This window comes from Halomonas sp. HP20-15 (genome assembly GCF_033446685.1).
Classification (GTDB): Bacteria; Pseudomonadota; Gammaproteobacteria; order Pseudomonadales; family Halomonadaceae; genus Modicisalibacter.
In genome coordinates, this window is the sequence record NZ_JAWQLY010000011.1 from 1 (window position 1) to 113,345 (window position 113,345).

110 protein-coding genes and 1 tRNA gene (1 of these 111 running past the window's edge) are annotated in these 113,345 nt (G+C 63.5%); 45 read left to right on the forward strand and 66 right to left on the reverse strand.

Annotation, left to right across the window (positions count from 1 at the left end):
- Window positions 1-351: 351 nt before the first annotated feature.
- From R6258_RS14315 to R6258_RS14330, 4 genes are all read left to right on the forward strand, one after another.
- Window positions 352-1,779, forward strand: a complete 1,428-nt coding sequence (locus R6258_RS14315; RefSeq protein WP_318451585.1) for an FAD-binding oxidoreductase — start codon at window positions 352-354, stop codon at window positions 1,777-1,779.
- A gap of 225 nt (window positions 1,780-2,004) precedes the next feature.
- Window positions 2,005-2,754: an SDR family oxidoreductase gene (locus R6258_RS14320; RefSeq protein ID WP_318451587.1), complete on the forward strand. Its 750-nt coding sequence runs from the start codon at window positions 2,005-2,007 to the stop codon at window positions 2,752-2,754.
- Window positions 2,755-2,791: 37 nt separating this feature from the next.
- On the forward strand, window positions 2,792-3,637 hold the full coding sequence (locus tag R6258_RS14325) for a fumarylacetoacetate hydrolase family protein (RefSeq protein WP_318451593.1): 846 nt from the start codon (window positions 2,792-2,794) through the stop codon (window positions 3,635-3,637).
- A gap of 48 nt (window positions 3,638-3,685) precedes the next feature.
- Entirely contained in the window at window positions 3,686-5,329 is a 1,644-nt protein-coding gene (locus R6258_RS14330; protein WP_318451600.1) for an altronate dehydratase family protein, read from the forward strand.
- An 81-nt stretch (window positions 5,330-5,410) separates the two neighbouring features.
- On the opposite strand, the gene nanR is transcribed toward R6258_RS14330, so the two are convergent.
- The 11 genes from nanR to R6258_RS14385 form a co-directional block, all read right to left on the reverse strand.
- Entirely contained in the window at window positions 5,411-6,133 is a 723-nt protein-coding gene (gene nanR, locus R6258_RS14335) for a transcriptional regulator NanR (protein WP_318451602.1), read from the reverse strand.
- Window positions 6,134-6,344: 211 nt separating this feature from the next.
- Entirely contained in the window at window positions 6,345-7,724 is a 1,380-nt protein-coding gene (locus R6258_RS14340) for a TRAP transporter large permease (RefSeq protein ID WP_318451604.1), read from the reverse strand.
- Between the two features lie 22 nt (window positions 7,725-7,746).
- On the reverse strand, window positions 7,747-8,289 hold the full coding sequence (locus tag R6258_RS14345; RefSeq protein WP_318451606.1) for a TRAP transporter small permease: 543 nt from the start codon (window positions 8,287-8,289) through the stop codon (window positions 7,747-7,749).
- A 72-nt stretch (window positions 8,290-8,361) separates the two neighbouring features.
- Window positions 8,362-9,360, reverse strand: coding sequence for a sialic acid TRAP transporter substrate-binding protein SiaP (locus tag R6258_RS14350; protein ID WP_318451612.1), 999 nt, complete (start codon window positions 9,358-9,360; stop codon window positions 8,362-8,364).
- A gap of 131 nt (window positions 9,361-9,491) precedes the next feature.
- The gene (locus R6258_RS14355; RefSeq protein ID WP_318451618.1) at window positions 9,492-10,658 is read right to left on the reverse strand and encodes a four-carbon acid sugar kinase family protein; all 1,167 of its coding nucleotides are present in this window, start codon (window positions 10,656-10,658) and stop codon (window positions 9,492-9,494) included.
- A complete protein-coding gene (gene pdxA / locus R6258_RS14360) occupies window positions 10,651-11,658 on the reverse strand; it encodes a 4-hydroxythreonine-4-phosphate dehydrogenase PdxA (RefSeq protein WP_318451620.1) in 1,008 nt (335 codons plus the stop codon). The genes R6258_RS14355 and pdxA overlap by 8 nt, the downstream gene beginning before the upstream one ends.
- Complete coding sequence (locus R6258_RS14365) at window positions 11,655-12,419, reverse strand: SDR family NAD(P)-dependent oxidoreductase (protein ID WP_318451625.1); 765 nt, start codon at window positions 12,417-12,419, stop codon at window positions 11,655-11,657. Before R6258_RS14365 ends, pdxA begins: the two co-directional genes overlap by 4 nt.
- Window positions 12,420-12,587: 168 nt before the next feature.
- On the reverse strand, window positions 12,588-13,553 hold the full coding sequence (locus tag R6258_RS14370) for a YihY/virulence factor BrkB family protein (RefSeq protein ID WP_318451632.1): 966 nt from the start codon (window positions 13,551-13,553) through the stop codon (window positions 12,588-12,590).
- Between the two features lie 168 nt (window positions 13,554-13,721).
- Entirely contained in the window at window positions 13,722-14,363 is a 642-nt protein-coding gene (locus R6258_RS14375; protein ID WP_318451638.1) for a LysE family translocator, read from the reverse strand.
- 42 nt (window positions 14,364-14,405) lie between these two features.
- On the reverse strand, window positions 14,406-14,987 hold the full coding sequence (locus tag R6258_RS14380; protein WP_318451644.1) for an exopolysaccharide biosynthesis protein: 582 nt from the start codon (window positions 14,985-14,987) through the stop codon (window positions 14,406-14,408).
- Window positions 14,988-15,056: 69 nt separating this feature from the next.
- Complete coding sequence (locus R6258_RS14385) at window positions 15,057-15,476, reverse strand: TM2 domain-containing protein (protein ID WP_318451649.1); 420 nt, start codon at window positions 15,474-15,476, stop codon at window positions 15,057-15,059.
- A 479-nt stretch (window positions 15,477-15,955) separates the two neighbouring features.
- Here R6258_RS14385 and R6258_RS14390 point away from each other — a divergent pair, with 479 nt between their 5' ends.
- Entirely contained in the window at window positions 15,956-16,159 is a 204-nt protein-coding gene (locus tag R6258_RS14390; RefSeq protein ID WP_031382855.1) for a cold-shock protein, read from the forward strand.
- A 321-nt stretch (window positions 16,160-16,480) separates the two neighbouring features.
- The gene (locus R6258_RS14395; RefSeq protein ID WP_031382854.1) at window positions 16,481-16,684 is read left to right on the forward strand and encodes a cold-shock protein; all 204 of its coding nucleotides are present in this window, start codon (window positions 16,481-16,483) and stop codon (window positions 16,682-16,684) included.
- A gap of 104 nt (window positions 16,685-16,788) precedes the next feature.
- Here the strand turns inward: R6258_RS14395 and R6258_RS14400 are convergent, their stop codons facing one another.
- The 6 genes from R6258_RS14400 to R6258_RS14425 all read right to left on the reverse strand — a co-directional run bounded on the left by R6258_RS14400 (window position 16,789) and on the right by R6258_RS14425 (window position 21,255).
- Window positions 16,789-17,325, reverse strand: a complete 537-nt coding sequence (locus R6258_RS14400; RefSeq protein ID WP_318451678.1) for a hypothetical protein — start codon at window positions 17,323-17,325, stop codon at window positions 16,789-16,791.
- An 82-nt stretch (window positions 17,326-17,407) separates the two neighbouring features.
- On the reverse strand, window positions 17,408-17,845 hold the full coding sequence (locus tag R6258_RS14405) for a nucleoside deaminase (protein WP_318451684.1): 438 nt from the start codon (window positions 17,843-17,845) through the stop codon (window positions 17,408-17,410).
- Window positions 17,846-17,859: 14 nt separating this feature from the next.
- Window positions 17,860-18,288, reverse strand: coding sequence for a VOC family protein (locus tag R6258_RS14410; RefSeq protein ID WP_318451690.1), 429 nt, complete (start codon window positions 18,286-18,288; stop codon window positions 17,860-17,862).
- 29 nt (window positions 18,289-18,317) lie between these two features.
- On the reverse strand, window positions 18,318-19,238 hold the full coding sequence (gene yegS / locus R6258_RS14415; RefSeq protein WP_318451695.1) for a lipid kinase YegS: 921 nt from the start codon (window positions 19,236-19,238) through the stop codon (window positions 18,318-18,320).
- A 76-nt stretch (window positions 19,239-19,314) separates the two neighbouring features.
- Entirely contained in the window at window positions 19,315-20,499 is a 1,185-nt protein-coding gene (locus R6258_RS14420) for a multidrug effflux MFS transporter (RefSeq protein ID WP_318451708.1), read from the reverse strand.
- Window positions 20,500-20,559: 60 nt separating this feature from the next.
- Entirely contained in the window at window positions 20,560-21,255 is a 696-nt protein-coding gene (locus tag R6258_RS14425) for an MgtC/SapB family protein (protein WP_318451710.1), read from the reverse strand.
- A gap of 129 nt (window positions 21,256-21,384) precedes the next feature.
- On the opposite strand from R6258_RS14425, the gene R6258_RS14430 reads away from it, so the two are divergent.
- The gene (locus R6258_RS14430) at window positions 21,385-22,200 is read left to right on the forward strand and encodes a formate/nitrite transporter family protein (RefSeq protein WP_318451716.1); all 816 of its coding nucleotides are present in this window, start codon (window positions 21,385-21,387) and stop codon (window positions 22,198-22,200) included.
- A 61-nt stretch (window positions 22,201-22,261) separates the two neighbouring features.
- Here R6258_RS14430 and R6258_RS14435 read toward each other — a convergent pair whose 3' ends face one another.
- Window positions 22,262-23,956: a 2-isopropylmalate synthase gene (locus tag R6258_RS14435; RefSeq protein ID WP_318451723.1), complete on the reverse strand. Its 1,695-nt coding sequence runs from the start codon at window positions 23,954-23,956 to the stop codon at window positions 22,262-22,264.
- A gap of 273 nt (window positions 23,957-24,229) precedes the next feature.
- Between R6258_RS14435 and R6258_RS14440 the strand changes: the two genes are divergently transcribed.
- The 5 genes from R6258_RS14440 to R6258_RS14460 all read left to right on the forward strand — a co-directional run bounded on the left by R6258_RS14440 (window position 24,230) and on the right by R6258_RS14460 (window position 28,081).
- Window positions 24,230-24,715, forward strand: coding sequence for an Lrp/AsnC family transcriptional regulator (locus R6258_RS14440; protein WP_318451730.1), 486 nt, complete (start codon window positions 24,230-24,232; stop codon window positions 24,713-24,715).
- 119 nt (window positions 24,716-24,834) lie between these two features.
- On the forward strand, window positions 24,835-25,182 hold the full coding sequence (locus tag R6258_RS14445) for a putative quinol monooxygenase (RefSeq protein WP_318451732.1): 348 nt from the start codon (window positions 24,835-24,837) through the stop codon (window positions 25,180-25,182).
- Window positions 25,183-25,404: 222 nt separating this feature from the next.
- The gene (locus R6258_RS14450) at window positions 25,405-26,535 is read left to right on the forward strand and encodes an ion channel (protein ID WP_318451741.1); all 1,131 of its coding nucleotides are present in this window, start codon (window positions 25,405-25,407) and stop codon (window positions 26,533-26,535) included.
- A 99-nt stretch (window positions 26,536-26,634) separates the two neighbouring features.
- Window positions 26,635-27,072, forward strand: coding sequence for a GNAT family N-acetyltransferase (locus tag R6258_RS14455; RefSeq protein WP_318451744.1), 438 nt, complete (start codon window positions 26,635-26,637; stop codon window positions 27,070-27,072).
- 244 nt (window positions 27,073-27,316) lie between these two features.
- Window positions 27,317-28,081: a hypothetical protein gene (locus tag R6258_RS14460; RefSeq protein ID WP_318451749.1), complete on the forward strand. Its 765-nt coding sequence runs from the start codon at window positions 27,317-27,319 to the stop codon at window positions 28,079-28,081.
- A 112-nt stretch (window positions 28,082-28,193) separates the two neighbouring features.
- Here the strand turns inward: R6258_RS14460 and R6258_RS14465 are convergent, their stop codons facing one another.
- A complete protein-coding gene (locus R6258_RS14465) occupies window positions 28,194-28,892 on the reverse strand; it encodes an aspartate/glutamate racemase family protein (RefSeq protein ID WP_318451752.1) in 699 nt (232 codons plus the stop codon).
- Between the two features lie 105 nt (window positions 28,893-28,997).
- Entirely contained in the window at window positions 28,998-29,273 is a 276-nt protein-coding gene (locus tag R6258_RS14470) for a DUF1127 domain-containing protein (protein ID WP_318451758.1), read from the reverse strand.
- Window positions 29,274-29,635: 362 nt separating this feature from the next.
- Here R6258_RS14470 and R6258_RS14475 point away from each other — a divergent pair, with 362 nt between their 5' ends.
- From R6258_RS14475 to R6258_RS14495, 5 genes are all read left to right on the forward strand, one after another.
- Window positions 29,636-30,718, forward strand: coding sequence for an iron ABC transporter permease (locus R6258_RS14475; RefSeq protein WP_318451761.1), 1,083 nt, complete (start codon window positions 29,636-29,638; stop codon window positions 30,716-30,718).
- Window positions 30,715-31,497 (forward strand): ABC transporter ATP-binding protein, encoded by a 783-nt coding sequence (locus R6258_RS14480; RefSeq protein ID WP_318451777.1) that lies wholly within the window; start codon window positions 30,715-30,717, stop codon window positions 31,495-31,497. The genes R6258_RS14475 and R6258_RS14480 overlap by 4 nt, the downstream gene beginning before the upstream one ends.
- Before the next feature lie 176 nt (window positions 31,498-31,673).
- Entirely contained in the window at window positions 31,674-32,546 is an 873-nt protein-coding gene (gene nfo, locus R6258_RS14485; protein WP_318451784.1) for a deoxyribonuclease IV, read from the forward strand.
- Window positions 32,547-32,570: 24 nt separating this feature from the next.
- Window positions 32,571-32,864: a hypothetical protein gene (locus R6258_RS14490; protein WP_318451790.1), complete on the forward strand. Its 294-nt coding sequence runs from the start codon at window positions 32,571-32,573 to the stop codon at window positions 32,862-32,864.
- A gap of 126 nt (window positions 32,865-32,990) precedes the next feature.
- A complete protein-coding gene (locus R6258_RS14495) occupies window positions 32,991-33,518 on the forward strand; it encodes an invasion associated locus B family protein (RefSeq protein WP_318451798.1) in 528 nt (175 codons plus the stop codon).
- A 107-nt stretch (window positions 33,519-33,625) separates the two neighbouring features.
- Here R6258_RS14495 and pepN read toward each other — a convergent pair whose 3' ends face one another.
- Both pepN and R6258_RS14505 read right to left on the reverse strand, forming a co-directional pair.
- Window positions 33,626-36,307, reverse strand: coding sequence for an aminopeptidase N (pepN, locus tag R6258_RS14500; protein ID WP_318451806.1), 2,682 nt, complete (start codon window positions 36,305-36,307; stop codon window positions 33,626-33,628).
- Between the two features lie 110 nt (window positions 36,308-36,417).
- Window positions 36,418-36,870, reverse strand: coding sequence for a YbaN family protein (locus R6258_RS14505; protein WP_318451813.1), 453 nt, complete (start codon window positions 36,868-36,870; stop codon window positions 36,418-36,420).
- A gap of 310 nt (window positions 36,871-37,180) precedes the next feature.
- On the opposite strand from R6258_RS14505, the gene R6258_RS14510 reads away from it, so the two are divergent.
- The gene (locus tag R6258_RS14510; RefSeq protein ID WP_318451820.1) at window positions 37,181-37,993 is read left to right on the forward strand and encodes a class III extradiol ring-cleavage dioxygenase; all 813 of its coding nucleotides are present in this window, start codon (window positions 37,181-37,183) and stop codon (window positions 37,991-37,993) included.
- 24 nt (window positions 37,994-38,017) lie between these two features.
- On the opposite strand, the gene R6258_RS14515 is transcribed toward R6258_RS14510, so the two are convergent.
- Together R6258_RS14515 and R6258_RS14520 are read right to left on the reverse strand one after the other, a co-directional pair.
- Window positions 38,018-38,503: a YajQ family cyclic di-GMP-binding protein gene (locus R6258_RS14515; protein WP_318451825.1), complete on the reverse strand. Its 486-nt coding sequence runs from the start codon at window positions 38,501-38,503 to the stop codon at window positions 38,018-38,020.
- Between the two features lie 33 nt (window positions 38,504-38,536).
- Window positions 38,537-39,058, reverse strand: coding sequence for a GNAT family N-acetyltransferase (locus R6258_RS14520; RefSeq protein ID WP_318451830.1), 522 nt, complete (start codon window positions 39,056-39,058; stop codon window positions 38,537-38,539).
- A gap of 213 nt (window positions 39,059-39,271) precedes the next feature.
- On the opposite strand from R6258_RS14520, the gene R6258_RS14525 reads away from it, so the two are divergent.
- Window positions 39,272-40,756, forward strand: a complete 1,485-nt coding sequence (locus R6258_RS14525; protein WP_318451835.1) for a RimK family protein — start codon at window positions 39,272-39,274, stop codon at window positions 40,754-40,756.
- A gap of 35 nt (window positions 40,757-40,791) precedes the next feature.
- Here R6258_RS14525 and R6258_RS14530 read toward each other — a convergent pair whose 3' ends face one another.
- The 4 genes from R6258_RS14530 to R6258_RS14545 form a co-directional block, all read right to left on the reverse strand.
- Window positions 40,792-41,865, reverse strand: a complete 1,074-nt coding sequence (locus tag R6258_RS14530) for an AbrB family transcriptional regulator (protein ID WP_318451840.1) — start codon at window positions 41,863-41,865, stop codon at window positions 40,792-40,794.
- A gap of 100 nt (window positions 41,866-41,965) precedes the next feature.
- Window positions 41,966-43,471 (reverse strand): tripartite tricarboxylate transporter permease, encoded by a 1,506-nt coding sequence (locus tag R6258_RS14535; protein WP_318451843.1) that lies wholly within the window; start codon window positions 43,469-43,471, stop codon window positions 41,966-41,968.
- Window positions 43,472-43,481: 10 nt separating this feature from the next.
- A complete protein-coding gene (locus R6258_RS14540; protein ID WP_318451848.1) occupies window positions 43,482-43,931 on the reverse strand; it encodes a tripartite tricarboxylate transporter TctB family protein in 450 nt (149 codons plus the stop codon).
- Window positions 43,928-44,914 carry a tripartite tricarboxylate transporter substrate binding protein gene (locus R6258_RS14545; protein WP_318451851.1) on the reverse strand — a complete coding sequence of 329 codons (987 nt, stop codon included), beginning with the start codon at window positions 44,912-44,914 and terminating at the stop codon, window positions 43,928-43,930. Before R6258_RS14545 ends, R6258_RS14540 begins: the two co-directional genes overlap by 4 nt.
- A 148-nt stretch (window positions 44,915-45,062) precedes the next feature.
- Here R6258_RS14545 and R6258_RS14550 point away from each other — a divergent pair, with 148 nt between their 5' ends.
- From R6258_RS14550 to R6258_RS14560, 3 genes are read left to right on the forward strand one after another with little or no spacing between them, the layout of a single operon-like run.
- Window positions 45,063-45,731 carry a response regulator gene (locus R6258_RS14550; protein ID WP_318451857.1) on the forward strand — a complete coding sequence of 223 codons (669 nt, stop codon included), beginning with the start codon at window positions 45,063-45,065 and terminating at the stop codon, window positions 45,729-45,731.
- Window positions 45,728-47,122, forward strand: coding sequence for a sensor histidine kinase (locus tag R6258_RS14555; RefSeq protein ID WP_318451870.1), 1,395 nt, complete (start codon window positions 45,728-45,730; stop codon window positions 47,120-47,122). The genes R6258_RS14550 and R6258_RS14555 overlap by 4 nt, the downstream gene beginning before the upstream one ends.
- Complete coding sequence (locus R6258_RS14560; protein WP_318451875.1) at window positions 47,122-48,156, forward strand: ABC transporter substrate-binding protein; 1,035 nt, start codon at window positions 47,122-47,124, stop codon at window positions 48,154-48,156. The genes R6258_RS14555 and R6258_RS14560 overlap by 1 nt, the downstream gene beginning before the upstream one ends.
- A gap of 84 nt (window positions 48,157-48,240) precedes the next feature.
- On the opposite strand, the gene R6258_RS14565 is transcribed toward R6258_RS14560, so the two are convergent.
- From R6258_RS14565 to R6258_RS14585, 5 genes are all read right to left on the reverse strand, one after another.
- Window positions 48,241-49,035, reverse strand: a complete 795-nt coding sequence (locus tag R6258_RS14565) for a DUF2797 domain-containing protein (protein ID WP_318452260.1) — start codon at window positions 49,033-49,035, stop codon at window positions 48,241-48,243.
- Window positions 49,036-49,061: 26 nt separating this feature from the next.
- A complete protein-coding gene (locus R6258_RS14570; protein ID WP_318451881.1) occupies window positions 49,062-49,325 on the reverse strand; it encodes a YeaC family protein in 264 nt (87 codons plus the stop codon).
- An 84-nt stretch (window positions 49,326-49,409) separates the two neighbouring features.
- Entirely contained in the window at window positions 49,410-50,255 is an 846-nt protein-coding gene (locus tag R6258_RS14575; RefSeq protein WP_318451887.1) for a rhomboid family intramembrane serine protease, read from the reverse strand.
- Window positions 50,256-50,528: 273 nt separating this feature from the next.
- On the reverse strand, window positions 50,529-51,536 hold the full coding sequence (locus R6258_RS14580) for a metallophosphoesterase (RefSeq protein ID WP_318451894.1): 1,008 nt from the start codon (window positions 51,534-51,536) through the stop codon (window positions 50,529-50,531).
- A 1-nt stretch (window position 51,537) separates the two neighbouring features.
- Window positions 51,538-52,419, reverse strand: coding sequence for an NAD(+) kinase (locus R6258_RS14585; RefSeq protein ID WP_318451900.1), 882 nt, complete (start codon window positions 52,417-52,419; stop codon window positions 51,538-51,540).
- A gap of 107 nt (window positions 52,420-52,526) precedes the next feature.
- Between R6258_RS14585 and R6258_RS14590 the strand changes: the two genes are divergently transcribed.
- Window positions 52,527-53,519 carry a DUF1853 family protein gene (locus R6258_RS14590; RefSeq protein ID WP_318451906.1) on the forward strand — a complete coding sequence of 331 codons (993 nt, stop codon included), beginning with the start codon at window positions 52,527-52,529 and terminating at the stop codon, window positions 53,517-53,519.
- A gap of 89 nt (window positions 53,520-53,608) precedes the next feature.
- Window positions 53,609-54,760 carry an SO_0444 family Cu/Zn efflux transporter gene (locus R6258_RS14595; RefSeq protein WP_318451913.1) on the forward strand — a complete coding sequence of 384 codons (1,152 nt, stop codon included), beginning with the start codon at window positions 53,609-53,611 and terminating at the stop codon, window positions 54,758-54,760.
- A gap of 46 nt (window positions 54,761-54,806) precedes the next feature.
- Here R6258_RS14595 and R6258_RS14600 read toward each other — a convergent pair whose 3' ends face one another.
- On the reverse strand, window positions 54,807-55,694 hold the full coding sequence (locus R6258_RS14600) for a carboxylate/amino acid/amine transporter (RefSeq protein WP_318451919.1): 888 nt from the start codon (window positions 55,692-55,694) through the stop codon (window positions 54,807-54,809).
- 93 nt (window positions 55,695-55,787) lie between these two features.
- Here R6258_RS14600 and R6258_RS14605 point away from each other — a divergent pair, with 93 nt between their 5' ends.
- A complete protein-coding gene (locus R6258_RS14605) occupies window positions 55,788-56,183 on the forward strand; it encodes a DUF6314 family protein (RefSeq protein WP_318451926.1) in 396 nt (131 codons plus the stop codon).
- A 130-nt stretch (window positions 56,184-56,313) separates the two neighbouring features.
- Here the strand turns inward: R6258_RS14605 and R6258_RS14610 are convergent, their stop codons facing one another.
- From R6258_RS14610 to R6258_RS14635, 6 genes are all read right to left on the reverse strand, one after another.
- Window positions 56,314-58,008: an ABC transporter substrate-binding protein gene (locus R6258_RS14610; RefSeq protein ID WP_318452262.1), complete on the reverse strand. Its 1,695-nt coding sequence runs from the start codon at window positions 58,006-58,008 to the stop codon at window positions 56,314-56,316.
- Between the two features lie 110 nt (window positions 58,009-58,118).
- On the reverse strand, window positions 58,119-58,391 hold the full coding sequence (locus R6258_RS14615) for a DUF2160 domain-containing protein (RefSeq protein ID WP_318451933.1): 273 nt from the start codon (window positions 58,389-58,391) through the stop codon (window positions 58,119-58,121).
- Between the two features lie 44 nt (window positions 58,392-58,435).
- Entirely contained in the window at window positions 58,436-59,236 is an 801-nt protein-coding gene (locus R6258_RS14620) for a carbohydrate ABC transporter permease (protein WP_318451938.1), read from the reverse strand.
- Between the two features lie 10 nt (window positions 59,237-59,246).
- Window positions 59,247-60,110 carry a sugar ABC transporter permease gene (locus R6258_RS14625; protein ID WP_318451952.1) on the reverse strand — a complete coding sequence of 288 codons (864 nt, stop codon included), beginning with the start codon at window positions 60,108-60,110 and terminating at the stop codon, window positions 59,247-59,249.
- A complete protein-coding gene (locus R6258_RS14630; RefSeq protein WP_318451962.1) occupies window positions 60,097-61,212 on the reverse strand; it encodes an ABC transporter ATP-binding protein in 1,116 nt (371 codons plus the stop codon). The genes R6258_RS14625 and R6258_RS14630 overlap by 14 nt, the downstream gene beginning before the upstream one ends.
- Before the next feature lie 7 nt (window positions 61,213-61,219).
- On the reverse strand, window positions 61,220-62,302 hold the full coding sequence (locus R6258_RS14635) for an ABC transporter ATP-binding protein (RefSeq protein WP_318451967.1): 1,083 nt from the start codon (window positions 62,300-62,302) through the stop codon (window positions 61,220-61,222).
- A 262-nt stretch (window positions 62,303-62,564) separates the two neighbouring features.
- Between R6258_RS14635 and R6258_RS14640 the strand changes: the two genes are divergently transcribed.
- Window positions 62,565-64,457 (forward strand): sigma-54-dependent Fis family transcriptional regulator, encoded by a 1,893-nt coding sequence (locus tag R6258_RS14640; RefSeq protein ID WP_318451973.1) that lies wholly within the window; start codon window positions 62,565-62,567, stop codon window positions 64,455-64,457.
- Window positions 64,458-64,565: 108 nt separating this feature from the next.
- Here the strand turns inward: R6258_RS14640 and R6258_RS14645 are convergent, their stop codons facing one another.
- Together R6258_RS14645 and R6258_RS14650 are read right to left on the reverse strand one after the other, a co-directional pair.
- Complete coding sequence (locus R6258_RS14645) at window positions 64,566-64,724, reverse strand: YqaE/Pmp3 family membrane protein (RefSeq protein WP_318451977.1); 159 nt, start codon at window positions 64,722-64,724, stop codon at window positions 64,566-64,568.
- A 102-nt stretch (window positions 64,725-64,826) separates the two neighbouring features.
- Window positions 64,827-65,084: a hypothetical protein gene (locus R6258_RS14650; RefSeq protein WP_318451983.1), complete on the reverse strand. Its 258-nt coding sequence runs from the start codon at window positions 65,082-65,084 to the stop codon at window positions 64,827-64,829.
- Window positions 65,085-65,461: 377 nt separating this feature from the next.
- On the opposite strand from R6258_RS14650, the gene R6258_RS14655 reads away from it, so the two are divergent.
- Window positions 65,462-65,872, forward strand: coding sequence for a CBS domain-containing protein (locus tag R6258_RS14655; protein ID WP_318451991.1), 411 nt, complete (start codon window positions 65,462-65,464; stop codon window positions 65,870-65,872).
- A gap of 208 nt (window positions 65,873-66,080) precedes the next feature.
- Here R6258_RS14655 and R6258_RS14660 read toward each other — a convergent pair whose 3' ends face one another.
- Window positions 66,081-66,971 (reverse strand): prenyltransferase, encoded by an 891-nt coding sequence (locus R6258_RS14660; protein WP_318451993.1) that lies wholly within the window; start codon window positions 66,969-66,971, stop codon window positions 66,081-66,083.
- 91 nt (window positions 66,972-67,062) lie between these two features.
- Here R6258_RS14660 and R6258_RS14665 point away from each other — a divergent pair.
- A tRNA-Gly gene (locus R6258_RS14665) sits at window positions 67,063-67,138 on the forward strand.
- Between the two features lie 5 nt (window positions 67,139-67,143).
- On the opposite strand, the gene R6258_RS14670 is transcribed toward R6258_RS14665, so the two are convergent.
- Genes R6258_RS14670 through R6258_RS14690 form a run of 5 tightly spaced genes read right to left on the reverse strand, consistent with a single transcriptional unit; the run spans window position 67,144 to window position 72,751 of the window.
- Entirely contained in the window at window positions 67,144-68,166 is a 1,023-nt protein-coding gene (locus R6258_RS14670) for an ABC transporter ATP-binding protein (protein ID WP_318452006.1), read from the reverse strand.
- Entirely contained in the window at window positions 68,163-69,290 is a 1,128-nt protein-coding gene (locus R6258_RS14675) for an ABC transporter ATP-binding protein (RefSeq protein ID WP_318452008.1), read from the reverse strand. Before R6258_RS14675 ends, R6258_RS14670 begins: the two co-directional genes overlap by 4 nt.
- Window positions 69,287-70,174 carry an ABC transporter permease gene (locus tag R6258_RS14680; RefSeq protein WP_318452010.1) on the reverse strand — a complete coding sequence of 296 codons (888 nt, stop codon included), beginning with the start codon at window positions 70,172-70,174 and terminating at the stop codon, window positions 69,287-69,289. Before R6258_RS14680 ends, R6258_RS14675 begins: the two co-directional genes overlap by 4 nt.
- The gene (locus R6258_RS14685) at window positions 70,174-71,115 is read right to left on the reverse strand and encodes an ABC transporter permease (protein ID WP_318452012.1); all 942 of its coding nucleotides are present in this window, start codon (window positions 71,113-71,115) and stop codon (window positions 70,174-70,176) included. The genes R6258_RS14680 and R6258_RS14685 overlap by 1 nt, the downstream gene beginning before the upstream one ends.
- Window positions 71,116-71,164: 49 nt before the next feature.
- Entirely contained in the window at window positions 71,165-72,751 is a 1,587-nt protein-coding gene (locus R6258_RS14690; RefSeq protein ID WP_318452014.1) for an ABC transporter substrate-binding protein, read from the reverse strand.
- Between the two features lie 237 nt (window positions 72,752-72,988).
- Between R6258_RS14690 and R6258_RS14695 the strand changes: the two genes are divergently transcribed.
- From R6258_RS14695 to putP, 5 genes are all read left to right on the forward strand, one after another.
- The gene (locus R6258_RS14695; RefSeq protein WP_318452016.1) at window positions 72,989-73,978 is read left to right on the forward strand and encodes a Bug family tripartite tricarboxylate transporter substrate binding protein; all 990 of its coding nucleotides are present in this window, start codon (window positions 72,989-72,991) and stop codon (window positions 73,976-73,978) included.
- A gap of 8 nt (window positions 73,979-73,986) precedes the next feature.
- Window positions 73,987-74,358, forward strand: coding sequence for a hypothetical protein (locus tag R6258_RS14700; protein WP_318452018.1), 372 nt, complete (start codon window positions 73,987-73,989; stop codon window positions 74,356-74,358).
- A gap of 121 nt (window positions 74,359-74,479) precedes the next feature.
- A complete protein-coding gene (locus R6258_RS14705; RefSeq protein WP_318452020.1) occupies window positions 74,480-75,289 on the forward strand; it encodes an AraC family transcriptional regulator in 810 nt (269 codons plus the stop codon).
- 233 nt (window positions 75,290-75,522) lie between these two features.
- Window positions 75,523-78,714, forward strand: coding sequence for a bifunctional proline dehydrogenase/L-glutamate gamma-semialdehyde dehydrogenase PutA (gene putA, locus R6258_RS14710; RefSeq protein WP_318452021.1), 3,192 nt, complete (start codon window positions 75,523-75,525; stop codon window positions 78,712-78,714).
- Window positions 78,715-79,020: 306 nt separating this feature from the next.
- Entirely contained in the window at window positions 79,021-80,511 is a 1,491-nt protein-coding gene (gene putP, locus R6258_RS14715) for a sodium/proline symporter PutP (RefSeq protein ID WP_318452023.1), read from the forward strand.
- 155 nt (window positions 80,512-80,666) lie between these two features.
- On the opposite strand, the gene R6258_RS14720 is transcribed toward putP, so the two are convergent.
- Window positions 80,667-80,945, reverse strand: a complete 279-nt coding sequence (locus tag R6258_RS14720; protein ID WP_318452025.1) for a hypothetical protein — start codon at window positions 80,943-80,945, stop codon at window positions 80,667-80,669.
- 257 nt (window positions 80,946-81,202) lie between these two features.
- On the opposite strand from R6258_RS14720, the gene R6258_RS14725 reads away from it, so the two are divergent.
- Window positions 81,203-81,784: an OmpW/AlkL family protein gene (locus tag R6258_RS14725; RefSeq protein ID WP_318452026.1), complete on the forward strand. Its 582-nt coding sequence runs from the start codon at window positions 81,203-81,205 to the stop codon at window positions 81,782-81,784.
- 110 nt (window positions 81,785-81,894) lie between these two features.
- On the opposite strand, the gene R6258_RS14730 is transcribed toward R6258_RS14725, so the two are convergent.
- Genes R6258_RS14730 through R6258_RS14750 form a run of 5 tightly spaced genes read right to left on the reverse strand, consistent with a single transcriptional unit; the run spans window position 81,895 to window position 84,983 of the window.
- Complete coding sequence (locus tag R6258_RS14730) at window positions 81,895-82,395, reverse strand: gamma-glutamylcyclotransferase family protein (protein WP_318452028.1); 501 nt, start codon at window positions 82,393-82,395, stop codon at window positions 81,895-81,897.
- A gap of 2 nt (window positions 82,396-82,397) precedes the next feature.
- Window positions 82,398-82,724 (reverse strand): YqcC family protein, encoded by a 327-nt coding sequence (locus tag R6258_RS14735; protein ID WP_318452032.1) that lies wholly within the window; start codon window positions 82,722-82,724, stop codon window positions 82,398-82,400.
- A gap of 51 nt (window positions 82,725-82,775) precedes the next feature.
- Window positions 82,776-83,531 carry an amino acid ABC transporter ATP-binding protein gene (locus R6258_RS14740; RefSeq protein WP_318452036.1) on the reverse strand — a complete coding sequence of 252 codons (756 nt, stop codon included), beginning with the start codon at window positions 83,529-83,531 and terminating at the stop codon, window positions 82,776-82,778.
- The gene (locus R6258_RS14745) at window positions 83,528-84,202 is read right to left on the reverse strand and encodes an amino acid ABC transporter permease (protein ID WP_318452041.1); all 675 of its coding nucleotides are present in this window, start codon (window positions 84,200-84,202) and stop codon (window positions 83,528-83,530) included. The genes R6258_RS14740 and R6258_RS14745 overlap by 4 nt, the downstream gene beginning before the upstream one ends.
- Window positions 84,203-84,218: 16 nt before the next feature.
- Complete coding sequence (locus R6258_RS14750; protein WP_318452044.1) at window positions 84,219-84,983, reverse strand: amino acid ABC transporter substrate-binding protein; 765 nt, start codon at window positions 84,981-84,983, stop codon at window positions 84,219-84,221.
- 324 nt (window positions 84,984-85,307) lie between these two features.
- Here R6258_RS14750 and R6258_RS14755 point away from each other — a divergent pair, with 324 nt between their 5' ends.
- The 4 genes from R6258_RS14755 (at window position 85,308) to R6258_RS14770 (ending at window position 88,348) form a co-directional block, all read left to right on the forward strand.
- A complete protein-coding gene (locus tag R6258_RS14755; protein ID WP_318452047.1) occupies window positions 85,308-86,333 on the forward strand; it encodes a DUF3549 family protein in 1,026 nt (341 codons plus the stop codon).
- Window positions 86,334-86,374: 41 nt separating this feature from the next.
- Window positions 86,375-86,812 (forward strand): ATP-dependent zinc protease, encoded by a 438-nt coding sequence (locus tag R6258_RS14760; RefSeq protein ID WP_318452050.1) that lies wholly within the window; start codon window positions 86,375-86,377, stop codon window positions 86,810-86,812.
- Between the two features lie 50 nt (window positions 86,813-86,862).
- Window positions 86,863-87,771 carry a 30S ribosomal protein S6--L-glutamate ligase gene (gene rimK, locus R6258_RS14765; RefSeq protein ID WP_318452057.1) on the forward strand — a complete coding sequence of 303 codons (909 nt, stop codon included), beginning with the start codon at window positions 86,863-86,865 and terminating at the stop codon, window positions 87,769-87,771.
- A gap of 130 nt (window positions 87,772-87,901) precedes the next feature.
- Entirely contained in the window at window positions 87,902-88,348 is a 447-nt protein-coding gene (locus tag R6258_RS14770; RefSeq protein ID WP_318452059.1) for a hypothetical protein, read from the forward strand.
- A gap of 97 nt (window positions 88,349-88,445) precedes the next feature.
- On the opposite strand, the gene R6258_RS14775 is transcribed toward R6258_RS14770, so the two are convergent.
- The 7 genes from R6258_RS14775 to R6258_RS14805 form a co-directional block, all read right to left on the reverse strand.
- Window positions 88,446-89,063, reverse strand: a complete 618-nt coding sequence (locus tag R6258_RS14775; RefSeq protein WP_318452061.1) for a vancomycin high temperature exclusion protein — start codon at window positions 89,061-89,063, stop codon at window positions 88,446-88,448.
- Window positions 89,064-89,200: 137 nt separating this feature from the next.
- Window positions 89,201-89,767, reverse strand: a complete 567-nt coding sequence (sufT, locus tag R6258_RS14780; RefSeq protein WP_318452063.1) for a putative Fe-S cluster assembly protein SufT — start codon at window positions 89,765-89,767, stop codon at window positions 89,201-89,203.
- A 19-nt stretch (window positions 89,768-89,786) separates the two neighbouring features.
- The gene (locus R6258_RS14785) at window positions 89,787-91,028 is read right to left on the reverse strand and encodes a cysteine desulfurase (protein WP_318452066.1); all 1,242 of its coding nucleotides are present in this window, start codon (window positions 91,026-91,028) and stop codon (window positions 89,787-89,789) included.
- Entirely contained in the window at window positions 91,012-92,394 is a 1,383-nt protein-coding gene (sufD, locus tag R6258_RS14790; RefSeq protein WP_318452072.1) for a Fe-S cluster assembly protein SufD, read from the reverse strand. Before sufD ends, R6258_RS14785 begins: the two co-directional genes overlap by 17 nt.
- A complete protein-coding gene (gene sufC / locus R6258_RS14795; RefSeq protein ID WP_318452075.1) occupies window positions 92,391-93,143 on the reverse strand; it encodes a Fe-S cluster assembly ATPase SufC in 753 nt (250 codons plus the stop codon). The genes sufD and sufC overlap by 4 nt, the downstream gene beginning before the upstream one ends.
- 102 nt (window positions 93,144-93,245) lie before the next feature.
- The gene (gene sufB / locus R6258_RS14800; protein ID WP_318452078.1) at window positions 93,246-94,688 is read right to left on the reverse strand and encodes a Fe-S cluster assembly protein SufB; all 1,443 of its coding nucleotides are present in this window, start codon (window positions 94,686-94,688) and stop codon (window positions 93,246-93,248) included.
- 56 nt (window positions 94,689-94,744) lie between these two features.
- The gene (locus R6258_RS14805; RefSeq protein WP_318452080.1) at window positions 94,745-95,212 is read right to left on the reverse strand and encodes an SUF system Fe-S cluster assembly regulator; all 468 of its coding nucleotides are present in this window, start codon (window positions 95,210-95,212) and stop codon (window positions 94,745-94,747) included.
- Between the two features lie 419 nt (window positions 95,213-95,631).
- On the opposite strand from R6258_RS14805, the gene R6258_RS14810 reads away from it, so the two are divergent.
- The 7 genes from R6258_RS14810 to R6258_RS14840 all read left to right on the forward strand — a co-directional run bounded on the left by R6258_RS14810 (window position 95,632) and on the right by R6258_RS14840 (window position 107,174).
- On the forward strand, window positions 95,632-96,981 hold the full coding sequence (locus tag R6258_RS14810; protein ID WP_318452085.1) for a UDP-glucose/GDP-mannose dehydrogenase family protein: 1,350 nt from the start codon (window positions 95,632-95,634) through the stop codon (window positions 96,979-96,981).
- A gap of 234 nt (window positions 96,982-97,215) precedes the next feature.
- Entirely contained in the window at window positions 97,216-99,153 is a 1,938-nt protein-coding gene (locus tag R6258_RS14815) for a glycosyltransferase (protein ID WP_318452087.1), read from the forward strand.
- 36 nt (window positions 99,154-99,189) lie between these two features.
- The gene (locus tag R6258_RS14820) at window positions 99,190-100,794 is read left to right on the forward strand and encodes a PilZ domain-containing protein (protein WP_318452090.1); all 1,605 of its coding nucleotides are present in this window, start codon (window positions 99,190-99,192) and stop codon (window positions 100,792-100,794) included.
- Between the two features lie 286 nt (window positions 100,795-101,080).
- The gene (locus R6258_RS14825; RefSeq protein WP_318452094.1) at window positions 101,081-101,788 is read left to right on the forward strand and encodes a polysaccharide lyase; all 708 of its coding nucleotides are present in this window, start codon (window positions 101,081-101,083) and stop codon (window positions 101,786-101,788) included.
- A gap of 42 nt (window positions 101,789-101,830) precedes the next feature.
- Window positions 101,831-103,081: an alginate lyase family protein gene (locus R6258_RS14830; protein WP_318452096.1), complete on the forward strand. Its 1,251-nt coding sequence runs from the start codon at window positions 101,831-101,833 to the stop codon at window positions 103,079-103,081.
- A 239-nt stretch (window positions 103,082-103,320) separates the two neighbouring features.
- Complete coding sequence (locus R6258_RS14835) at window positions 103,321-105,897, forward strand: tetratricopeptide repeat protein (RefSeq protein ID WP_318452099.1); 2,577 nt, start codon at window positions 103,321-103,323, stop codon at window positions 105,895-105,897.
- Between the two features lie 281 nt (window positions 105,898-106,178).
- Entirely contained in the window at window positions 106,179-107,174 is a 996-nt protein-coding gene (locus tag R6258_RS14840; RefSeq protein WP_318452104.1) for a TerC family protein, read from the forward strand.
- Window positions 107,175-107,267: 93 nt separating this feature from the next.
- Here the strand turns inward: R6258_RS14840 and R6258_RS14845 are convergent, their stop codons facing one another.
- The 5 genes from R6258_RS14845 to hflX all read right to left on the reverse strand — a co-directional run.
- Entirely contained in the window at window positions 107,268-108,563 is a 1,296-nt protein-coding gene (locus tag R6258_RS14845) for an adenylosuccinate synthase (protein WP_318452106.1), read from the reverse strand.
- Between the two features lie 60 nt (window positions 108,564-108,623).
- On the reverse strand, window positions 108,624-109,814 hold the full coding sequence (locus R6258_RS14850; protein WP_318452108.1) for an ATP phosphoribosyltransferase regulatory subunit: 1,191 nt from the start codon (window positions 109,812-109,814) through the stop codon (window positions 108,624-108,626).
- A gap of 115 nt (window positions 109,815-109,929) precedes the next feature.
- A complete protein-coding gene (hflC, locus tag R6258_RS14855) occupies window positions 109,930-110,835 on the reverse strand; it encodes a protease modulator HflC (RefSeq protein WP_318452110.1) in 906 nt (301 codons plus the stop codon).
- On the reverse strand, window positions 110,835-112,052 hold the full coding sequence (gene hflK / locus R6258_RS14860; RefSeq protein WP_318452117.1) for an FtsH protease activity modulator HflK: 1,218 nt from the start codon (window positions 112,050-112,052) through the stop codon (window positions 110,835-110,837). Before hflK ends, hflC begins: the two co-directional genes overlap by 1 nt.
- A 73-nt stretch (window positions 112,053-112,125) precedes the next feature.
- On the reverse strand, window positions 112,126-113,345 hold the 3' portion of the coding sequence (gene hflX / locus R6258_RS14865) for a ribosome rescue GTPase HflX (RefSeq protein WP_318452122.1). 109 nt of this gene lie beyond the right edge of the window; only the last 1,220 of its 1,329 coding nucleotides appear in the window; the start codon falls outside the window, past its right edge — the gene reads right to left on this strand; it ends in the stop codon at window positions 112,126-112,128.

Genomic DNA, 113,345 nt, shown 5'->3' on the forward strand with positions numbered 1-113,345 from the left:
CGCTGCGTCCGGAGCCGCTCAAGGAGGCCAACCCGCTCAACCTCAAGCGCCTGGTCGACGGCCAGCGCGAGGGCTGAGCCCCGCACGAACGCCTACCCAACGGGACGGCCACGGCCGTCCCTTCGCTTTGCCAGTTCTCCCCTACCCCGCAGCCGATTGGATCGCAATCCCGGATGACCGGACCTATCTTGTCAGCAAGCCTGGTCTCCGGCTCACTGGAGGGTTGTCTGCTCGAGTACCTCGATCACCTCAACGAACACTTCGTCGATCCGGTAGGCATCGACCGGGGCCGCTATCGAGTTCCCGAGGTCACGCGTGCTCGGGGACCGATGAGAAAAACGAGACACTACGATGCCCGTCGACACTGCCAAGCTACATCACTTTCTGAGCGACTTATTGGGAACCAGCGGAGTCATCGACGACCCAGCGGGATACTCCCGCTATACCACTGACTGGGCCGGAGACCGCCGCGGTGATCCCCTGCTCGTCGCAAGGCCGCGAACCACCGATGAGGTGGCCACGATCGTCACCTACTGCCATGACCAAGGTGTCCCGATGGTCGTCCAGGGTGGCCACACCGGTCTGGTTGGCGGCGCCCAGCCCGACGCCGAGCGCCCCGAATTGGTAATCAGCCTGGAGCGTCTTAGCCGGATCCGGGCGATCGATCCACTCAACTTCACGATCAGCGTCGATGCCGGCTGCGTGCTGCAAGCGGTCAAAGACGCCGCCGCCGAGTATGACTGCGATTTCCCGCTCAGCCTCGGCGCCCAGGGCAGTTGCCAGATCGGCGGCAACATCGCCACCAACGCCGGCGGGATCAACGTACTGCGCCATGGGATGATGCGTCATCTGGTGCTGGGCCTGGAGGTGGTGCTGCCCGACGGGCGGGTATGGAACGCCATGCATGCGCTGCACAAGGACAACCGCGGCTACGACCTCAAGCAGCTGTTCATCGGCGCCGAGGGCACTCTGGGCATCGTCACCGGGGCGGTGCTCAAACTGACGCCCCGACCGCAGGCGACGCGTACGGCGCTGATTGCGGTGCCCGACGTCCCCGCCGCGCTGGCGCTCTACGGCCAGGCAAGACGCAGTTGCTGTGACCTGCTCAGCGCCTTCGAGCTGATCCCGCGCGCCTGCCTAGAGCTCGCCTTCGAGGCCGACCCCGACCTGCCTGACCCGCTGGACACGGCATACCCCGTCTACGTGCTGTTGGAGGTCGCCGCCAGCGGTCCAGTCGATCTCGACGCCATGATCGGGCAACTCTTCGAGGATGGCATGCAGGCCGGGCAAATCCTCGACGGCGTTCTGGCGGGCAGCGGCGTCCAGGCCGAGCGCCTGTGGCAGATCCGCGAGCGCATGGTCGAGGGCCAGCAACAACGTGGCGAACACCTACGTACTGACATCGCACTGCCGATCTCCGCGCTTAGCGACTTCTTTGACGTGGCCAGCCAAGCGGTGGCGCAGCACTCGCCGAAGACCACGGTGATAGCCTACGGGCATATCGGCGATGGCAATCTGCACTTCAACCTGCTGCCGCCGGCCGAGCTTGAACTCGCTGCCAAGAAGGCATTGCTTCACGAACTGGAGTCGACACTGTTTGCGCTGGTCGACGAATATCACGGCAGCATCAGCGCTGAGCATGGCATCGGCCGCATCAAGCAGACACCCTACCTAGCAGGTTTGGCGCCCGTGGAGCGTGAGCTTCTCGAGGGCATCAAGCGGCTTGTCGATCCCGACGAGCTCATGAATGCAGGACGCATCCTGCCTCGACGAGCCTGAGATGAGCGGACAAGTCGTCGTTCCCTCTCTGCTTCTGGGCGTGATGCAGGCGCCGTACGCACCCACTCGCGATAAAGCCGTCTCTTCGCCCCTTGCCACGGCCTGGACGAAGCCAATTCCCCCACGTCATCAGCGAGTGGCAAGTCGTTAGCGAGTGGATCATACTGGAAATGACAGCCATGCTATCATCCTGTCATACAATAATGATGCCACCACGAGGCCACCATGCGACTTCGAGACAAGACTGCATTGGTCACGGCAGCCGGCCAAGGCATCGGCCATGCCACGGCCCTGCGCTTTGCCACCGAAGGCGCCCGAGTCATCGCCACGGACATCGACGCCGCCAAGCTGCAGGCTCTCGCTCGCTTGCCCGGCATCGAGACGCGCCGCCTAGACGTGCTCGACGCGGCGGCCATCCAGGCCCTGGCCGAGGAACTGCCTGCCGTGGACGTGCTCTTCAACTGTGCCGGTCATGTCGCCAACGGCTCGTTGCTGGAATGCGACGAGGCGGACTGGGAGTTCTCCCTGGCGCTCAACGTGACGGCCATGTATCGCATGGTCCGCGCGTTCCTGCCCGGCATGCTCGACCAGGGCGGCGGCAGTATCGTCAACATGGCGTCGGTGGCCTCGAGCCTGAAGGGCGTGCCCAACCGCTTCGCCTATGGCACGACCAAGGCCGCCGTTCTCGGGCTGACCAAGTCGGTGGCGGCGGACTATCTGGACCGAGGAATACGCTGCAACGCGATCTGCCCGGGCACGGTCGCCTCACCATCACTGATGGAGCGCATCGCCGACCAGGCCGGCCGCCAAGGGCGCGCCGAGGACGACGTCTACCGCGAGTTCGTCGCACGCCAGCCGATGGGTCGACTAGGCAAATCGGAGGAGATCGCCGCGTTGGCCACCTACCTGGCCTGCGATGAATCGGCCTATACCACCGGTACATTCAATATCATCGATGGCGGCTGGCTGAACTGACGCGGCCCCACCACCCAACCAGAAGAGGATCTTGCTCATGAAGTTGCTGCGCGTCGGCCCGCCGGGCCAGGAGAAGCCCGCCCTGCTCGACAGGGACGGGATCATCCGTGACCTCTCGGGCCACGTCGAGGACATTGCCGGCTCCCATCTCGATGCCGACCGGCTGCGGGCCGTGGCCCGGATCGACCCCGCCACGTTGCATGCCATCGACGCGGACATCCGGATCGGGCCCTGCGTGGGACGGGTCGGCAAGTTCATCTGCATCGGTCTCAACTACTCCGATCACGCCGCGGAGACCGGCGCCGAGGTGCCCAGCGAGCCGGTAGTCTTCAACAAGTGGACCAGTGCGATCTGCGGCCCCGAGGATGACGTGAGAATCCCCCGCGGCTCGCAGAAGACCGATTGGGAAGTCGAGCTCGGCGTGGTCATCGGCAGGGCCGGACGCTACATCGACGAGGCCGATGCCATGGACCACGTGGCCGGTTTCTGCGTGGTCAACGACGTCTCGGAGCGTGAATACCAGCTCGAGCGCTGCGGCAGCTGGGACAAGGGCAAGGGCTGCGACACCTTCGGTCCGCTGGGCCCCTGGCTGGTGACGCCCGACGAGATCGCCGATCCGCACGATCTCGCCATGTGGCTCGAGGTCGACGGCACGCGCTACCAGGATGGCACCACGCGCACCATGGTCTATCAGGTCCCTTTCCTGATCAGCTACCTGAGCCGCTTCATGAGCCTGCAGCCCGGCGACGTGATCTCCACCGGCACGCCCCCCGGGGTGGGCATGGGCCAGCAACCGCCCGTCTACCTCAAGCCGGGCCAGCAGATGCGCCTGGGCATCGACGGCCTCGGCGAGCAATGTCAGCGCGTCGTCGCCGACGACTGAACCAGAGCCGGCCTGTCCTTCGCCTCGGCGGGCCAGCAGGGAGCCAACATGAGCCAGACCATCGCCAGCGACACTTTCCAGCGCCCCAGCCTGCGCGTGCATGCCGCCGACAACGTCCATGTCGCCCTCAAGGATCTGCCCGTCGGAACCGAGATCGAGGACAGCGGACGCACCCTGCGGCTGGCCGAAGCCATCCGCCACAAGCATAAGTTCGCCCTGCATCCACTGGCCGCGGGCGATCTGGTGATCATGTACGGCGTCACCGTCGGCCGGGTCACCCACCCCATCGCCGAAGGCGGGGCGATCACCACCGGCAACGTCGAGCATTCCACCGACAGCGACCACGCCCAGGCACGCCGCAAACACTGGGATGCGCCGGACGTCAGCCGCTTTCAGGGCGTCACCTTCCAGGGCTACCACCGCCCCGACGGCCGGGTCGGCACCGCCAACGTATGGGTCGTGGTGCCGCTGGTCTTCTGCGAGAACCGCAACATCGAGGTACTGCGCCAGTGCGTCGCCGACGCGCTCGGTGAGGACCCCTACCGCGACTACAAACGCATGGCGCGCGAAATGCTGCATGGCCAAGTCGCTGGCGCCCCTGCCGAGACCGACCATGGCGAGCGCCCGTTTCCCAACGTCGACGGCGTGCGTTTTCTGACCCACACGCTGGGCTGCGGCGGTACCGACGACGACGCCCTGGCGCTGTGCCGGCTACTGGCCGGCTACATCTGCCATCCCAACGTGGCCGGCGCCACGGTGCTCAGCCTGGGTTGCCAGAAGGCGCAGATCGACATGCTCAAGCAGGCCATGACCGAGCGCGATCCCGAAGGCCTGCGGCCGGTGCATTATTTCGAGCAGCAGGCCTCGCGCAGCGAGGACACCCTGATCCGCGAGGCGCTGACCACCATTTTCGATGGCCTGAAGGAAGCCAACCGGGTCACGCGCCAGCCGGCGCCGCTGGCGGAACTGACCATCGGCGTGGAGTGCGGGGGTTCCGATGGCTTCTCGGGCCTGTCCGCCAATCCGACGGTGGGCGCCGTCATCGACCGCCTGGTGGCACTGGGTGGCAGCGGCATCCTCAGCGAGTTTCCCGAGTTGTGCGGCGTGGAACATGAGCTGATCGCGCGCTGCGTCGACGATCGGGCCGCCGCGCGCTTTCGCACGCTGATGGATGCCTACCAGGCACACGCCGCCGCCGTCGGGGCCCATTTTTCCATGAACCCCTCTCCCGGCAACATCCGCGATGGCCTGATCACCGACGCCATGAAGTCCGCCGGGGCGGCCAAGAAAGGCGGCGACAGTCCGGTGGTCGACGTGCTCGACTACACCGAGCCCGCCACCCGCAAGGGCTTGAGCCTGTTGTGCACGCCGGGCAACGATGTGGAGTCCACCACCGCGCTGGTCGGTTCCGGCGCCAATCTGGTGATCTTCACCACCGGCCTCGGCACCCCCACCGGCAACCCCATCGCGCCGGTGCTGAAAGTCTCCAGCAACAGCGAGATGGCCCAGCGCCTTTCTGACATCATCGACTTCGACGCCGGACCGGTCATCCGTGGCGAGGCGCAGATCGCCGAGCTGGCCGAGGAACTGCTGCAGCTGTGCATCGATACCGCCTCGGGGCGCTATCTATCCAAGGCCGTACAGCTGGCACAATACGACTTCATCCCCTGGAAACGTGGGGTCTCGCTGTAACATTTTCACTGCGGCGCAATAAAATCGCGGCGAAACAAAAGAGAGGGCGTCCAGGCACCCTCTCTCGGTATCTACCCCTGCCTACTCCGAGTCCGACAGCCGCTCCTTGAGCTGGCGGTAGGTTCCGTAGTGGCGATCGAGATGCCGGCGCATCGCCGCCTCGGCGGCATCCGGATCGCCCGAGGCGATGGCCTCGACGATCTCGGTATGCGCCTGAAGCGCGGCATGGTCCTCGCCGTCACGCTGCAGGACCTGGGCGCGCCGATCGTCGAGCCACTCCGAGAGCGCCTCGTGCACGGCATTGAAGATCGGGTTGCGGGCGATGGACGCCAGCACGCCGTGAAAGTCGTTGTCGCTGCGCTTGAAACGCGCCTCGTCACCCAGTGCCGCACGATTCTCGTCGATCGCCTGACGCAGGCTGTCGACGTCCTCTGCCGAGGCATGTATCGCGGCGTAGCGAACCAGCGAGATTTCGAACATGGCCCGGGCTTCCTGGAAATACTGCTGCCCTTCCGACTTGGCCAGAAGCTGGCGTGTCACCCCTGACAACCGAGCCATGACGGCTTCGGCGGTAGGTCGGATGACGCGCGCCCGGGTGCCGCTATTGATGGCGATCAGACCCAGCCTCTGCAGGTAGAACAGCGCCTCACGAACCGCCGGTCGCCCCACGCCGAACTGTTCCATCAGCTCGCGCTCGGCGGGCAGCTGGTCGTCCTCCTTGAGACGCCCTTCGAGAATATCCCTCTCGAGCTGCTCGGCTACCTGTTCGGAGAGCGTCTTGCGCTCCACCTTGTATCTCGTCATTCGCTGCGACTCCTCGCCTAACCGTGTCTGCCGCCCCTATGGTACTGCATGCCGGAGGGCCCCGCCCTACAACAGCGTCGCGGTGACAGCCTCAACTCCTCCGCCAGTTGCTGATAGGCCGCCAGATTGACCGATTCGCGGCGTGCCTGATGGCCCGGTACCGCTTGACCCGGTGCAGGCCGGCCCGCGCGTCGGCAAGCAGATGAGTCTCCTAGCGATAGATCAGCGCCGGCAACCACATGGACAGCGCCGGAATGAAGGTGATCAGCAACAGCGCAATGAACAATGGAACCAGAAACGGCAGCGTTCCACGCATGCAGCGCTCGAAGGGAATGTGCGAAACCCGCGACAGCACGTAGATCACCATGCCCACGGGTGGTGTCAGCAGGCCGATCATCAGGTTGAGCACCATGATCACCCCGAAGTGAACCGGATCGACCCCGGCATTCACCGCTACCGGCAACAATACCGGGACCAGGATGGTGATCGCCGCGATGGTCTCCATGAAGCAGCCCACCACGATCAGCACCAGGTTGATGAGCAGCAGCACCATGAAGGGGTTGTCGGCGAACGGCCCGAACAGCCCCATGACCTGTTCGGTGACCTGGTTGCTGGTCAGGATCCAGGCGAAGATCGATGCCCCGGCGACGATCAGCAGGATGATCGCGGTGGTCTCGATGGTTTCCATGCTGACCTGCACCAGCCGACGCCAGGTCAAAATGCGATAGACCACCATACCCAGGAACAGGGCGTAGATCACGGCGGCAATCGCCGCTTCGGTCGGGGTGAACATGCCACTGATGATGCCGCCGACGATGATCACCGGAGTCAGCAGCGACAGAAACGCCCGGGCAAAGGTCACGCGCAGCGTCTTGAGGGCGAACGCAGCGTCACGCTTGTAACCGCGCCGGCGCGCCAGGATGGCGATCATGATCATCAGCACGACGCCCATCAGCAGCCCCGGGACCAGCCCCGCCACGAACAGCTGTCCCACCGAGGCGCCGGCCATCACACCGTAGATGACCATGGGCAGGCTGGGCGGGATGATCGGCCCGATGGTCGACGAGGCGGCGGTGATTCCGACCGCGAATTCCTCATCGTAGCCGGCGTCGCGCATGGCCTTGATCTCGATGGTCCCCAGCCCACCGGCATCGGCCACCGCCGCACCGGACATGCCGGCAAAGACGATGCTCGCCCCGACATTGACATGACCCAGGCCACCGCGCATCCAGCCCATCAGGGCCAGGGCGAAGTCGAAGATGCGCTGGGTGATACCGCCATTATTCATCAGGTTGCCGGCCAGGATGAAAAACGGAATCGCCAGCAGCGGGAAGCTGTCCACGCCGTTGATCATGCGGTGGGCGACGACGATATCCGGCACCTGCCCGCTGAGATAGACGTAAATCAGACACGACCCGGCCAGACAGATGGCGATGGGAAGCCCCATGACCAGCATGGTGAACAGCGAAGCGAACAGGAACGATACATAGTGGCCCTGCACGGCCAGGACGATACAGAAGAGCACGGCCAAGGCGGCGAGAATCGGCGCCACGAGCGACCGCCCGTGGCGCTGGGTCAGGGTTTTGGGCATGGCGGACACTCCAGTCTTGTTATCAATCGTCGTCCGAGGCCAACAGCTCACTGGTACCTTCGCGCCAATGGCGGATCGCCACCAGAACGGCGCGGAACAGCATCAGCAGAAATCCGATCATCACCACGTAATAGAGATAGCGCTTAGGGATATCCACCGAGACCATCATCGAGTGGGTGCGGCTGGCGAGCCCATAGGTGATCCAGGCGGCGGCGGCAAAGAAGGCGGCGCGGGCGATATCGACCAGCGTCGACAGCAGGCGTCCCATGGCCAGCGGCATGTAGCGGTAGAAGAACTCGACCATGATGTGCGAATTTCTGCGCACGGCCATCGAACCGCCGAGGAAGCAGACCAGGATCAACAGGTAACGAGCCATCTCCTCGGTCCAGGCAATCGAATCGCCCAGTACGTAACGGCTGAAGAACTGCAGGAAGACATCCAGCGCCAGCAGCCAGAAGACGCCCAGCGTGACGTAGTCCTCGAAGCGGTAATTGCGCGGGTCGAACTCCTCCTCTTCTATGGCGCTGAGCAGTTTTTCCTCGCGGGGCAGGCGTTCTTCCGTCATTGTCGGCTCCAGGCCCCACCCGCAACGGCCGGGTGGGGGCAACGGGTTGTGGTTCAATTGCCGTAAAGCCGTTTACTGGCCGAGCGCCTGCAGGCGGTCGTAGGTTTCCTTGTCCCAAGTCGCGGCTTCGCCATTGTGATAGGGAATGACCGCTTCGCGGAATGGCTGGGTATCGACCTCGTTGACGGTCACGCCCTGATCCTCGAACCAGGCCACCAGGTCCTTCTCGGATTGGACAACATCATCGGTGATCTTCTGTCCGGCCTCCGTGTAGACGTCACGGAAAATCTGTTTGTCCTCGTCGGAAAGCCGGTTCCATAACGGACCGCCGGCAATGGTGATCAGCGAGTCGGTAATGTGTCCGGTGAGGTTGATGTAATCCTGCACCTCATAGAACTTCTTGGCTTGGATGGTTGGCAACGGGTTCTCCTGAGCATCCACCACCCCCTGCTGCAGCGCCAAGTAGACTTCGGAGAAGGCAATGGGCGTCGGATTGGCACCGACCGCCTCAGGGAACATCATGTACATGGGCGCATTGGGCACACGGATCTTGAGGCCTTTCATGTCCGCGGGCTTATTGATCGGCTTGTTGGAAGTGGTATGGCGCTTGCCGTAGTAGTTCAGCGCCAGCGGTACGTTGCCGGTGGCGTCCTGATAGCCCTGGGCGATCTCCTTGAACAGGTCGCTGTTGGCGTAGGCCTTCCAGTGCTCGAAGTCGCGGAACATATAGGGCGCCCCGGCGATGCCGATAGGCCCATAAGAGCGTCCAGCAAACTGGTTACCGGTATAGATCAAGTCGATGGTGCCCAGCGACAGACCTTCGTTGATATCCGCTTCCTTGCCCAGTGACGAGGCGGGATGTACCTCAACGGTATAACGACCGTCGGTGCGCTTCTCGATTTCGTCGGCGGCCCATAGGGCCCACTTGTGGTAGGGCTCGGAGGTCTCGTAGACGTGCGCGAAACTAAGCGTCTCGGCACTGGCCATTCCGGCGACACTGACCCCGGCCAACAGCACGGCGGTCGAGATCCAGCGATTGAATTTAGTAGTGCTGGCGCGCTTGTAACCCATTTGTTGTTCTCCTTCCCGATTCAGGACAAGTATCGTCCTGCCTTGGCGGGTGATTGGTGCCAAATGTATACGTGTCATACCATCATAAGGAAAACTAGCCACCACGCGACCGGCGTGCAATGCCGATTCTATTATCCTCTGGTCGTAGATGCCTGGCCGAGGCGCATGAGCAGCGCATCGTCGCCGAAGCCGCCCGCCTTGGTCATGATCGGCCGCTGACGATCGCCGTCCAGCCAGCCCCACGCCACGCCGGAGGCCCATTCGCCGGCCAGTTCGACCTGCCGGACACCCAGCCGTGCCAGCACGGCCATAGCCGTATCGCCACCGGTGAGAAACAGCAAGGGCGCTTGCCCTGGCTGGGTATCCAGAAGGCCTTCCACGCAGCGGGCCATGCCTTGGGCGACCTGCTCCGAGGTGTAGCCTGGGGAAGACTGACTCCCCGGGAGGACCAGCTTCTGCCGTGCCGCCGCGGGTTGGGCCGCACCGCTTTTCTCCATCGCATGGATGATCGGCAAGGATGGGACGGCCTCACACAGGCAGGCTACCTGCCGGCGTGCCTGGTCGCAGCGCGATCCGACAGCGATCAGCACGTTGTCCAACGGCGGCGCAGGGGGCACTGGCCCTGATGGCGACGGGCAACTCTCAACGGCCAATGCTTCGCTCAGCCCCGCCGCACCGACAACCAGCCAACGCCCCGGGGTCGCGAGCATCCGCCGGGCCAGGACGCGCAGGTCGGCCTCGTTCAATGCATCGACGATGACATCGGTCTCGTTCGGCATCTCCCCTGCCGGGATGACCGGAATGACCAGCCCCTGCCGGGCGAACAGGGTTGGTAGCGGCTCGACGGGCGGCACCGAGCGCGCATCGCGTCCATAATCCGTTGCCGCCAGCGGCGCGCCATGCACGAAGACCTGGCCATCATGCAGCGTGCGACCCTGGGCCGGCACCGCCGGTGAAATCAACAGGCCTCGCTGGCTGCTGCGGCGCGCAGCCAGGCATTCCGCAACGACATTGCCGCGCAGCGTCGAGTCGATCTTCTTGAAGAGTACCCGGGGTGCCAACGGGAGTAGCGCCCCGCAGGCTTCCGCCACGCGCGCGGCTGCCTCGCTGGCCGATAAGTGACGTGACTCGGTATTGATCGCCAGGACCTCGGGAAGATCATCCCGACCGATGACCTCGGCAAGATGCTCCGGCGCGATGACAACCCCGGTCCGGGCTCCACGTCGAGCGAACGGCGCCGCCGCATCCATCGCCCCGGTCAGGTCGTCGGCGACGATCGCCACGGCCAGCTCAGCCAAGGGGCACGCTTCTTGCCAATTGCCACGCATAGGCGATGGCCGCGTTCATGTTGACGGCATCCGCCTTGCCCTGCCAGGCGATGTCGAAGGCCGTGCCGTGATCCACCGAGGTACGCCTGATGGGCAGGCCCAGGCTGACGTTGACGGTGGTATCGAAGGCGATCAGCTTGACTGGAATATGGCCCTGGTCATGGTACTGGGCCACCACCAGGTCGAACTCGCCGCGGCTGGCGCGGTAGAACACCGTGTCGGCGGAAATCGGCCCCTGCACCTCGTAGCCCGCCCGCTGCAACGCCTCGACGGCCGGACGAATGATGCGCTCATCCTCGTCGCCGAAGATCCCGCCTTCACCGCAGTGAGGATTGAGACCGGCCACGGCGATGCGCGGCGTGGCCAGCCCCAGTTGGCGAAGATGCTCGTGCCCCGCCTTGGCGGTGCCCTCGATGCGCTCGACCGTGACCCGCTGAATTGCCTCCTTCAGCGACACGTGGGTCGAGACGTGGATCGTCGACAGCGTTTCCGAGGCCAGCAGCATGAACGACGCCGGCGCCCCGGTCAGCGACGCCAGCATGCCGGTATGGCCGTCGTAGTAGCGCTCGGCGGCATGCAGGGCCGCCTTGTTGAGCGGTGCGGTGACGATCACACCGGCGCGCCCGGCCTGGACCAGCTTTACGGCCCGCTCGACGCAGCGATACGCCATCTCCCCCGCCGCCGCACTGATCTCGCCATCGGGGATCGGCGTAGCCAAGACATTGTCGACCTGGGCCACGGCAATTTCGTGGCCGGACGGTGTGGCTTGCGTGTCGTCGAGCGACTGGAATGCCAGGTCGGCGTCGATCAGCTGTGCCGCACGCGAGAAGGTAGCGATATCGCCCACCAGTAACGTGGACGCCCGGTCTGCGGCTGCCATGCCGGCCAGGGCTCGACAGATGATTTCCGGCCCGATGCCGGCCGGGTCGCCCATGGTAATGGCGATGGCAAAAGGGGCCTGGGTCGTCATGGCATCAACTGCCCGCCGTTGACCTCGATGACCTGACCGGTCACATAGGCGCTGAGCGCATCGCTGATCAGGAACAGGTAGGCACCCACGCAATCCTCGGCGGTGCCCAGGCGCCCCTGAGGAATCGTGCCTCGGGCGGCCTCGAGCTGAGCATCGTTGGAGTGGCGCTGATGGAAGTCGGTGGCGATCGTGCCCGGGGCCACGGCATTGACGCGGATATTGTCCGCGGCCAGTTCCTTGGCCATGGAGCGGGTCAGGTTACTGACGAAGCCTTTGGCCGAGGCGTACAACCCGGCACCGGGGCCCCCGCCATTGCGGGCGGCAATGGAACTCGTATGAACGATATTGCCCGCGCCCTGTTCACGAAAGTGCGGTAGTGCGGCGCGGCTGGCCATGATCACCGAGCGCACGTTGAGATTCATGACCTTGTCGTACTGCCCGTCATCCATGGCCTCGAGGTTCACGCGGCCGAGCATGTCGCCGGCATTGTTGATGAGCACGTCCAGCCCGCCCATGGCGGCGGCGGCTTCGTCGACCACCTCGGCCGCCCTGGCCGACTGGCTGACGTCGCCCTGGACCAGGAATGCCTGACCACCGGCATCGCGGATCGCCCCGGCTACCTCGCGCGCCGGCGCCTCGCTGGAGTAGTAGTGGACGGCGACATGCGCCCCACATTCGCCCAGCTTGCGGGCTACCGCCGCGCCGATACCCCGGCTCGCCCCGGTGATCAGGACCCGTTTGCCCCGGAATTCATCGAACATAATGTTTCCCTTTGTCGTGACGATCGATAGCTATTGGCATACCTATCATACAACATGACAATAGTAGGCCTCTGTTGCTGCATCATTGAGACGATCGTTAGTTGGCTGTATAAGTGGGCATAGCCCTAGCAATCGCCCTTGATTGCCCTTCCGCTCAGCTAGCCCCGATCAACGGTCATCCCGGGCAACGCTATCGGCGGCATCCGCCCCACGCTCGCCGACCGGCTGGTCATCGCCGGCCGTGGTATCGTGCCGGGTCTGCCGTTCGAGCTCGCTGTTCAGGGCCGCCCCCATCAGCACGATGAACGCGGATAGCCAGAACCACATGAGCAGAACCACGACGGCCCCCAGCGAACCGTAGGTCTCGTTGTAGCTGGCGAAGTTGCGCACGTAGATGGAAAAGCCGATGGAGCCGATCAGCCACAACGGGACCGCCACCACCGAGCCGGCACTCGCCCATTGCCAGCGTGGCTTCCGGCGATCCGGCGCATAGCGAAACAGTATTGCCAGCGCCACCATCACCATGACCAGCAACAGCGGCCAGCGCAGCAGATTGATGAGCGTACCGATAATTCCGCCGAGGCCCAGCAGCTTGACGAGCGTAGGAATGGCCGTGATGGCGCCGAGCGTAACGACCGCCATGACGACCGCGCCCAGGGTTAGCCCCAGGATGATGGCGGTCTTCTTGATGAAGCCGCGCTTTTCTTGCTCTTCATAGACGATGTTCAAGCCGTCCATGAGCCCCTTGATACCGCGCGAGGCGCTGTAGACCGCCAGCAAGATCCCGCCGATCGCCGCCAGTCCCATGCCGGTACTGTTGCTCGCACTGGCCTGCTGGGCCTGCTGGCGGATGATACCGGCCGCCTGCTGCGGCAAGAGATGGCTGACCGACGAGATCTGCTGCGAAATCTGCTGCGGATCGAACAGCAGGCCCCAGATGGATATCACCGCGACAATGGCCGGGAACAGCGCCAGCAGGCTGTAGAACGCAACCCCGGCGGCTACCAGGGATACATGATCGCGACCGATATCCTCCTTGACGCGCTTGAGTACCTCGAACCAGCCGTGGCGCGGAATATGCGTGGGCTTATGGGCATGACGCCCGTGTGACGTCGTCGACTCTCGATTTGTCATAGCGGTCTGCTTCCATGCTGAAAAACGTCCATGTCCTACTAGAGTAGGCGGCGGCCCATCCCACCACATGCTCTAAAAACTAAAAATCCGCTATCACGCAACAGGCGGTCTCGTTGAACGGTGGACCTGCGAGCCGGACCCGGGAGACCGAGCCAGAGCCCACCGTATTCAGGGGCGCTGCTGCAAGGCCAGCTTGATGCCGAGCGCCACCAGAACCGTGCCGGTAACGCCATCGAGGGCGCGCGACACCCAGCGCTTGGCCAACCAGGTTCCGGCCCGGCCGACCATCAGGACAATGGCGATCTGCCAGAGATTGGCGATCACGAAATGCACCCCAGCCAGCCACAGCGACTTGAGCAACGCAGGATCGCTCGGCGCGATGAATTGCGGCAGGAAAGCCATGTAGAAGACCACGGTCTTGGGGTTGAGGACGTTGGAAAGAAAGCCCTCGCGCACTGGCAGCAGGATCGGCACATCTCGACGCGCCGTATCCATCCCGGCCACCGGAAGCGGATTGCCACGGCGCATGCTGAGCAGGCTCTGCACGCCCAGCCAGATCAGATAGGCGGCGCCCGCCAGCTTGAGCAGGCCGAACGCCCAGGCCGACTGCAGCAGGATCAGCGAGATACCCAGCGCCGATACCGTGGCGTGCACGAACAATCCGCAACAGATGGCCACGCTGGTGATGACGCCGTCACGCATTCCACCGCGGGCGGTATTGCGGATCACCAGCAGGGTGTCCACCCCCGGGGTCATGCTCAATAGGGTGATCGCCACCACGAAGGACAGGAACTGGGCATCAATCAGCATCGTCGCTCGTCTCGCATACGTTTACGGAAGGTCGCTCGAGGTCTACGGCAGTAACCAGCGCCAGATGGCGAAGGCACCAAACGCTACCACGGCAAGGCCGATCACGATCAGCAGCCCATCATCCGCCGCCAGACCCAGCCCCAGCAAAGCAATCGCCAGCGCCGGTATCGCCGCGGCGAAAGGCAACAACTCCAGCGGAATCATGGATAACGCCAACAAGGCCGCGAGCGCTGCAACCAGCCGCCGCACCAACGGGCTCGTCAGAGCCTGCAGGCGCGGCTTGAGCAGCCTGTCGAAACGCTGCGTCCAGGGGCGCACACGAGCGACTGCCTGGTGGAAGCGCTGATGGCTGAAGCCACGTTCCCGCAGGCGCCGTGGCAGCCAGGGGGTCCGCTTGCCAAGGACCAACTGACTGGCCACGGTGGCGATGAATAGTCCACACAGTGTGGGTACCCCGGGGATCGCACCGGTAGGCAGCAAGGCAATCAGCGCCGGCAATACCAGCAACGGGCCGAAACCACGCGATGCAAAGTTATCGATGATATCCTGCAGATGAATCTTGTCTCCGCTGTCCGCTCCGTCGAGCTGATCGAGCAGCCCCGTCAATGCCATCCGTTCGGCCATGTGCGTCTCCTTCGCTGTATTTCTTGCCGCTTGACCGAGGGCATCCAGCCGTCCCGGCCGGTATCGTGGTTATTGGCTGAACAGGCCGCGCCGGGCATGCTTGAGCGATATCTGATCGTTCAGGGTCCAGAAATCGTAGAGCACGCCGATCAGGAACAACCCGCCCGTGAACAGGTAGAGCAGGCCCGTGAGCCATTTACCCATGTACATGCGATGCAGGCCGAACACGCCCAGGAAAGTCAGCAAGACCCAGGCCAGCGTGTAGTCGATCGGCCCGGTATGAAAGCGCATGTCCGCCTGACGGTCCATCGCCGGAATCAGGAACACGTCGATAAGCCAGCCGATTCCCAGCAGCCCGAAGGTAAAAAACCAGATCGTGCCGGTAACCGGCTTGCCAAAGTAGAAGCGGTGAGCCCCGGTGAATCCGAAGATCCACAGTAGATAGCCCACGAGCTTGCTGTGTGTATTGCTGGACGCCAGTTGTGTCACGCCTCTCTCCTTGTAAAAAGCTTAAGAATAGCAGGGCCAGCGCAGCCAACGGAGAGCGTCTCGGGCGAGCCTGCAGGCTTGTTATCGTCCGCTCGCGGGAGCGCGCAACCTTGTCATGAGCGATCGGCCGGACAGCCAGGATTGCTCTCCATGGGCCTGATCAGGTCACGTGAAAAAACCATTGACGCTTGCCCCGTGCCATGCATCCCGAGAGTCTGGACGCACTCGAAATTAGCATCTATGGTGCTGAATGCGGGCATCGTAACGTGCAAGACCCTCTTTAGCGTAGCTTGGCGTGGTCGATGGCAACGATGCACACGCCGCTGCGTGGATCAGCAGGCAGAATGACGTCAACAGGTTATCGGCTTCCGAAGACTTTCAGTGCGCATTCCCTTGCCACTCCACGTATTACGGGCAAATCGCGAGCCAAGGTTCTCGCAGCCCAGCACCATCAACGGTTAGTTAAGGAAAAATCGACAATGGCAACTGGCACTGTCAAGTGGTTCAACGATACCAAAGGCTACGGTTTCATCTCCCCCGACGACGGCGGTGATGATCTGTTCGCCCACTTCTCCGAGATTCAGGCTGAAGGCTTCAAGACCCTGCAGGACGGCCAAAAGGTCTCCTTCGAGGTCACTCAGGGCAAGAAAGGCCTTCAGGCCGCCAACATCAAGGCGCTCTAAGCGCTTGATAGCCGCAAGCGGTACGTCTCGCACGAGGCGCTGCCGACAAGACCCGCCTCAGCGGGTCTTGTTTACGCGGCTGGGGCTGGTCAGGCTCATACTCAGGCACCTTGCCAAATTCAGCTTGACCCGCAACATTTAAGAGCGCATCCTTCATGCGACTGGTTTGTAGACAGAATGACGTCAGTTGTTAATCGATTCCCTCGATAAACCCCGTGCGCGTTTCTCTGGCTTATAAGCCTCGCATCGGCGGTTCGTAGCAGTCCGCAAGGCTTCACGTAATCGCATCATCAGTAAGTTAGATAGTTAAGGAATTCGACAATGGCAACTGGCACTGTCAAGTGGTTCAACGATACCAAGGGCTTTGGCTTCATCTCTCCGGACGACGGCGGTGATGACCTCTTCGCTCACTTCTCCGAAATTCAGGCAGAAGGCTTCAAGTCTCTGCAGGACGGTCAGAAGGTTTCCTTCGACGTCACTCAGGGCAAGAAAGGCCTTCAGGCCGCTAACATCAAGCCGGCCTGATACGTCTAACCACGTACAGGTTGCACCGATCGCCACGTCCATGGACGTGGCCTCGTAAAAAGGCCCGCCTAGGCGGGCCTTTTTAGTGGGCGATCATCACACATTCAGTTGGATGTGCTTGTGCCGCCATCGGGCGACTCGTCGAGCTCGATCGTCTGCTGCTCCTTGACGTCCTGCTTCTGCGCTTGCTCGAACTGATCGTTGATCTCTTGCTCGGCTTCCTTGAAGCGCCGCTCGGTTTCCTTCAAGGCTTGGCTAACGTCGTCCTCGGAATTGTCCCAGGAATCGTTCGCGGCTGATTCGCCCGCCGATTCACCTACCGGGGTATCATCCGCAAGCGTGTCGTCGCTCCCTACCGTCCCGCCGCCCCCGGCAGCATCGGCCTGGGCCTGTTCTTCGCCATTAGATCCGCTATCTGCCGCCGTACCCGCTGCATCACCGTCGCTCGTCGCTGACGTCTCGTTACGCGGTGTACGCTCAGCCCCAGCATCCTCGCCCGACGCCTGCGATGACTGGGACGATTGGCTGCTCTCCTCGGTCACCGGGGCGCTCTTCTCTTCATCGTCGCCACCGTTACAGCCCGTGAGGCCGAGCATCAGCGCCAAGGGTAGCGCCGTCATCATCCAAGGCGTCTTGGCCATTGCTTATTCTCCTGATCATGAACAAAAGGGTGAGTGATGATGCCGCGCCATTGCAGCAAACGCCTCGCCTGGGTGCAAGGCGCTAGACGCCGATGTCTTCGTTCCAGACATCGGGATGCCGGGCAATGAACGTCGCCATCAATTCCCGACACTCCTCGCTATCGAGTACCTCGAGGGCGACGCCCTGTTCGCGCAGGTGCGCCTCGGCCCCCATGAAGGTGCGGTTTTCGCCGATCACCAGCCGCGGAATGCCATACAGCAGGATAGCCCCGCTGCACATTGGACACGGTGACAGCGTGGTATAGAGCGTCGCCTCACGGTACACCGAAGCCGGTTGACGCCCGGCATTCTCCAGTGCATCCATCTCGCCATGCAGCACTACGCTGCCCCGCTGCTGGCGCTGATTGTGGCCACGACCGATGATTCGCCCAGCGTGGACCAGCACCGAGCCGATCGGCACGCCGCCTTCGGCCAGCCCCTGGCGCGCCTCGTCGAGCGCCGCCTGCATAAAGGTATCCATGCTAGCTCCTCGCTTCAGGTCGCGAACAACTGCCCTTCGATATCGCGAAACGCCTTGAACTCCAGCGCATTGCCCGAAGGGTCGAAGAAGAACATGGTGGCCTGCTCGCCGGGCTCGCCCTGAAAGCGAATGTAGGGTTCGATCTCGAAGCGCACCCCGGCCTGAGTCAGACGGTCGACCAGCCCTTCCCAGTCGCTCATGCTCAGCACCACGCCAAAGTGCGGTACCGGCACGCCGTGTCCGTCGACCGGATTGCGGTGAACGCCGGCCCCCTTTTCATCGAGCTCCGGGTTGAGATGGCAGACGAACTGATGCCCGTAGAGGTTGAAGTCGACCCAGCGATCGCTGGAACGCCCCTCCGGGCAGCCCAGCAATTCGCCGTAGAAGCGCCGAGCCTCGGCTATGTCACGGACCTGGACGGCCAGATGGAAAGGATTGGGCATGGTGCGTACTCCTCGAACAGAAATCACGATCAGGGGGATGAATTCAACAACTCGCTCGTGTCGGGCATCGATAGCTTGATGGCGCGGGGCTCGAGCGACACTTCGAACTGTTTGAGATGGCGCGGCTCGCCATCGAGATTGAGCGGAAAGCTGGTATCGCTGCGAAAGCTCAACCGGGGCGTACGGATCGTCCGTACGAACTCGCCATCCTCCGGCAACCGTTCGATTTCGCTGAGTAACTGGCGCATGTCATGCAACGACGAGAAATGACGCACGGCCACGACCTCGAGCAGGCCATCGTCCAGCTTGGCGGCCGGCGCCAGGCACTGACCGCCGCCGGCCTGGCGACCGTTGCCGATCGCCAATAGAAACAGCGGCGTGGTCAGCTCGCCATCCGGCCAACTGAGTACGCCCTGATAAGGCTGATAGCGCCAGGCCTTGAGCATGCCCATCAGTGAGTAGGCGCCGCCGCCCAGCAGGCGCTTCAGCGCGACAGGTGTCGAGGTGGTGATCTCGGCACCGAAGCCACCGGTCGCCATGTTGATGAAGCAGTCTTCACCGAGACGCGCCACATCCACGTCGTGCTCATGACCGGACAGCGCAAGCTCGAGAGCCGGCTGCGGCTCTAGCGGCAGGCCCACCCCATGGGCGAAATCATTGGCGCTGCCCAGCGGCAGAATGCCCAGTGTTGGGCGCCGCTCTGGCGCTACCGCCATCAGCCCCGCGACGATCTCGTTGACCGTGCCATCACCGCCCCCGGCAATGACGCGCGATACGCCCTCGACGGCCGCTTCGTGCACCATGCGCAGACCATCGCCGCCCTCCCAGGTGACGCGCACATCCAGTGCATGGCCGTCTTTGCGCAACGCAGTGACTGCTTCGCGCACCTCGTCGATCTGTGCCGATTTGCCATTGATGATCAAGCGCGCCAAGTTGCCCGACTGAGCCATTCACTGCCTTCCTTGTACTGTCACTCCGTTGATCGCTATACCATCGCCTGTCGGCGCATGCATCGCAAGCAACACGTCAGGCCGCCGCTTTCTCGCCTCGCCTGTCGCTGATCAGCAACACCGCAACCGGCAGTACGGCGACCAATGCCAGCGAGCCCTGCAACGGGATTCCCGTCGTCAGCATCGCGGTGGCCAGTAGCGCGCCGCCGCCCAACTGGACCGCGCCGAGCAACGCCGCGGCGGTACCGGCCAGCTCGCGAAAGGATTCCAGCGCGAGACTCGATGCCGCCCCGAGCGTCAACGAGAAGCCCACCGACAATACCGCCACTGGACCCATGAAACTGGCAATCGACAGCGGCAGTACGAACACAGCCATTCCATGCAATAAACCGGCCATCAACACCAACATCAAGCCGACTCGCACGGTGGGCCGACGCCCCAGGCGGTGGATGATTCGTGGGGCGACGAAAAAGGTCGCGATATTGATCAGCGCGTTGCCACCGAAGCACGCGGCAAAAGCCAGCTCGCTGAGCTGCAGCCGCTCGACCAGCAGCACCGGCGCCGCCGAGACGTAGAGCAGGATTGTCGCCATACAGATACCCGCGGTGCCGGCGTAGCGCGCGAACGCCCGATCGCCCAGTACCTGGCGGTAGCGCGACCAGCTGTATAGCGGACGCGACGGTTGTACGTCGCGGGGCCGCGTCTCGGTGAAACGCAGGGCCCCGGCGATCAGCAGGCCGAGCGCGAACAGCGCCATGAACGCAAAGTTGCTGCGCCAGCCCAGCGTCACCGCGAGCACCCCGCCGATTACCGGCGCCAAGGCCGGAATCAGGCACAGCGCGCCATTGAGGTAGCTATAGAGCCGCGCTCCCTGAGCCGGCGTAAAGGCATCGCGTACCGCGGCGAATGCCACCGTGGTCGTGGCGCAGGCCCCCAATCCCTGAAGAATGCGCGATGCATAGAGCGGGCCGAGGTTGGTCGCCGCCATGCCCAACAGGGCGCCGAGCGCATACAACGCCGAACCGGCCAGCAATGCCGGGCGGCGACCGAAGCGATCGGTCAGCGGACCAACCACGATCTGGCCGAGACCGACGCTGAACAGCAACAGCGTGATGGTGATCTGCAGCGCCGTGGCGGGCTGCCCCAGATCGGCGGCCATGACCGGCAACGACGGCAGGTAGATATCGATCGCCAGCGGCGTCAACATCACGCTGGCGACCAGCAGCAACATCAGACTGGCGCGGGTGGGCGGTGTGGCCATGGGCTCTCCGACTATCGGGGGAGAGCCACTGTAACGTCCCACCTGCGAATGGCAAGCGGCTCATTCACCGGCCGGCGAGAGGCGAAACTCGAGCAGGTCGCGCGCCGAATGCCGCAGATGGCCGGCCAGGCGCGTCAGGTTTCGGCGGTCCTTGGTCTGCAACACCATGTGGTAACGATAGACCGCGCCATGCTCACCCAGGCTATAGCTCATCGACTTGACCACGCAGCCATGCCGAGCGATGAGTTCGCGAACCTGCTCCTCGCTCGGCGTTTTCTCGATGGCGTAACTGAGCACATGGTCGGCGTAGTACTCGCTGGGCAGACGCAGCTCGACCCAGCGAAACAGCGACAGCGTCAATAGAGTAGCCACGGTGGCGGTCACCGCCGGCAACCAGAAGCCCACGCCGAACAGGATACCCAGCACTGAGGTGATCCAGATCGAGGCCGCCGTGGTCAGTCCATGGACGTTCAAGCCCTCCTTGAAGATCACTCCGGCGCCGAGAAAGCCGATCCCGGTCATGATGCCCTGCGCCATGCGCGTGGGATCGGTACGAATCGTCGATTCGGGAATGCTGGTGAGCCATTGCCACTGGTTGGTACTGACGATCATCAGCAGTGCCGAGGCGCCACAGACCAGGGCATGGGTACGAAATCCCGCCGGGCGGCCATGGAAGCTCCGCTCCAGTCCGACCAGGCTGCCCGCCAGCCACGCGGCCCCCAAGTGATAGAGAATCGTCAGACTTTCTCCAACCATATGTCCCGCTCCCTGTGTAGTCAGTCCGTTACCGGAGTAGCCAGTCGGTACTCCAGAGGCTTGCCAGCCCGCATGCGTTCGCTCACAGTCAGTTGGCAATACCCACCTCTTGCGGAAGGAACCGCAACCATGAAAGAGCACTCCACCACCCCGCCGAGCAGCGATCTGCAGCTCGACGACGATCACCTGCCGTCCGAGGCGGCCGCCGTGCACGAGACTATTCGCGCCGACGGTGAGAAGGAACTCACCCGTACCGTCTCGGCGCTGTTCTGGTCGGCGCTGGCCGCCGGATTATCGATGAGTTTCTCGATGCTTGCCAAGGGTCTGCTTGATTCTCACCTTCCCGACAGCAGCGTCGCTTACCTGATCTCCTCGCTGGGCTACCCCGTGGGCTTTCTGGTGGTGATTCTCGCCCGCCAGCAGCTGTTCACCGAGAACACCGTCACCGCCGTTCTGCCTCTGATGAGCGAACCCCACCTCTTCAAGCTGCTGCGGTTGCTGCGGCTATGGAGCGTGGTCCTGGTCGGCAATCTGGTGGGCACCGCCATTTCGGCTTACGCGATCGTTGCCATGCCGTTGTTCGATAGCGAAACCCACAAGATATTCCTGGGTCTCGGCCAGCACGTGCTGGCCAATGACTTCGGCGAGACGTTCGCCAAGGGCGTCGTCGCCGGTTGGATGATCGCCACCATGGTATGGCTGATTCCCGCCGCCGGGCAGGCCAAGATCTGGGTGATCCTGATCGTCACCTACCTGGTCGCCATCGGCGGTTTCACGCATATCGTCGCCGGCTCGACCGAAGTGCTCTACTTGGTATTCTCCGGCAGGGCCAGCCTGGGCGAGTACCTGACGAGCTTCGTCCTGCCCGCCCTCATCGGCAACGTGGTCGGTGGCACTTTCATCTTCGCGCTGATCAGCCATGCCCAGATCCGCAGCGACACTTGAGCCTCGTCGCCACAAGGAAACGGCCGCCCGAAGGCGGCCGTTTCGCGTCGCAGTGAGCTGATCAGGCGGTGATCGCCGCAGCGTTGGCCTCGCGCTCGCTGGCCGCCGAACGTCCGGCGCGATTGAGCGCCGACAGCACCGCCTTGAGCGAAGCGCTGACGGTATCGCCGTCTTCGGCCATGCCACTGACCCGCCGCCCATCGACGTTGAGCTGGACGAAGGCGATAGCCACGGCATCGCTGCCTTCGCCGAGCGCATGCTCGCCGTAGTCGACCACATTCACCGAGCTACCGCTGTGGCGTTGCCAGGCATCCATGAACGCCGAAATCACGCCGTTGCCATTGCCTTCGAGGGTCAACGCCCGGCTGGCGTCGTGCAGCGTGACGGTCAGCTGTTCGGCCTCGTCACGATCCAGGCGGTAGCCCTTGAGCGTGAGCGGCACCTCGTTGGCGAAAGTGGTCATCAGGATATCGCGAATCTGCTGACTCGAGAGCTCGCCGGGAACCTTCTCGCTGGCCTGCTGCACGTGCGGAGCCAGTTCCAGGGTCATCCAGCGCGGCAGGCTGATGCCGAAATCGCGCTCGAGCAGGAAAGCCATGCCCCCCTTGCCCGACTGACTGTTGACGCGAATCACCGCCTGGTAGTCGCGCCCAAGATCGTGCGGATCGATGGGCAGATAGGCGACCTGCCACGGTTCGTCGGCGCCCTGCTTCTGCAGACACTTGCGGATCGCGTCCTGGTGGCTGCCCGAGAAGGCGGTGTAGACCAGCTCGCCGATCCAAGGATGGCGCGGATGCACCGGCAGATTGGTGCATTCGGTGCAGACCTGGATGATCTCGTCGGGGTTCGACAGGTCGAGTTCGGGGTCGATGCCCTGGCTGTAAAGATTCATGCCCAGGGTGACGATATCCATGTTGCCGGTACGCTCGCCATTGCCCAGCAGCGTGCCCTCGACACGATCGGCACCGGCCAGCAGGCCGAGTTCCGCCGCCGCCGCCGCACCGCCGCGGTCGTTATGAGTGTGCAGCGAGATGATCGCGGCATCGCGATTGGCGAGATTGGTGATGAAGTACTCGATCAGATCGGCGAAATGATTCACCGGGCCGACTTCGACGGTCGCCGGCAGATTGAGGATGCAGGGGTTGTCCGGGGTCGGCTGCCATATCGCCATCACCGCCTCGCAGATCTCCACCGCATAATCGGGCTCGGTGCTGGTGAAGCTTTCCGGCGAATACTGGAAACGCCACTCGGTGTCCGGGTAGCGTTCGGCATACTCCTGCACCCAGCTAGCCCCCTGGCGGGCGATCTCGATCACCCCGGCGCGGTCCATCTCGAAGACCCGCTCGCGCTGGGCGGTCGAGGTGGAGTTGTAGACGTGGACGATGGCGCGCTTGACCCCCTCGAGCGCTTCATAGGTACGCGCGATCAAATGCTCGCGCGCCTGGACCAGCACCTGGACGGTCACGTCGTCGGGGATCTGATCCTCCTCGATCAGCCAGCGCACGAAATCGAAATCGGGCTGACTGGCCGCCGGAAAGCCGACCTCGATCTCCTTGAGCCCGACCTTCACCAGCAAGGCCCATAGCCGTTTCTTCTGTTCGACGTTCATCGGCTCTAGCAACGCCTGGTTGCCGTCGCGTAGGTCCACGCTCGCCCAGATCGGCGCGCGGCTCAGCGTGCGCGACGGCCACTGGCGTGGCTGAGTCAGCGGTACCGGCGTTGCCGGCGTGTACTTGCGATGGTCGAACGAAGCCATGGGTCTGATCCTTACCGGTAGTGGACGAAAGCGGCGGTGGCCGCAGGCGGAATGGACGCCGCGGGCCGGATAGGCGTTAGCGGCGAAAGCGAAGCCAGCTCTCGTGAAGCCGACGTCCTGAGCGAAACATAGCATTCCGAATGGCGCTTGTGGCGACGGCTACCAGTCTAGCCGCGATTGCACGGCGATGGATTGCTAATTCCGGATGAATACCCAAGCCAAGTGGCATAAAATTGCCAGCATCCCTCCATTGCCTATCACTAGTTGCCAACCATGCCCAATATCCCGCCAACGCCTGCTCTCGATCGTTACGATCGATCCATTCTCGACGTGCTGCAACGCGATGGCCGCATCAGCAACCAGGCGCTCGCCGAGCGCATCGGTCTGTCGCCCTCCCCCTGCCTGCGGCGGGTGCGTGCGCTGGAAGACAGCGGATTGATAGCCGGCTATCGCGCCATGGTCGACAGTAAACGGCTCGGTTATAGCCTGATGGCGCTATTGCACATTGCGATGGATCGCCACACGCCGGAGCGCTTCGCCAACTTCGAGGCCAAGGTCGCCGCACTGTCTCAAGTGCAGGAGTGCCTGTTGATAACCGGTCAGGAGGCCGACTATCAGCTCAAGGTCGTGGTGCGCGACATGGACGATTATCAGGACCTGTTGCTCAATCGCATCACCCGCATCGAGGGCGTCAGCGGCGCCCACTCGAGCTTCGTGCTACGCCGGGTCATCGACAATCCCGTGGTACCGATGGACTGAGCCCGCCTCGAAGCCAAGCCGACGATCAACAAGCATGGCCGTATGCCCTAACGCCTGCCGCTGCGCGGTTCACCGGCGGATGCTATGGTTAGCCGGTCATCAATCCGACTGGAGTCAGCATGTCTCGAAAGGTCTACTGTATTGCCAGCTTCAAGCCCAAGCCGGGCAAGGAAGATACTGTTTTCAAGGCCCTGCAGGCGCTGGAGCCCAACGCTCATCGTGAGGATGCCTGCCTGAAATACACCGTGACCCGCCACATCGACAACCCGTTCGCCCAAGGCTCGAGCTACCCCATCGTCTTCCACGAAGTCTGGGACAATCGCGAGGCCTTCGAGGCGCACTGTCAGCGCCGCGAAATCCGCGAGTTCTTCGCCACCCACCTGGAAGCCGACGATGGCGATATCGAAGATGCCAACGTCTGCATCTATACCGATGAGCCCGATGGTTACGACGCTCCGCAAGTCTGAGCGCGACGCGGCCACCCAATCCAATGGAGAGTGGCCGCATTCCTGCCGTACCGCCTCAAGGTGCGCCGTCCCGGTATTCGCGTGACGCCAGCCATCGCTTCCCATGTCCCAAGCTGCCCGGCATTGGCGCCCGGCAACCGACTCACGTAGCATCAGCGGATGTCTAGGCCGATCCGGCCTGCTCATTTTGCGGGAGACGTAGCCCTTCGGGGCGTGTTCGAGATGTATCTGCTTCGCCTACTGCGCCGCCGGCAAACCTCCGGAAGGATCACCCAACGGCTGAACATCGATATGCGCTCGCGGCTCTTGCGGGCCTTCTACTGGCTGCTCGCCATCACCGTCCTGCACACCCTGGCGATGATGACCTTCGAGGGTCTGGGCGGAGGCGATGCCCTGTGGCTGACGCTGACCACGATGACCACGGTGGGTTATGGAGACGTCTCGGCCGCTACGCCGCTCGGTCGCACCGCCACCGTGCTGCTGCTCTATGTCGCCGGCATCACCCTGCTCGCCCAATTGGCCAGCGATTACATCGATTACCGCCTCAAACGCAAGGAATCCATGATCAAGGGCCGCTGGAGGTGGCAGATGCAAGACCACGTACTGATCATCAACAGCCCGAACAACAATGCCGCGGTCTATTTCGAGTGCTTGGTGAACCAACTACGCTCGACCGTGGACCTGCACGACACTCCGGTGCAGATTCTCACCGACGCCTTTCCCGAGGGGCTGCCCGAGAGCCTGCGCGCGCAAGGCGTGGTCCATCATCATGGCGAGCCCTCCGATCCGCAGGCACTGACGGCGGTCACCCCGGCTCGGGCCAGGGCGATCATCGTGCTGGCCCGCGACGAGTACAGTCGGGTCTCCGACAGCATCACCCTGGACGTCCTGGGCCAACTGCAGGAACTCTGCCAGACGGGGTTGCCCTACATCGTCGCCGAGTGCGTGCATGAGGATAGCCGTAAGCGCACCGAACTGGCGGGCGCCAGCACTACGCTACGTCCGATTCGCGCCTACCCCGAGATGCTGGTCCGTTCGCTGGTAGCGCCCGGTGCGGAGAAGATTCTCGAGAACCTGTTCACCCACCACGACGACCATGCCATGCGCTATCCGGTACAGCTGGACGACGCCGTGTGGTCCGATGTGACCTGCCGGCTGATGGCGGCGGGCATGGGTACGCTGATGGCCTATGTGGCAGAGGACGGCCACATCACCTGCCATCCGGCCCACGACCACCGCTTCAGCGCCAAGGCACTGATATTGATGGTACGCGAAGAGTTCGTACCCACCGCTCAGGATATCGAGCGTTGCGTTCACCAACCCATGCCCGCCGCTTCGCGGACTGACCGCTAGCGTCGGGAGAGAGTTCCATGCGCGAAAACGCCTGGAACGTTCGCCCTACGGCCTATGCAATGTCTCGATACCCTACCCCTGAACCTCGGCGAGCGAACCGTGAAGCTGGTGCCGGCCGGTGCCGACGATATCGACGCCGCCGAGCGGCTGGTCTTCGCCAACATGCAGCCCTACCTGCGCGACGCCGATCTTGCCTGGGAATCAGAACGCTTCCGCCAGGGCTTCGTCGCGGCGGACAACTACCTTCTGAGCGTGGATGCGGAAACCATCGGTTTCCTGTCGCTGACCTACGCCGCGAATCATACCTACGTGCGCGAACTGCAACTGATTGCGGCCTACCGGCGCCGCGGCATCGGTAGCTGGCTGATAGGCGAGGTAGAGCGCTCTACACGACAACGTGGGCTGAGTCACATCCGCCTACGGGTTCTAAAAACCAGTCCTGCGCTGGCTCTCTATCGACGCCATGGGTTTCGTATGATTATCGAGGAGGCAGCCACGCTAGGCCTAGAAAAATCGCTCGCTGGTTCATCAGGGTGATGCCCTCATTTTGCCTTCAGAATGTAACCGTGCTTAGCGCTTTTCGCACTAAGAAAGCAATCGTTACCGACGATATCTTTCCTTGCATGCGGTTAACATTACTGAGTCTTTTGATGGATTCTTACGGTTTTATTGCATTCCCGTGTACAAGTCATGACAAAACATTTTTAATATCGTCATCAAGAAACAAAAATTAGTATTTACTAATAACAAAAAAGTCAAGATAGAGTGTGGGGCTCCGATAGTGATGGATTTTTTCCAGATCCTGTCCGTTATCACCAGGAAAGGCAAAAGGCTATTTTTTATTATTATAGCCAGGGACTTAATTAACATCCTCAGATTTGGCCTCGATGCGCCAAGATATTCACAGACGCTGTTTCTAAACCCCCAAGAGATTAGCCTGGCTGTGTTACCCGATCTCCTGTCCCGAGAGGATACCGGAAAAGTCATGGGGGGCGACTGGGATCTTCATGTTCGTCAATTACATGACATTAAGAAGATAGCCATGGTCAAAGCACGAATAAGAGAGGGGAAGAGTTGGGAGGCTGCTGGCGCTTACCAAATTATGAACGAGCTCATTCAAAAACATCACGTTTACGATGATTGCAAGACCAAGGAGGACGTCCTGCAGCGTTATGAACGACTCGACAGGGTCATTGAGAGCATCAAATCAGGCGGCTTCCTTAGCATGTCGAGAGTCCGTAAAGGAACATTTAGGGAAAGCGGCGGCGTCTACATACATATCGGCAGAAACGGTGAATACATCTTCGGCATAGGCGGTTGCCATCGATTGGCGATCGCCCAGGCGCTCAGGCTCGAGTGTATTCCCGTGCAAGTCGGCGTCGTTCATGAGAAGGCGATCGTCAACGGGCACTGGAAGAAGCTCAATTCAGATCGACCCCGATACAAGCGGAGGCAACTACGCATTGCTCGAGTAGGCTCTCGCTCATACGCGAGCCCATCTTCCCGGCGAAAGCCAAGCAACGTGGATCAGTCAAATGAGGCTTGAGCCGACCATGGATGGCGCTTCCTCCTTCATTCTCGATGCCCATCCTAAAGATTTACGTCCTTCTTCTTCCTAACGCACACGCCCTGCCGAAAAATAGCGCCCGACGCGACATTCAGCCGTCGTACAGTGCGAACGCCAAGGCGGCGTCGACGTGCAGCGCCGTGGTGTCGTAGAGCGGTGTCGCGGTGTGCTGCTGCTGCACCAGCATGGCGATCTCGGTGCAGCCGAGTATCACGGCCTCGGCGCCCTGCGCCGCCAGTGCATCGATGATCGTCAGGAAATGCGCCCTCGAGGCCGGGTTGATCTCGCCCTGAACCAGCTCGTTGAAAATGATCTCGTGAACGCTCGCGCGCCTGGCCTCGTCGGGGACGACGACCTCAATTCCGAAACGCTCCTCCAGGCGCTGGCGATAGAAGGCCTGCTCCATGGTGAAGCGAGTGCCCAGCAAGCCGACCCGGCGGACGCCGTCGTTGCGCAGGGCTTCGCCGGTGGCATCAGCGATGTGCAGGAGCGGAATATCGATGGCCGCGGCGATGTCGTCGGCGACACGATGCATGGTGTTGGTGGCGATCACCAACGCATGCGCTCCGCCCGCCTCGACCTGGCGCGCCGCCGCGGCCAGTGCCTGGCCCGCGCGCTCCCAATCGTCGTTGCACTGGAAGGCCTCGATCTCGGCGAAATCGACACTCACCAGACAGATCCTGGCGGAATGGAAGCCACCCAGCTTGGCCTTCACGCCTTCGTTGAGCAGTCGGTAGTAGCTCAGGGTAGATTCCCAGCTCATGCCACCGAGCAGGCCGATCGTTTTCATGCGCTATCTCCTCGTGATGAAGTTCCGCATTGCACGCAACGGGGCCTTTCCAAAACCCCGTAGCGGACGGTTGAGCCGCGGCCGCATCCGGCGACCGCGGCTTGGCTAGGTCAGCACGCTCCCACAATGGGGACAGTACCCATCTTCGCCATGCTTGGCAGCTACCGGCGGCATGCCGGTCAACGGCGCCTGCCGGAAAGCATCGTCGCCCGCCCCGAAACTCTCGGGGTTGAGCGGGCGGACCGCACCGCCGTCGACGTGCAGGCCGATGTCGCGCAACAGCCGCGCATCGAGGTGCATGAGCGAGTCGAACGCAACGCGCCGACGGCGGCGTACGCTGAGGGCCCGATTGAGTGCTTGAAAGAGCGTTACCAAGGTCATGTCCGGTCTCCTGATCGGAGGCCGGGATCCTATCGGGCGATAAGCTATTCGGAGGGAATCACTCGGGGCCGCGGCAGGATCCGCGGCCAGGAAAGTCAGAGTCTATCGACGGCACACGGATAGGCACGCACTCGCAGGTCACGATGATTCATGACCGCGGTGTCGAAACCTAGCATGGTGGCCTGATACGACATGTCGACTCGTCCGACGATGGTGTGTGTGTATTGCATCGGCTTTATCAGCCGGCGCTCATTCATTAAAGCCGCGTCTTTCGCAAGCGTCAACCTGCTCGGCGGCGGCGAAGTTGCGGGGCTCCCGAGTCCTACAGTATGTTGGGCCACCGATTTCCAGGCCCATGCTCCATGAACCGACTCCCCTTCGCTTCGGCCGTGAGGTCGGGGCCCGACGACAGCGTATCGCGCTACCTGGCGCGCCGTCGTCGACACAGGGCGCTGATCGCGATCACCGCAATAGCGATGCTGGCGGCATTCGTTGCCGACGTGGCCACCGGGCCCGGCCAGTATCCGCTGGGCGAGTTGCTGGCGGCGCTGATCGCCCCGGATTCCGCGTCACGCATACTCGCCGTGGTGGTCTGGGAGATTCGCCTGCCGACGGCGCTGATGGCGCTGCTGGTAGGCATCAGCCTCGCCCTGGCGGGTGCCGAGATGCAGACCATCCTCGACAACCCCCTGGCCGATCCCTTCACCCTGGGCATCTCCTCGGCGGCCAGTTTCGGCGCCGCCCTGGCGATAATCCTGGGTCTGGGCGTCGTGCCGCTCGCCGGGACGTTGCTGGTCACCGCCAACGCCTTCGCGCTGGCGATGCTCGCCTCGCTGCTGATCTGGGGCACCAGCCGGCTGCGGGGCGTGACGATCCAGACCATGGTGCTGATGGGCATCGCCATCATGTTCTTCTTCAACGCCCTGCTCGGTCTGATGCAATACCTCGCCTCGACCGAGGCGTTACAGCAGTTGGTGTTCTGGTCGTTGGGGAGCCTGGCCAGGTCGAGCTGGGAAACGGTCGGCCTGTCACTGCTGGCACTGCTGGTCACGCTGCCGGCCTTCCTGGTCGCCGGGTGGCGACTCACGGCGCTGCGCCTGGGCGATCTGCACGCCAAGGCGATGGGTATCAACGTGGGGCGTCTGCGGCTGCGCACCATGCTGTGCTGCTCGCTGCTGGCCGCCACCGCCGTCGCCTTCGTCGGCACCATCGGCTTCGTCGGCCTGGTCGGCCCGCACATCGCCCGGCTGCTGGTGGGCGAGGACCAGCGTGTATTCCTGCCCATGTCGGCGCTGAGCGGCGGGCTGATCATGTCGCTGGCCTCGATCCTCTCCAAGACGCTGATTCCCGGCATCCTCTTCCCCATCGGCATTCTCACCGCCCTGATCGGCCTGCCCTTCTTCGTCTCGCTGATCCTGCGCAGTCGCCGGGGAGGCTGGGGGTGAGCCTGCACATCGAGCGGCTGACGTGTCGAATCGGGCGGACGGAAATCCTGCCCGGCGTGTCCGGCCTGCATGCCCGCCCCGGCGAACTGACCGCACTGATCGGCCCCAACGGCGCCGGCAAGTCGACGCTGCTCAAGGCTATCGCCGGGATCGAGCGGGCCGCGGGCGAGGCGACCCTCGACGCCCGCCCGATTACCGCGCTGTCGTTGGAGGCGCGCGCCGAACGGCTCTACTACCTGCCCCAGGAGCTGGGATCCCAGGCGGTGCTGAGCGTCTTCGAGGCGGTGCTCCTGGCGCGCCGCACGCGGGTTCACGAACCCTTGAGCGCCGCGCTCGCGCAGGTGCGCGACATACTCCAGGCCCTGGAGCTCGAGACACTGGCCGAACGCGAGCTGGCCAAGCTGTCCGGTGGGCAGCGCCAGCGGGTGGCCATCGCCCAGGCGGTGATCCGCGAACCGCGCCTGCTGCTGCTCGACGAACCGACCAGCGCCCTCGATCTGCATCACCAGCTGCAGGTACTCGACTGGCTCGAGCGGCTGGCGGCCGAGCGCGACATGATCGTGGTCATCGCCATTCACGACCTGAGCCTGGCGGCACGCTTCGCCCGTTACTTCTGGGTGCTCAAGGAGGGCCGCACCGTCGCCTGCGGCGGGCCCACCGAAGTGCTCACACAAGCCTGTCTGCGCGACGTCTATGCCATCGAGGCGCGCGTCGAGTGGCCGCCGAACGAGCCACCGCGCATCACGCCGTTGGCGGCTACACGACGCTTGGGCGGCTAGACGCCGGACCGTACTTGTCGACCAATCGCCGGCACTACGCGGCGATGACGATACCGGTGAGACAGGCCGTGCAGCGTCTCGCCATGGCCCTTCACCGCTCGCCCGGGGGCGCTCGGCTCGCTAGCCATCGACTCAGGCCTTACCATAGGGACAAACCAGCTGACCCAGAAGCATTCATGAAATATGTCGGAGCCCACGTCAGTGCCGCTGGCGGACCGGACCAGGCGATAAAACGCGCCCACGAGATCGGCGCCGATGCCCTGGCGCTGTTTACCAAGAACCAACGACGCTGGCATGCCAAGCCCTTGAGCGATGAGGCGATCGCTGCTTTTCGTGGCGCTTGCCGGGAATACGGCTTTGGCGCCGCGCAGATCCTTCCCCATGACAGCTATCTGATCAACCTGGGTCACCCCGAGCATGAGGCGCTGGAGAAGTCCCGCGCGGCCTTTCTCGACGAATGCCGACGCTGCGAACAGCTCGGGCTGACGCTGCTCAACTTCCACCCCGGTAGCCACCTCGAGCGAATCAGCGAGCGGGACTGCCTGGCGCGTATCGCCGAATCCATCAACGAGACCCATGCGCGCACCGAGTCGGTGGTCGCGGTGATCGAGAACACCGCCGGCCAGGGCACCAACCTGGGCCATCGCTTCGAACACCTGGCCGAGATCATCGAGCAGGTCGACGATCGGTCGCGGGTCGGCGTCTGCGTGGATACCTGCCATGCCTTCGCCGCCGGGTACGACCTGCGCACGCCCGAAGCCGCCCGCGCCACTCTCGACGAGTTCGAGCGGGTCGTCGGTTTTGATTACCTGCGCGGCATGCATCTCAACGACGCCAAGAGCGATTTCGCCAGCCGCGTCGATCGTCACCACAGCCTGGGCCAGGGCAATATCGGCCTGGATGCGTTCACCACGATCATGCGCGACCCGCGTATCGATGGGATTCCATTAATCCTCGAAACCATCGAACCGGCATTGTGGTCGGAGGAGATCGCCTGGCTGCGTGGGCAACAATCAGGAGCGTCGACCGAGACGCACGCCTCGCGATGACACCACCTCTATCAAGGACGAATCATGCAAGATGACGGATTCTTCAACTGGCTGGGGGAAGCGATCGGCGACACCATTCGCACCCTGGTCGAGTTCCTGGCCAGCATCTTCGGCGGGCTCTACTGGGCCGTCGAAGATTTCGCCGATGGCCTGTCCGACTCGCTGGGCATCAGCGGCTCGCTGTTCAGCCTGATCGTGCTGATCATTGGCCTGGCCATGCTCTACAAGGGGCTGCGCGCCTTCCTGCGCGGCTCGGTAATCGGCGGTGTGTGCTGGGGGCTGGTCGGACTGCTGGTGCTCAGTTGGCTGATCGCCTGACACGCACGCCGCGCATCGAGCATTGTCACCGCCACGATTGATTGCTTCCATGTGATTGCTTCCATGACTGATTCGGGTCGATCGCGACCCGGCCTTATAAGACCATGACGACAGGAGAAGGACATCATGTTGAACCGCTTCGCGCTACGCCACTGGGCCCTATCGCTGCTGGCTGCGTTGGCCCTGGCTCCCGCGGCATTCGCTCAGCAACAGCCGCCGACCGACGCCAATGTCGATATCCAGAAAGTTCAGGATTGGGAGGTGCGCTGCCCGCAGGGCAACACAACCCAGGGCGCCTGCACGATGACCCAGTTGATCGACAACCCCAATAGCGGCCAACCGTTGATGCGCGTGGTACTGGCCTACCCGCCGGAAGTCGACACCCCCGTACTGGTCTTCCTGCTACCGCTGGGCGTGCGCCTGGCGCCGGGCATGCAATTGACCGTCGGCAACGGCGAGCCGATCCCCTTCCCGTATCAGGTCTGCCAGCAGCAGGGCTGCCGCGGCGATCTTCCGGTCAAACCCGAGCTGATGCGCCAGTTGCGCGGTGGCAGCACCGCCACGCTGAGCATGATCGGGCCGCGCGGCGAGCGCATGGATCTGGATATCTCGCTGATGGGTTTCACCGATGCCACCCAGCGCATCGCGCCGTAGCCGCGCCGGCCGCATGGCCGCAGACGTAAAAAAGGGCCGCTCATGGAGCGGCCCTTTTTATGCGACATCGATCTGATTACGTACCACAGGATTCGACGCCTGGCGCGTCAGACGGCCAGCGCCTTCTCGACCACCTCATAGACGTTGGGCGAGAGCTCCTCGGCCTGGATGCGTTCCAGCTCGGCTTTCATCAGCGCCTGGCGCTGCTCGTCGTAACGCTGCCAGCGGGTCAACGGAGTAATGATCCGCGCGGCGATCTCGGGGTTGAGCCTGTTGAGTTCGATGACCACATCGGCGAGCAGCTTGTAGCCCTGACCGTCGAGGCGGTGGAAATTGACCGGGTTCTGGCCGGCGAAGGCGCCGATCAGCGCGCGCACCCTGTTGGGGTTCTTGAGCGAGAACGCCGGATGGCTCATCAGGTACTTGACCCGCTCGATGGCATCCGACTGCGGACGCGTGACCTGAACGCTGAACCATTGATCCATGACCAGCGGGTCGTGGGCCCACTTCTCGCCGAAGGCGCGCAGCGCCGGATCGGCAATATCGCCGCGCGAGCTGTGCACCAGCAGCGTCAGGGCGGCACGCACGTCGGTCATGTTGCGGGCCGCCTCGAACTGCTCGCGGGCCAGCTCGACCGCCTCGTCGTCCTCGATGCTCATCAGGTAAGAAAGCGCCACGTTCTTGAGGCTGCGACCGGCAATCTGCTCGGCGCTGGGCGCGTACTCGGCATCCGATTGGTTGTCGCGATACAGCGCCAGGAATTCGTCGCGCAGCGCGGTGGCCAGCGACCGCTTGACGAAATCGCGCGCAGCATGGATGGCGTCGACATCGACGGTCGGCTGCTGCTCGGCGATATACGCCTCGGAGGGCAGCGTGAGCATCTCGGCGAGTACCGCCTTGTCGTCGGCAGAACCCGCCAGCAAGCCGCGGAACGCCTCGGTCACGCGGGCGTCCATGACCTTTTCGACGCCGTTGCGGTGCGCGGCGATCAGGTCATCGAGCGCCAGCATGGTCAGCCGCTGGCCGGCATCCCAGCGATTGAAGCCGTCGGCGTCGTGTTGCAGCAGGAAGGCCAGGTCTTCGCGACCGTAGGGGAAGCGCAGCTTGACCGGTGCCGAGAAACCCCGCAGCAGCGAGGGAACCGGCGCTTCGGCCAGGTCGGTGAAGACGAAGGTCTGCTCATCCTCGCGCAGGTGCAGTACGCACTCCTTGCCGAGCCGCTCGCCCTCCAGGGTCAGTTCCAGATCGTCGCCGGACTTGGTGCCGACCAGGCCGACGCGCACCGGGATGTGCAGCGGCAGCTTGTCGGGCTGGCCCGGCGTTGCCGGCGTGCGCTGGCGCAGCGTCAGGCGATACTCGCTGTTGGCGTAGTCGTACTCGCCATGGGCGTCGATCTCGGGCGTGCCCGACTGCGAATACCAGCGCATGAACTGGCCGAGGTCGATAGCCGAGACTTCCGCCATGCAGGCGACGAAATCCTCGATGGTCACGGCCTGGCCATCGAAGCGCGAGAAGTAGAGATCCGAGCCCGCGCGGAAGGTTTCCCAACCCAGCAGGTTGCGCAGCATGCGCACGATCTCGGCACCCTTCTCGTAGATCGTCAGGGTGTAGAAGTTGCCGATCTCGATGTAATGGTCCGGACGCACCGGATGCGCGGTGGGCCCGGCGTCCTCGGCGAACTGCGCGGTGCGGAAGAACGACACGTCCTCGATGCGCTTGACCGGCGCCGAATTGACGTCGGCCGAGAAGCTCTGATCGCGGAAGACTGTGAAACCCTCCTTGAGCGAGAGCTGGAACCAGTCGCGACAGGTCACCCTGTTGCCCGACCAGTTGTGGAAGTATTCGTGGGCGACGATCCCCTCGACACGCTGGAAGGCGGCGTCGGTGGCGGTCTGCGGATGGGTCAGCACCGCCGCCGAGTTGAAGATGTTGAGGCCCTTGTTCTCCATCGCGCCCATGTTGAAGTCGTTGACGGCGACGATCATGAAGCGATCGAGATCGTACTCGCGGCCATAGGTCTGCTCGTCCCAGGTCATCGCCGACTTCAGCGAGCGCATCGCGTGTTCGGTCTTGTCGAGATTCTCGGGCTCGACCCAGATCTGCAGCGTGACTTCGCGCCCGCTCAGGGTGGTGAAGCGATCCTCGACGTGCTTAAGATCCCCCGCCACCAGCGCAAATAGATAGCTGGGTTTGGGATGCGGATCCTCCCAGGTGACGAAGTGGCGGCCATCGGGCAGTTCGCCGCGCTCGACCGGGTTGCCGTTGGACAGCAGCACCGGCAGGGTCGCGGCATCGCCGATCACGGTGGTCGAGAAGGTCGCCATCACATCGGGGCGATCCGGGTAATAGGTGATGCGCCGGAAGCCCTCGGCCTCGCACTGGGTACAGAACATGCCGTTGGACAGGTACAGCCCCTCCAGCGCGGTATTGCTGGCCGGGTCGATGTCGACCTCGGTCTCCAGGCGGAAGCGCGCGGGCGGCTCGGCGATGGTCAGCGTCTCGGTGTCGACCCGGTACTCGCCGGCCTGGAGTTCCTGGCCGTCGATGGCGATGCGCCTGAGGGAAAGCCGCTCGCCGTCGAGTTCCAGCGGCCGGTCGGGTGCGCTGTCGGGATGGCGTTCCATGTGCAGGACCGCACTGACGCGGGTCGCCGAGGGCGCAAGATCGAACTTGAGTTCGGTGTGGGTGACTCTAAAGGCCGGCGGCTGGTAATCCTTGAGATAGACCGGTTGCGGCTGCGCATCGACCGGTTTGATTTCGGCCTCTTCGGAAATCGGCGAATCGGGCATGAACGGGTACTCCTTGTACAAGACTGCCGCCATTGTACGGTGAGCGAGGCAGGAGTCTCAAAGGCGCCATCCGCGGATGCAATCGCTTGCCGTCTGCGCTGCGCTCGGTTTCAGCGGTTGGAGCGCTGCGAGGAGCAGGAAGCGCCGGAAAGGCGTTCGGTAGACGCGGGCAGCATCGGGCAGCGGCCACCGCCCAGACGCGGCGTCGGACGGGTGGCGATCCACAGCGACAGCCCGCTCAGGCCGACGATCAGGGCGACACGTACGGGCAACGATTCGACGCTCAGGGCGATGACCGTCATCGACACGGCCAGCATCGCCAGCGCCCAGCGCTTGGCGTGGCGGGGGATCGCCCGCTCGCGTTCCCAGGCGCTGATCGAGGGGCCAAAACGTGGGTGCTCGCGGATCCACAGCGCAAAGCGCGGTGAGCCCCGCGAGGCCAGCCACACCGCCAGCAGCATGAAGCAGGTCGTCGGCATCACCGGCAGGAACAGGCCGATCACGCCCAGGGCGAAGCTGATGCCCGCCAGGGCCGTGTAGATGGCATGTCTGATGTTGGGCATCGCGCCCTCCTGTAACGGCGACCCTAGCGAATAGGGGGTAACCACCGAGCCCCGCGGGGGCACACTCGTCGGTTGGCGGCTCGGCGGCTACCAGTGCTCATTACAGCGTGACCGGCCAGCCGAGGGAAATAATCACCGCCTATGGCCATCCTAGGCAACTTCAATCGGCGCGTCACCCCGCTATGCAGGAACCTTGATCCAGCTCAGGCGGCGGGCATTCTAGCATCGTTGGTTAACGGTCTGTTGCCGGATCGCTGGCTGGCAGCCGTCAAGCGCTGCGCTAGGCTGGGCGCCTACCAAGGAGAATGCGATGCGCCCTGTCCTGTATCTGTCCCACGGTTCACCGAGCCTGACCCTGATCGACCATCCGGCGCGTGATTTCCTCGCCGCGCTCGGCGAGCGACTGCCGCGCCCGCGGGGCGCGCTGGTGATCTCGGCCCACTACGAAACGCCCGACGTGGCGCTGGGCGCGGCGCAGGCGCCGGCTACCTGGCATGATTTCCACGGCTTCCCCAAGGCCTTGTACGAGGCGCGCTACCCGGCCCGCGGCCTGCCCGGGCAGGCCGCGGGCCTGGCTCGCTCACTGCAGGCGGCGGGCATCGCGGTTCGCCTGGAGCCCGAGCGTGCGCTCGATCACGGCATCTGGTCGCCGCTGTCGCTGGTCTGGCCGCGCGCCGACGTACCGCTGATGCCGGTCAGTGTGCCGATGGCGCTCAGCGAGACGCAACGCCAGCAGGTGGCGATCGAACTCGGGCGCTTCGCCGAACGCGAGGGGCTATGGCTGATCGGCTCCGGCGCGGCCACCCACAACCTCGGCGATCGCCGCGCCGAAGGCAGCGCCCCGGACCCATGGGCCCGAATGTTCCACGACTGGGCGCGCACGGCGGCCGAACGGGGCGACGCCACCGCGCTCAGTTCCTGGCGCGAATCCGCGCCCTACGCCGCCTACGCGCATCCCACCGCCGAGCATTTCCTGCCGCTGGCGATGTGCGTGGCCGCGCTCGAAGGGCGGCCGATGGTGACCCTCCACGAGAGCTTCATGCAGGGCAATATCAGCATGCTGTGCCTACTGGACGCCGAGACTGCCGGCCTGATGCAACCGGCGAGCGCCGTGCTCGGCTAGTCGCGGACGGCTAGTCACGGACGGCTAGTCGCGGAAGTTGTCGAACTGCAGCGGCAACTCGATGGACTTGTCGGCCTTGAGCAGCGCGATGGCCTGCTGCAGATCGTCGCGCTTCTTGCCGGTGACCCGCACCTTCTCGCCCTGAATCTGAGTCTGGACCTTGAGCTTGGCGTCCTTGATCGTCTTGACGATCTTCTTGGCCACCGGCTGGTCGATGCCCTGGCGCAACTCCACGCGCTGACGGGCACGCACGCCGCCGGTCTCGGCGGGCTGTTCGTCGAGGCAGCCGACGTCGATGCCGCGGGCAATCAGACGGCCCTTGAGGATGTCGAGCATCTGGCGCAACTGGAAGTCGGCATCGGCTTCCATCATCACCGCCTCGCCCTCCTCGCTGAAGCTGGCGGTGACGCCGCGGAAATCGAAGCGCGTGCCCAGCTCGCGGTTGGCCTGGTCGACGGCGTTGGTGACTTCGTGCTTGTCGAGCTCGGAGACGATGTCGAAGGATGGCATTGCAGTGCTCCAGTGAAGTAGACGGCAGGCATGCTAGCCGAAGCGCGCCGCGGGTGCAGCCTCTATGGCCTCGCACAACGCTTCACCGGCCTCGGACAGGGCCTTGTCCATCTGCCAGGCGGCGCAGCCATCGACGTAGTAGTCCTCGAGCCAGCGCCGCGGCAGAAAGCCCATGCGCCGGTAGAGCCCCATCGCCACGCGATTGTCGGCGCGTACTTCGAGGGTCAGGCGCTGCATGCCACGGGTCAGCGCCTCGCCCTCAAGCGCCTCGAGCAAGCGCCGTCCCAGGCCGGTACCGCGAGCATCGGGATGCACGCAGAACGAGTACAGCCGCGCGCTGCGGCTGTTGCGCCGGAACAGCAACGTGCCGTAGCCCAGCAGCGAACCCTCCTCGGTGTCGGCCACCCAGGTGCGCGCATGGGCGCGATTGAGCAGGTGCGCCAGTTGGCGGCGCGTGAAGCGATCACCCTCGAAGCTGACCGATTCGAGCTGGCATAGGGCATGGAGATCAGCGCCGCACGCGGGGCGCAGCGTGGAAGACTGCAACGGATTCATGACGAACTTTTCGAGCCATTGAGCGGAAGGCCGGGAGCGGCGCCGACGCGGCCGTGAGGCCAGGCGAGCACCATCATTTTGTGTGATTGAAGCTATTGTAGCCGGTCCCGGTCAAGTGCATTCTAGCGCCAACCGGATCCGCCGAACTCTTCACTGCAGGCGATCATCTCAGACAGTCACTTCAGACAGTCATTTCAGGCAGGGAGCCCGCCCATGTCACCGTTGCGCATCGTTGTCGATCGACTCTCCGACTGGCGCCCCTACTACCCCAGCGACGACCTGATCAGCGCCGCCGACTATCTGGCCCAGGAAGCCACCGGTACCCAGGACAGTGCGACCCAGGTCATCAACCTGTGCGGCGGGCTGGATTACCTGGACACCGGCTACTACGTCTCGCTGCTGGCCCAGGCTCGCGGCCAGCGGGTACTACCCAGCGTCGAGACGCTCAATCAGCTGTCGCGCAAGGCCCTGGTCGATCTGCAGCTCGAATCGCTGGCACCGCTGATGGATGAGCTGTCGCGGCGCGGTGCGTTGCCCGGCGAGGCGTTCACGCTACGTGTGATGTTCGGCGAGTGCCTCGAGGAGGGCCTCGGCCGGCTGGCGCGGCGGCTGTTCGAACGCCTGCCCTGCCCGCTGCTGGAGGCGCGCTTTCAGCGCCGCCAGGGGCTGTGGCGGCTGACCCGGCTCAAGCCGTTGGCGCTCAGCGCCCTGCGCGGGGCCGAGCAGGATCGCTTCGCCCAGGCACTCAATCGCCATTCGCGCAAGATCTGGCGCACCCCCAAGGCGCGCCGGCGCTACCGTTACGACCTGGCGATCCTGGTCGACCCCAAGGAAGCCCTGCCGCCGAGCAACAAGAGCGCGCTCAAGCAGTTCATCCGCGCCGGGCGCCGGCTGGGCATCGATGTGTCGTTGATCACCAAGCGCGACGAGGGACGGCTGGCCGAGTTCGACGCGCTGTTCATCCGCGAAACCACCAGCCTCGATCACCACACCTACCGCATGGCGCGACGTGCCGAGCATGAAGGCCTGGTGGTGATCGACGATCCGCGCTCGATCCTGCGCTGCACCAACAAGGTCTACCTGCACGCCCTGCTCGGCGCCCGCGGCGTGCCGGCGCCGGATGGCCTGCTGCTGTACCGCGACGACCTCAAGCAACTGCCCGAGAAGGCCGCCGGGCTGCAGTTCCCGATGGTGCTCAAGATTCCCGATGGCGCCTTCTCGCGGGGCGTGGTCAAGATCGCCTCGGCCGAGGCGCTGCAGCAGGAGGCCGCGCGACTGTTCGAATCCTCGGCGCTATTGCTGCTGCAGGAGTGGCTACCCACCGATTACGACTGGCGCATCGGCGTGCTCGATGGTGAAGTGCTCTACGCCAGCCGCTACTACATGGCCCGCGGCCACTGGCAGATCTACGATCATTCGCGCGGCAAGACGCGCAGCGGCGGGTTCACCACCCACGCTCCCGGGGACGTCCCGAAGCCGGTGATCAAGGCCGCGCTGAAGGCCACGCGACTGATCGGCAATGGCCTCTACGGGGTGGACATCAAGCAGGTCGACAACCGGGTGGTGGTGATCGAGATCAACGACAACCCCAACCTGGATGCCGGCGTCGAGGACTTGGTGCTCGGCCCGCGGCTCTACGACAAGGTGATGGAAGTCTTCCTCGAGCGCATGGAGGCCAACCGCCGGCATCCGCACTGACCCGCCCATGCGTCTTGGTCTGAAGCGGTCGGGAATCAGGCTTTGTGCGTACGCCGCATGGCAATCCGCAACAGGACGGGCAATACCAGCACCAGCACGCTGATGCGCAGCAAGTGGTGCGAGGTCACGAAAGCCGGATCGATGCCCAGCGACAGCGCCACCAGGCTCAATTCGGGCGCGCCACCCGGCATGTAGGCCAGCAGCAGCGCCGCTGCCGAATAGCCGGTGACGACGTGTACGAGCCAGGCGGCGGCGATGGTGATCAGCAGCAGCGCCACCGCCTGGAATACCGCCATCGCCAGGTTGACGCCCACCGAGGCCAGCGACGTCCCGCCGAAACGCACGCCCACCGAGACGCCGATGATGATCTGCGCCAGCGCGACGATGGTCGGCGGGATCGCCGCCTCGGTCATGCCGGTCACGTGCAGTGCACCGGACAGCAGCACCGGGCCGAACAGCAGCGGGTTGGGCAGGTGCAGCCGTCGCCCCAGCCACATGCCGATGACACCGGCCCCGCTCAGCAGCAGAACATCGCCCAGCGCCGGTACCGCCAGCCACTCGCCCAGCGTCAGGCTGCGCGGCTGCACGCTGACGTGACCGATCAGATTCAGCGCCGGCGGAATCGCCAGTAGCAGCACCAGGATGCGCACCGCATGGGTCAGCCCCACCATGCGCAGGTCGGCGTCCGAGTCCGCGGCCATCAGCGTGACCGCCGATACGCCGCCGGGCACCCCCGAGTACATTGCGGTATCCAGGGAATAGCCGGCGACGCGCCGGCCGAACCATACCGAGAACGCCATCATCACCGCCGTGGCCAGCAGCATCAGTGCCAGGCTGGTGCCCCACAGGGTCACGTCGCCGGCCATGTCGGGGGTGAAGGCCGCCCCGAGCATCACCCCGATCACCACCAGCACCGCCTTGCGCGAGGTGGTGGGCGCGCGCAGACGCACGCCGCCCAGGCTGAGCGCGGTGGTCGCGATCAGCGCCCCCAGCAGCCAGGGCAGCGGGATGGCGAGTACATAGGCAATGCCGCCACCGGCGGCGCCGATGGCGAGTGTCGGAAACAGCTTGCCGGTCGCGACGCACCGGCCTTTGATCGTGCCAATCAAGGCGAACCCTCAGTGATGAACCCAAACCAGCCCTGGGCCCGGAACCGGCACTCTACGAGTCCGGTCCCGGGCCCAGGGCCGCCAGAGGATGCGGAAATTCTCAGGCGCCGTCCAGCGACTTGCGGGGCAGCAGTTTCGGCACCAGCCACGGCAACACCAGCAGCGCCGCCGCGGCGATCCACAACCCCAGCGAGATACCGGACTGCCACAGGATTCCCAGCTCGCCTCCGCTGATCGACAGGGCGCGGCGCAGATTGTCTTCCATCAGCCCGCCCAGCACATAGCCGAGGATCACCGGCGCCAGCGAGAAACCCAGCTTGCGCAGCAGATAGCCGAACACGCCGATGATCAGCATCAGGTAGATGGCGGTGAGGTCGGAGTGCAGTTGGAAGACGCCAGCGAAGGCCAGGATGGCGATCCCCGGCACCAGCACCCAGCGCGGGATGGTCAACACCTTGGCGAAGACCCCCGCCAGCGGCAGGTTGAGCGCCAGCAGCACCACGTTGCCAATATACAGCGAGGCGATCAGCCCGCCGGCCACCTCGGGGCGTTCGGAGAACATCATCGGCCCCGGGGTGATGTTGTAGAGCATCAGCGCCCCGAGCAATACCGCCGTGGTTCCCGAACCGGGAATCCCCAGGGTCAGCATCGGCACGAAGGAGCCCGCCGCCGAGGCGTTGTTGGCCGCCTCGGGTGCGGCCAGGCCACGCATGTCGCCGGTGCCGAAGGTGCCCTCCTTGTCGGAGATGCGTTTCTCGGTGGTGTAGGCGACCGCGCCCGCCACCGACGCCCCGGTGCCCGGCAGCACACCGACGATGAAGCCGATCAGTCCGCAGCGCAGCATGGTCCACTTGCAATGCAGCACTTCCTTGAGGCTGACCATTACCCGGCCCAGTGGCGGCATCTCGTCGTCGGTATCCGCGCGATTGGCGTGCTCGAGCATCAGCAGGATCTCGCTGATCGCGAACAGCCCGATGATCATCACCACGAAGTCGATGCCGTCGTAGAGTTCGGCCATGCCGAAGGTGTAGCGCAGCACGCCGGTACCTGAATCCACCCCCACCATGGCGACCATCACCCCTAGCACGGCGCCGATGGCGGTCTTGATCGGGTCCTTGCCCATCATCACCGCCATGGAGGAAAAGGCGAACACCATCAGCGCGAAGAACTCGGCGGGGCCGAACATCACCGCGACCTCGGCGAGCAGCGGCGCGAACAGGGTCAGGCCGATGATGGCGATAGTCGCACCGACGAACGAACTCACCGCGGACAGGCCCAGCGCCGGACCGGCCAGGCCCTTCTTGGCCAGCGGATGGCCATCGAGGGTGGTCATCACCGCGCCGGCGTCGCCGGGCACGTTGAGCAGGATGCTCGACATGCGTCCGCCATACTCCGAGCCGGTGTAGACGCCGGCCAGCAGGATCAGCGCCGACTCCGCCGGCAGCCCGAGGGTGTAGGCCAGCGGCATGAGGATGGCGATGCCGTTGATCGGACCGATGCCCGGCAGCGCGCCGAACAGCGTGCCGAGCACGGCGCCCAGAAAGGCCAGCCCCAGATTGAGCGGGGTAAGTGCGACCCCGAAACCGTCTATCAGAAAATCGAACATGCCGGGCTCCTCAGACGAAATCGGCCAGCCAGTAGCCGCCTGGCAAGGAAATTCCCAGCCCTTGGGTGAACAGTAGATAACTGCCCAGGGCCATCAGCACGCCGGCGAGCAACGCCTTGCGCCAGGTCGCCTCGAACAGCCGGGCGAGCGCCAGCACCGCGAAGAATGTAGTCACGATGAAGCCCAGTTGAGTGAACAGCAGCGCGTAGACCACCAGCACGCCCAGCACCGCCAGCAGCTTCAACATCAAGGCCTTGTCCGGCCAGTGGCCGTTCTCGCCCGGCCGGAAGACCAGCACCAGTGCCAGCAGCGCCAGGACGACCGACAGCCCGATGGGGAACGCCTTGGGCCCCACGGGCTCGTAACTGAAGGGGACCTGGATCTGCCAGGCGTGAATGGCGGCAAACGCCGCCAGACCGATCAGGGCGAGACCCAGGACGCGGTCGGCGGCGAGTTTCATTTCGTCAGACCCACTTCTTCGGCGAGTTGCTTGAACTGGGCGACCTGGCCCTTGACGTAGCTGTCGAAGTCATCGCCGAAGCGTGACATCGGGAACAGCCCGCGCGCCTCGCGCAGTTCGGCGAACTTCTCCTTCTCGGACAGTGTCTTGAGCTTGTCCACCCACGCCTGATAGGCCTCGTCGCTGACGTCCGGGCCCATGTAGTAGCCGCGCCAGATCGGCCATTGCACGTCATAACCCTGCTCGGCGGCAGTGGGAATCTCGGCGTAGGGCCCGCCCAGGCGCTCCTCGGACAGCGAGGCCAGCACGCGGATCTTGCCGCTTTCCAGATGCGGACGCAGTTCCGACATGTCACCGGTGAAGACCTGGATATGATCGCCAAGCAGGGCCGCCAGCGACTCGCCGCCGCCCTCGAAGGCCACGTAGCGCAGGTCGCGCGGCGAGATGTCCGCCGCCTTGGCGGTCAGTGCCGCCTTCATCCAATCCTGGCTACCCACGGTGCCGCCGGCGCCGAAGACGATCTTGCCCGGCTGGGTCTTGAGATCCTTCATGAGCGCCTCGAGGTTCTGCCACGGCGCGTCGGCTCTGACCACGATGGCGCCATAGTCGGCGCCCAGCGCGCCCAGCCAACGTACCTCGTCGGCGTCGTACTGGCCGAACTTGCCCAGCGCCAGGTTGACGGCCGCGCCGGTGCTCGCCGCCACGATCAGGTTGGGATCGTCGTTGCGCACGCCGTTGACGTGGTTGTAGGCCACCGCACCGATGCCGCCCGGCATGTAGCTGACCATCATCGGCTTGTCGATCAGGCCGGTTTCCTGCAGGGCGTTGGCCGCGAGACGGCAGGTCAGGTCGTAACCACCGCCCGGCTTGGCCGGCGCGATACACTCGGGGGCGCCGGATTGGGCCTGGGCCGTGCCGGCCATCAGCGCGCCGCTGAGTGCTATCAGCGAGGACCAGTGGCGAAATGCCGAGTTGAATTTCATGGCGGACTCCTGTTTCTTTATTGTGAGATTGTCAGCGTGAGGGGCGTCCCCTCCCTGCCGTCATCGCCTCGATGACTCGAGTGATGCTAGGCATCCAACCTTTCATCAACCTGTCATCCGCGCCCCACCCCAGTGAGACTTTGGTCCAATGCGCCTGCTCATCGTCGAAGACGACCCGCTGATCGCCCGCTCGCTCGTCAAGGCCCTCGGCCCGCTGGGCAATACCGTCGAGACGTTCTCCCGCCTGGCCGAGGCCTGCGCGGCGCTGGCGCACAGCCGTTTCGACCTGATCGTGCTCGACCTGGGGTTGCCCGACGGCAACGGCCTGGCGTTGCTTGGCGAGTTGCGCGAGCGCGGCGACGCCACGCCGGTGCTGATCCTCACCGCCCGCGACGGGATCGAGGAGCGCGTGCGCGGCCTCGACCTGGGTGCCGACGACTACCTGGCCAAGCCGTTCTCGGTGGCCGAGCTCGAGGCCCGGGTGCGCGCCCTGCTGCGCCGCAGCCAGCAGCGTACCGACAATCGCCTGCAGTTCGGGCCGCTGTGCTTCGACCCCGCTTCGGGCACCGCCACCCTGCATGGCGAGACGCTGGCGTTGCCACGCCGCGAGCTGGGATTGCTGGAAGGGCTGCTGCTGCACGGCGGCCGCATCGCCCCTCGGGAGATGCTCGAGACCCGCCTGTTCGGTTTCGGCGAGGTCGGTCCCAATGCGCTGGAGGTGTATATCAGCCGTTTGCGCAAGCGCCTGCAAGGCAGCGGTCTGCGTATCCGCACCCTGCGCGGGCTGGGCTATCGCCTGGAGGACGATCCGGCGTGATCGTCGTCGACGGCACGCTGAAGCGGCGCCTGGCCGCCTGGCTGCTGGCCACCGTCGGCGTGCTCGGCGCGTTCCTGCTGCTCGAGGCCTACACCAGCGCCCAGCGCGCCGCCGATCGCGCCTACGACAGCCAGCTCGAGGCCGCCGGCCTGACCATCGCCGAGGCGATCCAGTGGCAGGACGGGCGGCCGATCGTCGAGATGCCGGCGGCGGCCTTCCAGATACTCGCCACCGACCAGCAGGAGCGGGTGTTCTACGCAATCCTCGACGCGGCCGGCCGCGAGGTGACCGGCAACCTCGACGGCGCCGTGAAACCCGCCTGGCAGCGTGCCGCCCAGACCGAGCCGGTATGGATGACCGTGCGTCACCGCGGCACACCCATCCGCCTGCATGGCCGCGAGCTGACCTCCGCCGGCTGGGAGTCGCTGGATCCGGTGCAGATCTGGGTCGGGCACACCCTGTCGGGTCGCGAGGCCCTGGCCAGCGATTTGTTCGTGCGCGCCCTGACCCGCTTTTTGGCCATGGTGCTGCTGGCGGGGCTGCTGATGCTGCTGGCCATCCGCACCGCGCTCGGCCCGGTGCGGCGCCTGCGCCAGCTGCTGCGCCAGCGCGATGCCGACGACGTGCGCCCGCTGCATGCACGGGTGCCCGGCGAGCTCTACGACATGGCGGACACCCTCAACGCGCTGCTCGCCCGCCAGCGCGAGGGCCGCGACGCCTTGCTGCGCTTCACCGCCGACGCCAGCCACCAGCTCAAGACCCCGCTCGCCGGCCTGCAGAGCACCAGCGAACTGGCTCTGCAGAGCGAGTGCCCCGCCGACTGGCGCCATGCCCTGGAAACCGTGCATGACAGCGCGGCACGCACCAGCCGCCTGGCCGGTCAGTTGCTGAGCCTGGCCCGCCTGCGTCATGCCGATGAGGACAGCCTGGCAACGGTCGATCTGGCCGCCTTGCTGCGCGACACCGTGATGGAGTGGGCCGAGCGAGATGTCGCCCAGCATCACGACCTGGGCCTGGCGCCGCTACCCGAGGCGCCGCTGCGCATCCAGGGTGAGCCCTGGTCCCTGCGCGAGATGATCGGCAACCTGATCGACAACGCCCTGCGCTATACGCCGCCGGGCAGCGAGATCACGCTCGGCCTGGAGCGCCAGGCCGACACGGTGACGCTCGGCATCGAGGATGACGGCCCGGGCGTGGGCGATTCCCTGCTCGACCGCCTGCATCGCCCCTTCGAACGCGCCGGACGACAGGACACCCAGGGCTCCGGCCTCGGCCTAGCCATCGTCGAGTCCATCGCCCGCCGCCATGACGCCGTGTTGAGCGTGCGCAACGTACCGGGGCATGGCCTGTGGGTCGGCATCCGCTTTCCATTGCTGCCGGAGGAAGCCTGATGCTGCGACGCTGGCTGGCATGCCTGCTATTGGCCGGCCTGGCGCCGCCCGTTGCCGTGGCGCAATCCCCGATGCCGCTGGTGGTCGAGGCCGCACTCGACCGTCAGGTGGTCGCCCCGCTTCTCGCGGCCTTCGAGCGTACCCACCCCGACATCGCGCTGGTGTATCACGACCGCTCCACGCTCGAGGTCGACCGACGCGCCCGCGAGGTCCGCCCCGCGCCCGACGTGGTGATCAGCTCCGCCATGCCCTGGCAACTGGCACGGGTCAACGAGGGGCTCGCCCAGCCGCTGCACAGCGACGAGGCGCACGACTGGCCCGCGTGGGCAAAGTGGCGCAACGAGGTGTTCGGGTTCACCTTCGAGCCCATCGTCACCGTCTACCGGCTCGACCTGGCACGGTACATGATTCCGCCCACCACCCACGCCGACCTGCAAACCATCCTGACCAGCCATCAAGACCGCTTGCGGGGGCGCGTGACGACCTACTCGCCGGGCCGCAGCGGCGTCGGCTACACCCTGTTCCAGCAGGATGCGCGCTACTCGCCGCGTTTCTGGGATCTGGTCGCCGCCATGGGCGCCGCCGAGGTCAGCCTGGAGGACAACACCCAGGCCATGCTCGACGGCCTGAGCGAAGGGCGATACTGGGTGGGCTACAACCTGCTGGGCTCTTACGCCATGCACTGGGCCCAGAACCATCCGGAGCTGATCGTGCAGGTGCCCCAGGACTATGCACTGGTGATGATGCGCATGGCCTTCGTGCACCGCGACGCACCGCATCCGGCAGCCGCAAAGGCGTTCGTCAGCTTTCTGCTCGGCGTCGAGGGACAGCGCATTCTCGCCGGCAGCACGCCGCTGTTCAGCGTGCTGCCCGAGGTCATCGGACCCTACACCGCCCAGCGCCTTCGCGACCAGGTCGGTGAACGGCTCTATCCGATCCCGATCAACGCCTCGCTGCTGGCCTTCGTCGACCCGCTGCGCCGCGACGCCTTCATGGCCCGCTGGAACCGGGAAATCAGCATACTCGATCCTTAGGGCTGGGCGGCACTACCCAGGCCAGGCCGAGCAGCGGCAGATTCGTGACGCGCGTTGGCCGGTATACCACGGCGGAACCGACGGCTATTCCACGCTAATTTCGTAGCCGGTGAACTTGCGCAGGTTGATCACCCCGGTATCGAACATCAGGTACTGCCCTTTCAGGCCCATTAGGGTCCCGCCGACGCGGGGGGTCTTGTCGAAGTTGTGCGAGACGACCTTGGTCGGCGATTCGAGGACCGGATAGTCGATGGCCAGCGGCTCGGCATCGAGCGTGCGGATGGCATCCGCGCCGAAGCGCTCGCGCAGCGCGGCTAGCCCGTCGGCCAGCGTCGCCAGCAACCGGTCGCGCTCGGCGCGCAGGTCGAGCGCGGCGACATCGCCCTTGAGCATCGCCCGCCAGTTGGTGCGATCGGCGACCTGGCCCTTGAACAGCATCTCGACGAAGCCCGACTGCTGACGGGTGTCCACCTCGAGGATCGGCAGCGCCTGGATGGCGCCCTGGTCGAGCCAGCGGGTCGGCAATTGAGTGCGCCGGGTAATGCCCACCTTGAGCCCCGAGGAGTTGGCCAGGTAGACCACGTGCGGCTGGAAGCAGTGGCGCTCGCCCCACTCGGGCTCGCGGCAGGTGCCGGCGAAGTAGTGGCAGGTCTCCGGCTTGACGATGCAGGTGTCGCACTGCGCCAGGCGCTTGAAGCACGGGTAGCAATGGCCCTGCCCGAAGCTCTTGCGCGTGGGCCGGCCGCAATGGGTACAGGCGATCGCCCCGGTATGGCTCAGCCGCAGCGTCTGGCCCAGCCGCGCATTGAGATCCAGGCGCGACTCGCCGGCGCGGAGCGTATAGCGCGCCAGCCCGTCACCGCCCACGGCGATCGCCATCTTGGTCAGGCACCCCTGCCGGGCGATCAGTTGATCCACTTGATGCTGTCCTCGCCATCGCCGCCCGGCGTCTGGCTCTTGCAGCTGCCCTGCATATAGCCCACCCGCTCGCTCTCGGGGACGTTGTGTTCGATCTCGTAGCGCATCACCGCCTCCAGACACAGTTCGGTCTGCTCGTCACTGAGGCGCTTGCCGTCGGGCCACTTGCGCAGGGCGACGGCCTGCTTGAGGCTGTCATAGATCGTCGGCGTCATCTGCGCAATCATGCGCTCGAAGGTCATTTCACTCATCGTCATCTCCGCAATAGCCGGTACCGGCATCGTACTCGCGAGCGACCACCCGATCCGCTGGCCGGACGCTCGTTGACTAACTTTTCAATGGAGTTTGGCACGTCGGCTGGCCAGCCAGCCGCTCGCCAGGCCCAGCAGCAGGCCACCCAGATGGGCCTCGTTGGCGACGTTGCCGAAGCCGACCGGCGCGGCGAAATCGGTCATGGTGAAGACCATCCAGCCGAGCATGAAGACCACCAGCATGGTCGGCACGAAAAAGCCACTCTCCGGGACCCGTCGCGACATCAGCCAGACATAGCCGAGCAGCGCGTAGTCAACCCCGGACATGCCGCCGAACAGCACCGTACCGGTGGCATACTGCGCGAGGTTGGAGCCCACCGCGCTGATCGCGACGACCCAGGCCAGCCGAGCGCTGCCGTGCAGGCTCTCGACCTGGCGACCGAAATACCACAGCCACAGCATGTTGAAGATCAGGTGCATCCAGCCGAAGTGCAGGAAGGCCGGCGACAGTAGGCGCCAGAGCTGTCCGCTGCCCAGGCCGTCGGCCAGCGTGCCGACGCTCAGGCTGTTACCGACCACGCTCACCGGGACGATGGTCAGCCAGGCGATCACCCGATCGCCGAACAGCGCCATCAGCGCGAAAACCGCCAGGCAGAGCGCCACTATCCCGGCGGCCAGCGGCGCCTCGGCCAGCGCGCCGTGACGCCAACCGGAGCCGGCGCGTGGCGGATCCTCGTCGCGCAGTAGCGGCTCGCCACGCTGCCAGCGCTCGATGAGCTGCATCATCTGCGCATGCTGGCGCGGGTCGGCCAGCCACAGCACTTGGGCATCGCCTTCCTCGCTGAAGCGATGGCCGATGCGTCGCGCCCAGAGCGCCTGGCGCAGGGCGCGAGTGTCGGTTTCGCGGGGGATCATCAGCACCTTGTGCATGACCGCTCCTCATCTGTGGCCAGCTCCCCGCGGTCGGGGCCTGTCGCCAGCGACTCGCAGGTTCCATCCGACACATGCCTGGGCAACACATGCCATGACAGCGCACGCTTGGAGGCATGGCCTAGACGCGCGAAAAACGCGCAAAAAGAAAAGTCCGGCGGAGAGGGCCGCCGGACAATAAGCAAGGGATCATTCAAGGGAACACTCACTCTGACGGCCGCCTCGGGAACAAGTTTCATGGCGTGGCCAAAAAATGTGTAATGAATTGTAGCTTCATGAATCCAGATCGATTTCCCAGGGTCGGGGGCGGGCACGCTCTTCCCGCGGCACCCGCAACCAGACGAACTTGTCGGCGTTCAGGGCCGTCTCGCCGTCCCAGCGATAGGCGACCAGGCGACCGAACTTGACCGCGCTGTAATCGAGACAGGCGATGTTCGGCGCCGGCAGCGCCGGCACCCCCTCGCACCAGTAGTGACCCAGGAACAGCGGGCACTGCTCCGGCCCGTAATAGGGCAGCTGCGCGCGCTCGGCGGCCGACAGCCGGCGCAACTCCAGGTCATCGGGCAGGTTGTCGGGCTGGAATATCACCTCACCGTAGGTCTGCGGGTCGCGGGCCCAGAAATGCGCACGGAAGGTTCGCCGGGTAAAGCCGTCGCCGGAATGGATCTCGATGCCTTCGGGCAGATGCAGGTGCACGCCCCGGGTCAGCCGCTCGAGGACCCGGAAAGCGAAACTCTCCGAATGCACGGACTCCTGCAGGAAGGCGGCATCGATACGGCCTTGCGGGTATGCCTCGAGGAAGCGCTCGATCAGCGGCGCATCCCAGCAGGCGTGCACCACCCTCAAGCCGTCGCGCTCGAGCAATAGCGGAATCTCCATAAACCAGGCCAGCGTGTCGTCCCATTCGGCGGGATGATCGCGATACTGCTCGAGCGTCTCGTGGATGACCCGATTATGCCGCGGCGTATGCTCGCGCAGCCACTCACAGCCGGTGCCCGGAGGACAGCGCTGGTTGTATGCCAGTGCATTGATCTCATGGTTGCCCATCACGATGAACGCCTCGCCGGACTCGACCATGCGCCGGGCGATCGATACCGCCAGGCGAATCCGCGGCCCGCGGTCGATCAGGTCGCCGAGGAAGATCGCCTTGCGGCGCGGATGCCGATAGACGCCGCCCTTGAGGTGGTAGCCGAGCTTTTCCAGCAGCGCGCCCAGCGTCGCGCCGCAGCCATGCACGTCGCCGATCAGGTCGTAGCCGTCGATGCCGCCGGTCATGTTCATGTCACTCCCCCAGCCGGCTGCTCCAGCCGAGTTTGCTGCGGCAGATCTCGTAATAGTTGTGACCGCGCGGGTGAATCAGCGTCAGGCGTTGCGCCTTGCGTCGCACATAAAGAATGTCGCCGGGCTTGGAGACTACCTGGGTCTGGCCATCGCAACTGACGTGCGGATAGGCTTCGTTGGTCTCGCCGATATGAATCTTGATCTCGCAGGCACCATCGACCACGATCGGCCGGCTCGACAGCGTATGCGGGAACATCGGCACCAGGGTGATCGCCTCGAGGCCGGGATGCACGATCGGCCCGCCGCCGGACAGCGCGTAGGCCGTGGAACCGGTGGGCGTGGCCATGATCAGTCCATCGGCGCGCTGGCTATAGACGAACAGGCCGTCGATGAACAGCTCGAACTCGATCATCTCCACGGCCTTGCCGGGGTGCACGACGACGTCGTTCAGCGCATCGGCGGTTCCGACCAGCGAGCCCTCGCGATACACCTCGGCGTCGAGCAGAAAGCGCTGTTCGGTCTCGTAGTCGCCGGCCAGCACCTCACCGACCTTTTCCTCGACCTCGTCGGGCAGGATATCGGTCAGAAAGCCCAGCCGGCCGCGGTTGATCCCCAGCACCGGCGTGCCGCTACGGCACAGCGCCCGACCGGCGCCGAGCATGCTGCCGTCGCCGCCGACCACGATCACCAGATCGCAGAGCTCGCCGAGCTGGCTGCGGCTGGCTTCATGCTGGCCATGCTCGGCCAGCGCGCTGGCGGTGCGATCCTCGATGATGACATGATGGCCACGCGCGCCCAGGAAGCGGATCAGCCGGCGCAGCGTCTCGACCACGCTGCCGCTGCCGTGACGGCCGATCAGGCCGATATTCTTGAAAGGTTCCATGGGCGCTCCCAGCCACGTCGAGCCCGCTATTATGGGGGCTCTGCGTGGCCCCGGCAAACCGCGCCGCGCTTATTCGCAACCCGTTCGCAGCCGTCACGAGGTGCCTCATGTCCCGCTCCTATCGGCCCGAGACCGCACCCGGCGATTACCGCCACCCGCTGGTACGCGACCTGGCCTGGTTGCTCGACGCTCCCGACATGCTGGTTACCGCCTATCCCGGACGCCCCACGTTGACGGAACTGGGCCTGGCCGACCCCGACCGCAAGACAGCCTGGCTCGACGCACTCGAGGACAAGCCGGGGGGGCTCGAAAAAGCGCTCGATACACGCCGCGCCGGTCGCCTGGGGCTTTATCACGAGGCGCTGTGGCATTTCCTGCTGACCCATGCGCCGGGTACCCGCCTGTTGGGCGCCAACCTGGCGGTTCACGATTCGCGCGGCATGACACTGGGCGAGTTCGACCTGCTCTATGCCAGCACCGACGACGCTGCGCCCATCCACCTCGAGCTGGCCATCAAGTACTACCTGGGCCTGACGGACGGCCCCGGCCCACGCCACGACGCGGCACGCTGGATCGGCCCCGGCTGCGCCGACTCGCTGGCCATCAAGTGGCAACGCGCACTGGCCCATCAGCTCCCGCTGGCTCACCGGCCCGAGGCCGCCGCCACGCTCGAACGCTTCAGCATGGCCTCACCCGGCCGCCCTCTCGAACAGCGCCTGGCGATTCTCGGCGTGCTGTTCCAGCCGTGGCGCGGGGATGCCTCGCCGCTGCCGCCGGGGATCCATGCCGATGCCCTGCTCGGCGAATGGCTCTATCACCGCGACTGGCCGGATTTCTGCGCCACGCTCGGCAACCCGGAGTCGCTCCGCGGGGCTTTCCTCGACAAGCCGCACTGGCTGGCGCCGCCCCCCGACAGCGCCCTGCTGCCGCTGACCGCGCTATCGCGACAGCTCGATGCCCACTTCGCCGCGCGCCAGGTGCCTCGCCAACTCCTGCTGCACGAAGCGGGAGGGACCTACCGACGGCTGTTCGTGGTGGCCGACGACTGGCCGCGGGCGATTCCCCTGCCGCCAAGAGTGCCCTGCAACGCGAGCGCTTGAGGGGCCCTGAGCGCAGTCGACGCTTGACCCTGTAGTGCACTCAAGGGTTTAGACTTGCCGGAAATGTGCGTTGCTAGGGCGAATTCGCTGTGACCTATCTCGATTACTTCTCCCAATGGCTGAGCGCCTTCTGGCATTTATGGCTGGATGCCGCCCCCTGGCTACTGCTGGGACTGGTGGTGGCCGGATTGATGCAGGCGTTGCTCGATGCCAATCGGCTGGCCCGCCACCTGGGCGGCGAAGGCGCCTGGCCCAGCGTCAAGGCGGCGCTGCTCGGCGCGCCGTTGCCCTTGTGTTCCTGCGGGGTCATCCCGGCCGCGCTGGGCCTGCGGCGCAGCGGTGCCTCGCGCGGCTCGACGGCGTCGTTTCTGATCGCCACGCCGGAGACCGGGGTCGACTCGATTGCCCTGTCCTATGCCCTGCTGGGCCCATTACTGGCGATCGTTCGTCCCGTCGCTGCGATCGTCAGCGCGATTACCGCCGGTGTGTTGACCAGCGTCAGCGAACCGCGCTCGGCCAGTTCGTTGAGCGCCTCCGCGGTCGCGACCGACGCCGCTCCGGGGACTAGCGGCTCCGCTTGCTGTTCGAGCAGCGGTTGCAGCACGGCGAGCGAGACAGGCACGGGCCCGCGCAAGCCGACCCGAGCGCCACTGGCGCAGCGCTTGCTGGCGGGACAGCGCACCGCCTTCGGCGACCTGTTCGGAGATCTGGCCGGCTGGCTGCTGGTCGGCCTGGCCCTGGCCGCCGCCGTCACGGCATTCGTGCCCGAGAGTTTCCTGACCCGCTTCGGCGATGGCCTGGCGGCGATGCTGGTAATGGCGGCCATCGGCGTGCCGATGTATATCTGCGCCTCGGCCTCGACGCCGCTCGCCGCCGGCCTGCTGCTCGCCGGCGTATCGCCGGGGGCGGTACTGGTGTTCCTGCTGGCCGGGCCGGCCACCAACATCGCCACGCTGGGGATCGTGCGCCGCGAACTGGGTACACGAACGCTGGGAATCTACCTGGCCAGCGTGGTCGGCGTGGCGATCGCCTTCGGCTATTTGACCAACGCGCTGGCCGGCGTCTGGGGAATCGACGTGCAGACCGAGCTGGCCGCCAGCGGCGAATTGCTGCCGAGCTGGCTGACGCTGGGGGCCGCCGGCATCCTCGCCGCGTTGACCCTGGCCTGGCTCGGGCGCAACTGGCTGCCGGCGCGCCGCCGCACGGCCGGCAGCGGCTGCGACGATGGCTGCTGCCGCTGATCGTTGATCGGTTAATGGCCGGCGCGGCGCAATCTCAGTCGTGCGTTTAGCCGGCCTTCGTCGACACGGGGCGACGCTTCGCCGGGCGACGCTTCGCCCACCATTCGTTGACCAGCAGCGCGGCGACGATGATCGCGCCGCCGGCGGCCAGCCTGGGCAGGTCGGCATCGCGATTCCAGATCAGCAGGTTGACCAGCAGCCCGGCGGGAATCAGCAGGTTGTTCATGATCGCCAGTGCGCCGGCATCGACTTGGGTCGCGCCCTTGTTCCACAGGAAGTAGCCGAGCCCCGAGGCGACCAGCCCCAGCCAGGCCAGCACGCCCCACTGTATGCCGCTGCTCGGCAGTCGGGCCGCGCCGAACAGCGCATAGGCGATGATCACCAACCCCAACGCGCCCAGGTAGAACCAGCCGAACACGCCGTGCTGGGGCACTTCGGCCGGCAACCGGCGCGCCAGGTGGCGGTAGGCGACCTGGCCGACGGCGAAGCACAGATTGGCGCCCTGGACGATGGCGAAACCCAGCCAGAAATCGGCGCCCACCCCCTGATAACGGATCACTGCAGCGCCGGCCACGGCAACCGCCGCGGTGACCAGGTAGAATGGCGTGAAGCGCTTGTCCATGGCGTCGTCGAGCAGCGTCACATAGAGCGGCGTGAAGATGGTGAACAGCAGCACTTCCGGCACCGAAAGCAGCAGGAAGGATTGATAGAAGAAGATGTACATCAACCCCAACTGGACGGCGCCGATGGCCATCAACGCCAGCTTGTGGGCATGGCTCAAGGCCCGTGGACGCAGAAACGGCAGGAACAGCAGGCTGGCCAAGGCGATGCGCACCAGCACCGCGAAATAGCTATCGACCTGACCCGAGAGATACGCGCCGATTAGCGAGAACGAGAAGGCCCAGAGGGCCGTGACAGCGAACAGATAGGACATGAGCGATCCGTGAGTCAATCAATCGAGGCGGCTATCTTAGCGCTGCGCCAACGGCTTCTGTCAACTTCAACAGTATCTTTTAGTTCACAACCCTTGCCGGGTTCGCAGAGTGGCTGGGCCGGCCGGGGCAACGGCACGGTCGAGGTCGAGACGCATGCCGACGCCAGCCTGACATTTACCGAAAGCGGTCGCTTCCGGCTGGACGGTGCGAACGCATCGATCGCCTTTCGCAACGTCTTTCGCTGGACGCCGCAGGCGGACGCCATCACCCTGAGCCACGAGCGGCGCGGCGCCGAAGCGGCCGTCCGACTGTTCGAGCTGATTCCGGCAGAACCCGACGCCGCCGCCGACTGGGTCGCCCGCGAGGCGCATCAGTGCGTCGCCGATCGCTATCGCGCGCGGCTCACGCTGGTCGAAACGGGGTTCGACCTGGCCTGGACCATCGAAGGCCCACGCAAGAACGAGCGCCTCCTCTACCGCTACCGCTGACGTTCGCGCCCGCGCGGGACCGAACCTGGCGTATGCTCGGCGCACGCGGAGACAGGCTCCAACGATACAGCCGCCCAACGAAAACGGCGCCCGCAGGCGCCGTGGAGTACAAGGAAAATAACGGCCGGTATCAGCTTTCCTCCCAGGACTTGACCATCTCGTCGTAGGGCACGGTCTTGCCCTGCGGCTTTTCGTTGTCGAGCTTGGGCTTGGGCGCGCCCGGCTGATCGAGCCAGTACTGGGCGTCACGCGGCTCGTTGAGCTTGGGGCCGCAGGTATCCTGAACGTTGGCGCGCTCCAGACGCTCCATGATGCGATCCTGGGCCTCGGCTAGACCATCCAGTGCTTCCTGGGCGGTGGATTCGCCGCTGGCCGCACGCGACACATACTGCCACCAGAGTTGCGCGAGCTTCGGATAATCCGGCACGTTGGTTCCGGTCGGCGACCACTGCAGGCGCGCCGGGCTACGATAGAACTCGACCAGCCCACCCAGCTTGGGCGCGGCATCGGTCATCGCCTGGGACTGAATGTCGGACTCGCGAATCGGCGTCAGGCCGACCAGGGTCTTCTTCAGCGACACGGTCTTGGCGGTGACGAACTGGGCATACAGCCAGGCCGCCATACGGTTCTTCTCGGGGGTGGAATCGAAGAAGGTCCAGGCACCCACGTCCTGGTAGCCCTTCTTCATGCCCTCCTCCCAGTACGGCCCCACCGGCGAGGGTGCCATCCGCCACTTGGGCGTGCCATCCTCGTTGACCACCGGCAGGCCCTCCTTGGTCATGTCCGCGGTGAAGGCGGTGTACCAGAAGATCTGCTGGGCGATGTTGCCCTGCGCCGGGACCGGACCGGATTCCGAGAAGGTCATGCCCTGCGCCTCGGGTGGCGCGTAGGCCTTCAGCCAGTCGACGTACTTCTGTGTGGCGTATACGGCTGCCGGCCCATTGGCCGCCCCGCCTCTCGAAACGCTCGAGCCCACCGGATGACACTCCTCGACGCGAATACCCCACTCATCGACCGGTAGACCGTTGGGAATGCCCTTGTCGCCGGCCCCCGCCATGGAGAACCAGGCATCGGTGAAGCGCCAGCCCAGCGACGGGTCCTTCTTGCCGTAATCCATGTGGCCGTAGATGCGCTTGCCATCGATGGTCTTGACGTCGTTGGAGAAGAAGTCGGCGATATCCTCGTAGGCCGACCAGTTCACCGGCACGCCCAGCTCGTAGCCGTACTTGTCCTTGAAACGCTGCTGGTACTCGGGGTTGTCGAACCAGTCGGCGCGGAACCAGTAGAGGTTGGCGAACTGCTGATCGGGCAACTGGTAGATCTTGCCGTCGGGCCCGGTGGTGAACGACAGGCCGATGAAGTCGTCGAGATCAAGCGTCGGCGAGGTGAAGTCGGCACCATCACCCTTGATCATCTCGGAAATCGGCACGACCTTGCCATAGCGAAAATGGGTGCCGATCAGGTCGGAGTCGTTGACGTAGCCGTCGTAGATGTTGCGCCCCGATTGCATCTGGGTCTGCAACTTCTCGATCACGTCACCTTCCTGAATCAGATCGTGATTGAGCTTGATGCCGGTGATCTCGTGGAACGCCTTGGCCAGCACCTCGGCCTCGTACTGGTGCGTGGTCAGGGTCTCCGAGGCCACGTTGATTTCCATGCCGCGCAGCGGCTTGGCGGCGTCGATGAACCACTGCATCTCCTTCATCTGCTCCTCGGGCGTCAGCGTCGACGGCGAGAATTCACTGTCTATCCAGCGTTTGGCGGCGTCCTGGTACTGATCGGCCAGGGCCAGTGTCGGGACCGAGAGGCACGTCGCCAGACTCATTGCCAGGGCGAGGCGCGTCGGCCGTAGGGCGTACTTGTTGTGGGACATGATGACCTCGTTGTTGTGACCGTACGGTTGTATATCGGCTTGCAGCGTTGTCGTTGTCGCGATTACCCCCATTTCATGATGATGGCGAGCCCCGCCACGCTGATCAGCGTGGCGATCCACAGCGGCCAACCGGTCACCGCCAGCAACAGCAGGTGCGCATAGCCGGCGACCAGCAGACTGATGAACAGGCGATCGCCGCGGGTCGTGGCGATCGGCAGGAATCCCTTGCGTTGGTGCCCCGGCGAGACGACCTGCCACACCGTCATCGCGCATAGCATCAGCGCGATGACGATGAAGAACGTCGCCGTGGGCAGTGTCCAGGCCATCCATTCCATGACGTGACTCCTCTATCTCTCGGGCGAACCGCGCCTGGCACCGCTTAGACGCGGCCCAGCGCGAAGCCCTTGGCGACGTGGTTGCGAACGAAGTAGATCACCGCGATACCGGGCAGCAGTGCGACCACCCCGGCGGCGGCGAGCACACCCCAGTCGATGCCCGAGGCGGAAACGGTGCGCGTCATCTGGGCGACGATCGGCTTGGCGTCCACCGAGGTCAGCGTGCGCGCCAACAGCAGCTCGACCCACGAGAACATGAAGCAGAAAAACGCCGTCACGCCGATGCCGGGGCGAATCATCGGGATGAAGATTCGAAAGAAGAAGCGCGGAAAGCTGTAACCGTCGATATACGCCGTCTCGTCGATCTCCTTGGGCACCCCGGACATGAAGCCCTCGAGGATCCACACTGCCAGCGGCACGTTGAACAGACAGTGCGCCAGCGCCACGGCGATCGGCGTGTCGAACAGCCCCACCGAGGAATACAGTTGGAAGAACGGCAGCAGGAACACCGCCGGCGGCGCCATGCGGTTGGTCAGCAGCCAGAAGAACATGTGCTTGTCGCCGAGAAAGCGATAGCGCGAGAACGCATAGGCCGCCGGCAACGCCACCGCCAGCGAAATAGCCATATTCATCGACACGAACGACAGCGAATTCAGATAACTGGTGTACCAGGTCGGGTCGGTGAAGATCACCCGGTAGTTGTCGAGCGTCAGGTCGTTCGGCCACAGCGACAGGCCGCCGAGAATCTCGCGATTGGATTTCAGCGACATGTTGATCAGCCAGTAGATCGGCACCAGCACGAAGGCCAGGTACGCAACCATCACCAGCAGCTTGCGATATTTCATGGTCGTCCCCTCAGTCCTTGGCGTCGGCATGGGTCATCGCGGTGTAGAACACCCAGGTGACCAGCAGAATGATCAGGAAGTAGATCAGCGAGAACGCCGCCGCCCGGCCCAGGTCGAACTGCCCCACCGCCATCTGGGTCAGCGTCTGGCTGAGAAAGGTCGTGGTGCTGCCCGGCCCACCGCCGGTCAGCACGAACGGCTCGGTGTAGATCATGAAGCTGTCCATGAAGCGCAGCATCACCGCGATCAGCAGCACGTTCTTGAGCTTGGGCAGTTGGATGTAGCGGAATACCGCCCAGGGCGAGGCGCGGTCGATGCGTGCCGCCTGGTAGTAGACGTCGGGGATCGAGCGCAGCCCCGAATAGCACAGCAGCGCCACCAGCGAGGTCCAGTGCCAGACATCCATGATCAGCACCGTGATCCAGGCATCGCGCGGATTGGAGGCGTAGTTGTAATCGACCCCCGAGGCATTGAGCAGCCAGCCGTAGAGACCGATGTCCTCGCGGCCGATGATCTGCCAGATGGTGCCGACCACGTTCCAGGGGATCAGCAAGGGTAGTGCAAGCAGAATCAGGCAGACCGACACGCCGATGCCCCGGCGCGGCATCGATAACGCCACGGCGATGCCCAACGGCACCTCGATCACCAGTACGCTGAACGAATAGGCGAACTGACGCAGCAGCGAATCGTGCAGACGCGGATCACGCAGGATCTCGCGATACCACTCGGTTCCCACGAAAAAGCGGGTACTCGGGTCGAAGATGTCCTGCACCGAGTAATTGACCACCGTCATCATCGGAATGATCGCGCTGAAGGCGACCAGCACGAATACCGGCAGCACCAGCCACCAGGCCTTGTTGTTATGCACTCGCATGGTCGACCTCCACCAGCAGATCGTCGGCATAGAAACGGGTCCAGCGTTCGGGCAGCAATAGCCCCACCCGCCCCTCGGGCACCGCATGGTCCTCCTCGACGCGCACCTTGATCGGCAACTCGGCGTCGGGACCTTCGAGCAGCAGATCGACGATCTTGTAGGTACCCAGGTCCTGCACCAGGTCGACCCGCGCGTTCAGCGGCGACTCCCCGCACGCGACCAGCTGGATGAATTCGGGGCGAATGCCCAGCATTAGCCGCTGTCCCGAATGACGCTCCAGGGCTGCGCGCACATCCTCGGCCAACGGCACGTCACAGCCGGCCAGGCGCACGCCACCGGCACTCAGCGTGACCGGACACAGATTCATGCCCGGACTGCCGATGAAATAGCCCACGAAGGTGTGGGCGGGGTATTCGAAGAGTTCGCGCGGGGTCCCGAACTGGACGATCTCGCCTTCGTACATCACCGCGATCTTGTCGGCGAAGGTCGATGCCTCCAACTGGTCATGGGTGACGTAGACCATGGTGATGTCGAAGCGCTCATGGATCTGCTTGAGCTTGCGGCGCAGCCGCCACTTGAGCTGTGGATCGATCACCGTCAGCGGCTCGTCGAAGAGAATCGCCGCGACGTCGTCGCGCACCAGCCCGCGACCCATCGAGACCTTCTGCTTCTCGTCGGCGGTAAGATGGCTCGCCTTGCGCGTCAGCAGGTGTTCGATCTCCAGCGCCTCGGCCACCTCACGCACCCGCTCGTCGATCTTGGCCGCCGACTGTCGCTGGTTGCGCAGCGGAAAGGCCAGGTTGTCGTGCACCGTCATGGTGTCGTAGACCACCGGGAACTGAAAAACCTGGGCGATGTTGCGCTGCTGGGGCGATAGCGCGTTGACGGACTCGCCGTCGAACATCACCCGGCCCTGAGAGGGCTCGAGCAGCCCCGATATGATATTGAGCAGCGTGCTCTTGCCGCAGCCCGACGGGCCGAGCAGCGCATAGGCCCCGCCCTGCTCCCATACGTGGTCTATGCGCCGCAACGCGTAGTCGCTCGCCTGCCCAGGGTTCGCCGCATAGCTGTGAGCCAATTGGTCGAGTCGGATTTCCGCCATGATTGCCTCATTCCGTTGCAAGGGATGGTGCCCGGACCAGTTCGCCCGACGCGTCGAAGACGAACAGCTTGGTGCTAGGGGCATAGACACGGATCGCACTGTCGACCGGGAAGTCGTGGATACCGCCGAGGTGCAGCACCAGTTCGAGATCGTTGCTGGCGACGTGCAGGAAGGTCTCCGAGCCGCTGATCTCGGCGACGCCGACCTCGACGCAGAACTCCAGATCATCGTCATGCAGTGGCGTCAGGCTGAGGTGGCTGGGCCGGATACCCAGGCGATAGTCGCCGTCGTCGAGGCTGCCAAGCGGCCCCGGCAGGGGAAAGGCGGTTTGCCCGATACGCAATTCGCTGCCGGCGACCGTGACCTCGAGCAGATTGATCGGCGGCTCGCCGAACAGCGAGGCGGCCTCGGCCGACGCGGGACGATGGTAGACCGCATCGCTGGGGCCGCTCTGCAGGATCCGGCCTTGATGCAGCAAGGTTGTAGTGTCGCCCAGCGCCAGTGCCTCGGAAGGCTCGGTGGTGGCATAGACGGCGATGGTATTGCGCGAGCGGAACAATTTGCGCATTTCCAGGCGCAACTCCTCGCGCAGCTTGTAGTCGAGATTGACCAGCGGCTCGTCGAATAGCACCAGATCGGCGTCCTTGACCAGTGCCCGGGCCATTGCCGTGCGTTGCTGCTGGCCGCCGGACAGCTCGAGCGGATAGCGTCCCAGCAGATGGTCGATGCGCAGCATGGCGGCGATCTCCTCGACACGTCGCTCGATCTCGTCCTTGGGAACCCGAGCCAGCTTTAGCGGCGAGGCGATATTGTCGAACACCCGCAGTGAGGGATAGTTGATGAATTGCTGATAGACCATCGAGACATTGCGCTTGCGCACCGGAACGTGGGTCAGGTCCCGCTCGCCGAACAGCACCCGTCCGCGATCCGGCGTGTCGAGCCCCGCCATCAATCGCATCAATGTCGTCTTGCCCGACAGCGTATGGCCCAGCAGCACATTGAAGGAACCCGGCTCCAGGCTCAGGCAGGCATCACTGATGTGTTTCTCACCGCTGACCGTGCGGTCGATATGTTCGAGGATTAGAGACATGACGCAGGGCTATCCTTTTCATGTTCGCAAATTCTTCATGTTCACAAGCGAACGCCATGCCAGTTTCTTCTCGCTACTCCCAGTTTTCCTAAAAATTTCCTCAAGCGACTGATTAAAAGCCTATAAACACCCACCCTACCTTGGTATAAGCGTATTTGCGGACAACTCTACTAGGCTTGATTGAACACTCTCTGTACAGTTTATGGACACCCAGCTGTGCACGGAAATGTTCGAAAACGAAAACAAGACAGGGAAACCCGCCATGCAAGAGGATGCCAAGCATCGTCAGCGCGCCCATATTGCGCGCGCCCGAGACCGCCTGGGCAACAGCGAGGCTCGGGTTAGCGCCCGGCAGCCTGCCCGTCACTCGGCAGCCGATATCGCGCGGCGGCGCACCCTGGCCCGCCCGCTGCTGGAATTGCTGGAAAAGGATCTCGTACCCGAGGTCGCCGTCATGCTGCGGCATTGGCAGTGCGTGCTGGTGCTGGCCGACCGGGATGCCGTGATCCTGGCCCATTGGGGCGATTCACGGGCAATGCTTCCAAGCCATGAAGACTGGTTGCTGCCCGGTACGCAGTGGCAGGAAGCGCAGCTCGGCTGCAATGCCATCGGCAGTTGCCTCGCCGAGGACGAAGCCCTGGACGTGATCGGTCGCGAACATACCTGCGATGCCCTGCATCATCTCGCCGGCCACGCGGTGCCGGTGCGCGATTGGCGAGGGGAGAACGACGCCTGCCTGGCGCTGCTCAGCGACCCGTACCGCAATCGCTCTTCCCGCTATAGCGGCCTGCTACAGGTTCTGGCGATGCAGATCGAAAATGGCCGATTGATCGCCCACTACCGCCATCGCCATTTTCGCCTGGCCTTCAATGCCAACCGCGACGACATCGACGGTCCGCGTTCGGGCCTGCTGATTCTCGATGCCCACGGCCGACCGGTTAATGGCAACTCACGAGCCTGCTGGCTGCTGAAGCTCGAGCGCGAAGCGCTGACGGGAACCACGATCGACACGCTCTTCGACACGAGTTGGTCGGAACTGGTGGCGCGCGGCAACGAGCTGGTGCCTCTGCGCGTCGCCGGTCGCTATCACTGCTACGGCCGGCTCGCGGCCCCCGACCGCTTGCCTGATGCCAAGGTTCCTGCCAAGCCTTCGCCGCTATCGGCGCTCGACCTGGGCGACCCCCGTCTGCGTCAGGCGATCACGCTTGCCGAGCGCCTTGGGGATCGCGGCATCGCCATGCTGCTATACGGCGAAACCGGCACCGGCAAAGAGGTCTTCGTCAAGGCATTGCATGCCACGAGCCGGCGCGCCGACAAACCGCTGGTCGCCATCAACTGTGCCGCCATTCCCGATGCTCTGGTCGAAGCCGAACTGTTCGGTTATGTGCGCGGCGCCTTCACCGGCGCCGACCCGCGCGGCAATCCCGGGCGCTTGCGTGAAGCCCATGGCGGTCGGCTGTTCCTCGACGAGATCGGCGATATGCCTCTGCCGGTTCAGGCTCGCCTGTTACGGGCCCTGCAGGAACGCAAAGTCACGCCGCTGGGCGGCAGTACCGCCTATCCGGTGGATATCGAGGTCATCGCTGCCACCCATCGCCCGCTGGCCGACGAGGTGGCCAGCGGGCGCTTTCGCGCCGATCTGTATTACCGGCTGTGCGGGGTCGAGTTGAGCCTGCCGCCCTTGCGCGAGCGTCATGATATCCCCGCCCTGGTGCAGGTCCTGCTCGCTCAACTGACGCGCGAACTCGACCCCGAGGGCAAGGGGGGCACACCGCCTCGGCCCTCGCCAGCGCTGCTGGATTGGTTATGCCGACAACGCTGGCCGGGCAACATTCGCGAGATGGAAAACGTCCTGCGTGTCGCACTGGCGATCAGCGACGGGCCTTTGCTCGACCTGCAGCACCTGCCCGCCAATGCATTCGCCCCGGATGCACGCCTTGCGGCTCCGGCACCACAGGACCCCCACGAGCCGCCGATCAGTCGGCCGATATCCGCGCGCCCCACTCCCGCCGCTGCGCCGGCCGGTCTACGGGAGCGCCTGGCCGCCCATCGCGGCAATCTTTCGGCGTTGGCTCGGGAACTGGGCATAAGCCGCACCACGCTCTATAAGCGCTTGCGTGAACAGGCCGAGGTCGGCGTGAATGCCCTTGGTTAGTACCGGGCCCGCTGGATCGATGTCACGCGTTGCCCCGAGGTTTAAGTGTTACCCACGAAAAAGCCCCCTGACAGGCAGGAGGCTCGATGAGTGTTGTGGCTAGTACGCTCAGCGCCGGGCAATGATCCATATTGCATGAATGATCCCGGGAATGTAGCCGAGAATCGTCAGCAGAATGTTGAGCCAGAAATGCAGTCCCAGACCGACCTGCAGGAAGACCCCAAGCGGGGGCAGCAGGATTGCCAGAATGATGCGGATCACGTCCATGATGTGTCTCCTATAGATACGCTGGATGTCGTTCCTTGAACGAACGCGCTGAACGTCGCGAACGCTATTGCTCACATGGGCCCGACGACCGGGCTCTTCAAGTCACGACTTGTCTGAAGTTTCATCATCGTCTCGCCGGTGCGCCGCGTGATCGTACTTCTGCGCGATCCGTTCGGCATCGTCGGCAAGCTGCGCGTGGTGGCGCTCCCAGTCTTCCCAGTCATGCGGCGTACCGCTGCGTGGACGCTGGCTTCCGGCATGACGTGCGCGCTGCCAAGCCAGCTCTTCCAGCGTGTTGGGGCGCTCTTCGTCACGCTCGAGCGCGATGCCCTGCTTGGCGAGATAATCTCTTGCGTTCATGGTATCTCCTTGCAGCGTCGCGTCAGTCGAACCGGACGACCGACGTATCGTATATGGTGTTTATGACAGTGCTGCTCCTGCTCGCGTTCACCGGCACACTTTCAGTTGCCAGCGGTTGCCAGAGCGGCGCCAACGGCTTGGCGAACCACAAACCAGCCGGAAATATCGGTGGTGTGTCTCTAGGGTAGCAGTTGCGTATGGACCGAACGCCCTCATGGAGCAGTCATCATCTCCGTGGGGCTGGGCTATGCTGAAATTGCAAGCGCCGCGGCCGCGTTTCGTGGCGCTTCGATCGCACCGCAGGAAACGCGGCCGGGCAACCCCGGTTGGACAGGATCACGTCCAGCAGGGTCTCAGTCCTTCGAGGAGGTACGCACATGACCAACAAGGCGCCCATGACGGTACGTGACATCATGTCTCGCGACTGTTACCGAGTCACCGGTGACACATCGGTGGCGACGCTCGTGGCCGGCCTGGCCCTGCACCGATTGCCTGGCGCACCGGTCGTCGACGGGCGCGATCACTTGATCGGCTTCATTTCCGAACATGATGTGATGGCCAAGCTGTTCGAGAGTGTCTACCTCAGCGACGAGCCGGCACCGGTACGCGACCTGATGCGCCATGAGGTGCTCACGGTCACCCCCAACAAGAGCGTGACCGATCTCGCCCAGGAGATGCAGGGGCAAAAGCCCAAGGTCTACCCGGTGGTCGAACAGGAGCGCCTGGTAGGCATCGTCACCCGACGCGACGTGGTCGGCGCCATTCTGCAGATGCGTAACGTTCATTAGCCGGCGCGGTTGCGCAAGGCAGTCGCTTGGCGAGGGCGGCATAAAAAACCGCCGCATCGAAGATGCGGCGGCCAATGGATCGAATGCAGTAAGCAAAGACGCAATTCTCAGCGACTGCCAAAAAATTGCGCTTATCCTTGTGACCACAGGTTGCCGACATTTATCCCTGGAAATCGAAATTTCTTTGAACCGGGCCATATCGCCCGCGTCACGCCCATCCCAGTCCTCCCGCCAGTAGCGCAAGCGTCGCGAGCAATGTCGCGACATTGACGCCCATCATCCGCATCAGTGCCTGGTGATCGTCCAGTACCCGGGGCAGGCGCAAGGCCACCCATAGCGCCGCGGGGAACGTCAGCCAGGTCGGCCCGGTTTCCATCGGAAAGAGTTGGCTCACCTGGCCTAGGGCGATCAGCCCGTAGGCGCCCAGCAGCAGCGTCGCCACCCACCGCGAAGCGCGCGGCAATCCCAGCACGATGGGCAGATGGCGGCGTCCGACACGCCGATCGGCCTCCCGATCGGGAAACTGGTTGATCAATAGCAATTCGCTGACCAGCAGCAATGCCACCGCCGAGCCCAGCAACGCCGTAGCATCGACACGTCCACCCAGCGCAATCACGCTACCCAGCACCATGATCGGGCCGAATCCCAATCCCGGCGCCAGCAGGCAAAGCCAGGGCGAACGGGTGATCCAACGCGTATAGGCCACCATCAGAACCATGCCGCTCAGCCCCAGCAGCAGCATCGGCCAGCCACGCAGCCATATAAAGTAAAAGCCGATCGCCACCACGCCGGCCGCCATGACCAGAGCCGTTAGCAGCACCTGGGAAGCGGCCTTGGGCGCTGCGGGCAACGCTCCGCTTCCTCCCGAGAACGGCGTGCGCCGTGTGATCAGGTCGAGGCCGGAGCGAAAATCGTCATACTCGTTGAGCAGATTGACCACCGCATGCGCCAGCAGCCCACCGACCAGCACCAGTACGATATCCAGTGATTCGAGCGCGCGCGATTGGCGAGCCGCGACGCTGACCCCGAGCAAGACGCAAAGCGGTGCCAATATCAGGAAGTTGGGGCGAGTGGCGCGTGCCACCGTGAGGGTCGTCATGCAGTTCCTTGTCCGTTCAGCCTATGTCCAGGAGGCTGTGCACGCTTTCCTTGCCAGCATGCCCGACGATTCATTATCATCGAGGCGCCGAGCGGGTATAGCTCAGTTGGTAGAGCATCAGCTTCCCAAGCTGAGGGTCGAGGGTTCGAATCCCTTTGCCCGCTCCAGTATTTCACCTTTCCTGTCGAACGCCCCCCTCCTTGCTTGCGTCATGCTCGCTGTTCAGCGGGAAGTGGCAGCGATAGACATGCCCTTCGCCGGCACTGGAAACGCCAGGATCGATCTGACTGCAGACCTGCCGTGCCCTCGGGCAGCGGGTGTGAAACTCGCAGGCCGGCGGGCGGTTCACCAGACTGGGCACATCGCCCCTGGCCTCGACCCGCTGGATCCTGGCATCGGGGTCGGGCTCCGGGTTCGCCGAGAGCAGCACCTCGGTGTAGGGATGACGCGGCCGGTAAAACACCTCCTCGGTCGGGCCTTGCTCAACGAAACGCCCCAGGTACATGACCGCCATGTGATCGGAGATATGGCGAACCACGTTGAGGTTGTGGGTGATGATCAGCATGGCGATGCCCAGCTCTTCCTGCAGGCGTGCCAGCAGGTTCATCACTTCGCCCTGCACCGAGACATCGAGCCCGGCCGTCGGTTCATCGGCGATGATCAGCTTGGGATCGAGCGCGAGCGCACGGGCCACGCCGATTCGTCGCGCCTGACCACCCGAGAGCTGATGCGGGAAGCGCTGGGCGAAATCGGTGCCAAGCCCGACCATCTCGAGAAGTCGCTTGGCCTCGGCATCCCTATCCCGGTCGCGCATTCCATGCATCTTGAACGGTTCGGTAATCAGCGAGCGGACGGTCAACCGGGGTGACAGCGAACCGACCGGATCCTGAAACATCATCGCCATGTCACGGCGATACGGCTTGTAAGCCCGCTGCGACAGACCGGTCAGCTCGTTGCCAGCGAAGCGAATGGAGCCGGAGTGGACCGGATTGAGCCCCATCAGGGCCCGTGCGATGGTCGACTTGCCCGAGCCGCTCTCGCCCACCAGGCCGAGCGTCTCGCCGGGCCGCACCTGAAAGGAAACGTTACACACCGCATCGAGGAAGGGATCGGACGTACGTGTCGCCAGGGCGCGGACCATTCCCATGCTGCGAAAGCGGACCTTGAGATCCTCCACTTCTAGCAAGACACTCATGGATGTCCTCCCGCTGCCTTGTCTCGAGCCTGTCGAATATCACGGCTCTCTCGATCGCGACTGGCTTCGCCCGGGTCGCGTAGATGACAGCGTGCCGTATGCGCGGCAAGCGTGTCGTCTCCATCGGCCCTGCCCTCGTCGACGCCCGCGACGACGGTATAGTGCGGCGGCCGCTCAAGCTGGCAGCGGTCGAAAACGTAGGGACAGCGATCCTTGAAGATGCAACCGCCGGGCACCTCGCCGGCGAGCAGGCTGGGCACGTTGCCGGGAATCGTCGGCAGGCGGCGGGTCCGCTCCCGAATCCTGCCCGGGTCGCATTCCAGCAGTGCCTGGGTATAGGGGTGGCCCGGCTGATGAAAGATGTCGCGCACGCTGCCTCGTTCGACCACTTCGCCGGCGTACATCACCACGACGTCGTCGCAGAGCTCCGCCACCGTGCCCAGATGATGCGAAACGAACAGGATCGAGCAACCCAACTCCGACTGCAGACGCTTGAGCAGATTGATGATCTGCACTTCCATGGTTGCGTCCAGCGCCGTCGTCGGCTCATCGGCCAGGATCAGGTCCGGCTCGACCAGCATCGCCATGGCGATGCAGATACGCTGGCGCATGCCGCCGGAGAACTGGTGAGGATAGTTGCGAATGCGGCTCTCGGGATCGGGAATGCCGACATGGCCCAGCGCCTTGATCGCCCGGCGCCGCTTTTCCGCCTTCGAGACGCTGTCGCGATACTGGATATCGATCATGTGGTCGTCCACGGACAGCACGCGATTCAGCGAGGTCATGGGGTCCTGGAAGATCATCGACATGCGCCGCCCGCGAACGTCGCGCATCTGGCGCGGAGAGAGTCGCAGCAGGTCGTCTCCCTCCAGCAGCACCTCGCCCCGGGTGATGATCGCGTTCTCGGCCAGCAGCCGGATGATGGCGTACGCCAGGGTGGATTTGCCGCTACCGCTCTCCCCCACCACACCGACGATCCGTCCCTTGGGAACCGCTACCGAAATATCGCGCAGCGCATGGATGCGCCCTTTGGGGCTCGTGAAGTCCAGGGACAGCGAACGCACCTCGAGCAAGGTCCCCAACGCCGCTCCCGGCACGCCCCGAGTCGTGGCAGCCTGGCTCATACGTCCCTCCTCAGCTTGGGATCGAAGATGTCCCGTAGCGCCTCACCCAGGAAGGTGAAGCCCAGCGTGGTCAGGATGATCGGTATGCCTCCTGCAATGACCGGCCAGGGCGAGTTCTGGATGTAGCTGTAGCCATCGTTGAGTATCGTGCCCCAGGATGGCGTCGGCGGGCGCACCCCCATGCCCAGAAAGCTGAGCCCCGCTTCGAGGGTGATCACCAGAGGGACGTCCATGCTGACCAGGATCAGCAACGGCCCGATCACGTTGGGCAGGATATGCACCCCCAGGATGCGCCCGGTACCTGCGCCCATCGCCCGCTCGGCCAGTATGTACTCGTGGTCGCGCAGCGACTGCGTCTGGGTGCGCACGACGCGTGCGTATACGGGAATCGAGGTCACGGCCACGACGAAGACCACCGTGAGCAGGCTGGGGCCCAGCAACGTCACCACGGCCAGGGCGAAGATGATGACCGGAAAGGCTCGCACCGAATCGAGGGCCAGCAGCAGGCCATTGTCCAGCCAGCGCGGCCCGAAGCCCGCTACCAGCCCCAGCACGAGCCCCAGCGAAAGTGCGGCGGCGAGGGAGGTCAGGGCCACGATCAACGCGACCCGCCCGCCCATGATCACGCGCGAAAGTATGTCCCGTCCGAGCTGGTCGGTACCCAGCGGATGCGCCCACGAGGGCGGCCCAAGGCGCGGGCCGACCATGATCTGGGTGGGGTCGAAGGGGACGATGAAGTTCGCCAGCAGTGCGCTGCTCACCATCACGATCACCAGAAAGAGCCCGAACAGGCCCAGCCGGTTCTTGCGGAGCTGGCCCCAATGTTCGGCCCAGGCGCTATTGCCCCGAATCAGCCTGGCGTCACTAGCGCTAATGGCTGTCATCAGAGGCCCTCCCTTACCCGGGGATCGAGCACGGCATTGACCAGATCGGCCAGGGTCGTGGAGATCACGAACAGGGCCGTGGTCACCAGCACCGTACCCATGACGACGGGGTAGTTACGCGTATCGACGGCATGCACTATCAGCGCCCCCAGCCCGGGCCGGGCAAAGACCACTTCGGCGAACACCGCCGCCGACAGCAAATGGGCCATTCCGACCCCCAGCACCGTCACGGTGGGCAGGATCGCCAGCCGCAGGGCATAGCGGACGATGATGCGTCGCTCCGGCAGGCCAAAGGAGCGCGCCATGCGTACATGGCTCTCGCCGAGCACTTCCAGCATCGATGCCCTGACGATTCGGGAGATATAGCCGACCCAGCCCACCCCCACGGCGAATGCCGGAAGGATCAGGTGCTGGACGCCATCCCAGAAGCCCCCGTTCCCCGAGCCGATGGCCGGCAGCCAGCCGAGCAACACGGCAAAGATCAGCAGCGCATATACCGCCATGACGAAGGAAGGGATGGCGATCATGCTGACCGAGAGCACCCCGATGATCTTGTCGACGAACGAGTTTCGTCGAACCGCCGAATAGCAGCCGAGTGGAATCCCGACCAACGATGCCCAGGTGATCGAAGTCAAAATGAGCACGATCGTATACGGCAACTCACCGAAGACGATGTCGCGGACCGGGCGCTGGGTAAAGACATCGGTGCCCATGTTCCCTTGTGCCGCATCGCCAAAGAAGAGCGCGATCTGCATGGGCAAGGGCTCATCGAGCCCCATCTTTTCATGAATCAGCGCCTTCTGCTCAGGGGTGGCACGCGGCCCTAGCACCACGGATGCGGGATCCCCCGGCACCGAGTGAATCATGACGAACAGTAGCGTGACGGCGAGGACCACGATGGCAACAGCCAACAGTAGCCGCTTGGTGAGATAGAGCAGCATGGATGAAACCTCGAATGCCGTAACGGGGCGTCAACGGGCGCCCCCGGAATCATGCGGGTTCGAAGTACCGGTATAGCGGTCTTCCGTCGGGGCGGGTCCCCGGCGTCATCACCGATTCCCGGTAGATGAAGGGCGAGGCTTCGTGGGTCAGGAAACGATAGCCTCCCGAGTCCTCCATGATGTCCTGCATCTCCTGGTACATTTCCGTGCGCTTCTGCTCGTCCTGTACCGTCATGGCTTGGGCATTGAGCTTGTCGAAGCGCTCATTGCAGAAACGCTCCCAGTTCCAGTTGCCTACCTGCTCGCAGGTAAAGAAGGTGGTGGCATAGAACGGATCGGGCACCATCGAGAAACGCTGCAGGATCAGCTGCATATCCTTCCAGCGCTCACCTTCGGATTCCATGCCGATGGTCCAGAACGAGCCGGGATCGTGCACGTCGACCTCGAGGGTAATGCCGATCTGACCCAACTGGGCCTGGATCATCTGGGCCATGGTGGTGAACTTGGACTCGTTGAGGACATCGATTCGCAGCGTCAGTCCTTCGGCGCCCGCCTGCTGAAGGAATTGCCGGGCCTTGTCGAGGTCCCCTTCGGGCGGCACCAACGCCTTTTCGCGATGGCCGACCAACCCAGGCGCCACCATCCCCGTGGCAACTTCCGCCTGGCCGAAGTAGCCCACCTCGAGCAGTTGCGGCACGTTTATCGCCCACTGCACCGCACGTCGCACGTTGATGTCCTGAAGCTTGGGATGCTCCATGTTCATGCCGACATAGATGTAATACAGCGAAGGGCGATCCTCGACGACGGTGTCCGGCGGGGTATCGCTCTTCAGCTCCTTCAGCGAGGAGAGGCTGACGTGGGTGAAATCGATATCGCCGGCCCGATAGGCGGTTTCCGCCGTCTTGGGGTCATCGATCGGCAGGATATGGATCTCGTCGAAGCCTGGCTTCGGCCCGCTCCACTGCGGATTACGCTTGAGGATGACCGCCTGGTTGGGCCGCCATTCGGCCAATACATAGGGTCCCGAAAAGCACGGCGGCTTCATGCCGAAATCACCACCATCCTTCGTCGCCTCCAGGACCGCTTGCTTCGAAACGATGTGGCCAACCCCATAGGGCAAGCTCACGTTCCAGATCGGCACGAACGGCTTGCTCAGTACGATGACGCCGGTGTACTTGTCTTCGACTTCGACATGATCCAGCGGCCCCCAGTCGTCTTGCATGGGGGAGTTCTGCTCGATCACCCGTTCAAACGAGAACTTGACGTCTTCGGCGGTCATCTCGCCATAACCGCCGGTAAACATGATGCCCGGCCGCAGCTTGAAGCGAATATGGGTCGGATCCAGCTGCTCCACCGATTCCGCCGCCTGCAATTCGGTCGCCCAGTCAGTGCCGGGCTTGTAGTTCAATAGCTTCGAATAGATGCAGTTCATTACATCGACGTTATAAGCATTCTGGTAGAAGCCGGGATCGAGTTTGTTGATGTCGGCATAGGAGCGGACCCTGAGGACTTTACCTTCGGCCGCCCATATCAATTGGGAAAGCGACGAACCATAGGCCATGACACCCGCCGCAGTTGCGATGCTTGACTGCAGAAACCGGCGGCGATCGAGCGATAATCCCTTTTTGGACTTCATGGTCACTATCCTTGTAATTATAACTTGTATACATAACGCCTCGACTGCATGAATTCGTTTTTGTATAACCATGCAGCGAAGCATAACTAACCTGTAGCACTACAGTGTCAACTTGCAACCGCCGATGCCGTGCTCCGGTTTCGTACACCATCGCCGTGCGTGATTAACGCGCGGGAAGTAATCCGTTAGGCTACTTGCCGCTGGACATACCTTCACGATGCTGAAAAGGCACAAGACATGAAAAACACCTTTCGCACGCTGGCGCTGACGACCGCCCTGCCCTTGCTGTCGATCCTCAGCGCTTCGGTATACGCCGTGCCCGCAGGCAAGACCGACTGCATCGCGCCGGCGCAGCCCGGCGGCGGCTGGGACTTCACCTGCCGCAGCGTGGCACGCACGCTACAGGAGCTGGATCTGATCCCCGCCGGCATGCAGACGACCAACGTGCCGGGGGCGAGCGGCGGCGTGGCTTTCAGCCATGTACGCGCCAAGCGCCCGGGTGATGAATCGCTGATCGTTGCCGCCTCGACCGCCACCACGACCCGACTGGCCCAGCGCCGTTATGCCGAGGGCAACGTCGATGACGTGCGCTGGGCGGCCGCACTGGGTGCCGACTATGGGATCATCGCGGTACCTCAGGACTCGCCCTATCAGGACCTAGGTGATCTGCTCGATGCGCTGCGCGAAGATCCCGGCCAGGTCAGTTTCTCAGGCGGCGACGTGGCCGGCGGCTTCGACCATCTCAAGGTGCTGATGGCGGCACGCCAGGCCGGCGTCGAGCAGCTGCGCGACATCAAGTATCTGGCCTACGATTCCGGCTCGGTGGCGATCACCCAATTGCTGGGCGGTCATCTCGACGCCTTCACCGGCGACCTCACAGAAGCGTTGAGTTTCGTCGAGAGCGGCGATCTTCGCCTGCTCGCGGTGTTCGCCGAGGAGCGCCTGCCCGGCAAGCTCGCCGACATTCCCACCGCACGCGAACAGGGCATCGATGTCGTCGCTCCCAACTGGCGCGGCTTCTACCTGCCCGGCGGCGTCTCCGACGAGGCCTATCAATGGTGGGTCGAGCGTCTCGATAGACTGTACGCCTCCGACGAATGGAAGGAGGTCATGCAACGCAATGGGCTATTGCCCTTTCACAAGAGCGGCGAGGCCATGGAGCGCTTCGCCCATCAGCAGGTGCAGGATATTCGTGCCATGTCCGACTCGCTCGGCCTGGTCAAGTAACGCCGACCATGACGCTCTTTCTATTGATATTCGTCGTTTCGATGGTCGTCATCGGCGGCACGATCACGATGATGATGCTGTCCCGTACACCCCGCTATCGCACCGAGCCGCAGCATCTGCTGCGGCTGTTCGACCGCGTGCTCAGTGGCGAAGCCTCGGCGAACGAATGGCATACGGTCGTCGGCTACCCGGTTCGTCACGACGAATATCTCGAAAGCGTACGGCGCAGCGCTATGCTGATCATGGACGAACATGGCCGACTCTCGCAGGCAGCGGCCGGCGGTTCGCTGCTGTCGCGTGCCGGGCGCGAGGAACTGACCATGCTGCGCGACCATCTCGCCGCCCACATGGCGCTCAAGGCGGGCCAGCGCGAATTCTAGCTGCCAGTCGAAGGTGGCCGGCATCGAGTCGGTAGGTAGACAGGCATAAAACGCCGGCCACTATCGTCATGTCGCCGGTGACGACATACAATGGCTTGCATTGGCGTCACGAGGTAACGACATGTCCAGCGCCATCCGTCTCACGCCGCTCGACAATACCATCAAGCATCATGCTCACGATTTCCATCAGATCGTGATCGGTCTCGACGGCCATGCCGACTTCGAGATCGAGGGGCTCGGCGGACGCATCGCCGCACTGTCAGGCTGCATCGTCCCCGCCAACTACCTGCACTATTACGAGGGTATTGGCACCAACCGCCAGCTGATCTTCGACCTGCCCGACGATGCGCCGGCATTGACCGGTAGCCATCGCGCGCACGCCCGGCTGTTCGATGCGCCACGCTTCTTCGCGCTCGATGCGCCGCTACGCGTCTACCTGCGCTTTCTGGTCCGCGAGCTCACCCAGCCACAGCCGGCACCCGGCGACCTGCTCGCCGCGACGTTCCTCGGCTGCCTCAATGCGCGCATGCCGGACGGCGCCTCTCAGCGCACCCGACGCATCGACCTGCCGGCCATCGACGCCTACATCGGGCAGAATATCCAGCGCCGCCTGACCGTCACCGATCTTGCCCGTCATGCCTGTCTGAGCGCCGCGCATTTCAGCGAGCTGTTTCGCGAGCAGACCGGGGTAACGCCCTATCAATACTTGTTGCGCCAGCGTCTGGCGGCCGCCCGGCAGTTGCTCGCCGATTCGCCGCTGCCGCTCAGCGAGATTGCCGCACGGACCGGCTTCGCCAGTCAGAGTGCGCTCTCCCACGCCTTTCGTCGCGTTTACGGCCATCCCCCCGGACAACTGCGTCGCCGCCCATCGCTGGCGCACGAGGCACTGGGCGGCCTGCCTCGCCGCCTGGCACTTTCACCGAATAGCTGATCTGCTCCGATCCGGCGGGACCCGGTTCGACCTCAACCGCTCAATTTCCGGGCTTTTAACAAAAGTCACCGCGAAATTGGCAAGACGCGGCGTCTTCTCCCACCCTAAATTCAGGACATACTGGGTTTCCTCTCGGGCCCCGCTGTTCACGCCGGGGCTTCGGCGTTCGTGTGCCTTCACGGAAGAGGGCCACATCAGCGTCCGAGTCACATCGCCATTAATGGGGTCTTCACATGCTCAATGCCAAGACCATGCTGGACAGCCAGACCTGGCAACAGGATCTGGATACCTTGCTCACGCGCCTGAGCGAGCACTATACCGTCGACGAGAACGTCTACATGGCCGAGCTGGTCGCCGTTCTGCAGGCCGACGAGAATGACTTTGTCAGGATCAGCGACAAGACCGCCGAGCTGGTGCGCGAAGTTCGCGAGATGGATACCGCCGTGGACTCCATCGATGAACTGCTGCAGCAGTACAGCCTCGATACCCACGAAGGGCTGATGCTGATGTGCCTCGCCGAGGCCATGCTGCGCATTCCCGACAAGGCCACCGCCGATGCGCTGATCGAGGACAAGCTGGGTCCCGCCGACTGGAAGTCCTATGTCGGCCAGAGCGAATCGTGGTTCGTCAACGCCTCGACCTGGGGCCTGCTGATGACCGGCCGTGTCATCCAGCTCGACAAGCCGCGCGACGGCAAGCCGGCCAACTTCATCAACAAGCTGGTCAATCGCATGGGCGAGCCGGTGATCCGCAGCGCCATGTACCAGGCGATGAAGATCATGGGCCGTCAGTTCGTGCTCGGGCGCACCGTCGACGAGGCTCTGAAGCGCTCGCAGCCGCTGTTCGACAAGGGTTATACCTACTCCTACGACATGCTTGGCGAGGCCGCGCGCACCCGCAAGGATGCCGGGCGCTACTTCGACGATTATGCCAATGCCATCAAGCGCGTCGGCGAGGTGAGCCGCAAGCTCAGCGACAAGACCCCTGCCCCGTCGATCTCGATCAAGCTTTCCGCGCTGCATCCGCGCTACGAGTTCGGCCACCGCCAGCAGATCCTGGTCGAGCTGGTCGACAGCGTTAAGCAGCTCGTCGCCATGGCCCGCGAGCGCCATGTGGCGATCACCATCGACGCCGAGGAAGTCGACCGCCTGGAGCTTTCGCTGGAAGTCTTCCGCGCCGTCTACGAGAGCGAGGAGTGCCGCGGCTGGGGTCACTTCGGGCTGGTCGTCCAGGCCTACGCCAAGCGTGCCCTGCCGGTGCTGCATTACATCAACCGCCTCGCCGACCAGCAGGGCGACGAGATCCCGCTGCGTCTGGTCAAGGGCGCCTACTGGGACACCGAGGTCAAGGAGTCCCAGCAGCTCGGTGTCGACGGCTACCCGGTGTTCACCCGCAAGGCGAATACCGACGTCGCCTACCTGGTCTGCGTGCACTTCCTGCTTTCGGATAACACGCGCGGGCGGATCTTCCCGCAGTTCGCCACGCACAACGCACATACCATCAGCACCATCCTCGAACTGGCCAACGCCACCGACCGGCCGTTCGAATTCCAGCGCCTGCATGGCATGGGCGAGGCGCTTTACGACGCCGCCCTCAAGCGCGCGCCCGAGGGCACCTACTGTCGCATCTACGCGCCGGTCGGGGCCCACAAGGACCTGCTGCCCTACCTGGTACGCCGGTTGCTCGAGAACGGCGCCAACTCGTCGTTTGTTCATCAGCTGGTCGACCCGCGAGTGCCGGTCGAGTCGCTGTGCGTACACCCGGTCGAGACGCTCGGCCAGTACGAATACTACGCCAATCCCCAGATTCCGCTGCCGCGCGACATCTACGGTGCTCATCGCAAGAACTCAAAGGGCGTCAACTTGAACATTCGCAGCCAGTATCAGCCGCTCGTCGACGCCATGGCGCAATTCATGGATCAGGAGCACCACGTCAAGCCGTTGCTGGGTTTCGAGATCGACGACGCCCCCGAGCAGCGCCAGGAAGTCAGGAATCCCTACGATACGCGTCAACTCGTGGGCAGCGTTCAGTGGACGACCCGCGAACAGGCCGAACGGGCCGTGGAAGTCGCCTGGCAGGCCTTCCCGCGGTGGGACGCCACCCCGGTCGAGGAGCGTGCGCAGATCCTCGAACGCTTCGCCGACCTGATGGAAGAGCATCTCGCCGAACTGATGACGCTGTGCTCGCGCGAGGGCGGCAAACTGCTGACCGATGGCGTCGACGAGATCCGCGAAGCGGTGGATTTCTGCCGCTACTACGCCAACCGCGCCCGCGAAATGTTCGCCGAGCCGACCCAACTGCCCGGACCGACCGGTGAGTCCAACGAGTTGATGATGAGCGGCAAGGGCGTGTTCGCGACGATCAGCCCATGGAACTTCCCGGTAGCGATCTTCTGCGGTCAGATGGTCGCCGCCGCGGTGGCTGGCAACAGCGTGCTCGCCAAGCCGGCCGAGCAGACCTCGCTGGTCGCTCACCGGGTCGTCGAGCTGCTCCACGAAGCCGGCATGCCGCGCGACGTCGTCCAGCTATTGCCTGGCGATGGCCCTACCGTGGGTAGCGTGCTTAGCTCCGATCCTCGGATCACCGGCATCGCCTTCACCGGCGGCACCGACACCGCGCAGATCATCAACCGCTCGCTGGCCGCCCGCGAAGGTGCTCCGCTGGCCACGCTGATCGCCGAAACCGGCGGCCTCAACGCAATGATCGTCGACTCCACCGCGCTGCCCGAACAAGTCGTCGCCGACGTCATCCGCTCGTCGTTCCAGAGTGCCGGCCAGCGCTGCAGCGCGCTGCGCGTACTCTATCTGCAGGACGATGTCGCCGATCGTGTGATCGAGATCCTCACGGGGGCGATGGCCGAGCTCAGCGTCGGCGACCCCCGCGATCTGGGCACCGACGTCGGCCCGGTGATCGACGATGAGGCGCGCCAGGGCCTGCTCGCGCATATCGAGCAACTCAAGGACGAAGGCCGGCTGATCGCCGAAACATCGCTCGATCCGGCGCAAACCGCCCACGGCAACTTCGTCGCCCCCACCGCCTTCGAGATCGATGGCATCGGGGCGCTGGAGCGCGAGCAATTCGGGCCGATCCTGCATATCGTGCGTTACAAGGCCGAAGAGATCGATCGCGTGATCGAGACCATCAATGCCAAGCAATATGGACTGACCTTCGGCGTGCATAGCCGCAACGAATCGTTTGCCAAGACCATTGCGCAGAAAATTCGTGTGGGCAATGTCTATGTAAACCGTAATATCATTGGCGCCGTCGTCGGCGTTCAGCCCTTCGGGGGGCAGGGCCTTTCGGGCACCGGGCCCAAGGCCGGGGGACCCAACTACCTGTTGCGCTTCGCCACCGAGAAAGCGCTGACCATCAATACCGCCGCCCTGGGCGGCAACGCGTCACTACTCGCGCTGGGTGATGAGTAGCCCGGACTGAGTAGTCTGCCAAGCGAGTGCTACCACTCGCTTGGCAGGCTCGTACGAAAAGGCCTTGCCATTCGTCCGAAGAAAAGCAGGACCTTTCGGCGTGTGACAACAATACAACCGCAGAAGGACGACTCAACATGGCTGAAGACAATCTGACCTGCGACTTTACGTTCGCGCCCTACCGGGTGGAGACGCTCGGCATTGGCGCCATCGCCTAGTCACGACGAATAGAAAAGAGTTACAAAAACAATGCGCGCCACTACCGGGTCCTGCACGGTAGCCGCGCTAATGAACTGGAGAAGTTTCATGGCCATTGGTGTTTGGATTAGTCTATTCATTTATTTTGCGCTGATGATCGCCATCGGCGTCTATGCAATGCGCAAATCGACGTCTTCATCTGAAGATTATGTATTGGGTGGGCGAGGCCTCAGCCCAAAAGTAGCGGCCTTGTCGGCCGGAGCTTCGGACATGAGCGGGTGGTTGCTTCTGGGGCTTCCCGGGGCGCTCTTTGTATCCGGCCTGGCCTCCGCGTGGATTGGCATAGGCCTGTTCGTCGGGGCATTCGTTAACTGGGTTCTTGTTGCACCCCGGCTCCGTGAGCAAACCGTGCACTACGGGAATGCCCTGACGATTCCGTCCTTTCTGGCAAATCGTTTCCCGACCAAGGCCATGTCCCTGCGTACCGTCTCTGCCGTTGTCATTGTCGTATTCTTCGCGGTTTATACGGCATCCGGGCTGGTTGCAGGCGGCAAGCTCTTTGAAAGCGCGTTTGGGGGAATCATCAGTGTCGGGGGCATGAGCGATTACGCGGTCGGTATCATCATTACCCTGGGCGTCGTGCTGGTCTATACAGTTGTTGGCGGCTTCCTGGCAGTAAGCATGACCGACTTCGTACAGGGATGCATCATGGTAGTGGCATTGATACTTATGCCGCTGGTCGTGCTCTTTGGCGAAGGTGGCGGCGGTTTTGCCCAGGCGACCCAGACTCTAAGTGAAGTCGACCCCACGCTGCTGTCCTGGACGGAGGGACTGACCGTTATCGGCTGGCTGTCTGCGGTCACCTGGGGACTTGGCTATTTTGGCCAGCCCCATATTATCGTACGCTTCATGGCGATTCGCAGCCTGAAAGAGGTTCCGACTGCGCGCAATATCGGCATGACCTGGATGGGTGTTGCACTCATCGGCGCCATCTCTCTGGGTATCTTTGGTCGAGCTTATGCGGTACGTAACGGCTTGAATGTCGAAGATCCGGAAACCATTTTCATCATTTTGGCCGAGCTGCTGTTCAATCCGTTCATTACCGGCTTCCTCTATGCAGCTCTGCTGGCCGCGATCATGAGCACCATCTCTAGCCAGCTTCTGGTGTCCTCGTCTTCTCTTACAGAAGACTTCTATCGCTTGTTTCTACGTAAAGAAGCAAGCGAACGCGAATCCGTGACTGTCGGCCGGGTCTGTGTCGTGTTGGTTGGCCTGGTTGCAGCCGTCATTGCCTCTGACCCTGAGTCCAACGTTCTGGCACTGGTCAGCAACGCCTGGGCCGGCTTCGGTGCGGCATTCGGCCCGCTGATCATCCTGTCGCTGATGTGGTCGCGTACCAACGGCGCTGGCGCCATCGCAGGCATGGTGGTGGGTGCTGCCACCGTCATCATCTGGATTGCATTGGGCTGGAACTCAGAGTTCATGGGTGGCCCGGGTGTATACGAGATCATTCCCGGTTTCATCGCCTCCTTCATTGCAATCCTGGGGGTGAGCAGTGTTACTGCCGACGCGGGTGAATATAAGCACATCGCTCGCTAAACGCTCAATAGCTCGCAAAGTAGTGAAAGGGCTCCCTATGGAGCCCTTTTTAATCGTATAAGCGTAAAGACCTCCACCGTTGCCAAGCTGAATTATTGGCACTTTTCTTGCCGGCACTTTATCTACTGCTGGTTCATCCAACTGATTGCTGCTCGCTAGAGCCGCAACAGCAGCAGCACCCCGAACATCCCCAGCGCCAGCCAGCACCAGGGCGGTCCCAGCCAGCGTCTCACCGGGCCGGGACGCACGGTGAGGCCTGCACCGTGGGCGAAGCCGGCACCCAGCGCCCACACCCCGAGTAGCCATAGCGGCAAGCGCCAGATAAGCGTCAGGCCGCTGATGATTTCAGGACGCAACAGCAGCATCAGCGCCATTGCCGAGGCCAGCACCAGCGCCACTAGCCGGGTTCCCTGCCGATAGCCTACCGCGAGCATAGCTTGCTCCTTGATCGTTGACCTGCTTCCAGTAAAGCGGCTCGCCGTGATAAGCGCCATGAAGTGCGCGTTTCGTGGCGCTCGATCGTAGCAAGCTATGTACGGCTTTAGTCTAATAACAAAATTTTACGTGACATAAGCGAACAGTGTTTCCTATACTGTCAGCACAGTTTGAAAACACTGTTTCATAAGACCGGCAATCGCCGGGCAAAACAGACAACGGATGTTGCAATCCGCTTAATGGCAAGGAGTCACCCATGACCAAGATGAAACTGCTTTCCGCTTCTATCGTCGCCGGCAGCCTGATCGTTGCCTCACAGGCAACGCTTGCCTATGAAGCTGGCGACATTCTGCTGCGCGGTGGCGTCGCCGAGAACAACGCAACCGGCGACGGCATCGACGTCAGCGACGACAGCGCCTTCGTCGGCAGCGTCGGCTACATGATCCAGGACAAGGTCGGTGTAACCTTGGGCGGCAGCGACAAGTTCGAACATAACCTGTCCGGTCAGGGTGTAAACGGCGAAGTCGACAGCCAGCCAATCGACCTGATGGTCGAGTACTACCCGCTCGGCGGCCTCGATTCACGTATCCAGCCCTATGCTGGCGTGGGCGCCAACTACACGCGCTTCTCGGGTGAGAGCAGCGGCCTAAGCGTCGACAATACCTGGTCACCCAAGGGCGAAGTGGGTATCGACCTGGTAGTCACCGACTATCTGTCGTTCAACGGCTTCGCGTCCTACGCCGACGTCGATGCGGACTACAACACCGCAGGCGGCGCCAGTGGCGAATTGGACAGCGATCCGGTCATGGTCGGCGGCGGCGTGACGCTGAGCTTCTAAGGCCACGCTTGCCAAGCACGTAACGACGACGCCGGGCTTTTGCCCGGCGTTTTTTGTGTCTGCTCTTTTTCTCGCGGCGCTCAACGCTATTCCCTGCCGGCCGAACCGGATCAACGCGGCGACAGTCGTGATAGCCCCAGCATCGTCAAGGTCGTATCTGCCAGGCCCTCGACGGCATCGACCTCGCTCAGACGCGCGTGGTAGCTCTCGGAAAGAAAAGGCTTGCCGGCCAGCAGATGATCGAGGTACTCGCGCGCCGGACGCAGCGACTCACGGGTCTTTCCGACCCCGGCGATATATACCCACGCTTCGACCGGCCCTTCGGCGGTCTCGACGACACGGGCATGACGACAATAGTCCTGGGGGACCCCTTCGAAGGGGTCCATGAGTGCGATCTGTTCGGGATAGTGCAACTCGAACAGCGCCCCCTCGACCCGTGCCCCGGGCTCGGCAACCACATTGGCATGCGCGATTCCAGGCACTAGCGAGGTCTTGTCGAAGCGCAGCGCGTAATCTTCCAGCACGCCCGGCCGTACCCTGCGCGTCTCACCGATGCGTGCCGCCACACGGGCGATATTCATGTTACTGCCGTAGGCAAAGTAATAGGCCATGCTCAGGACTCCGTGACGATACGGTCCACTTCGGCGACCGCCGCCACCACCACCGCGCGATTGCTTGGCTTGCTGTTCTGCATATAGGCCTCGGCGGCCGGGGCCACCTCGCAGGTAGACGGTAGCGGCGCCCGCGCCTCTATCAGCGCTTGCAGGCGCGCGATGAAGACATAGCGCAGCCATTGCGCCAGGTCCATGGTGTCGACGCAGAATGGCTGGACGCTGTCGAAGGCCTCGGGATCGGGACGCGCGGTATTCCAAAGATCGACGCTACGCAGCGCCGACTCGAGTTCGCCGAGGGCCTGATCGAGTTCCTGATGAGCGGTCATTGCGCCTCCGTCATTGCAAAGCGACATTATCGCGCGGGCCGCCAGGCGGCCTCAAGGCTCGCCTAGCGACTGGCCAGCCAGCACTTTGCGCAGGAAGTTGCGGGTGCGTTCGTCACGCGGTGCGGAGAACAATTCCGCGGGCGGGCCCTGCTCGACGATTCGTCCGCCGTCCATGAAGATCACCCGATCGGCGACGTCGCGGGCGAAACCCATTTCATGGGTCACCACCAGCATGGTCTGACGCTCCTCGGCGAGCTGCTTCATCAGTCCCAGGACCTCTTCGACCCACTCGGGATCCAGCGAGGAAGTCGGCTCGTCGAACAGGATGACCTCCGCCTGCGCGGCCATCGCCCGGCCTATGCCCACGCGCTGCTGCTGACCGCCGGACAGCGAAGCGGGATAGGCGTCCGCCTTGTCCTCCAGACCGATACGCTCGAGGATCTCGCGAGCGCGCCGGTAGGCACGCGGCTTCGCCCAGCCGTTGACCACGATCAGCCCCTCGGCGATGTTCTCCAGCGCCGTCTTGTTGGCGAACAGGGCATAGTTCTGGAAGACGAAGGCAGTACGCCGGCGCAGCTCGAGAATCTCCCGCTTGCGTGCATGCGTGGCCTCGACCGTCAGATCGCCGACCGTAACCTGCCCGGCTTCGGGCCGTTCCAAGAAATTCACGCAGCGCAGCAGCGTCGACTTGCCGGTCCCCGATGGGCCGATCACGACGATGATCTCGCCTCGCTCGATGACCAGATCGATCCCATCGAGCACCGTGCTGTCGCCGAAGCGCTTGGTCAGTCCCTTGAGTTCGATCATCGCCGGTAGGCCCTGTTGAGTCGGGTTTCGATACGCCGCTGCAACCAGGCCAGCAATTCGACGATCGCCCAGTAGAATATCGCCACGGTGATGAATGCCTCGAAATAGAGGAAGCTTCCTGCAGCTTCCTTCTGGGTGGCACCCATCAACTCGGTGACGCCGAGCGTGAAGGCCAGCGACGTCGCCTTGATCATGTCTATGAAATAGTTCATCAACGTCGGAACCGCGACCCGCGTGGCCTGCGGCAGCACGATCCGCCGCATCAGCTGCAGATTGGTCATGCCCACCGATAATGCCGCCTCGGTCTGACTGCGGTCGACGCCGACGATGGCGGCACGAATCGACTCCGCCATATACGCCGAGAAATGCAGCGTCAGGCCGAGGATCGTCGCCGTGACGCCGTTGATCTGGGTCAGCGCGCTGAACAGCTGCGGCAAGCCGTAATAGAACAGGAACAGCTGCACCAGCAGGGGCGTACCGCGAAAGAACGAGATGAACAGCAGCGTCACGGCGTTGAGCCCGGGCACGCGCAGCACTCGCACCACCGCCAGCACGGCGGCCAGGGCAAGCCCCAGGACCATGCCAGCGGAAGCCATTTCCAGGGTCAGCGGCAGGTAGCCGAACAGAACCGGCACCAGCCCCAGCATATAGTCGACATTCAGTACGTTCATTCAACTAGCCCGACGCTTAACGCTGGGTGATGTCGGTACCGAACCAGCGCTGGGAGATCTTCTCCAGAGTGCCATTCTCACGCAGCGTCTCCAGCGCCTTGTCGAAACGATCGCGCAGCGCGCGGCCCTGCTCGGTATCGCGGAACGGTAGTGCATTGCGGATTTCCGAGAACGGCTTGCCGGCGAGTTCCAGCGGCAGCGGCTTTTCCTTGATCACCTGCGAGGCGCTCACGCGGTCCATGACGAAGGCGTCGACCCGGCCCAGCGCGGTATCCTGCTCGATATTGCTCTCGTAGGTACGGATATCGATTTCGTCGGCATAGGGCAATTCGCGCAACAGCTGTTCGTAGTTCGAACCCAGGTTGACGGCCACCGTCTTGCCGCGCAGGTCTTCGACGCCTTCGATGGTGTCGTTGCCCTTGCGGGTCACGACCTGAGCGCCATCATAGACGTAGGGCTCGGTGAAGGCGTATTTGGCCTGACGCTCGTCGGTGATGGTGATCTGGTTGGCGATGGTGTCGATACGCCCCGACTCGAGCATACCGAACAGTCCCGAGAAGTTGGCGGTGACGAACTCGATATCCGCCCCCATCTGCTCGCCCAATGCGTTCATGACGTCGACTTCGAACCCCTTGAGCTGGTCCTGCTCGACGAAGGTGAACGGGAAATAGCCGCCCGACATGCCGACCTTGAAGCTATCGCCGCCCTTTTCCTGTGCCGTAGCCCCCAGGGGAACCGTCAAAAGGGTGCCCAAGGCCAGGGTCGCTATCAATCGCCGCATGATGACTCTCCAGTGGTTGTTCAACGCCGCTTGGTTACTGAATAAGAATAAACGAGCGCCTCGTTTATTCGATTTGGTTACATAGCTTAGTGACTCGAACCGCCTTTGACCAATAGGCACTAACTATTTGTACACTTCAACAGGCTGCGTCTTGGTACACAGTTTTCCTGAAGGAGCCTGTGGATAATCACTGGAAAAACCGGCCTTGCGCCCATGACGCCTGGCGCGACATGGATTGATCAAAAACTGACCGCTCGATGAATCATCGAGGTAGAAAGGGCGACGGCGACACGCTACAGTGCGCGGCTCAACCGTGAGGACGCCATGCCACCGATACACACGCTTTGCGAATTCTTTGCCCGCAGTGGCGCCCAGGCCCGTTTTTACGCCCTGGGTCGCCGGGTCGTTGCCTGCTCCGAGGCGACGCTTGCCGCTTTCGAATCAGGCGACCGGCCCTGGCCGCTGCCCTGGCTAGGCCAGGCCCAATTGGCCTGTGTGTTTCGCCTCGGCGATGCCGACGATCCATTGATCTGGTTCCTGTCGCTGCCCCTGGACGAGCAGGGCCTGCTCGTCCCGGCACCGCGCGACGCCTTCCTGCAGCGCCTGCTGGAAACGCTGGGACGTTCGGCCAATCGGCTGCAGGGCGAGGACCAGCGCATCGACAATCTGATGCAGGACAATCCGCTGGCCTTTACCCCCGATATCGTTCAGCGTGCCATGCTGCATGCCCGCGCCAGTGTCGACATGGGGCGCCCCGCCAGCGAACATTTCGAGCTCGCCGAGGGCTACCTGCTCGCCGTCGACGAGACCGGGCAATGGCCGGCGCTGGGCCTGCAGGGACTGGCGGATTTCAGCGTTCGTCACGACCACGCTCAAGCCGGCAGCCTGGCGGCCCGGTTGCATGCCCTTCCGGTCGAAGTGCTACGCCCGCTGAGCCACTGCCTGGAGCACGTCGAGCCCAGCGTAGAACTGGTCCAGGCGCTGATCGCCCGCGGCGAGGCGGCGGCGCACGAGGGCGATCTCGAGACGTTCAGTGCCTGCGTACGCAGCGTCGGTCAAGGCGAGACCGCCCTCGTCGGCCCCTGGTACGATGCCTTGCTCGCCGATCGCGCCGCCTGTGGGCCGGATCTGCTCGCGGCGATCGCCGCACGCGGCTGGGCGCACCTTGAACATGCCCAGCGACTGCCGCTGTTTCTCGACGCCCTGGCCCGTCATAGCCCTGCCGGCTTCACCGCCGTCGTCCGCGATATGGCGTTGCTACCCCGTCTGCGGTTACCGTTATTGATGTACCTGCGTCAGGTATCTCCGGAATCGCCTGTCGGCCAATGCCTACGGCCAATCACGCACTGAGCCTTGTGCCGATCCGCTTGTATCGACCGAAAGGAGCGCCGATGAAAGCATTGCCCTACCAAGCGAAGGCGGTGATCGGCCGTCGCGAAATGGTGACCCTGCCGGAAATCGGCCTGACCCTGTGCTGCAAGGCCGATACCGGGGCACGCACCTCGTCCCTGCATGCCGAAGACATAGAGACCTTCGAGGAGCATGGCCATCTGTGGGTCAGCTTCGTGACGCGCGGCAGCGGTGTCGAGAGTCCCGCGCACCCGGTCAGGATGCATCTGCACGACCGGCGCAAGGTGACCAGTTCCAATGGCCATGCCGAATGGCGTTACATCATCCGCACCCATATGCAGCTCGGCGAACTCGACTATCCCGTCGAACTTTCGCTGAGCGATCGCCGCAACATGCGCCATCCCATGTTGCTGGGGCGGCGCGCCATGCGCCGCCTGCTGGTGGCGCCGGGTACGGCCTTTCTGCATGGCGAACCCTGAGCTGCTGCGTCACGCTATTCACACCGCTTACGTCCCGTCCGGAGAACACCATGCACATCGCCCTGTTGTCGCGTAACCGCAATCTGTACTCCACTCGCCGACTGGTCGAAGCGGGCCAGAGCCGCGGCCACAGTGTGCGCGTGGTCGACACGCTGCGCTGTTACATGAACATCGCCTCGCACCGCCCATCGATTCATTACAAAGGGGCCGAGCTCGAGACCTTCGACGCGGTGATTCCGCGCATCGGCGCCTCGGTGACCTTCTATGGCTGCGCCGTGTTGCGCCAGTTCGAGATGATGAGCACCTATGTGCTCAACGACAACGTTTCCATCACCCGCTCCCGCGACAAGCTGCGCTCGTTGCAGCTGCTTTCGCGCAAGGGCCTGGGGCTGCCGATCACCGGCTTCGCCCATTCGCCCGACGACATTCCCGACCTGATCACCATGGTCAAGGGCGCACCGCTGGTCATCAAGCTGCTGGAAGGCACCCAGGGGATCGGCGTGGTACTGGCCGAGACCAACCAGGCCGCCGAAAGCGTGATCCAGGCCTTCATGGGCATGAAGGCCAACATCATGGTGCAGGAATACATCAAGGAAGCGCGAGGGGCCGACATCCGCTGCTTCGTGATCGGCGACAAGGTCGTCGCGTCGATGAAGCGCCAGGCTGCAGAGGGCGAGTTCCGCTCCAACCTGCATCGTGGCGGTAGCGCCAGCGTAATCCGCATCACCCCCGAAGAACGTTCCACGGCTATCCGCGCCGCCAAGGCGATGGGATTACGTGTCGCCGGCGTCGACCTGCTACGTTCAAATCATGGCCCGGTGATCATGGAGGTCAACTCCTCGCCGGGGCTGCAGGGCATCGAGAACGCCACTGGCCGCGACATTGCCGGATTGATCATCGAGCATCTGGAAAAGAACGCCGTCACACCACGCAAGGCGCCCCCCAAACCCAAGGGTTAAGTATCGCGCCTCGCCGCCGATAACCTTGGACGACGACATTTCGATGGAAACACAGTATTTCTTGCCATCAGGGGTAGCAAAACGCTGTTTCCAGCCGCACAATCTGCGTCACCGGAGGAGGTGACCGCTCATGTTTCTCGATAATCGCCAAGTGGCGATGGACAACGTACTGGAGGCGCTGGCCGACAGCCTCGATTACTTCCAGGACAATCTCGAACGCTTGCGCCCGACATTGGGCGATGCGCTCAAGCCGCATTTCGAGGAGCGCGGCGAAGCGATGCGCGAACTCCAGGCGCTCGCCAAGCAGCACCTCAACATCCTGCCCCGCGACGCCGATGTCGAACGCGACGACTACCTGTGGCTATGGAGCCGGCTGAAAAGCTTCGTCGGTGACGACAGCCAGGTACTGGTCGGCGAGCTGCTCGAACAGGAACGAGTGGTCATGCAGTCATTGTCGACTCTCTACACGCATCCCCTGCCCGACGCCATCGAGCCGGTCATCGAGCGCTGCTGGAAGGGCTGCCGCGCGCTGATCCGCGAGCTCTACAAGCTGCAAAAGCCCAAGCAGCGTCGCTAGTAACTGTCGGATTTAACGCTGATCTGTTGCAGAACCCGGGCTTTCGGCCGCCGGGCTACCCGCCCGCGCATCGGTCATTTCAGCCGTGCCCGCGTGGCTAGTGCTCACCCGGGGCTATCTGCAGGGGTTCGCGGGGCCCCAGGAAATAGGGTTCGCGGTGCCACAGATAGAGATCGCCCAGCGTTGCCACCCGCGCCAGCCACTCACGTACACGCAACTGCCACTCCCCCGCCACGCGCTGTGTCGGTGCCGCGCAACCGGTCGCCTCGAGGCCCAGGGCATCGGCGATGAACAGCGCCCGCGGCAGGTGCCAGTCCTGGGTGATCAGTAGCGCACGTTCGACGGCGAAGATCTCGCGCGCGCGCACCAAGGTATCGAAAGTACTGAAGCCGGCGTAATCGAGGGTCATGGCGCTATCGCGCACGTTGTCCTTGCGCAGGTCGCGCCACATGGTGACCGGTTCGTTGTAGTAGCGGGTACGATTGTCGCCGGAAAGCAGCAGGTGCTGGACGCGTTGCATACGCAGCAGACGTGAAGCGGCATTGAGCCGCGCGGCGTAATGCGGATTGCGTCCGCCGCCGCGTGTCCAATAGGACGTGCCGAAGACGATGCCGACCGGCGCCGCGCGGCACAGCAAGAGATCATCCTCGATACGCCCCTGGGTGCGCGACAGCAGCCACCAGTTGGCCGCCAGGACGACCCCGACGGCCAACACGAATAGGGCGGCAGTCCCTGCTGCCGCCCGCTTGAGCCATGCAGTGCGCTTTGCCGCCATCGACTATCAGCTCTCCCACCATCGCTTGGCCGCGCCGTAGCGCTGGCGGTGCCTCGAGCAGCCTGACCGCCCGTGCATTAGAACAGGCCCAGTTCGAGCCGGGCTTCCTCGGTCATCATCTCGCGGCTCCAGGGCGGATCGAACACGATATCGATGTGCACCCGCGAAATCGGCTTCGCACCGAGGATCTTGCGGCGTGCATCCTCGGCGATAACGTCGCCCATGCCGCAACCGGGGGCGGTCAGGGTCATGCGCACGGTCACCACCCGCTCGCCGCTCAGCAGATGTTCGATGCGACACCCGTAGACCAGCCCCAGATCGACGATATTGACCGGTATCTCGGGGTCGTAACAGGTGCGCAGTTGATCCCAGACGAAGCGCTCGAGGGCCTCGTCGTCGGCATCCTCGGGCAGCGTCGGCCTGGGCAGGGCCTCCAGGCCGAGCGCATCGAGATCGCTGCCCTCGATCAGGAACATCCGGCCTTCGAAGCCGACGCTGACCGTACTGCCCTTGGCCTGCATGATCGAGACGATCGCATCCTCGGTCAGCGTGACGCTCTTGCCGAAGGGGATCGAGATCGCCTCGACGTCGCGTTGCAGGGGCATCTGCTGCCCCTTGTAGATAAGACTTTCCAGTGGCTGCATTGCGGCTCCGTTGCCGAATCTATCGCACCATCTCGACGGCACGCGCGAGCGCCGCGACGAAGATATCGATCTCCTCGGGCGTGTTGTAGGCGGCGAAAGACGCCCGACAGGTCGCTGCCACGCCAAAATGCTGCAACAGCGGTTGAGCGCAGTGATTGCCGGTGCGGATAGCCACCCCCAACTGGTCGATCAACAGTGCGATGTCCTGGGCATGCGCACCGTCGACGACGAACGATACCACGCCGGCCTTGTGCGGTGCGGTGCCCAGCAGGCGCAGGCCGGGAATGCCGGCAAGTTGCTCGTGAGCATGCGCCAGCAGACGCTGCTCCCAGGCGCCGATCAGCGACACGCCGATCTGCTCGACCCATTCGAGCGCCCGCCCCAGCGCGATCACCTCGGCGATCGCCGGGGTGCCCGCCTCGAACTTGTGGGGTATCGCGGCGTAAGTACTACCGGCTTCGAAGGTCACCGTATCGATCATCTCGCCGCCGCCTTGCCACGGCGGCATGGCTTCGAGCAGCTCGGCCTTGCCATAGAGCGCGCCGACGCCGGTCGGACCGTAGACCTTGTGGCCGGAAAAGGCGTAGAAATCGGCATCGATCGCAGCCACGTCGATCGCCTCATGGGGCGCGGCCTGGGCACCGTCGACCAGGATCAGGGCGTCATGCGCGTGGGCGATGCGCGCCATCTCGGCGACCGGGTTGATCGTGCCGATGGCGTTGGAGACATGGTTGACCGCCACCAGCCGGGTGCGCTCGCTGAACAGCTCCCGATAGGCGTCCATGTCGAGCACGCCGCGTTCGTCGACCGGAATGACCTTGATGGTGAAGCCCCGTTCGGCGGCCAGCAGCTGCCAAGGCACGATGTTGGAGTGGTGCTCGAGGCGCGAGACCAACACTTCGTCGCCCGGCTTGAGAGTGCTGCGTCCCCAGCTATTGACGACCAGATTGATCGCCTCGGTGGTGCCGCGCGTGAAGACGATCTCGCGCGCCTCGCGGGCCCCGAGGAAATCACGCACCGTGGCCCGCGTCGCTTCGAACGCGGCGGTCGCCTCATCGGCCAGCGTATGCAGGCCGCGATGGATGTTGGCATTGTAATGCCGATAGTAGTGATCGAGCGTTTCGATCACCTGGATCGGCGTCTGGCTGGTCGCGGCGTTGTCGAGATAGACCAGCGGCTTGCCGTGGACCTGCCGATCGAGGATCGGAAAGTCGCGGCGCACCTTCGCCACATCCAGGGTCAGGTCAGCCATCGCGGTCATGCTCGCCTGCCTCCTTTGCATGCCCCTGCTCGAGCGTGGCGACCTCAACCAGACCGGTGAGATTGAAGCGCTCGGGAAGCTTGCCGGCCACCGCCCGCTCGACCCGTTCGGCGACGGCATCGAGGGTCACCCGATCCATCACCTCGCCGGCGAACGCCAGGGTCAGCAAGCCGCGTGCGGTCTGCTCGTCGAGCCCGCGTGTGCGCAGTGCGAACACGGCCTCCTCGTCGAGCTGACCGGTGGTCGCGCCGTGAGAGCACTTCACATCGTCGGCATAGATCTCGAGCTCGGGCTTGGTGTCGATCTCGGCGCGATCGGAGAGCAGCAGATTGGCATTGCTCTGATCCGCCTCGATCTTCTGGCTGTCGCGCTTGACGATCACCTTGCCGTTGAATACTCCACGCGCACGATCGTCGAGGATTCCCTTGTAATTCTCGTTGGAGATCGTGTGCGGCGCATTGTGATTGACCAGGGTATGGTTATCGACGTGCTGCCGCCCCTGGGCGTAGAACAGGCCATAGAAATGGGCCTCGGCGCCTTCGGCGTTCAACTCGCTGACCAGGTCGTTACGCACCAGCGCCCCGCCCAGGTTGACGTTGAACGAGGTGAATCGGCTATCGCGCCCCTGATCCACCTGCAGGCTGGTGACCAGCAGGTCGCCTAGCGGCGCTTCCTGCAGGTTGTAATGGGTGAGGATCGCGCCACGCTCGAGCAGGGCCTCGGCCACTACATTGGTGAAGTTGCCGGCATCCGCTTCACCGACGAAATGCTCGATCACCGTGGCCTCGCTGCGTGCGCCGGCCTGGATCAGCACCCGCGGGTGACTCATCACCGGCGCAGCGTTGGCGCGCGACAGGAACTGGACGACGATCGGCGTCTCGACCACCGTGCCCGGGGCCAGACGGATCACCGCGCCCTCCTCGGAAAAGGCCGTATTCAAGGCGGCGAATGGCGAAAAGTCGACACCGGTCAAACGCCCCAATACGCCACCCACGGCCTCGTGATTGTCGCTCAGCGCCTGCGACAGCGGCTCCACCGTGGCACCGGCGGGCAGCGCGGCGAGATCCGACAGCTCGGCGGAGAACAGGCCATCGACGAAGGTCAGCCGAATCGCCGCGGCCAGAGGCAGGGTCAACGCCGCCGCCTGACCCGGCGAGAAGTCGGCGTTGTCGGCCAAGGCGAAATTGCCCTGGCTGATTCGCCGCACATCGGTGTACTTCCACTGCTCGTCACGCTTGGTGGGAAAGCCCAACGCCTCGAAACGGGCCGCGCCGGCCTGGCGCCGCGCGGCTATCCACGTCGGTTCAGCGTGACGCGCCGCGCCGCGCGCCTGCAGCCGCTCGAGAAAGCTCTGCTCTTCACTCATGCTGCGGACTCCTCCACGACCCATTCATAGCCGCGCGATTCGAGTTCCAGGGCCAGCTCCTTGCCGCCGGACTTGACGATGCGACCGTCGACCAGCACGTGGACCTTGTCGGGGGTGATGTAATCGAGCAGGCGCTGGTAGTGAGTGACCATCAGGATCGCGCGTTCGGCGCTGCGCAGCGAGTTGACGCCATCGGCAACGATCTTCATGGCGTCGATGTCGAGTCCCGAATCGATCTCGTCGAGCATCGCCAGCTTGGGCTCGAGGATCAGCATCTGCAGGATCTCGTTGCGTTTCTTTTCGCCGCCCGAGAAGCCTTCGTTGACCGCGCGCTGCAGGAAGCTGGAATCCATCTTCATGTAGGCCAGCTTTTCCTTGACCAGCTTCATGAACTCCGGTGCCGGGATTTCATTCTCGCCGCGCGCTTCACGCTGAGCGTTGAGCGCCGCCTTGAGCAGATAGATGTTCTTCACCCCGGGGATCTCCACCGGGTACTGGAAACCCATCAACAGGCCTGCCTGGGCCCGCTCCTCGATCTCCATCTCCAGCACGTCGCGACCTTCGAAGGTAATCGTGCCCGCGGTGACCTCATAGCCGTCCTTGCCGGCAATCACCGCCGACAGCGTCGACTTGCCGGCCCCGTTGGGGCCCATGATCGCGTGGACCTCGCCGGACTGGATCGTCAGCGAGAGCCCCTTGAGGATTTCCTTGCCTTCCACCGTAACGTGCAGATCTTTAACTTCGAGCATGTGTTGCCACCTTGAATCGATTCGAGCCGCCTCGACGGCTCCGATAAATTATTTGCGACCTACCGATGCACCAGGCGCTTCATGACCGAGCGCAATAGCGCCTTAACCGACGGCGCCCTCGAGGGTCACGTTAAGCAGCGCCTCGGCCTCGACCGCGAACTCCATCGGCAACTCCTGGAAGACGTCCTTGCAAAAGCCGTTGACGATCATGTTGACGGCGTCTTCTTCGGAGATGCCGCGCTGACGGCAGTAGAACAGCTGGTCTTCACCGATTTTCGAGGTCGTCGCCTCGTGCTCGACGGTCGCCGTGCTGTTGCCGATCTCCTGATAGGGAAAAGTGTGCGCACCGCAGCGATCGCCGATCAGCAGCGAGTCGCATTGCGTGAAGTTGCGCGCGCCCCGCGCCCGCGGGCCGATCTTGACCAGCCCGCGATAGGCCTGGTCGCTGCGCCCTGCGGCGATCCCCTTGGAGACGATCGTCGACTTGGTGTTCTCGCCGATATGGATCATCTTGGTGCCGGTATCGGCCTGCTGACGGCCATTGGTGACCGCCACCGAGTAGAATTCGCCGACGCTGTTCTTGCCGCGCAGCATGCACGAGGGATATTTCCAGGTGATCGCCGAGCCGGTCTCGACCTGCGTCCACGACACCTTGGAGCGATCGCCACGGCAATCGGCACGCTTGGTGACGAAGTTGTAGATGCCCCCCTTGCCCTCTTCGTCGCCGGGATACCAGTTCTGTACCGTCGAATACTTGATATAGGCGTCTTCCAGGGCGACCAGCTCGACCACCGCGGCGTGTAGCTGGTTCTCGTCGCGCTGCGGCGCCGTGCAACCTTCGAGATAGGACACCTGCGAGCGCTTGTCGCAGACGATCAGCGTGCGCTCGAACTGGCCGGTATTGGCGGCGTTGATGCGGAAATAGGTCGACAGCTCCATCGGGCAGGTCACGCCTTCCGGCACGTAGACGAACGAGCCGTCGGTGAATACCGCCGAATTGAGCGCCGCGAAGTAGTTGTCGCCCTGCGGCACCACGCTGCCCAGGTATTGCTTGACCAGTTCGGGATAGTCGCGAATCGCCTCGGAAATCGAGCAGAAGATGACCCCCGCCTCGGCGAGCTTGTCCTTGAAGGTGGTGGTCACCGAGACCGAGTCGAACACCGCATCCACCGCCACGCCGGCCAGCGACGCACGCTCGTGCAGGGGGATGCCCAGTTTCTCGTAGGTCTCGAGCAGCTTGGGGTCGACTTCGTCGAGGCTCTGCGGACGATCCTCGGGCTTCTTGGGCGCGCTGTAGTAGGAAATCGCCTGATAGTCGATCGGCGGATAACTGAGATGCGCCCAGGAGGGAGCCGTCATCTTCAGCCACTGATGATAAGCCTCGAGACGCCAGTCGAGCATCCACTGAGGCTCGCCCTTCTTCTGCGAGATGAAGGCGATGACGCTTTCATCCAGGCCGGGCGGAACCGTGTCGCTCTCGATGTCGGTCACGAAACCTTGGGTATACTCGCGACGAACGAGCTGCTCCATTTCCTCTGTAGCCATGGTCTTCCCCTCCGGGCGGTCTGCTTTTGAGCCCTGTTCAAGCGATGATAGGCGTGTCAGCCCTCGGCCGAAGCCGCTAGCGTCACGCTCTGTATGGGTAGCTGCACGGGTAACTTGATTGGCGTGGTCTGCGCCAGGTGTGCCAAACTGATGCTATCGAGCAACGTTTGGACACCCAACGTGACACGTTGCCAGTTGTCGGCGACGCTGCAATTGCCCAGCAGCTCGCAATCGCCATCGATCTGGCTGCATTCGGTCATTGCCACCGGCCCTTCGATGGCTGCGATGATGTCGCGGGCCGAGATCTGCGCGGGCGAGCGCGCCAGGCGATAACCGCCCTGAGCTCCTCGCCGCGAGACCAGTAGACCGGCGCGCACCAGCATCTTCAAAGTCTTGCTGACAGTCGGGCGCGGCAACTGCACTGCTGCAGCAAGCTCCGTAGCGGCATATGCCCGGTCGGGATGGCGCGCTATCTGCGCCATCACCACGGCGGCATAGTCGGTCAGCTTTGACAGCTTCAGCATTGCTGCTCTCCAGCTCGCTCAGCGATTGCGTACCATTTTAGTCCTATATGATCTCCGTGTGAAGGCATGGCCCAAATCGAACATTTTCGAACAGTGTATTCGAAAAAAACCACAGCCAAGTTTTGACGTTGGGACCAGCTTTTCCTAGGCTAGGGAACGTAAAGCTCGGGTTACAAAATATTACCCACTGAATTAGAATCCTAAAACTAGAAGATTGGCGTGCCGGCCTGAATCGATAGCTAACCTCGACAGCCGGTAGCCAGCTAGAGACTGCTCGTTGTACGTCGGCACTGATCGGATGTCTGATATTCGAATAAGGATAGACAGCTAGCCTGACGCGCTCGCTCACGAATTGGATTAGGCGTGCAACGCCATCCGTTCGATAGCGACATCGATAAACACCATGGAGAGGTGACTATATGAAGATAACCATCTTCGGATCCGGTTATGTCGGTCTTGTGACTGGAACCTGCCTGGCCGATGTCGGCCATGAAGTCGTCTGTGTCGACGTCGACGCCGACAAGATCGCCCGCCTCAATCGCGGCGAAGTACCCATCTACGAGCCCGGCCTCGAGCCGATGATCGCCACCAACATGCGCGCCGGGCGGCTGCGCTTCACTACCGATGCCGCCGAGGCCGTTGCCTTCGGCAAGCTGCAGTTCATCGCCGTCGGCACCCCCTCCGACGAGGACGGCAGCGCCGATCTCAAGTATGTGCTCAAGGTCGCCGAGACCATCGCCCAGCACATGCAGGAACCCAAGGTCATCGTCGACAAGTCCACCGTGCCGGTGGGTACCGCCGACAAGGTCACCGACACCGTTCAGCGCGTGCTCGATGAGCGGGGCGTGGACCTGGCCTTCGACGTCTGCTCCAACCCCGAGTTTCTCAAGGAAGGCGCGGCCGTCCAGGATTTCTCCCAGGGCGCGCGCATCATCGTGGGCACCGACTCCGATCGGGTCGTCAAGGCGATGCGTGAATGCTACGCACCGTACAATCGCAACCATGAAAAGCTGATGTTCATGGATGTGCGCAGTGCCGAGCTGACCAAATATGCAGCCAATGCCATGCTGGCTACCAAGATCAGCTTCATGAACGAGATCTCCAACCTGGCGGAAAGCCTGGGCGCCGACGTCGAGGACGTCCGTCACGGCATCGGCAGCGATCCGCGCATCGGGTATCACTTCATCTATCCCGGTTGCGGCTACGGCGGTTCGTGCTTTCCCAAGGATGTTCAGGCACTCGGCCGCACCGCTGCGGATATCGGCTACAAGGCTGAGCTACTGAGTGCCGTCGAGGCCGTCAACAAGCGCCAGAAGAGCAAGCTGTTCGAGAAGCTCGAACAGGCCTTCGATGGCGATCTTGCCGGCAAGACCATCGCGTTGTGGGGACTGGCATTCAAGCCCAATACCGATGACATGCGCGAGGCGCCGAGTCGCACGCTGATGGAAGCCCTGTGGGCGGCCGGTGCCCGGGTACAGGCCTTTGATCCCGAAGCGACGGACGAATGCCGGCGCATCTATGGCGAGCGCGACGACCTGAGCTACTGCGAGCGCCGCGACGACACGCTCGAAGGTGCCGATGCGCTGGTGATCTGCACCGAGTGGAAGGCTTTCCGCGCGGTGGATTTCGAGCATATTGCCGCCACCTTGCGCACCCCGGTCATCGTCGATGGCCGCAACCTCTTCGATCCGCAGAGCGTGAAATCAGCCGGGCTGCTGTATTTCGCCATGGGCCGCGGCGACTCGCTGAAGCCGCGCAAGGCAGCTTGATGGCCATCGATCCCCTGCACTGCTATCGAGCCGAAACAATGCTTTCGCATTGAATCAGCGCTAGCAGCCTGCTCCCCGCTCGCCCGACGCCTTCAGGCGTCGGGTTGGAGCAGGAAGAATCGCCGCTGGGGTGTGTCAAGGAAGCGCATCTTTCACGGCGAGTTCACCAAGCGATAACGGCAATGTGAATACAGTTGCCTTATCGCTGTCATCGATAGTCATGGAAGGTTTGCCATGTCGCTGAACAAGCACAGCAAGGGCTCGACAGCCAGTCGTGTTACCGAGGTGACGACACTGCTGTTCATGCTCTCTCTTCTGGTGGTGCTCCTCTTCGAGCTTCCTCCGGAAGTCTTCTCGCCTCACTCCAAGAGCTTCATTCTCGCGATCGGCGTGGTGGGCGCTTGGCGCTACTCATGGTGGTTCACCCAAGCCGTGCGTTCGGTCTGGTTCAACCGCCATGTCTTTCCGCAACTGCGGCAACAAGCCGATGCGGCCGGCGAAACCCAACGTCCCGACGCGCTCTATGTGCTGTGCACGTCTTTTCGCATCGAGCCGGAGGTTTCGTTCTCGGTCTACGATGCGCTGATACGTGAAGCGCGCGATTATGGCGTTCCGACGACGATCTTCGCGGCGATTTCCGACCGTAGCGACGTCGATGTCATCGACCATGTGATGGCGGAAAATGGCTGGCCGAAAAACGTCGAGGTCAGCTACATGTTCCAGAAGGGTGATGGCAAGCGCTCGGCAATGGCCGAAGTGCTGCGCGCGATCTCGCGCCGCATGCCCAGCCATCGCTCGTTGCTGATAACCATGGACGGCGATATCGAGATCGAGCCGGGCACGCTGTCACGCTCGCTCTCCTTTTTCCTGTCGCAGGAAGACCTGGGCGCGCTGACCACCAACAATCGCTCGATAGTCAATGGCGGCGACGTCACCAAGGAATGGTACGACCTGCGTTACGCGCAGCGTCATCTGGTCATGAGCTCGATGGCGGTTTCCGAGCGTCTGCTGGTACTGACCGGTCGCTACAGCGCTTTTCGCGCCGAGCTTGCCACCAATCCCGATTTCATCGACCTGGTCGAGAACGATCATGTCGAGCACTGGCGCTTTGGCAATTTCAAGTTTCTCTCCGGCGACGACAAGTCGACCTGGTACTGGCTGCTCAAGAACGGCTGGAAGATGCTTTACATCCCAGATGTGTACGTAGCCGGCTTCGAGGAGCTGCCCGACAAGGATCGCTTTTTCAAGTCCACCATCGATCTGATGCGTCGTTGGTACGGCAACATGCTGCGCACCAGCGGCCGAGCCATCGCGCTGGGTCCCAAGCGCATGGGGCTGTTCACCTGGTGGAGCCTGGTCGATCAGCGCCTGTCGATGTGGACGACGCTGATCGGGCCTACGGTGGCAATCATGCTGACCCTGTTCGTGCGCCCATCGTTCATCTTCGCCTACCTGCTATGGATCTTCTTCACGCGCAGCGTGGCGACATGCGTACTGGCCCTGCAACGCGGCCGCGTCAGCCTGCTATGGGTGCCCCTGCTCTATTACAACCAGATCGGCGGCGCCCTGCTCAAGACCTACGTCAGCTTTCGCTTCAACCGTCAGTCTTGGTCGCGTCAGGGAATTTCCGCTGGCGAGCCCGACGATCCCAAGGCGGCCAAGCGCCAGCGCCGCATGGGGCATTTCATGCACAGTGTCTATCTGGGCACCATGCTGCTGTGCCTGGCCACCTTCGTCGGCGTGATTGCACCGCCCGATCGTGTCGCACTGGACATTATGCTTGACGAAAGCGAACAGCAATTCAGCGACCCCGAGCGGAGCGACGCCGATGACAATGGCGACTGGTTGGCGCTGGCACTGGCCGATGCTCCAGAAGGGGGCCAAGTGCAGTTGCCTGCAGGCAGCCTGTACGTCGGCTCTCAGATGACCGAAAAGCTTTTCGAGCTGGGTGAAATACGCTCTTCGCTGATAAAGGGCCATGGCGGCGAGCGTCCGACCGTACTCCGCTTGAGCCCGGCTCTTGCTGAAGGTCTCTATGCCCACGACGGCCAGGCCTTGGCCGATAACAAGCGATTTAGCTGTAGCCCCCAACAACCCTGCGAGCTGGAAACCATGCTTGGCGCTGTCACCCTGACCGACATGGAAGTCAGGCTCGCGTCCCGTCAGGACTGAAGAGTACGGACACGGATACCGGACAAGGAGAACACCATGAGCGATGACAACACTCGCGATCCCAACAGAAGAGAGCCGACCCTCGACGGTACCGGCAACGGATACGGTACGTCACATCGTGATGACCGGAACAGCGAACGGCACTCACCCAGCGCGTCCGACGAGCATGACGAGCAGATTGCGCGGGATGATCAACTGAACCACGAACGTCGCGATGAACGACGCCACGTACGTGTCGATGCGCCTTTTCAGGTACGTTTCGCTGACGATACCACCCTACCCGGCCATGACCTGTCGCTCGGTGGCTTCTCTATTTACAGCGACAGGCCCATCGAGGAAGGCAAGGTCGTATCGGCTTCGCTATTGCTGGTCGCCGGCGCAGCGGAACTCATCGTGCCGGTCGATGCCAAGGTGCTACGCGACGCGGGTCGACGGCGCGACAAGCAATACGAGATCGCTTTCGAGATCACCCGCATCGCCCGGCGCCACCGTGAACTGCTGCGGCGGGTCATCCGCGCTCACCTGAGCGGCAACCATGCTTCCGTGGAAAGCCTGGTCGCCACCGAGGATCCGCAGACACCGCGTAAGCGTCAGAGCGCTGCCTTGCCGTCATCGAAGCAGCCGCGCCAGCGTAAGCATTTCGGGCGCTACGCAGCGCTGGTCTTGGCTGCGCTGCTCCTGGTGGCTGTCGCTGCGTCCACGGCCTACCGCAACTTCATGCTGATCGAGCCCGATTTTGCCGCCGTCACCGCACCGCGTATCGACATCCGCGCACCGGGCTCGGGAATTCTCGCCCAGCACAAGTTCAGCGCCGGCGACCAGGTTCAGCGTGACCAAGAGCTGGTACGGGTCAAGAATAGCGAGTTACAGACCGACTTGATTCTGGCCAAGGCATCGCTGAACTATAACAACCAATTGATCAAGAACCTGCAGGAGCGCATCGACTCGCCCGGCACCAACCAGGTCTATATGCCGAGTGGCGACTCGGGCCCCTCCAACTCGGCAGCCAACTTCGAGAGTGTGCCGGCTGAAGTTGCTCGCGTACGCATCAATCAGTTCAAGACATCGCGCGACTACCAGAGCTCACGCATCGATGCGTTGGAGTCACGCATGTCGACCAACACCATCTATAGCCCCTGCAACTGCCTGGTGGCCTGGGCACGCAGTAGTTCCGGCGGCACCTATATCAACGAAAGCGAACGCATCATGACGCTGATTCAGACCGGCCAGAACGATGTCATGGTCGAAGCGCTGGTGCATATGGACGACATCGATCGCATCGAGCCTCATCAGACCGCCTATATCGCCCTGCCCAACGCCTCTGAACCGATTCAGGCCCAGGTGCGTACCGTGTCCCTGGACGTCGAGCGTCAGCCGCGCGCGGGCTTTCCCAAGTGGGTCCGTCAACAACAGAACGTCGCCAGCGTCCTGCTGGTCCCCGAGAAACCATTGCCGGCAAGTGCTGTCGGGGTGCCCGTGGACGTGCGCTTCAGTGAAGCACCGATCATCGACAACACGGTGGAATGGGTCTGGCAAGGTGGTCGCGCCGTGTACCAGCAGGCCGAACAGCTCTTCAATCAGGTCTTCGATACTACCGACGAGCAGACCGCGACCGCTGCAAAGACCGAATCCGCCAGTTGAACGGGCATCTCGCCAGCCGCGATGTCGCCTAACCGACGCCATGCTCGCAGCAATGCCGGCATGGCCGTCAAGGAGATCAACCATGCTTACCCGCAGAACTCACAGCCATCGGTCAGTTCGTCGGGCTCCCTCTCTTTCTGCACGCCTCGTTCTGCCGCTTGCCTTGCTTTTCGTCACGCCGGGCGCACTAGCCGATGACGGGGAAGAGGATGAGGCCTCACTGCCGGTGCCTCAGGTAGCTCCCTGCTCGCAGCGCTACTCGCTGGCGACCGACATGGAGCCTCCCATGGTCGAAGATGGCAAGCGTGCGGTTCGCCAGGCCTTTGGTACCCATGACGACTGGGGAACGGAGAAGAACATCGAAGTGCTCGACGCGAGCCAGACCGGCCTCGGCGAACGTGGGTTACGGGTCAGTTATCCCGAAGGCACCTCGGCACCCAGCGATACTGAAAAAGGCGGCGCCGGCTTCTACGCGACCCTGCCCGCGCTCAGCCACGCCGAGCGCGCATGCCTGCAGTACAAGGTTCGCTTCCCCGAAGGCTTCGACTTCGTCAAAGGCGGCAAGCTGCCGGGACTGTACGGCGGTCAGGCGCCCAGCGGCGGCGACGAAGTGACCGGCGACGGCTTTTCGATGCGCTTCATGTGGCGCAAGCACGGCCAGGGCGAGCTCTACGAATATGTCGTCAACAAGGACAGTGATTACGGTAAGTCCGTCGGGCGCGGGCTCTGGCATTTTCCCACCGGGGAGTGGGTCACGGTCGAACAGGAAATCGTCCTCAACGATCCGCAGCGTGATAACGGCATTGCACGCGTATGGATCGAGGGACGCCCGATCCTCGAGCAGCGAGACATCGTCTATCGCCGGCAGGGTGATGTGTACGCCGATGGGTTGATGTTCTCCACATTCTTCGGCGGCCATGGCAAGGATTGGCGTACGCCCAAGAATCAGCATGCCGATTTCGCCGATTTCCGTGTTTACGCTGATCGGAGCTGAATAGCCGATCAGCCGTTTCGCCATTTACGACAATGAGTCGCTATGTTCTCTATGAATGGAATTCACCAGGACGTAAGGAATCGTCGCCCCCTCGGCCTACTGGTAATGGTTACGCTCCTGCTGGTGGGCTGGGCCGTGTCTGTGCAGGCGATGTCGATCAAGGAGCGCCAACAACTCGATCTGTCGGAGTACAAGGTGACCCGGCCGAACGCCTCCTATTTCGACGTGCAATCGCGCATGAAGCTGCTTCAGCAAACGGAGAACTCCTTGCTGCTGACCCAGGTCCAGCGATTGTCCACCGGACCCAGCTGCCAGCAATTGCTGCAGATTCCGCCGCTTGATACCAAGATTCGGATTCCCGGCTTCTATCCCTCTCCGCAAGCCTGGCGCGAAATTTCCGGGCCGCTATTCAAGTTCGAGAAAGCCGTCGCCAACCTGGCGGGGGCTTATGTCACCAGCGGCGATGACTACTATGCGGAGTGCATGGTCCGCTTCCTCGACAAGTGGGCCCAGCACGATGCGCTGAGCAAATTCTATTACGACTCCGCGGCGCCCCAGGCCTGGTTCTCCACGGAGTCGATGATCTTCACCGCTGCCGAGGCCTATTCGGTGGTGCGCCCTGCGGTCGACGGCATGACGGAGCAGAAACAGCGCATCGACGATTGGCTCAAGCGTCTCGCCTATGCGCACAAGGCGATCCCCGGCCAGCCCAATAACAGCTGCTGCAACAACCATTTCTACCGCCGCGCGCTGTATGCCTCGATGGTCGGCGTGCTCACCGAGGACGATGAACTGTTTCGCTTCGGCGTCAGCGCCATCTATTCGGCCCTAAATGACATGACCGACGAAGGCGCCTTCCCGCTGGAGATGAAGCGCGGTCGACGCGCCACTCACTACCAGAATTACGCCCTGCTCTACCTGATTCCCAATATGCAGATCATCGCCCAGCAGGGCTATGACATCTACAACCTGGAAGTCAACGGCCATACCATCCATGATGCCGTCAACTTCGTCACCGACATCATGATAGATCCAGAGCAGCTCGGCGAGCTTGCACCCCACGAGCAGTACAAAGGCTTCCTCAAGGACGACCAATACCTGGCCTGGATGGAAATCTATCTATCCCACTTCGACGCTCCGCGTCTCACGCAATTTCTCGACACCATGCGCCCCATCGCCAATCGCGGCGCCGGTGGCTACGTCACGCTGTACTTCATGGATCCCGAAGCACAGCAACAGGAAATCACCGAAGAGCAGGAACAGCAGGCCCGGCTTTACGAAGACCTGGAATAAGGCGTTCGGCCCGCTTCGGCGGGCTACTGCTCAATCACGGAGGAATTTACATGACCGGTCTAGCGACTTACCGCGGCATACCACGCCGCGAGTGGCTTTCGCTCTTGCGTACCACGCCTTTGCTTCTCGCTCTGGCGGGTTGCGCCACGCACGAAGTTGTCAAGGACACGGCGGCTCCTGCCGTACCCAAGCAGTATGAGGACTGGTTCGACGGCGGCCGGCCGACCGATATGGGCTCCATGGATTGGAGCCGAGTCGATTTCGCGCGTCAGGCCGCCGATGCAGGCAACACGCAGACGGCCATCGAACGTTTCCAGGCACTGGCCAACGAAGGCTTCATGCTGCCCAATTACGAGTTGGCCAAGATCTATGACAAGGGCGAGGCCGTACCCCGCGACCCACAGCGTGCCGCCAAGTACTATGGCCAAGCACTGCACCGGCCTTCGTCGATCCTCGGCAACGCCTCGCTCAATCTGGCGCGCATGTATCGGGATGGCGATGGCGTAGAACGCAACGACACGCTGGCCTTCTATCTCCTCAAGCAAGCGATCGGCGAGGGGGAAGTCGACGCCAAGCCATTGCTGGCCGATATGCTGGCCCAGGGCCAGGGCGTCGAACGCCAGCCCGAGCGTGCCGTCCAGCTCTACCGTCAGGCCGCCGAGCAGGGTAATCCCGAGTCCCTGCTGGCCCTGGCCGAGGCGTACCGTCAGGGCGGCTGGTACCAGGCCGATCCACAGCAGTCCAAGCAGTACGCACAGCGTTATGCCGAAAAGATCGAAACGCTCGCCAGGCAGGGCGATGTCGATGCAATGACCGACCTCGCGGCGCTCTATGCGCGCGAGGGCATGCTGGGTTACCAGCCCGAAAAGCAGCGTCGCTGGCTGATGCGTGCCGCTGATTCCGGCGATCCCGATGCGCTCGGCGAAGTCGGCGAGGCGCTGCTCGCCAACGGCGAAAGCGAACGTGCGATCGGCATGCTCGAACAGGCCGCGCAAGCGGGCGATGTGGAAGCCATGACCGATCTGGGTAAAGCATTGCTCGGCGAGCAAGGTATTACGCCGCAGCCACAGCGAGCCGAAAAATGGCTGGCACGCGCCTCGCAACAAGGGTCACTGAATGCCACCATCGCCCTGGGCCGGGCCTATATCGATGGAACGCAGCTACCGGGACACCGCCAACAGGGCATTCAGATGCTTGAAAAGGCCGCGGATAAAGACGATCCGCTCGCGTTAGCGCTGCTCGGCGACATCTATCTGGATGGCGAAGGAACGCTGGCTCAACCGCAGAAAGCCATCGACTATCTCAAGCGCGGTCACCAAGCAGGAAGCAGCTACGCCACCGCCCAGCTCGGTGAAGCCTATCTGACCGGGACGGGCGTGGCACGCTCGCCCTCTCGCGCCGAAAGCCTGCTACGCGAGGCTGCCAAGCAGGATCAGTCTTTTGCCGCGCGCCTGCTTGGCGAAGCCTACCTGACCGGAGAGGTAATCCCGGCCGATCCTCAAGCCGGCGAGCCACTGCTCAGGCAAGCCGTCAAGGCCGGTGATACCACGGCGATGACGGTGCTCGGCAAGGCCTATCTCGACGGTCCGCTCAGCAACGCCAACAGCAGTGGCGAAGCGGAGTCACTGCTCACACGGGCCGCCGAACAGGGCGATGATTACGCCATGATCGTGCTTGGCCGCGCTTACCGTGACGGTGAAGGCTTGCCCCAGGATTACGACAAGGCCGAGCGTTGGCTCAAGCAGGCCCAAGCGGCCGGGCATGATTCCGCCCAGCTTGCGCTGGCCCGGCTCTACCGTGATCGCGGCGATGGCGGCAACGTCGATGCGATTATTCGTGCGGCGAAGCTCGGCGAACCCGGAGCCATGGCCGATCTCGGCCGCGCCTATCTCGAAGGCAGCCTGGGCCTGAAACAAGATACCGAGAAGGCCTACCAGTGGCTGAGCAAGGCCGATAGCGCAGGTCACGCTGGCGCTGCGGCGACGCTTGGACGGGCTTACTTGCAGGGAGACCGCTTCCCCCAAAACGTCTCCAAAGGCCTCGACTATCTGGAAACCGCCGTCTCGCGCGGCCACGTCGGCGCAAGTGCCGACCTGGGCGCGAGGCTGCTCAAGGGCAACGGCGTGGCGGCCGATCCGCAACGTGGCGTCAGCTTGCTACGGCGCGCCATTCGCGGTGGCAATCTCGGTGCCATGCAGACGCTGGGCCAAGCCTATCTTAAAGGCAACGGCATCGAGCGCGACACCGACCAGGGCATAGACCTGCTGACCCGTAGCGCCGAGCGCGGCAATGCCTATGCCGCCCAGGTACTGGGCGAGGCCTATCTGACGGGTGAAGGGGTCGCCAAGGATCCGGCCAGGGCCAAGCAGTGGCTGACCCGCGCGGCCGAAGCCGGCAGTCTTTCTTCGCAATCCAATCTAGGTCGCTCGCTTCTCTATGGGCGCGACGGTATTACCCAGAACGTGGAACGCGGTCTTGAACTTCTCAAGGACGCCGCCGAGCAGGGTCACCCCGGCGCTCAGGCGACCCTCGGGCGTGCCTACCTGCGTGGCGATGTGCTGGAGCAAGATAGCGCCAAGGGCGCCGAATACCTGTTTCGAGCCGCCCGCCAGGGCCACCCCACCGCTCGCCTGGCACTCGCCAAGGCCTACCTGTGGACCCAGGGCCTGAAAAGCGCCAATCAGTCCCAGGCGCTGCTGTGGCTGGATCAGACCATCGATGGCAACAGCCAGGTTGCCCTGGAAACGATGCGCGATCTGCTCGAGAACGACCAGGCCGCCGAGGTCGCCAGTAAGGTCACCGCAACGGGAAGCTGAGCGCCCACCGATGTCGTGCCGTTCGCCCGGGTTTGCGCCCGGGCTTTTTACGCTCGGGCCTTGCTTGTCGGCGGGAACGGCGCGACACTCGGCACACCACAGGAAGGGGAGTATTCCGATGTGGAGCGCCTCGCCAACGCGCGCTCCACGACGGTGACGTCGTCAGCACGGACGCAAAAAACGTCCCGGCGTCATCGGTCCCGGTTCGGCTCTAGTTAGAGCGACTGTTCGGGGCGGAAGAGACCTTCGGTGTCCGTTAACGACGACCGGAGAAACTCCCCATGTCCGTCCCAACCTGGGTATGGCTGGCCACCGTGGCCGGCATCATTGCGCTGTTCTGCTTCGACTTCATCTTCCACGCCCGCAAGCCTCACGAACCGACGCTCAAGGAAGCCGCCGGTTGGTCGGTGTTCTTCATCGCCATCGCGCTACTTTTCGGTGCCGGCGTCTGGCTGGTTTGGGGCGCGAGTCATGGCACCGAATATTTCGCCGGCTTCATCACCGAGAAGAGCCTGTCGGTCGACAATCTCTTCGTCTTCGTGATTCTGATGGGCAAGTTCGCGGTACCGCGCAAATACCAGCAGAAGGTATTGCTGATCGGCATTGCCATCGCCTTGGTAATGCGCGGCGCGTTCATCGCCGTCGGCGCGGCCGCCATCGCCCAGTTCAGTTGGGTGTTCTACGTATTCGGCGCCTTCCTGCTGTATACCGCAGCGAAGCTCGCCTACGACAGCCTGCATGATCAATCGTCCGGTGGTCCGCAGTATCACGAGACCCGCTTCGAGCGCTGGGCCCACAAGGTCTTTCCGGCGACCAGCGAATACCACGGCAACCGGCTATTGACCAAGGAGAATGGCAAGCGTGTGGTAACGCCGCTATTCTTCGTGGTCATCGCGCTGGGCTTTACCGACCTGCTGTTCGCGCTGGACTCGATTCCGGCGATCTACGGGCTGACCAAGTCCCCCTATATCGTATTCACCGCCAACGCCTTCGCCCTGCTCGGCCTGCTGCAGCTCTACTTCCTGCTCGGTGGTCTGCTCGATCGCCTGGTCTACCTGGGCCTCGGGCTCTCGATCATTCTCGGCTTCATCGGCGTCAAACTGATCCTCGAGGCATTGCATGGCAATACCCTGCCCTTCATCAATGGCGGCGAAGGGGTGCACTGGGCGCCGGAGATTCCCATCTGGCTGTCGTTGGCGATCATTGTCGGCACCTTGGCCGTGACGACCATCGCCAGCCTGATGAAGTCACGCCGCACCGCGCCCGAGAGCAGATAATCGATCGAACCATGCAGCCATCAAAAAACCCGCCACCGTTAAGGTGGCGGGTTTTCACGATCCAAGCCGGCGCTACCGGCCCGACTCGCTCTTTCAAGCGTGAAACGGGTTGCGCAGCACGATCGTCTCGTTACGGTCGGGGCCCGTCGAGATGATGTCGATCGGCGTACCGGTCTGCTCTTCGAGGAAGCTGATATAGGCGCGGGCATTGGCCGGCAGGTCCTCGACACGCTTGATGCCCAGCGTCGATTCGCTCCAGCCCGGCAGGTCCTGATAGAGCGGCTCGACCGCTTCGTAGCCCTCGGAATCCACCGGGGTATCCAGGGTCTCGCCATCCTTGCCACGGTAGCCGATGCATACGCGGATGTTTTCCAGCCCGTCGAGTACATCAAGCTTGGTCAGGCAGATCCCCGAGACCGAGTTGACCTGCACGGCGTGGCGCAGCGCTACCGCGTCGAACCAGCCGCAACGGCGCGGACGCCCGGTGGTGGCGCCGAACTCGTGTCCGCGTTCCGCCAGATGGCGGCCGAATTCGTCGAACAGCTCGGTGGGAAACGGTCCCGACCCGACGCGGGTGGTGTAGGCCTTGGTGATGCCCAGCACGTAGTCGAGATATAGCGGCCCGACGCCCGAGCCGGTGGCGGTGCCGCCAGCGGTGGTGTTGGAACTGGTGACGAACGGGTAAGTGCCGTGGTCGATATCCAGCAGCGAGCCCTGGGCACCCTCGAAGAGGATGTTGTCGCCGGCCTTGCGGAAATCGTGCACCAGGCCGACCGTGTCGCAGACCATCGGCCGCAGCTCCTCGGCCATGGTCATGGCTTCGTCAAGCACCTGATTGAAATCGACCGGCGCCTCTTTATGGTATTTTTCTAAAACGAAATTATGGTACTCCAGCACCTCGCCGAGTTTCGCAGCGAAGCGCTTGCGGTGCAGCAGATCGCCCAGACGCAGGCCGCGCCTGGCGACCTTGTCTTCGTAGGCCGGGCCGATGCCGCGACCGGTGGTGCCGATCTTGGCGATGCCGAGCGCCTTCTCGCGGGCCTGGTCGAGCCGTACGTGATACGACAGGATCAGCGGGCATGCCGGTGACAGCCTCAGGCGCTTGCGGACCGGCACGCCCTTGGCTTCCAGCTCGCGAATCTCGCTGATCAGCGCTTCCGGCGACAGCACCACGCCATTGCCGATCACGCAGGTCTTGTCGTCGCGCAAGATCCCCGACGGAATCAGGTGCAACACGGTCTTTTCACCGTCGATGACCAGGGTGTGGCCGGCATTGTGACCGCCCTGAAAGCGCACGACCGCGGATGCCGACTCGGTCAGCAGGTCGACGACCTTGCCCTTGCCCTCGTCACCCCACTGGGTGCCCAGTACGACTACGTTCTTGCCCATTACTCTCGTCTCTTGATCGAAGAATCTGCCTGACCGAAGAATCCGACAGGCGTCTCGCTGCTATGTCAGGGGCGATACCTGCCAATCGTCGCCCAGGCGCACCAGGCGGCGATTGCAACGATGCTCGACAGGTCCGGTGTGCTGGCCCGGAAGGGCCCTCACGACCCGCTCCCCCGCCTCGCGCAGACGCGCGATGACCGCATCGAGTTCGCTTGCTTCAACGGCCTCGTCGGCCGGTGCCCAGATCCCGTCGCAAGGTGGCTGCTGCTCGGTCAGCGTAGCCAACAGCTTGAGATCCATCGAGAAGCCGGTGGCGGGACGCGCCCGGCCGAAGGCCCGCCCGGTATCGTCGTAACGGCCTCCCTTGACCAGCGCCTGGCCATAGCCCGGTACGTAGGCCGCAAACATCATGCCGGTGTGATACTGATAGCCGCGCAGATCGGCCAGATCGACGTATAGGGTAACGTCGTCGGAGCCGTGAGCGACCCCCTCGCAGAGCGCCTGTAACTGATCGAGCGCAGCGCCGAGCGCCATCGGACCGTCGGCAAACACCGCACGGGCTTCGTCGAGTATATCGCGTCCTCCGTGCAGGCCGGGCAACGCCTTGACCATGCGTGCGATGGCCGGATCGTGGATCTGCGCATCGACCAGAGCCTCGGTTTCCGCCGGCGACTTGCGCTCGATGGCCTCGAACAGCGCAAGCTCGGCTTCCCGGGAAAGTGCACTGGCCTCCGCCAAGGCGCGATAGATGCCGATGTGGCCCAGCGCCAGGTGAATCTCTTGCGAACCGGCGGTGACCAGGCTGGCCAATGCCAGCCTGAGTATTTCCAGGTCGGCTTCCAGGCCGGCGTGGCCGAACAGCTCGACACCCACCTGGACGGGGCTGCGGCCACCCTGATGCTGGTCGGCCTTGGCACGCAGCACATGACTGCAGTAGCACAACCGCGCCGGGCCATGATGCTTGAGCGAATGCGCGTCCATACGCGCCACCTGCGGCGTGACGTCGGCGCTGGCCCCCATCATGCGGCCGGTGAGTTGATCGGTGAGCTTGAAGGTCTGCAGATCGAGATCGGTACCGGTACCGGTCAGCAGTGAATCGAGGAATTCGACCGGCGGTGGCATCACCAGGTCATAGCCCCAGCGATAATAGAGATCGAGTAGCGCTCGACGCAGCGCCTCCATGCGGGTCGCCTGCGGCGGAAGCACTTCGTCCATGCCGTCAGGAAGCAGCCAGCGATCAGCGATGGTCATTAGCCTTTGCCTGTCTACCAGAGATGAATGGCCACAAAAAAACCGGGCCACGCCCGGTTACCGGATTCTAGCATGTTTGCCCCCCGGGTGTACCCCGGGGGGCAAGACGATAGCCTCAGGAACCGTCCGCGTTGCTGCTCTGCTGAGGCTGCGGGCTGGCACTGTTCAAGTAGCGGAAGAAGTCGCTATCCGGCTCCAGCACCAGGAGGTCGTCCTTGCTGTCGAAGCTGGCCCGATAGGCGTCCAGGCTGCGATAGAAACGGAAGAACTCGGCATCCTGCTGGTAGGCGTTGGCATAGATCGACGCCGCTTCGGCATCGCCCTGACCGCGCAGGGTTTCCGCTTTTGACTGCGCCTCGGCGAGCAGCACCTGGCGGCGACGCTCGGCATTGGCACGCACCTTTTCGGCTTGCTCCTGACCCTGAGCGCGGTACTCGCGCGCCTCGCGATGCCGCTCGGTGCGCATCCGCTCGTAGACCGCCTGGGTCACCTCGTCGGGCAGGTCGATACGCTTGATGCGGATGTCGAGAATCGCCACGCCCAGCTCTTCGCGCATGATCTTATCGAGGCTTTCCGTCGGCCCCGACATCAACTCGTCGCGCCGCTCGGCGATGATTTCCTGCAACTCGAGTCGACCGAACTGGTTACGCAGGCTTTCGTCGACACGCGGCGAGATCAGCCGTTCGGCGGTCTGCTCGTCACCGGAGGTTGCCTCGTAGTAACGCGCCGGATCGATGATCTTCCACTTGACGTAGGAATCGACGATCACCGCCTTCTTCTCCAACGTCAGATAGCGGCTGGTATCGGTGTCCAGGGTCAACACGCGGGTATCGAAGGTGCGTATTGTGTTGGTAATCGGCACCTTGAAATGTAGCCCCGGCTGGATATTGGCTTCGACGATCTCGCCGAACCGCAGTTTGATGGCACGCTCGGTCTCGTCGACGATGTACAGACTGTTGCTGCCTACCCAAGCGACCGCGGCCAGGCCGGCGACGATGAGCAGGGAACGATTATTGATCATTAACGACCCTCCCTGCGGATACCGCTCGTCTGCGACGAGCTGCTGCTACCTGTCGAGTTGTTGCGCATCTGCTCGATCAGCGACGGCGTGACATTGATATCCTGCTGCGAATCGGAGCCGCTGGAGCTGCCACGGTTCAGCTTGTCGAGCGGTAGCACCATGAGCGGGCTGCTTTTGTCGATATCGACCAATACCTTGCTGGTATTCGACAGCACCTCGGTCATGCTCTCCAGATACATGCGATCGCGCATCACCTGGGGCGCCTGACGATACTCGGTCAGCAATGAGTTGAAGCGGTTGGTCTGGCCCTCGGCCTTGGCGACCACCGATTCGCGATAGCCCTGAGCCTGCTCGATCATGCGCTGCGCCTGACCCTGCGCTTCGGGGATGATTGCATTGGCGTAGCCGATCGCATCGTTGATCAGCCGCTGGCGATCCTCACGCGCCTTGATCACGTCGTCGAAGGCGTCCTGTACCGCGTCCGGTGCCGAGGTCGACTCGACGTTGATCGCCTGGATGCTCACCCCGAGACCGTAGCTGTTGAGGTAGGACTGCAGGCGGGTCGATACCGTATCGGCCAGCAGTTCGCGGCCGGACGTCAGGATCTCGTCCATTTCGGTACCGCCGACCACATGGCGCAAGGCCGAATCGAGCGCATTCTCGATGGACAGCTCGGGCGTACGCACGTTGAGCACATAGTCGCGCGGATCGGCCACCTGATACTGGGCGGAGATCTCGACCTGGACGATATTCTCGTCGCGGGTCAGCATCGACTTGGTCTGGGAGATCGCACGCACCCGGGTGACGTTGACCATGCGCACGTCGTCGACGATCGGCGGATTCCAGTGCAAGCCGGGCTCGACGACCTGCTGGAACTTGCCGAAGCGCAGCACGACCCCGCGCTCCGACTGATCGACCAGGTAGAAGCCCGAAGCCGCCCAGATCGCCAAGGCGATGACGGCGAGCAGCCCCGGCAAAGCGAAGGTGCTGCGCTTGCCGCCACCACCGCCATTGCCGCCGCCACCCCGCTTGCCGCGACCACCGAGCATGCGATTGAGCTTGTCCTGGAACTTCTTCAGCGCCTCGTCCAGATCCGGCGGGCCCTGGTTATTGTTTCCACCGCCATTACCGCCACCGTTGCCGCCGCCACCACGTCGGCCACCGCCACTCCAGGGGTCGTGCTGCTTGCCACCCCCACCCGGCTCATTCCAAGCCATACGTCGTCTCCACTAAGCAAAATTGCGATGTGCGGCGAGGCCGCCGTCCGCGATGAAGGCGACGGCCTCGCTGTTATTCTCGGACACCATCGGCCCAGACCGGTGGCGCCAGGTCCTCCGGTGGCAGGTAGTCCTCGGCTTTCTCGTCCAGCCGGGCGAGCAGTTGCATGAATTCGCGCCGTGGCAGGCGGATCGTCAGTAGACTTCGGCCCTGGTCGTCGAAACGCTCGCTGCGGACCGCATCCAGCTCGTGCAACCCCGCCCGTAGCCTACCTTGATCGGGCGTCAACGTCAGGTCCAGATCGAGGAGATCCTCGGCCAGGCGCTCGGACAGCGCCTGATGCAGCAGGTCCAAGCCGCTGCCCTGCTGCGCCGACAGCCACACTTCCTCGGGCACACCATGGCCATCGCGCTCGATACGCGGCGCGCTGTCGAGCAGGTCGATCTTGTTCATCACTCGCAGGCAGGGCACTTCGTCGGCGCCGATCTCCTCGAGCACCGAATTGACTTCAGCGATGTTCTGCTCGCGTTCGGGGTCGGCGCAATCGATCACATGGATCAGCAGCGAGGCTTCGTTGGCCTCTTGCAGCGTGGCCTGGAAGGCCTCTACCAGCTTGTGGGGCAGGTGACGGATGAAACCCACGGTATCGGCCATCACCACCGGCCCCACGTCGGTCACGTCGAGCCGGCGCAGGGTCGGGTCGAGGGTCGCGAAAAGCTGATCGGCGGTATACACCGTCGAGGCGGTCAAGGCGTTGAACAGCGTCGACTTGCCGGCGTTGGTATAGCCGACCAGAGAGACACTGGGAATCTCTGCCCGCGAGCGCGCACGGCGGTTCTGCTCGCGCTGGCTGCGCACCTTGTCGAGCCGCTTGTGAATCGCCTTGATGCGCGCACGCAGCAGTCGGCGGTCGGTCTCGAGCTGGGTTTCACCGGGCCCGCGCAGGCCGATGCCGCCCTTCTGGCGCTCCAGGTGGGTCCAGCCACGCACCAGTCGCGTGGACATGTATTCGAGCTGGGCCAGCTCCACCTGCAGCTTGCCTTCGTGGGTCCGGGCGCGCTGGGCGAAGATGTCGAGAATCAACCCGGTACGATCGAGCACGCGACACTTCAAGGAACGCTCGAGGTTGCGCTCCTGGGAGGGACTCAAGGTATGGTTGAAAATCACCAGCTCGGCGTGGTGGACGGCGAGCAGCTCACGCAGTTCTTCCACCTTGCCGCTGCCGATGAAGGCACGCGGATCGGGCCGGCGCCGGCTCCCCTGCATGAGGGTCGCCGGCTCGGCGCCCGCGG

Bases quoted from the DNA above. Each gene is read 5' to 3' on its own strand.
- R6258_RS14440 (WP_318451730.1), top strand. From the start codon at position 24,230: ATGCCCAATATCCCGCCAACGCCTGCTCTCGATCGTTACGATCGATCC.
- R6258_RS14745 (WP_318452041.1), bottom strand. From the start codon at position 84,202: ATGAACGTACTGAATGTCGACTATATGCTGGGGCTGGTGCCGGTTCTG.
- rimK (WP_318452057.1), top strand. From the start codon at position 86,863: ATGCACATCGCCCTGTTGTCGCGTAACCGCAATCTGTACTCCACTCGC.
- R6258_RS14380 (WP_318451644.1), bottom strand. From the start codon at position 14,987: ATGGCCGAACGGATGGCATTGACGGGGCTGCTCGATCAGCTCGACGGA.
- R6258_RS14365 (WP_318451625.1), bottom strand. From the start codon at position 12,419: ATGTTCGATGAATTCCGGGGCAAACGGGTCCTGATCACCGGGGCGAGC.
- yegS (WP_318451695.1), bottom strand. From the start codon at position 19,238: ATGGCTCAGTCGGGCAACTTGGCGCGCTTGATCATCAATGGCAAATCG.
- R6258_RS14490 (WP_318451790.1), top strand. From the start codon at position 32,571: ATGCAAGATGACGGATTCTTCAACTGGCTGGGGGAAGCGATCGGCGAC.
- putP (WP_318452023.1), top strand. From the start codon at position 79,021: ATGGCCATTGGTGTTTGGATTAGTCTATTCATTTATTTTGCGCTGATG.
- R6258_RS14805 (WP_318452080.1), bottom strand. From the start codon at position 95,212: ATGCTGAAGCTGTCAAAGCTGACCGACTATGCCGCCGTGGTGATGGCG.
- R6258_RS14675 (WP_318452008.1), bottom strand. From the start codon at position 69,290: ATGAGCCAGGCTGCCACGACTCGGGGCGTGCCGGGAGCGGCGTTGGGG.
- R6258_RS14545 (WP_318451851.1), bottom strand. From the start codon at position 44,914: ATGAAATTCAACTCGGCATTTCGCCACTGGTCCTCGCTGATAGCACTC.
- R6258_RS14770 (WP_318452059.1), top strand. From the start codon at position 87,902: ATGTTTCTCGATAATCGCCAAGTGGCGATGGACAACGTACTGGAGGCG.
- R6258_RS14535 (WP_318451843.1), bottom strand. From the start codon at position 43,471: ATGTTCGATTTTCTGATAGACGGTTTCGGGGTCGCACTTACCCCGCTC.
- R6258_RS14735 (WP_318452032.1), bottom strand. From the start codon at position 82,724: ATGACCGCTCATCAGGAACTCGATCAGGCCCTCGGCGAACTCGAGTCG.
- R6258_RS14640 (WP_318451973.1), top strand. From the start codon at position 62,565: ATGCAAGAGGATGCCAAGCATCGTCAGCGCGCCCATATTGCGCGCGCC.
- nanR (WP_318451602.1), bottom strand. From the start codon at position 6,133: ATGACGAGATACAAGGTGGAGCGCAAGACGCTCTCCGAACAGGTAGCC.
- hflC (WP_318452110.1), bottom strand. From the start codon at position 110,835: ATGATCAATAATCGTTCCCTGCTCATCGTCGCCGGCCTGGCCGCGGTC.
- R6258_RS14420 (WP_318451708.1), bottom strand. From the start codon at position 20,499: ATGGCCACACCGCCCACCCGCGCCAGTCTGATGTTGCTGCTGGTCGCC.
- R6258_RS14525 (WP_318451835.1), top strand. From the start codon at position 39,272: ATGTCACCGTTGCGCATCGTTGTCGATCGACTCTCCGACTGGCGCCCC.
- R6258_RS14345 (WP_318451606.1), bottom strand. From the start codon at position 8,289: ATGACGGAAGAACGCCTGCCCCGCGAGGAAAAACTGCTCAGCGCCATA.
- R6258_RS14840 (WP_318452104.1), top strand. From the start codon at position 106,179: ATGTCCGTCCCAACCTGGGTATGGCTGGCCACCGTGGCCGGCATCATT.
- R6258_RS14810 (WP_318452085.1), top strand. From the start codon at position 95,632: ATGAAGATAACCATCTTCGGATCCGGTTATGTCGGTCTTGTGACTGGA.
- R6258_RS14655 (WP_318451991.1), top strand. From the start codon at position 65,462: ATGACCAACAAGGCGCCCATGACGGTACGTGACATCATGTCTCGCGAC.
- R6258_RS14470 (WP_318451758.1), bottom strand. From the start codon at position 29,273: ATGACCTTGGTAACGCTCTTTCAAGCACTCAATCGGGCCCTCAGCGTA.
- R6258_RS14320 (WP_318451587.1), top strand. From the start codon at position 2,005: ATGCGACTTCGAGACAAGACTGCATTGGTCACGGCAGCCGGCCAAGGC.
- R6258_RS14755 (WP_318452047.1), top strand. From the start codon at position 85,308: ATGCCACCGATACACACGCTTTGCGAATTCTTTGCCCGCAGTGGCGCC.
- R6258_RS14705 (WP_318452020.1), top strand. From the start codon at position 74,480: ATGTCCAGCGCCATCCGTCTCACGCCGCTCGACAATACCATCAAGCAT.
- R6258_RS14330 (WP_318451600.1), top strand. From the start codon at position 3,686: ATGAGCCAGACCATCGCCAGCGACACTTTCCAGCGCCCCAGCCTGCGC.
- R6258_RS14435 (WP_318451723.1), bottom strand. From the start codon at position 23,956: ATGGCTTCGTTCGACCATCGCAAGTACACGCCGGCAACGCCGGTACCG.
- R6258_RS14600 (WP_318451919.1), bottom strand. From the start codon at position 55,694: ATGTCCTATCTGTTCGCTGTCACGGCCCTCTGGGCCTTCTCGTTCTCG.
- R6258_RS14830 (WP_318452096.1), top strand. From the start codon at position 101,831: ATGTTCTCTATGAATGGAATTCACCAGGACGTAAGGAATCGTCGCCCC.
- R6258_RS14450 (WP_318451741.1), top strand. From the start codon at position 25,405: ATGTATCTGCTTCGCCTACTGCGCCGCCGGCAAACCTCCGGAAGGATC.
- sufT (WP_318452063.1), bottom strand. From the start codon at position 89,767: ATGCAGCCACTGGAAAGTCTTATCTACAAGGGGCAGCAGATGCCCCTG.
- R6258_RS14580 (WP_318451894.1), bottom strand. From the start codon at position 51,536: ATGAACATGACCGGCGGCATCGACGGCTACGACCTGATCGGCGACGTG.
- R6258_RS14690 (WP_318452014.1), bottom strand. From the start codon at position 72,751: ATGAAGTCCAAAAAGGGATTATCGCTCGATCGCCGCCGGTTTCTGCAG.
- R6258_RS14510 (WP_318451820.1), top strand. From the start codon at position 37,181: ATGCGCCCTGTCCTGTATCTGTCCCACGGTTCACCGAGCCTGACCCTG.
- R6258_RS14620 (WP_318451938.1), bottom strand. From the start codon at position 59,236: ATGAAATATCGCAAGCTGCTGGTGATGGTTGCGTACCTGGCCTTCGTG.
- R6258_RS14720 (WP_318452025.1), bottom strand. From the start codon at position 80,945: ATGCTCGCGGTAGGCTATCGGCAGGGAACCCGGCTAGTGGCGCTGGTG.
- R6258_RS14565 (WP_318452260.1), bottom strand. From the start codon at position 49,035: ATGGCGATCGCCGTGGGCGGTGACGGGCTGGCGCGCTATACGCTCCGC.
- R6258_RS14590 (WP_318451906.1), top strand. From the start codon at position 52,527: ATGTCCCGCTCCTATCGGCCCGAGACCGCACCCGGCGATTACCGCCAC.
- R6258_RS14630 (WP_318451962.1), bottom strand. From the start codon at position 61,212: ATGGCGGAAATCCGACTCGACCAATTGGCTCACAGCTATGCGGCGAAC.
- R6258_RS14730 (WP_318452028.1), bottom strand. From the start codon at position 82,395: ATGGCCTATTACTTTGCCTACGGCAGTAACATGAATATCGCCCGTGTG.
- R6258_RS14505 (WP_318451813.1), bottom strand. From the start codon at position 36,870: ATGCCCAACATCAGACATGCCATCTACACGGCCCTGGCGGGCATCAGC.
- R6258_RS14540 (WP_318451848.1), bottom strand. From the start codon at position 43,931: ATGAAACTCGCCGCCGACCGCGTCCTGGGTCTCGCCCTGATCGGTCTG.
- R6258_RS14520 (WP_318451830.1), bottom strand. From the start codon at position 39,058: ATGAATCCGTTGCAGTCTTCCACGCTGCGCCCCGCGTGCGGCGCTGAT.
- pepN (WP_318451806.1), bottom strand. From the start codon at position 36,307: ATGCCCGATTCGCCGATTTCCGAAGAGGCCGAAATCAAACCGGTCGAT.
- R6258_RS14405 (WP_318451684.1), bottom strand. From the start codon at position 17,845: ATGGATACCTTTATGCAGGCGGCGCTCGACGAGGCGCGCCAGGGGCTG.
- R6258_RS14760 (WP_318452050.1), top strand. From the start codon at position 86,375: ATGAAAGCATTGCCCTACCAAGCGAAGGCGGTGATCGGCCGTCGCGAA.
- R6258_RS14825 (WP_318452094.1), top strand. From the start codon at position 101,081: ATGGTCGAAGATGGCAAGCGTGCGGTTCGCCAGGCCTTTGGTACCCAT.
- R6258_RS14465 (WP_318451752.1), bottom strand. From the start codon at position 28,892: ATGAAAACGATCGGCCTGCTCGGTGGCATGAGCTGGGAATCTACCCTG.
- R6258_RS14750 (WP_318452044.1), bottom strand. From the start codon at position 84,983: ATGCGGCGATTGATAGCGACCCTGGCCTTGGGCACCCTTTTGACGGTT.
- R6258_RS14635 (WP_318451967.1), bottom strand. From the start codon at position 62,302: ATGTCTCTAATCCTCGAACATATCGACCGCACGGTCAGCGGTGAGAAA.
- R6258_RS14315 (WP_318451585.1), top strand. From the start codon at position 352: ATGCCCGTCGACACTGCCAAGCTACATCACTTTCTGAGCGACTTATTG.
- R6258_RS14515 (WP_318451825.1), bottom strand. From the start codon at position 38,503: ATGCCATCCTTCGACATCGTCTCCGAGCTCGACAAGCACGAAGTCACC.
- R6258_RS14700 (WP_318452018.1), top strand. From the start codon at position 73,987: ATGACGCTCTTTCTATTGATATTCGTCGTTTCGATGGTCGTCATCGGC.
- R6258_RS14680 (WP_318452010.1), bottom strand. From the start codon at position 70,174: ATGACAGCCATTAGCGCTAGTGACGCCAGGCTGATTCGGGGCAATAGC.
- R6258_RS14625 (WP_318451952.1), bottom strand. From the start codon at position 60,110: ATGCGAGTGCATAACAACAAGGCCTGGTGGCTGGTGCTGCCGGTATTC.
- R6258_RS14725 (WP_318452026.1), top strand. From the start codon at position 81,203: ATGACCAAGATGAAACTGCTTTCCGCTTCTATCGTCGCCGGCAGCCTG.
- R6258_RS14400 (WP_318451678.1), bottom strand. From the start codon at position 17,325: ATGGCCAAGACGCCTTGGATGATGACGGCGCTACCCTTGGCGCTGATG.
- sufB (WP_318452078.1), bottom strand. From the start codon at position 94,688: ATGGCTACAGAGGAAATGGAGCAGCTCGTTCGTCGCGAGTATACCCAA.
- R6258_RS14785 (WP_318452066.1), bottom strand. From the start codon at position 91,028: ATGACCGCGATGGCTGACCTGACCCTGGATGTGGCGAAGGTGCGCCGC.
- R6258_RS14410 (WP_318451690.1), bottom strand. From the start codon at position 18,288: ATGCCCAATCCTTTCCATCTGGCCGTCCAGGTCCGTGACATAGCCGAG.
- R6258_RS14850 (WP_318452108.1), bottom strand. From the start codon at position 109,814: ATGACCATCGCTGATCGCTGGCTGCTTCCTGACGGCATGGACGAAGTG.
- R6258_RS14575 (WP_318451887.1), bottom strand. From the start codon at position 50,255: ATGCACAAGGTGCTGATGATCCCCCGCGAAACCGACACTCGCGCCCTG.
- R6258_RS14685 (WP_318452012.1), bottom strand. From the start codon at position 71,115: ATGCTGCTCTATCTCACCAAGCGGCTACTGTTGGCTGTTGCCATCGTG.
- R6258_RS14395 (WP_031382854.1), top strand. From the start codon at position 16,481: ATGGCAACTGGCACTGTCAAGTGGTTCAACGATACCAAGGGCTTTGGC.
- R6258_RS14550 (WP_318451857.1), top strand. From the start codon at position 45,063: ATGCGCCTGCTCATCGTCGAAGACGACCCGCTGATCGCCCGCTCGCTC.
- R6258_RS14560 (WP_318451875.1), top strand. From the start codon at position 47,122: ATGCTGCGACGCTGGCTGGCATGCCTGCTATTGGCCGGCCTGGCGCCG.
- R6258_RS14370 (WP_318451632.1), bottom strand. From the start codon at position 13,553: ATGACAAATCGAGAGTCGACGACGTCACACGGGCGTCATGCCCATAAG.
- R6258_RS14390 (WP_031382855.1), top strand. From the start codon at position 15,956: ATGGCAACTGGCACTGTCAAGTGGTTCAACGATACCAAAGGCTACGGT.
- R6258_RS14615 (WP_318451933.1), bottom strand. From the start codon at position 58,391: ATGGAATGGATGGCCTGGACACTGCCCACGGCGACGTTCTTCATCGTC.
- R6258_RS14570 (WP_318451881.1), bottom strand. From the start codon at position 49,325: ATGAGTGAAATGACCTTCGAGCGCATGATTGCGCAGATGACGCCGACG.
- R6258_RS14445 (WP_318451732.1), top strand. From the start codon at position 24,835: ATGTCTCGAAAGGTCTACTGTATTGCCAGCTTCAAGCCCAAGCCGGGC.
- R6258_RS14670 (WP_318452006.1), bottom strand. From the start codon at position 68,166: ATGAGTGTCTTGCTAGAAGTGGAGGATCTCAAGGTCCGCTTTCGCAGC.
- R6258_RS14340 (WP_318451604.1), bottom strand. From the start codon at position 7,724: ATGCCCAAAACCCTGACCCAGCGCCACGGGCGGTCGCTCGTGGCGCCG.
- sufD (WP_318452072.1), bottom strand. From the start codon at position 92,394: ATGAGTGAAGAGCAGAGCTTTCTCGAGCGGCTGCAGGCGCGCGGCGCG.
- R6258_RS14495 (WP_318451798.1), top strand. From the start codon at position 32,991: ATGTTGAACCGCTTCGCGCTACGCCACTGGGCCCTATCGCTGCTGGCT.
- R6258_RS14430 (WP_318451716.1), top strand. From the start codon at position 21,385: ATGAAAGAGCACTCCACCACCCCGCCGAGCAGCGATCTGCAGCTCGAC.
- R6258_RS14350 (WP_318451612.1), bottom strand. From the start codon at position 9,360: ATGGGTTACAAGCGCGCCAGCACTACTAAATTCAATCGCTGGATCTCG.
- R6258_RS14835 (WP_318452099.1), top strand. From the start codon at position 103,321: ATGGATTGGAGCCGAGTCGATTTCGCGCGTCAGGCCGCCGATGCAGGC.
- R6258_RS14820 (WP_318452090.1), top strand. From the start codon at position 99,190: ATGAGCGATGACAACACTCGCGATCCCAACAGAAGAGAGCCGACCCTC.
- R6258_RS14650 (WP_318451983.1), bottom strand. From the start codon at position 65,084: ATGAACGCAAGAGATTATCTCGCCAAGCAGGGCATCGCGCTCGAGCGT.
- R6258_RS14815 (WP_318452087.1), top strand. From the start codon at position 97,216: ATGTCGCTGAACAAGCACAGCAAGGGCTCGACAGCCAGTCGTGTTACC.
- R6258_RS14660 (WP_318451993.1), bottom strand. From the start codon at position 66,971: ATGACGACCCTCACGGTGGCACGCGCCACTCGCCCCAACTTCCTGATA.
- R6258_RS14425 (WP_318451710.1), bottom strand. From the start codon at position 21,255: ATGGTTGGAGAAAGTCTGACGATTCTCTATCACTTGGGGGCCGCGTGG.
- R6258_RS14610 (WP_318452262.1), bottom strand. From the start codon at position 58,008: ATGAGTCTGGCGACGTGCCTCTCGGTCCCGACACTGGCCCTGGCCGAT.
- R6258_RS14845 (WP_318452106.1), bottom strand. From the start codon at position 108,563: ATGGGCAAGAACGTAGTCGTACTGGGCACCCAGTGGGGTGACGAGGGC.
- R6258_RS14475 (WP_318451761.1), top strand. From the start codon at position 29,636: ATGAACCGACTCCCCTTCGCTTCGGCCGTGAGGTCGGGGCCCGACGAC.
- R6258_RS14585 (WP_318451900.1), bottom strand. From the start codon at position 52,419: ATGGAACCTTTCAAGAATATCGGCCTGATCGGCCGTCACGGCAGCGGC.
- R6258_RS14325 (WP_318451593.1), top strand. From the start codon at position 2,792: ATGAAGTTGCTGCGCGTCGGCCCGCCGGGCCAGGAGAAGCCCGCCCTG.
- R6258_RS14375 (WP_318451638.1), bottom strand. From the start codon at position 14,363: ATGCTGATTGATGCCCAGTTCCTGTCCTTCGTGGTGGCGATCACCCTA.
- R6258_RS14645 (WP_318451977.1), bottom strand. From the start codon at position 64,724: ATGGACGTGATCCGCATCATTCTGGCAATCCTGCTGCCCCCGCTTGGG.
- nfo (WP_318451784.1), top strand. From the start codon at position 31,674: ATGAAATATGTCGGAGCCCACGTCAGTGCCGCTGGCGGACCGGACCAG.
- R6258_RS14740 (WP_318452036.1), bottom strand. From the start codon at position 83,531: ATGATCGAACTCAAGGGACTGACCAAGCGCTTCGGCGACAGCACGGTG.
- R6258_RS14695 (WP_318452016.1), top strand. From the start codon at position 72,989: ATGAAAAACACCTTTCGCACGCTGGCGCTGACGACCGCCCTGCCCTTG.
- putA (WP_318452021.1), top strand. From the start codon at position 75,523: ATGCTCAATGCCAAGACCATGCTGGACAGCCAGACCTGGCAACAGGAT.
- hflK (WP_318452117.1), bottom strand. From the start codon at position 112,052: ATGGCTTGGAATGAGCCGGGTGGGGGTGGCAAGCAGCACGACCCCTGG.
- pdxA (WP_318451620.1), bottom strand. From the start codon at position 11,658: ATGACGACCCAGGCCCCTTTTGCCATCGCCATTACCATGGGCGACCCG.
- sufC (WP_318452075.1), bottom strand. From the start codon at position 93,143: ATGCTCGAAGTTAAAGATCTGCACGTTACGGTGGAAGGCAAGGAAATC.